The sequence below is a fragment of the Brevibacillus jepli genome, from assembly GCF_047229145.1.
Classification (GTDB): Bacteria; Bacillota; Bacilli; order Brevibacillales; family Brevibacillaceae; genus Brevibacillus.
Genome location: NZ_JBFEFW010000024.1, coordinates 1 through 92,014, shown reverse-complemented (window position 1 = coordinate 92,014; position 92,014 = coordinate 1). Strand labels below are relative to the sequence as shown.

Here is a 92,014-nt window from a genome sequence, read left to right as displayed (position 1 = left end):
AGTGGTTGTTCTTGCTTAAAAGATAATTTCATAAGTCGGGCTTTTGTGGGGAAGAGAAAAAAGAAGAAAACGCTCAAGTTCTTGGGCTACCTGCTAGGGGGTCATCCCTGCCCAGCTCCATGGAAAAAACGAAACCCGCGTCCAAAGTCGCGCATCTAAGGAGCATCTCAGAGGTGGACGCTAAAGGCAGGTTTCCTTTTTTCCATTACGCTTCGGTTGGTATCCCAAAGACTTTCGCTACTTTCTTCTTTTTTCTCTGACCAGCTTAAGTGGTTGTTCTTGCTTTAAAGATTACTGTTCAGGTTAAGCTTACGAAGATACTACGATGATTAACCTTAAGAAATCATTGCATTCCCTCGTGAATGGACTAATTAGGACTTTGACAAAAGCTGCGTAGAAGAATCGCATTTCCAGTCCAAGCGCCTCTGGAGCCCGCCCCAGCGTAGGAATAAATGGCGGGGAATTTCAGCTTCACTTATGGCCGACTCCCTCGAAACTTCTACGTTTGAAGCGCTCCCGCCATTTTGCACTGACCCCTGTCAAGTAGACAGCATGTAGAGAGCAACACTAAGCGACCTGAGTCCGATATTCATATGGACTTAGGTTATTTAATTTTTGTTGAAAGCGTTCATGATTATAAAAGTGGATGTATTCCTTTACAGCATGTCTTACTTCCTTAGCTGTTCGGAAAGAATAGCGTGAAAAACATTCCGATTTGAAGTGACTGAAGAAGTTCTCCATGCTAGCGTTGTCCCAACAGTTTCCTTTTCTAGACATGCTGGGTGTTATCTTGTTTTTCTTTAGAAGTTGATTATATTGACGGGATGTGTACTGAAATCCTTGGTCGCTATGCAGGAGGATTCCTTTCACATCTCGTTTCTTTTTCGCTTGGTTGAGCGTATCGAGTACTAATTTGATATCATTATTCCGGCTTATCTGGTACGCAATGATTTCATGGTTGTATAAGTCTTTTATCGCAGACAGGTATAGCCTTTGCCCGTTAAAAATGAGATAGGTAATGTCCGTTACCCATTTCTCATTTGGACGGGAAGCTTGAAATGCCCTGTTTAGCAGATTTCCTGAAACGACGTACGCTTCTTTTTTACCATAGTAAGGCCTCTTCTTACGAATAACGGCTTGCATTTGCATTTGGCTCATTAAACGTTGGATTCGTTTGTGATTGATCGGTAAAGGGGATTTTTTCTCCAGCCATATCTTCACCCGTCGATATCCGTAAATTCCCTTTACTTCTTTTTGGCATTCCGTAATACTTCTCTTGATTTGTTGGTCCTCTAGTTGATGGGGAGTAATCGTTTCCCTTCTCTTTATCCATTTGTAATAGCCACTTCTGGAGACTTGGGCTAGTTGACATAAAAGCAGAATGCTATATCCGTTCCTAGCCAGCTCTTCAATGAGAGTAAATCGCTTACTGTAAGGTACTGATTCCATCCCACCTTTTACATCTTTAAAAGCTTTTTTAGTAATGCATTTTCTGCTTCCAGCCTTTTGATTTTTGCCTCTGGATCCTCTGGTCTTACTTTGGGTCTTCCTACACCAATCCCTCTTACTTTTCCTCGTTTTTCTTCCAGTCCAGCTATCCCTTCTTTTTGGAAATGATTCACCCATCGACGTAACATCGTCGGATCAATTCCTAATTCATTTCCGCTCCTTCTATATCCCATACCTGTTTTCAGATAAAAATCCACTGCTTTTTTCTTAAACGCTACATCATACGTTTTTTGGATGTTCCCCATTGAAATCTCCCCCGTCAATGACAGAATACGTTGCGCTCTTTTTTCTGTCTACCTAAAGGGGATCATAACTTTTATTCCGGAGCGGACAGTCAATCCCTCAGCGGGGCGGAGGCCGAAGCGTAGACTGGAAATGCGATTCTTCCCCCACTACAGCTACTTAAACCAAAACCAAATCCCTTCGGTCTTTTGAACCTAGAGGATTTGGTTTTTACACGTTAATCCTTCACGATTAAAACGGAAACGGACGAGTTTCCTTCTGTACGGACACCCAACGTGGAGACGTAAACTCATGCAGGGACCAGTCGCTTCCATGGCGTCCCAAGCCGGATGATTTTTCTCCGCCAAACGGTACGTTCGGCTCGGTGTTGATGCTTTGATCGTTGATATGCATCATACCTGTTTCGATTTGCAGAGCGACTTCTACGCCATGCTCCAAATCGCGCGTAAACAAAGATCCGCTCAAGCCAAAATCGGTTTCGTTTGCGATGCGAATCGCTTCCTCTTCGCTATCCACCGGCAAAATATTGGCAACAGGACCGAATACTTCATTTTTAGCGGTCGCCATATCATTCGTGACATCTGCCAGAATAACTGGCTCCATCAAAGTACCTTTTACTTCACCGCGTTTGATGACACGCGCACCTTCCGCAATTGCTTGATCGACTAAGCCTTGAATCTTATCCACTTGTCTTTCGTTAATGAGCGGACCGACAAAGGTGTTCGGGTCTGCTGGGTTGCCCGCTTGGATGACGGAAGCTTTTTTCGCGAAAGCGTCAATAAATTGATCATAGATTTTGCGATGAACGATAATGCGGTTCAACGCCATGCAAACTTGTCCTTGGTGGAGGAACTTCCCGAAGACAGCCGCACTTGCTGCTTGCTCGACATCTGCATCTTCAAGGACGATCATCACGTTGTTTCCGCCTAGTTCCAAGGATGCCTTTTTCAAGTTTCTACCGCAGATTTCGCCGATTCGGCGACCAGCAGCGGAAGAGCCTGTGAAGGAAATGACTTTTGGAATCGGATTTTCGATCATCGCATCGCCGATTTCCGCAATATCTGCAACGACAACGTTAAACAAGCCTTTTGGCAATCCGACTTCTTCGAGCAGCTTCGCGATTACCAATCCACCGGAGATGTATGTTTGCAGATCAGGCTTAACCACAACGCCATTTCCTGTAGCCAGAGCAGGGATAATTGCACGAATGGACAGGTACAGCGGGAAGTTAAACGGGCTGATTACACCTACTACGCCAACTGGCAGGTGGTACACGCGATTTTCTTTGCCTGGAATGAAAGAAGGCAGGATTTCACCTTTCATCCGAAGTGGCAACGAAGCGTATTCTTTGATATCGCCGACCACAAAATCAACTTCTGCATTCGCTTTTGCGAACGTGCTGCCCGTCTCGGAAACTAAGATATTCACGAGCAATTCGCGGTTCTTTTCTACCACCTCTGCAATTTTGTGAATAATGCCGGAACGAACGTATGCATTCGTCTTTGCCCATTCTTTTTGTGCTGCTTTTGCTGATGCATAAGCTTGTTCCACATCTTCAACAGACGCCAGCTTCATACTCACCAGCTCGGATTGATCGTATGGATTGCGGTTTGTATAGCTGTTCTGGCTTTTGCCTTCGCGCCATTCGCCATTAATAAATTGTTTTGCATACTCGCTGAAAATGTTGCTCATGTTTATGGTCCTCCTAGCTTAGTCCATCTTGATGATTGCTTTGATTGTTTTACCGCTATGAGAATCGGCCACTGCTTGGTTGATTTCATCAAAACAATAGAATTTTACCAGCTTGTCCATCGGGAATTTCCCTTGCTTGTACAAATGGATCAACTGCGGAATGAAAATGCGCGGTACGCAAGCACCTTCTACTACGCCAGTAATGGTTTTGTTGAGCAAAAGCAAGTCGTTCGTATCGATTTTCTCATCGGTTCCGAGTGGTGGTGCCCCGATTTGTGCTACGACACCGCAGAATGTCAACGCGTCAACTGCCTGACGCAATACGCCTGGTCGTCCTGCTGTTTCCGCAGCATAGTTCACGCCTCCATTGGTAATCTTCTTGATCTCTTCCACCGGATCAACATTTCTCGCATTAATGACATGGGTGGCACCCAGTTCTTTCGCCAGTTCCAGACGGTTATCATGCACGTCTACCGCGATGATCGTACCGCAGCCAATTGCATTCGCCGCCATGATCGCACTGAGTCCAACCGCACCTGCGCCAAATACAGCGATGCTTGATCCTGCCTCTGGCTTCAGCTTGTTTATCACCGTGCCACTACCTGTTTGAATACCGCAGCCAAGGGGGCCCAAGAGAGCCAGATCTACATCTTTGTCTACTTTCACCAGATTGCGCTCGTTTACAATCGTGTACGTTCCGAAGGAGGACTGACCGAAAAAGTTGGACAACCCTTTCTCTTCGCAGTGGTGTCTTTTTGTCCCATCCTCCATATTTCCAAGGAAGTTCAGCTCAAAAAATCTTTCACATACATACGGACGTCCGCTCAAGCAATATTGGCATTTTCCGCAATGGGCAAAACCGAGCACGACATGATCGCCAGGCTGTACATAAGTCACACCCTCGCCTACCTTTTCAACGACACCCGCACCTTCGTGTCCCAGAACGGCTGGAAGCGGAACCGGATATTCCTGATCGCGTGCAATCATATCTGTGTGGCAAATTCCAGAAGCTACTACTCGAATCAGAACTTCTCCACTTTTTGGCTCATCGAGTTGAATCGTTTCAATGCGAAATTCTTCACCTTTTGAGTGAGTAACCGCAGCTTTCATTTGCATAGAAAATCCCTCCGGTAATTTCTTCGCACCACTCGATCATTTTTCGAGGTATAACCTACCAGATTCATTTATGATTCCTTAAAGACAGATGAATATGACACCATGCTGTAGGAAAGATGAAAAATCCAATCGAGTGTTGTGCGTCGAGAATAAAGTAATAGTTTCTCTTCTCCGGGGAATATTCCTCAGCAATTTTCATGCCAATCATATTTTTAAAATGAAAATGATCGAAATCCGTACTCCATCACTGCTTCTTCTACGCGTACATTTGTGGATTGTCTTTGAACGAATTGAACAAATCGTCTTGATCACCTTGAACAATTTGTTCAAAACAGGACGAAAAACAAAGGCATCGCCCTCTTGTTTGCAAGAACGGGCAATGCCTCTTGATTTTTTCATATTTTTTCTAGCGGAGAGAGACCATTACATTCATCCAGGGAACTTCGACAGGTAACACTTTCATTTGGCTCATCGATTTACCTCCACTTCAAAGAACACCATTTCATCAAATGTAATCCCAAGATAGCTGTACTTTATATGTACTCTGTTTATTGCTTCATGATGAATTACACTGACCCCATATATTTCATCGTTTTTCGTAGCAGTACCCTTTTTCCAGTAAGCAGAAGGAGATGTGCCTGCTTTCATCGTTATATCCTCTATATTCTGAAATCCATAGGGTATGGATTCCTTATTATCATAATTGTCAGTTACGATGAACCCTTGTAAAGCATTACTAACCTGTACTTTTGTTTTTGTTGGTTTTTCATTGTTATTAACTGAAACATCCAATATATTCACTTCTAGAAAGCCCTTGTTACCCATTCCCACAACAACAGATTTATTATCTTCGCTGGAAGCAAGTGTACCAATATCCAATGGTGGATTGCATTTGATAGGGAAATAAAAAACACTCGCAGTTATTGCGAAAAGTAGAACAAAAATCCACTGTTTCTTCTTCAAATTCCCCATCCTTTATCGTTGTTTTTCCATGTGCTTTTGAAAGCTATATTTTGGTAAATTCGAAAATAAAAAGCCGATATCCTGCACCCACGGCAGAAATAACGGCTTCCTATACCCTTGCACAATTATGAGTGAATAAACTCCACCAACTTCTTATTAAAATCATCCGCTTGCTCCTTCGGGGCGCCGTACGGAGAAACGGCATTCACTAGGGCTAATTTCGAAATATGGCGCCCCTCATAGCGGGTCATATATCGGATCGAAATCGCTCCGCCCACCGAATAGTCTAGCAAGACGGCATCCCGTATTTTTAGTACTTCCAAAACGACGTAGATGTCATCTGCCATGCGATCATACGTATAACCACCCCACGGTTTATCCGATTGTCCATTCCCACGGATATCCATCGCCACACAGCGGAAACCTTGTTGCGGGAGTACGTTGAATTGGTAGGAAAACATGTTATGGTTCATGTGCCTTATTACCCTCATGGTATGTCACCAGATGTAAGGTTATGTTGCTACTCTCCTATGCTATGAAACGGAAACGCATGAACGATGCGTCCTTTTCTGCCTGTTGTCGTGATCGCTTGCGAAAGAGAGTTGTAGATGGCTTCCTCTGTCGCTTCAGCTGCAGCGGCAAACAATTCGTTTGTAATCGGGTGATCCTCACGTACTTGCACACGCGTTTCCGTAATGGCTGTTGTCTGGTGCGGAATCGTTTGTGCTGTTGAAAAAGCGATGACAATATCCCCGCTCCCGTGCCCAAAATGGCTTCCCGTGCGTCCCAGACCGATTCCTGCGCGCTTCGCTACCCGAAGCAGCTGTCGATCACTCAGCGGCGCATCTGTCGCCAGCACGATGATGATCGAGCCATCCTCGGACTTTTCCACCGCGTTTTCATTGCTTTTGCAGACTGTAAACAGATTTGCTCCCAAGAAATCATTTTTATTGCCGAAGTTACTGAGTACCAAAGCTCCCAATGTGTACGACTGCTCCTCTGCCATTACGATGCGAGAAGACGAACCGATCCCACCCTTGTAGCCAAAAGCAATCATCCCTGTCCCTGCCCCGACCGCTCCTTCTTCTACTGCCTGGTCCGTTGCATTCTGAATCGCTTCTCTTGCATGTTCAGGGCGCACGATACAGCTGCGAATAGAATTGAGATGACCGTCATTGCATTCTCCCACGACAATGTTAATCGTCCCAGTCGTATCCCCGATCTCTTCGTTCGTGTCCAGCATGTATTGCAGTGTCCCTTGGGTTACCGCAGGAACGGAAAACGTATTGGTCAGCATGATCGGCGATTCCAATACACCCAGCTCATTTATTTGTACGAGTCCCGTCGTTTTGCCGAAGCCGTTTATCACATAGCTGGCTGCCGTCACCTTTTCACGAAACAAGCTGCCGCCATGTGGCAAAATGGCCGTTACACCCGTGCATGCATAGTCCTCTTTGTCCAGCTCATGCTGAATCGTTACATGTCCCACACGGACTCCCGCAACATCCGTAATGTCGTTTTTTTCACCAACTGGCAGCTTGCCGACTATTGCGCCGAGCTCCCGTATTTTTTTCGCCATGTGTTCCATTCCTTTCGCAAGGCTATGCCATTCGCTTATACGGGTCGGTTGCGCAGAAAGTTCTCATAGGCAAACCCGCGAACTTCCTCTTCTTTATAATGCTTGAGCAGCTCGTTGATCAGGTTTTGACTCTGACCCGCATGCTCCAAGCCCACGACCTTTGCCGTAATGCCGTCGAAGTCAGAGCCTAGTCCGATATGACGTACCCCACCGAGTGAACAAAAATGATCGATGTGCTTGATCAAATCATCTATCGTGGTCGGTGTCGTTTCATTGATAAACTGGGTACAGTAGACGACGTGTACATTCGCGCCTTTGGCAAATAACGCTTTTGCCTGTTCATCCGTCAGGTTGCGTGGATGGTCGCAGATCGCACGTGCATTGGAATGACTTGCGATCGGGTATGTGGCGAGCTCTATCGTATCCCAGAAGCTGCCCTCTCCTAGATGCGAGACATCCGTCAGCATTTTATGTTCATTGTGGAACTGGATGATTTCCTTGCCAAATGTCGTCAGTCCGGCATTCCTCGGTTCCAGCGCACCGTCTGCCGCGAGATTCGCGAAGTTCCAGGTGAGGCCCACAGAGCGAACGCCCAGCTGATACAAAATGTGCAGCTTCTTCAAATCGTTGCCGATTGGCTCTACACCCTCCAATGTCAAAAGCGCCCCGATTTCTCCCTCTTGCAAATGATCGAGATCGCTCCAATCACGGATTTGTTTCATTTCGGGATGTTTTCCGAGAACCTCAGTATAAAAGTAATGAATTTGATCCAAGGCTTTCTGAAAACGTTGCTCCGTGGACAATTCATTTGATGTCCAGATGGCATAGCACTGCAGCTTTACCCCGCCATCGTGTAGCCGTTTCCTGTTGACGTCCAGCTCGTCCGCATCTGCAAAGGACAAAGCCCCATTTTTCTCCCAAATTTTCAGCAGTGCATCACAATGCAAATCGATAATCGGCATCTTGGCCATCTGTATCCATCCCTTGTACGCTATTTTCCTTTGAGAACTCTACCTATTCTGTTAATTTTAAGGTAATGTATTTTGGAGAGCGAATCCAATAAATAATTGCAATACGCATATTTAAAAATTCACATAATGGAGCCACTACTCATGAATATGGAGCAAATTGAAGCATTCATCTTTGTCGCCCTGACCGGGAGCTTCAGCAAAACGGCTGATTTGCTCTATCTGTCGCAGCCCACGGTCAGCATGCGGATCAAGGCACTCGAGACTTCTATGGGCTGCAAATTGTTTCAGCGCACGGGTCATACGATCTCACTCACAAAGGAGGGCGATCTGTTCCTACCCTATGCGAAAAGCATCATGCACATGCTGCAAGAGGGACAGCAAGCGATTCAGCGTTCACAAGGCGATGTAGAGGGCGAATTGACCATCTCTACTGTATTCGTCTCCGCCTTTTACATTTTGCCCGACCTCGTTCAGCAATTTCAGGAGCTGTACCCAAAAATCAAGCTGACGATCCTCACCGGGCATTCCCATCAGGTGCTCGATATGGTTCTCAACCACGAGGTGTCCTTCGGAATTGCTCGGGCCGTTACCCATCCGCAGATTAACCGGATTCAACTGATGCCGGATGACATGGTATTAGCTATTTATCCCGACCATCCGTTTGCCTTCCGCCATCAGGTCACCATCGAGGAAGTCGCACGAGAACGACTGATCTTGTTCAATCGGGGCTCGCTCGACTGGAAGCTGATCAACAACGCATTCAGCCATTTTCAGCTACAAAACAATGTCGTCATGGAGGCTGACAACATCGAGGTCGTGAAGAGAATGGTCAAGCAAAAGCTTGGCATCGCGTTTTTGCCTCGTTTTGCGATCTCAAAAGACTTGAGTGAATGCGAGCTTCAGGAGGTAGACGTCCTGAATTTGCCGCAAATCAACCGAAACTTCGAGCTGATTTATCTCAAGGATACACCTGTTCACGGGATTATGCGTACGTTTATTGATTTTTTAATGCAGAGTAAGGCATTGCAGCAGTAGGAAAAAGGAAGTCATACGTGAGATTGTCAGGTTGATTTAGTCACTGCCTTTCTATCATAAAGAATAATACCTTTTAAAAAAGCTTTGCTGGCAGTGTTCTCATGCTGGCACGAAAGGACAATCATGGATCACGATTCGTTTCTTGCAAACGTCAAGCTTTTAGTAAAAATACATAAGGAAGGGCTCCTCGGAGGAGAGATCATGCCTGAAGATGCACTTCTTGGCATTGTCCCCGAAGAAGATCTGTTGGATACATTAACTTTAGGGATGTGCCTGAATTATCAACGAAATTCTTACACACTATGGCAGGCAGTAGCCAATGCCTATCAAGACGAACGCTCCCGTTGGGTGTTTTATCCACGAATCGTATCAAAGAGTAGTCTGGACGATCTACGCGAGGTGTTGCTACATTATCGCGTCGCCTTGCAACCCAATCGTCATCCGGAGATTTGGCAAAGGGTCGCCACAGGAATCGCGCGCTCGTCTGTAGCGGGAAATGTGCGTGGCTTGTTGGAGTCAGCCCACGATGACATTTCTCACCTCCAAAAGATCATGCAACAAACGCGCAAAGCCGATTTCCCATATTTATCCGGACCAAAAATCTTTCACTACTGGTTGTACGTCTTGGAGTCATATGCGGGAATCGTTTGGAAATCACGGGAGCTGATCACGATTGCTCCAGATACACACGTGATGAAAGCGACAGTACAATTAGGCTTATGTCCACCTGAAGTGTTGCAAGGCACCGCTAACGATCGCCAAACTGTAGCTGCGGCGTGGGAATCTGTTCTTGCTGGCAGTGACTTGGCACCGATTGATGTGCATACTCCTCTGTGGCTTTGGAGCCGAGCGGGTTTCCCGGCTTTGACCAGCTTATAAAAATGCTACGCATCAGGACAACTCGAACCGTTCTGATGCGTTTCATTACTAGGAAGCACTGATCCTCTCCCCTGCTTTTCTCGGCGCTCTCAATTTCGTACGAATAATAACCTCCGCCGTCACGACAAGTCCGATCATCGCTACATAGACGCCGATTGTGTAGCTGAGCTCATACGGCAGTCCTACCACCTTCTGCAAGATCAGCTTCACCAGATGAATCAGCATGTTGGTGAACAAGAAGACAAAACTCCTGACCATCCATTCCTTATGCTTGATCACTTGGCGCTTTTTAATTTTGACGAGCGCGGTAATGGTGATCACAGGCCAGATGATGTTCAATAGATGGAAGGGACAGCTCGCCACTTTCCCACCTGTTACATAAGGGGCCATATAACCGGATGTGACCACCACAACGAAAACACAAAAAAGATAAACATAGCCTGTTACTTTATGTAGCTTGCGGTTCTCTGCGAGCAGCTTGTCCGAAAAGTTAGCCACCCCACAGACCAGGGCAATTAGGGCAAAAAACAAATGGACATACATGACGTTTAGCCATATAGATGCGTTCATTCGTTCTTTGTTGTAATCAGATTTGTGACTGAGAAAACCTTTCGCCTCCGGGTCGATGATAAAGTTTTGCACGAGCGCATACGCAATGGCGATGCTGACAACGAAAATGACAATCGAATACGGTTTGATACGGTTCATCCTGTCACACAACCCTTTGTTCGATTTTAGAGACCGGACGGTTTGGTCTCTTTTGATTTTACATGAAAGCCTTCATCCGTATCCAAGAGAAATGTTACAATAACTTGGACGAATATAGACCGTGATGGCCTAACGAAAGGACTATTTCTATGCGTAAAGGCGAAAGAACAAAGCTGCATATTATCCAGAAGTCAGCTGAGCTGTTTAATCAAAACGGCTATACAGGAACCTCCATGCAAGACATCATGGACGCCACTGGGCTCACTAAAGGCGCACTCTACCGCGGCTTTACCAGCAAAGATGAAATTGCGATTGAAGCCTTCAAATATGCTTGTGAGGTATTGCATGAGCATTTTGTGGCCGCACTGAAAAATCAGGACACGGCAACTGCCAAAATTGTAGCCATGGTAAACGTCTATTCTGATGCCGTATACAATCCCCCGCTCCAAGGTGGATGCCCTCTCCTTAATACAGCCGTCGAAAGTGACCATTCCTTCCCGGTTCTTCGCGATTATGCTGTCGCCATTTATCTGGAAACGTTAACGTTTATGCAAAACGTCCTGAAAGAAGGAGTTGCCCAAGGGGAGTTTCGTGCCGATATGGATGCAGAAGCAGTTGCCTCGATTATCTTTTCTTCCATCGAAGGGGCCATTATGGCTAGCAGACTCACCCGCGATAACAAGCATGTTCATTTTGCGATTAACCATGTTGAACGGCTGTTACAGACATTTCAGTCATAGCAATTGGCAAGGGAACAGAAAAGAGCAGTCGCACAGGATGTAATCCCCTGTCTGGCTGCTCTTTTTTCCGTAAACTTCTCTATCAGATTTCATTTGATATAGTGTACTTTTTCATGTCCAAGCAACGCTTCCAGCACTTGCTGTACCTTCACGCCAGTCTCAAACGTAACCAGTCTGGCATCCCCACCGTTCAGCGCAATGGACAGCTCATCCAACAACAGCGAGAGACGGTCTTGCTGTGGAACTTCAGCAGGAACGAGTGCTTCCCCGTGACCACCGACAAACAGATTGCTCCAGTTCACGACACTCAATGTCCCTTTTGACCCGTATACGCGATAATCCAAATGCTCTTGATGTGCTATTCCTGCCAAACCATTGATCGTGACCGGAGTTCCATTTGTCAGACGCAGGAAGGCTGACACACCTGTCTCGCATAGGTCATGATCTGCTGGATACTCTACCTCTGAGCGAACCACGTGCAAGTCGCCGAAGAGCGCGTACGTCAGATGTGTGAAATGTGGCAATACCTCGCGAATGAAGCCGCCTTGCTCACGACCAGCCAGCCAAGGCGTTTGCTGCCACGGACGCGGCCACTGATGGAAATGCGTCACGATATCAATGCGGTGTACGTCCCCGATCTCTTCCAGTCTGCGGGAGACCTCAGGAAAAATGCCTTGATAGTAGAGCGGGAAGTTCATCGCATGGACAACCCCTGCGTCTTTTGCTGCTTCCAGCATTTCTTGTGCTTCTGTCAAGGAATTGGCCAACGGCTTTTCGCAGAGCAAGTGCTTTTTGTGCGCTAGTACATCCAGTGCGATCTTGTGATGGAATTTAGGCGGGACAGCCAAATAGATGACGTCCAGCTCAACTTTTGTCAATAATTCCTTATAGTCTGTGTACCACTGCACATCGCCGGACTTTTGCGCGGCTTCCTGTGCTCTTTCGGCAGATACATCACTCACTGCGGCTACTCGAAATTTTTCGTGGGTGCGGATGGCGTTCATCATGCGCTCGCCCATGACACCTGCGCCAATAACCCCAACGTTCCATTTCACTTGGTCCATCTGCATTTCCTCGCTTCCTGGTGAATGTTCGTCTTCGTGCCTCTACCCCTTTCTCCATTTATCTGAACATTCCTCCTGAGTAGGTCAGATTGACAGCTGATTCTGCGCTTGCTTTTTGTTCCGTTTCTTCTCCATGTGGCTTGCTACAACTGTATACTGTGTTGCTACGACATTAAAAAAATTAGCGAGGGAACCGGTGTACCAACCATGTTCCCTCGCTTTTTATTTTTCCAACTGCTTTGTTACCCGATGTACAAGCCAAACGTTTTATCTCCGAACGAAACCGTCTCCATATCCGGCACTTTCGCAAAAGACACATCCGACACTAGCACATTCTCACGTAAAACATGATCAAATCTCTCCAACGCTGCTCGCAGCTCATCGTCCACATCCAGTGTGAGCACGACACGTTTATCGATAGGCAAATCCAGCTTTTTGCGCGCATCCTGAATGACGCGGATGACTTCACGAACCAAGCCTTCTTGCTCAAGCTCTTCGGTGAGTGTCGTATTCAAGGCTACATGGAGCTGATAGCCAGAAGCAGAAACGAAGCCTTGCTTCCCTTGCTTTTCCACGAGTAGCTCATCTAGCGTAAGCCGCACGCTCTCTCCTGCAGCCTCCAGATCCAAGAAGCCCTTGTCTACTGCTTCCTGTGCATCTGCTGCGTTTAGCTCTTTCAAATAAGCTTGGATTGGTCCGACGAGCTTTCCGTATTTCTTCCCTGCTACTTTCAAATTAAGCTTGAAATGATACGTGACGAAGCTGCTGTCGCTTTGCTCCACGCGGATACTTTTGACATTGATCTCGTCCTGGATGATGCCTGCAAAACGCTGTAGATGAAAGGACCGCTCCATGGATACGATCAGCTCGGACAGAGGCTGTCTGGTCTTGATACCGGTTTCGTTGCGGACATTTCTCGCCAGCTCCACAATTTGACGAGCCGTTTCCATGTCCTGCTCAAGGGTTTCGTCGATTGCATCAGTGTTCACCTTCGGATAGTCTGTCAAATGAACGCTGCCCTCTCCTCCCAGATTGCCGTACATATCTTCTGCGATCAGCGGTGCGTATGGTGCGATCATTTTCGCCAGCGTCAGCAGCACTTCCCGTAGTGTCTGGTAAGCAGATACTTTATCAGGCGACATCCCGCTGCTCCAGAAACGGTCCCGCGAACGACGGATGTACCAGTTGCTCAGCTCATCGACGAAGGCTTCGATATGCCCCGCCGGATTCATGAAATCGTAGGCTTCCAGACCTTTTACCACGTGCTGCAAGGTGGTATTCAAGCGAGACAGTATCCAACGATCCAATTCATTTACAGGTGACTTCTGTAGATGTTCTTCTGGCTTGAATTGATCGATCAAGGCGTACAACGAATAAAAAGCATGGGTGTTATGGATCGTATCGATCACTTTGTATTTCGCATCAGCCACGATCCGTTTGGAGAAGCGCTTGCTGCTCCACTGCGCACTGTCTGACAAGAGCGCCCACCGGAATGCATCCGCCCCGAATTCCTCGATCACCTCCCACGGATCGATCCCGTTTCCTTTGCTCTTGGACATCTTCTGACCGTGTTCATCCAGTACGTGCCCGGTTGAGATGACTCCCAGCCTGCTTTGCGGACGACGCGGTAGCCGGACATGGTTTTATAACGCCCGATAAAATCCTTGATGACCCGTCCGAGCACGTGACCGATATGCGGCTGTCCGTTTGCCGTCGGAGGTCCTTCGTAAAAGACGAAGTTTCGCTTTCCTAGTCGATTGTCCATCGATTTACGGAATGTGCCCTCCTGTTTCCACTGATTCAAAATGCGCAGCTCGCGTGCTCGTGCCTTTTCTTTTACGTCTACTTTTCTCATCATGTACACTCCTTCTTCTTTCGTTTGCGTAGAAGTGTAGGTACATAGAACGCAAAAAAATCCCGCCCCCTAAGGGACGAGATTTGATCTCGCGATACCACCCTTGTTCCGGACAGCTCATGCAATCATGATCTTCCGGCACCTCTACTACGTACCATCATACGCGTCCCTTGTAACGGTGGGATTCCGGGTCGGCTTACTCCATAAAGCTTCAGCCTTCCTTCTCGGAGAGGATTTTCGGCTAAGTCTTGAACGTTGGCTTTCAGCACCAGGGCCAACTCTCTGGGGAACAAGGGGATTAGCTTACTCTTTCTCGTCAATGAATTTGTTGGTGTTGGTTTAATTACTTTACTTTTTACACTGGTTTCAAAAAAATGTCAAGGTTATGCCGCGACGCGTTTCATACTGCGACGGCTTTCCACGCGCGACAGGAACAAGCTGAGAATGAGGATGATGGCTCCGAACAAATAAGGCGCGTTCAAATGCACACCATACAACGTACCCGCTACTGCTGGACCAAAAATATTCCCCAAACTCATATAGGCATTGTTCATCCCTGCCACAAAGCCTTGTTCATCACCGGCTCTCTTGGAGATCAACGTGTTGATCGCCGGACGCATAATCGACGTCAGGGTAAAGAAGACGACGGTCATAAACAGCATATACCAGAAATTCCCGGAGATCAGCATCAGAACCATGGCTACCGCAGACATGAAGAATGTCCAGTTAATCAGCATCTTCTCGCCAAAACGAGTGATCAGCTTACCAATCAGCGCAGCCTGCACAATCGTTCCTGCGAGTGCTCCCACTGTAATGATGATGGAAATATCACGAGGGGTATACGCATACTTCGCGTCTACAAACAGCGGGAAGATTACTTCAAAGTTAGCCAAGCCAAATGTCATCGTAAAGATCAACACAAGCATGATGAAGTACGACGATTGAAACGACTTACCCAGCTGTACGAAGATGTTTTCCTGCTTCTCTCTTCCGTTTCGTGCTGCGAGTTGTTTTTCCTTAGGCAGAGACTCTTGCAAGAAGAGCAGGGAGCCAATCGTTGCGACACCACCAACTGCGGCGGAAATGTAAAATGGCATGCGCAAGCCTAGCTCCGCCAGGAATCCACCAATACCAGGCCCGATAACAAATCCGAGCGACATTGCGGCCCCAAGCATCCCGAGCCCTTTTCCTCGCTTATCCTCTGTGGTGATATCCGCTACATAAGCCAGCATCGACGGAATCATCGCTGCAGCCCCGATCCCGCCGATCAAACGGGAAAGATAGAGCACCCATGTCTGTTCAGCCAAAGCAAAGACCAGATTGGAGATCGTAAACAAGACGAGTCCAGATACGATCATGATTTTGCGACCGTATTTATCGGACCATTCTCCCGCGATAGGGGAAAAGAGAAATTGTGTGACACCAAACGCCGCCACCAGGTAACCAGCTGTCTCTCCACCCGCGCCGAACTCTTTGAGAAATTCAGGCAAAATCGGAATAATCAAGCCAATTCCCAGCATGGCAATAAACATGTTGATCATCAGAAAGAGAATCGGTCGCTGACTATTCTCTTGCGTATTCATATTCATTTATCCAGTCCTATCCATGTTAGATTTTTCTCTTTAGCCTTGCAGCTTCGCTTTCACACTCTCAATGACCGTGCGCCAAATGGCAGGGTCAGTTGAAATCTTTTGTTTGAAGTTGCGGTACAGCTCCTTTTGCTTCTCTTCAAAATCAGGAGCGTCTGCTGCCGGCAAGCCTGCACGCGCAGTCGTAACCATTTCCTGCACTTCTGGTGAACGCGGTCCCCATACTCGTACTTCATAGCCATCCTGGTCGAGGAAAATAAAGATCGGGATCGCACGTGCTGTACCATTGGTCAGGTATTGATCCATCAGCTCCAGATTTTCGTCACGGATGAGAAAGCGCAATTCGATGTTGCCCTCCTCGGCCATTCGCTGAATGACAGGAACGCACAAGGAAGCATCTCCACACCAGTCTGCGGTCAGCACGACCCCTTTCCAATTGCGCTGGGAGAGCTCACCAAAGAACGCCAGATCCTCGTCAGTAAATGTGAGCTGATCATATACGCGGGACAGCTCTTCTTTGTTTACGTTCATGCTTTCTTTGTAGGCGGCAAAGCTCATTCCTTTTTCAAACCACATGTTCTGATTCACGTTAGACATAATACGTACTCCTCCTGTATGTTGAAAAATTATTGCTCCCAAATAGCGGAAGTTCCCAATCGATTGCGAATAGAAGAGCTTCTTGTTTTGCGGGCTTCCTTCCCTGACGTCTGTCTCATGGTGCTTGCTTTGGCAGTCAGGTCCATAAACCACTCTCTATCTCTTGTTGCGAGGGCGAGATCGATCAGATCATGCACGTGCTCTTCATCATCAAAAGAACCTACCGGAAGGCGTTCCATCCACTGTCTCGGAATCACAACCAGCTTGCCGATCGTCTCTTCGTTGTCGCATTGAACGACATAAACCTTTGCGGTACCTCGCAATGAATCATCTGTTTCGACGAAGCCTTGAACTAACTCGCCGAATTTGGTTTTGCCCAATACCCATTCTCCGACTTCCAACAACTCATCTCGATTCATTCTCGAGCACCTCCTAATTGTAACGGAAATTATTACAGTTTCCATGTTAAAAATTTGTAAGGTTACTGTTGCGAACTCTCCTGACAGCCTTGACGGATTTTATCTAATACGGTCTGGATCGTGATTTGTTCCAAATACTTCGTGAAGTACATCTCTGCTTCGGAAAAAATCTGATCCATGACTCCGTGCATATTCGCAGAAACCTGACAAGCTTCTTGCGGATCACCCGAACACCAGTGCGGCTTCAGTGTACCATTCGAGATCGAACGATGAATCTCGGCCAACGTGACCTCATTCGGGTCGCACGCAAGTATATAGCCGCCGCCAATTCCCTCTTTGGTCTTCACAAATCCGTTCTTACGCAGAATGCTCATGATTTTGCGAATTCGGGCTGGATTCGTACATACACTTTTTGCTATGAGCTCACTGCTTGCCATATGCTCCGGGATATGAGCCAACAAAGCCAAGCTGTGAACAGCTATGGTAAATTCACTATTCACGTCACAGACGGCCTCCTTGCGATGAGTACTGTAATAATAATTCGTACAGTTAGGAATGTCAACAATAGTAGTGGAGGGAAACTTTTTTAAAAGCCGGAGGTTCATTTTGCTATGGTCAGGGGGAAGCACAGGCACATGTTTTCCAGTCGCCTTTTTCCTCACTGCGTTCGGGAGGTCTCCTTCCAAACATGTACCTGTGCTTTTCGGACTGCTGATGCTTCGAGCGGGGCTTTTTAAAAATGAATATAGGACGAACGGAAAATGCGTTTTAGTATTGACTTTTTGCAGGCGCCTTCAGGATGATGCGATCTTCTTCCAGCTCTATTCGCAGCTTGCCATCTGCCTGGATCGCCTGGAGGTACTCCATTGGGATCTGCAGCCTCCCTGCCTGATCGAGCACCGCCAATTCCTCATGCGTATCGGCACGAGCTTCCTCATCCCAAGCCTCGGAGGTGTCTTCCTCTGTCCCTTTTCGCCGCAACAGCTCGCTGGACGTTTTCCCGTCCCGAATCGCTACGACGCGATCCACTTTGCGCGCCAGCTCCAAATCGTGAGTGACGATGACGACCGTTAGCCCGAATGAACGATTCAGCTCTTGAAACAAATCAAGGATCATGGCTGCCGTTCGCGTGTCTACACTGCCAGTCGGTTCATCTGCCAAAAGCAGCTTGGGCTCGTTCGCCAAAGCGATGGCAATGGCTACCCGCTGCTGCTCCCCGCCGGACAGTTCGCTGAGCTTGTTCTTTTTTCGGTGGCCCAGCCCCACCAGCTCCAACAGCTCGTGTGCGCGCTCTCTTTTTCGTTTGCCCCGCAAAAGCATCGGCATCTCCACATTTTGCAGAGCGGACAAATAGGGGATCAGATTGCGGGCGTTGTTCTGCCAAACAAAGCCTACCGTCTGCAATCGATATTGAACCAGCTCGGAGGTCGTCAAACGAAACAAGTCAGCTCCTCCGACGGAAAGCTTTCCTGCCGAGGGACGGTCCAGTCCCCCCAGCATGTTCAGAAGCGTTGATTTGCCGCTCCCACTGTTCCCAATAATGCCCATCAGCTCTCCTGTCTCAACACGCAGATCCAGCCCTTGCAGCGCGACCACTTCCAGATCATTTGCCTTATAGATTTTGACCAAATTCTCGCATACGATCATCTGATTAGTCCTCCCCCAGCTTCACGGCTTGATGGATCTGCATCCGTGACAGCAGAATACCGACGATCCCGATTCCGATGACCAGTGTCGCAGCAATGAACGTATAAATGATTTGTTCATCCTGCGGCATGGAAATGACAGTAAAGGGAGGAACTTGCTTATCGGCGTGCAAATAGAGACTGAGCGCAGGTAAAAACAGACTGTTTGCCAGCTTGCCCGCAGCCATTCCAATCACAAAAGCAACGCCAAACGTCAAGAGCTGCTCCCAAGCGAGGATGGCAAGAAGTTGTCTTGATGGCATCCCCATCGCACGAAACACACCGTATTGCAATTTTCTTGCCCCAAGTGTAAGCACCCAGTACATCAGGTAGCCAATAAAGGTGACCAGCATGGACAACAGGAACCCTAGCGTCAGTGATCCGTTCAGCCCCAAGTAAAATGCGCTGTTTTTCACCTGAATGACTTGCTGTTTGGCATTTTCCAGCCAATAGAGCTCTACTCCCGATTGTTCCAGCCCCTTGTACAGCGATTCGGAAGATGATCCCTCTTTCATTTTGATCCAAACCTGATACGGCTCCATGTGAATCTTGTCTTGTATGAACGGTAGATTGGCGACTGCCAAATACTGTTCTTCCGTACTGCTTCCATATGTGCTTTTAACAGGCGTCGGATTCCATCCCGGCCAGTAGTCGACGATGGCATACACAATCATTTCAACCCTGCGCGTATCTCCCCAACCGACAACGATGGTTTGTCCCTCTATCACATTCAGCTTGTCAGCGAGGGTACGAGAAAGCAATAGGGCACGAGGTTCTTTTGCCAGCAAATTCAAATACTCATGAAAGTGATGCGACAGCAAGCCAGTCTTCATCCAAGCTGTCTGCGCGAACTCGTTAGGATCGATCCCCATCAAGGTGATGTCCTTCACAGGATCGCCTCGAAAAGAGGCCTCCGCTAGTCCGTTTACATACACTTTTGCTGCATGCTCTACCTCAGGCAGGCGACTGTACACACCAAAATCCGGCTCAATATACTGAATCGGAGGAGCTACAGGCTCTTTTTCCAATTCCATTATCTTTCCATCTTCTTCAATCACTGCTCGTCGATGAACGGTTACGATCGGCTTGTCGCTCTTCCACTCCGCCTGTAAACGAATATCCGCGCCGATTTGGTAACGGATTTTCTCCTCCGCATTTTGATTAATTGTCCGTGCCATACTTGCGCTGAACATCCCTACAGCAACCGTAATCGTCACAAACAGCATGAGAAAATGATATTGCCGTGGAGCCCTCCCTACCTGAACGAGCGTCGTATGCAGAGAAAGCGGGAAGAAGGAACGTCCTGCCCAAGACATCAGTCGTAGGAGCCACGGATACAATCGGAGAAGCAGAAGTCCAAAACCTAGAGAAAACAGAACCGGCACAAAAAAGAGAAGGAAATCGATCGACATGGCCGAAGCGCCTTCGGTCGTTTTTGCTGCGTTTTCAGCGGCATTTCGAAAGGAATACCAGCCATACCACGAGACCGCAAGCAACAGTACGTCGAGAAACAGCCGATGCCAAATGGCCTGCCCATTCATTCTCGCAATGCTTTGCTTGTGCGAAACGATATTTTGTCTGGTTGCCATAAAAACAGACAGCAAGAGGAGTGTGATGCAGGCGAGCACCGTCCACGCAGCATACACGAAAACTTCGCGGCTAATAGTGACATCCAAGCCTTTGCGATCGACGAATTCGAGAAAACCATTTGAGATGCCAAGTAACTTGCTGAGCTGTATCCCCACATATGGTCCGATCAGAAAAGCGCATAATCCCAGAATGGTAATCTCCATGAAATAAATGAAGAAAATCTGCATTCTGCTGGCTCCCCTGCTGCCCAACACTGCGATTTCCGTTCGCTGTCGTTCTACAATTAATCCCGATACCATGACGAGATAAAGACCCAGCATAATAAAGATGGGGATGTAGAGCGACCAGAGAATGGTTCTGAATTGCTTCTCTTGCTCACTGTACTTGCCCACGAGGCTAGCCGCGGGAAACTGAACGTTGATCTCCGCTTTTTTCAATCCGTGCTGCTGCAGCTTCCCTTCGATTCCGGATACGACTGATTTCAGCTTGTCTGTATCACTGATACGAAACGATTGGTAGTGAAGGGCCGTATACATCTGAGTTGCGATCACCAGATTTTTCTCTTCCAAAAACGATTTACGATAAATCCGTTCATCCAGTACGAAGCCATTGGAGTATTCACTGGCAGAAACAAACCAGTAAGGATCGTTACCCTCTTTTTCCTTGAACACGCCGACCGGCTTTACGAGCACCTTGAGTCCTTCTACTTCTTTCGTAGTCAGCTCATAGATATTGCCCAGCACCATTTTCCGATCCTTTAGCGCTTTTTCCGTTACCAGCGCTTCATATACGCCATCAACGGGGGTTGCTGCAGGTAGACGACCGTCGACAAGCGTCATGTGCTGCTCCAGAGCACTGAGAGAATAGAGTCGCGAACTCTCGATTGGACGTTTCGACTCCGTGTTTTGCTGGATGGTGCCCAATGGGATTGTCCGGAAAACGGTCACTTTTTCATAAACGGGTACATTTAGTGAATCAATTACTTCGTTTTGAAGGTGTGCTGCCATTTCATCAACGAGAGCCACACCATTTTTACCCAGCTTGTTTTGATTGACGGAGATTAGCAAACCACCGGGGAAACGCTTCACATTCTTTTGGTATTCCTCCATGTCCTTCGTCAGCATGCGCTGGAGTATGCCTGACGTGAATGCAGGAATACTGGATACCAATCCGACAGCGACGATCAGCCCGATCAGCAGGCTGCCGACCAGCCAGCGGTTATTCATCATTTTCCGCAAGATCATTTGCAGCATCGCCACGACACTGTCCCCCTATTCCAAAATAACCAGTTGGCCTGCCGAAAGACCTTTGCGAATCTCAACCTCCGTCTGGGTCATGATACCGGTCTCCACGTCGACTTCTTTTTTGCTAGTACCGTCCAGCACCCGAACGTACTTCCTGCCTGATATTTCATGGACGGCTTTTCTTGGTACAATCAGCGTCTGATCCTGCTTGTCCAAAATCACTTTAATGCTAACGCCTGTCCCAACTTCCAAGCCCTTCGGGGAAATTTTCGGTGCGATGAGCAAACTTCTCTGATACAGCCTTGTCATCTCCTCGGGTAAACCGGATGGGACATTCAAAGGTGTCTGGACCACTGTCCCCTCGCCATTTGCGTCATCCTTGCCCGTGAGAATGACGGACATCCCTTCTTTCACGTCTTTCAGAGCCTCACCATCGGGGGCGGTATACACGACGAACAGCTTGCTCGGATCGCCAAGTGTAACCAACTTTTGAAAAGCTTCTACCTCATCCCCCACCTGCTCGTTACTGACGAACAGCACGACTCCATCAAAAGGCGCGATCAGCTTGGTCTGTGCAAAGCGATTTTGCAAATTGGCCAGATCCATTTCTTTTTGTCTTACGTTCAGCCGGGCACGCTCCACCGCATACTCCCGCTGCTTGGGGTCCTGCAATTTCGCCAAGTCGAGCTTAGCCTTTTCCAATTCAATTTGGGAGAGCTTGGTCTCGTTTACCTTGGCGTGCATCTCCGCCTTCACAACATCCAGCTTGGCTGATTCGACTGCGTAGTGATTATCTTGCTCAGCCTCACGCAGCTCCAGCTTGGCCTTGTCCACTTCGTACTTGGCCGACTCAATTTGGCGCTCCAGGTCAGCGGCGTCCAATTCCGCGAGCACTTGTCCTTTTTTCACCTTATCGCCGCCCTGGACAGCAAAAGACTTCAGCCGAAGTCCTTTTGTCTCCGGGAATGAGAGCTCTGCCGTTTTCACGGTTGTGAAGGAAGCGTTTCCACTCACGCTTTTGACAATCGACCCTTGTACTACTTCCGCCACCTCGTATTTGATCGGGGACGGCTCTACCAACGGAGGTGCCAGGACCTCTTCTTCCTTGGGAAACAAGGAGCAACCCGTCAACATAAGGGATGCGGTCACGTACGCCAACATGATTTTTCTAGGCCTTGATACGGCCGTCCTCCAATTCATAAACATCGTCCGCCACCTCCATTACACCAGGATCATGCGTCGTCATGACTATGCTCATTTCACCATCATCCACCAGACGGCGAAACAAACGACTAATTTGCAGACCCGTTTTACTATCCAGCTCAGCTGTCGGCTCATCCGCCAACAGAAGGGTAGGTCTGCTCGCAATGGCTCTGGCAATCGCACAGCGCTGCTGTTCTCCTCCAGACATCTCAAATGGCCGATGATGTGACCTTTTAGACAGCCCTACGAAATCAAGCGATTCGTGAACACGCTTCTTCCATTCCGCAGCAGGGACCCCTGACAGCCGCAGTCCAAACTCAACATTTTCAGCAGCGGACATCAGCGGAAGCAAGCCAAACGACTGAAAGATAAATGCCATGTTCTTTTGCCTGATCATCGTTCGTTGATGATCCGATAGCTGACCGATTTCTCGTCCCTGAAAGTACACGCTTCCTGCTGTTGGACGATCGAGACCGCCCAGGAGGTTTAATAAGGTGGTTTTTCCTGAGCCGGATCTGCCTTTTAATACGAGCAGTTTCCCTGACTCTACGCGCATTTCTACGCCCGCAAGCGCTCTGACGGCAGTTGCCCCTCGGCCAAACGTGCGTTCTACGCTTTTTGTCTCTGCAATGAACGACAAAATGACACCCCCGAAATCTATCTGAAAAGTATGAGTTTTGTTAATAGTAACTGAAAAACAAGGCTATTTTTCATAAAGTTGAAATAAATTAATATAAACAGAAATAAATAACCTACACACAAAAGCGGCGTTCCCTCCTCTGTAGATTCTCGAGAAGTGATCGCCGCGTCGGTTCATCATATTCGGTGGTGTTTACAGTTCTTTTATAAAAAGAATTTCATCGCGGATCGGGATACCGTTGTCTGCGATGAGTGGGATTTCTGGTTTGATTTGGCGGGCCTTAGCCACAGCGTTTACATACAGCTCATGAAGCAGATAGCCTCTTTTTTGGTAAAAGCCCATGGCATGCAGGTTGTCATTGGTGGTGACGAGCTTCATGCGGTGGCAGCCTTTTTCTTTGGCGGTCTGCTCTACTTGATTGAGGAGGGCAGTCCCGATTCCTTTGTTTTCGATCACGCAGTCCAAGGAAATGATTTCACATTCGTTATTTTCGAGGACAAAAGTAATAAATCCGTTGATCCCACTGTCATCACCTTGCACAGCGTAACCATCCAGCGCATCGCATTGGAAAACACCACTGGAGATGACCATTTGCGGACTTCCCCAATGTTTAATAAAAAATTGTGTGACTACGTTTTTGTCCAGATCACTTGTTGAAATAATCTGCATGGCTTTCACCTCGATTACGAACGTACATCCAGCAGTACTTTTCCTGTACTCGCCCTGCTCTCCACCCACGCATGGGCGTCAGCTGCTTCTTCCAATGCAAAATGCTTGCCGATCTTGATGTCGAGCTGGCCATTCGCCAAATAATCCAAGACTTGCTTGGCTGTATCCTGCAAAAGATGTGGACGCAGCTTGCGTGTCGTCCCAAAGCTGAATCCCAATACAGAGCGGCAGCTGGCATGCAGGTCGATCGTCTTGATCTGACCGATTTCACCGCTGGCATTGCCGAAATGAACGAGACGACCGTACCACGCGAGACACTCGAGACTACGCTCGCTCACCGTTCCGGAAATGGAGTCCAAAATGACATCAGCTCCCGCCCCATCCGTCAGCTCACGTACCCTCTCCACAAAATCGTCGCGGTCATTGCAGATGACATGGTCCGCGCCGGCTGACAAGGCAATGCCTGCCTTCGCCTCACTTCCAACTGTACCAATGACACGTCCCGCTCCAAGCAGTTTGGCAACTTGGATCGCTGTCGTCCCGATTCCTCCCGCAGCTGCATGGATCAGTACCGTTTCCCCTTTGGCAATGCGAGCAACCTTCGCCAAGAGCTGATACGAAGTAAACGACACGACAGGGCAAGCCGCTGCTGTTTCCGTGCTGATTTGATCTGGCAGTGCAAAGGTCAGGCTCTCATCCGCTACGATATACTCTGCGTACGATCCGTTAGCCGGAAACGCGATGACACGTTGGCCCACCTTGAGATTCTGCACCTCCGAGCCCACTGCTTCAATGACTCCGGTCGCGTCGAGCCCCGGGATAAACGGCAGTTTAGCTGCTCCTTTTTTTCCGTACCTGGATTTGATATCGGCAAAATTGACGCTGGTCATCTCAACGCGGATCAGAACCTGCGCAGGTGACACAGATGGCATATCAACTTCCGTATATTTCATCGTTTCAGGACCGCCCAGCTCCGTTACCAAGATCGCTTTCATGAGAACCCTCCAGTTAAGATCGAAATGGAATGTCAGTTTTGCAGAATTGCCATGATCGCTGCTTTTTTCGCTTCGAACTCTTCGTCAGATAACGCAGGTGTAATCGCAGCCTGCGGAATGTCCACCAGCAGATCATGCCACGATTTGCAGCCTTGATAAGCCGCTTCAATCGGGATTTCTACCGGAACCTCCAATCGGTACGTCCGCACGAACAAAATGTGCAGCGGCTGTTTTTTCTTCCAATGCAGGCGTACATCTGCGAAATTGTCTGTCCAGATGTGGAAGGGAGAAAGCGCACGCAGCTTGGCGTCGTCCATCAGCTCGACATCGTCGGTTACTTCGGCAAAATACTCGATCGTCACCGTCTTCTTATCCATCGTCCAGCCTTCGAGGGTCGCGTCCAACAGGTGTTGGTAGTCTGGCTTTACCATGTCACGCTTCTGGTGCTCATAGGTCGGATACAAATAAAATTGATTGTTTTCCAAGCGGAATTCTCGTGTTTCTTCGTATAATCCACCCTTGCGGATCGTGATGATTTGCTCACCTTCTCCAAGTGCTTTGACGGCGACTGCCCATTCCTTCAAGCTAAGGGGGGATAGCGGCTGTACAATCGACTGCATGCAGCACGGCTCCCTTCTACTGTCAGAATCGTTTGATGACTTTAGTCTAGCTCAATTCCGTTTCGTTGAGAAGTCGTCTGCAACAGTTGGTCCACGTACTGCATAGCCCCTTGCAGTCGCTCGGCATAATTGCCCCGCAGAGTCACGTACGATATCCGACGCACATCCAGCATTTTGCGCAGCTTTTCATGATTGCGCAAGCGCACCTCTTCTTCTCCGTGCACGCGTAATCCATCATCTACCCACGCAACATCGGGCTCCAAGAACAGCCACAAATCATACTGCTGCTCCCCCGCAATCTGATCAAGAACAGGGAAGGTTTGCCCGGTGTACAGCTCTGAGTAAAACTGGGTGACAATCGCTTCGGTATCGATGAACAAGAGCTTGTTGGCTTTCCCCAGTGCTTCGTATTCTTTCATTTTGTGACCATACGCGATATGCGGAAAATACTCAGGTGTCAAAATCGTATCGCAGCCCCCGACCTCTTCGCAGATCGTTCGCCCGTACTCCTCGACAAACACCGTGTTGTATATTTTCGCGAGATAGCGTGTCATGGTAGATTTTCCGCAGCTCTCTGTTCCTACCACCACTACCTTTTTTACAAAATAGGGCTGAACCATGCTCGGGATGTGCTGCCAGTGAGCATAGACCCCTTCGTTTCGGATCTGGGTAGCGGAAATCGGCACTTGGCTGCGAGCTTCATCGAGAATGATGTGTTCTGCGTCCGGGTATAAGCGGCGAAAAATCGGATCGTAGGCGGACTCGGAGCTGAAGATCCGGTCTATTTTTTTGCCGATCTTGCGCTTGATGTCCGCAGCGCCCGCCTCCCAATCGTAGCTCTCGTCGCTGTCCGCCCAATCCTCTACCGCAAGCACCTGGACATTTTCCATATCCTTGACCAGCGTGGACAGCCATCTCAACCTCACTTCATAGGGGATCGGCTTGATTCCTGCCTCTTCACACAGCTTTCGGTCCCGAATTGGGCTGTGCGAAAGAACGACGTACAGCTCATCGCAGCGGCAGGCAGCCTGCGTAATCGCGTATACATGTCCCAGGTGTAGTGGCAAAAATTTGCCGCCAATGAAGCCTACGCTCCCCATGTCTGCTCCTCCTTTTGCTTGCGGTACTGCCGAATCCAGTTCATCAACCCGTAGATGGCATTCACCAAATAAGCGGACCACATGACCAGCATCGAGATATCGCTACCGTCTTTCAAAAACGCCACCAGCCACATGTAAATCGTGAACAAATCAATGATGATCCAGACAACCCATTGCTCGACCAAGCGCTTCACCATGAAAAGCATCGCGATGACCGAGAGAACTGCCGTCAAGGAATCGACAAAAGGCAAGGCTCCGCCCATTTGCTTCAGGACAAACCCATAGGCAATCGTTGCGATGATACAGAGAATGCTCCACACCATCCGCGCACGGTTGGACATAATGGTAATCTTGACGTCATTTTGTTTGACTTCCGACACGCGGTTTTTGCGCCACAGGTAGAGTCCAATAAATTGCATCGGCAAAAAATAGAGAAGATTCAGCATCACTTCGCCATAGTACTTTTGACCATATGCGACGAACGCATACAGGACAACATTGATGATACCAGGGTAGTAGCTCCACGTCTTTCCTTTGGCGACGAGCACGACACTCAGCATGCCTGTTAAGGACGCGATCAAGCCGATCAAGGTATCATCCAGTGCGAAATACAAATAGACGGTTACAAGCGTAAATGACACGAGCCATATTTTCTCAAACCAGTTCCAGTCTGCTAAAAAGCCGCTGCTTTTCGCATTCATGCGAATCTCTCCTTGAACGCCCGCAGGTTTTCCTGGCGCGCAGAATTGTCGTAGACAGCAAAAACGATGTGGTCAAAAAGCTGTGCATACTGTTCTTCGATCAAGACAGTCGCAAAGTAATCTGCTACGTCCTGTGTCCTGTTGCGGAAAACTCCACATCCGTACGCTCCGAGAATGATGGTCCGGTGGTTGTGAATGGCTGCTGTTCGCAATATTTTTCGAATGCGCTCCTTCATGACAGGGCCAATCTTTGCGATATTTTCAGGCTCTCGTTCGCGAACTACTCCAGCATTTACAGCAGGCGCCGTAATAAATGACAGGGGATATGGAGCGTCCAGAAGCTGATCGCTTTGATCGCGAATCACTGGCACCCGCGGTGAGTAAATCATGTAGTCGGAATAAAAGCATGTTTTCAGCTTACGATGGTAGGTGTACATTTCCTGCATTTGCACGATGCACGGATACAGCCCGGAGGAACGCGCCAAGCTCTCTTCCTGCGCCTGGCTTCCTCCGAGGAAGCCTCCGCCCGGATTTTTGGCTGAAGCAAAATTCAAGCATACGGCATCAGTTCGTTTCTCGTGTACGACGAGGCGCTTCGCTGCATCCAGACTGGATTCCGAGGTGACTTCGATCTTGGCACGCAGCTGTGCAGCAGTTGTTGGATGTGATGGCAGTTGCACAGTGTCTGCTGCCAAGTCATTTGGACGATACAGAACCGATTGGCTGATTGCAGCAGCTAGATCCTCCGTAATATTCTTCTGTTCCCCCGCTTTGTTTACATAGTAGCCTTGCTCTATGATTTGCAGCGTCTCTTGCGCGATTCGCACGCGTACGCTTCGATTGTGTCCTTGGTTCATTGTGATTTCCTCCCTTATAAAGGGCTATGTCTGATCCATCCATTCCGGGTTAAAACGGAAATACTTGGATGGTCGATGCCCTGCATGTTTTCGATATTGATTCGTTTCCAGAACTTTGTCCGCTACCTTCCTGCGAAAAGCGGCAGCCAACAGTTCACGTCCCAAAATCACTTCGTATACCTGCTGCAGATCGCTTAACGTGAACAGCTCTGGCATTAAGGCAAAGGCGATATCCGTGTATTCAATCTTGTTGCGCAATCGCTCCAGTGCGTATTGAATAATTTTGGCGTGATCAAATGCAATGTTGTTCGTCTCTACAATTTCGCGGGTCTCACGTACAGTACGGCCTGTTACTGTTTTCGTGATCTTAATGGTGGCAGACAGCTCTTCGCTTTCATGTACAAGGCGCAGCTCCAGCCATTTTTCGGTAATGGAACCCTCTTTTGTCGCCGTCTTCGTTTCTCTCAGCCACCTGTCCTCGATGCGGTACCACTCCGCTTCCTCTGCATCATCCCCAGCTTGCAGCTGTAAGGACGAGCTGTCTACCAAGGCCATGTACGACGTGCTGATGACCCATGTACGCGGGTCTCTGCCGGCATCTCCCCAGGTGTAGAGCTGTTCCAAATAAATGTCGTCGACGTTCGTTTCCGTCAGCAGCTCTCGCCTTGCAGCTTCCTCCAGGCTCTCCCCAAGTATGACAAAACCACCTGGCAAAGCCCATTGACCCATATACGGATGCTCACCGCGCTTCACGAGCAAGATTTTCAACGACTTGGGCGAAAGCTTGCGGTAGTTTTCCTCCAGCTCATCCATCACGGTGAATACCAGCATATCGACTGTCACAGACGGTCGCTCGAATTGGCTGACATCATAAGCCTCCAAGTACTCCTGTTCGGTTTGTCCCCGTTTATTTACATGTGATTTTTTGATCATCCAATCGCCTCTTTTAGCTGCCGATTTGTTGTTACTGTTTTGTTATTAACAAAATGTTATTATCAAGTTGTTGGTATCATATTACTCTTTCCTGTTTTTGGTGTCAACAAAGAATTAGAGTATGGTTTTTCTTAAAAAAGCTACGTAGAAGAAGCGCATTTCCAGTCCAAGCGCCTCTGGAGCCCACCCCAGCGTAGTAATAAATGGCGGGGAATTTCAGCTTCACCTATGGAATACCTCATCGAAACTTCTACGTTTGAAGCGCTCCCGCCATTTATTCCGAAGCGGACAGTCCCAACCCACAGCGGGGCGGAGGCCGAAGCGTAGACTGGAAATGCGCTTCTTCCCACCACCGAAGCCACTTGTTTAACCCAATGCAAAAAGCCCCCTGCCAGTTAATTAACTGACAAGAGGCTTCATACTATCTATTCGTTTTATTAAGCAGCACTTGGATCGGCTTTTACTGCGCGAACATAGTCGTCTGCTTTCTTTTTGTCAAACTGACCTTCCCAACGAGAGATCACGATTGCTGCAACCGCATTACCTACTACGTTTACAACGGTACGTGCCATATCCATCAGACGGTCTACACCAGCGATGAATGCCAGACCTTCGACCGGAAGTCCAACAGAGCCGAGCGTCGCCAACAATACCACGAACGATACGCCCGGTACACCAGCGATCCCTTTGGAAGTAACCATGAGCACGAGCATCAGGGTGATCTGCGTGCTGATTGGCATTTCAATTCCGTACATTTGTGCAATGAACAGAGCAGCCAGAGCTTGGTAAAGAGTGGAACCATCCAGGTTAAAGGAATAACCTGTCGGAATAACAAAGGACGTAATCGCCTTCGGACAGCCCATCTTCTCCATTTTAGTCATAATTCTAGGCAGTACCGTCTCAGAGCTGGATGTGGAATACGCCAAGAGCAGCTCGTCCTTCAATACGCGTAAAAGTGACGTGATTTTGACTCCGCCGATACGGGCACAAATTCCCAATACCACTAGGATGAAGAAAAGCATTGCAAAGTGAACCAAAATAACCAGTTTCCCTAATGGGATGAGCGATGACAGACCGAATTTGGAAACGGTAACACCAATCAACGCAAAAACACCAAATGGAGCGAAGCGCATGATGGTGTTTACGACCCAGAACATCGCATCCGCAACCCCATTGAAGAAGTTGAGAACGGGCCTTCCTTTTTCTCCGGCTGCTGCGACACCAAGTCCAAACAGAACGGAGAAGAAAATAATCGCTAACATGTCACCACGTGCGAGTGCATCAAACACATTCGTAGGAACAATATTGACGAATGTTTCTACCATTCCGTGTGCTTGTGTGGTTTCAGCCGTATCTACATACGAGTTGATATCGGTTTTGGTAAGAACCGTACGGTCCACACCGGCACCCGGTTGAAAAATATTGGCCGCTAACAGACCAACGATAATGGCGATCGTGGTAACGATTTCAAAATACAGAATCGTCTTACCACCGATCTTGCCCAGCTTCTTCATGTCCCCTACGCCTGCTACGCCCACAATAAGCGTGGCAACAACGATCGGAACGACAATCATTTTAATCAATCGGAGAAAAATATCACCGATAGGCTGTAAATAGGTCGCCACTGCTGGATTGCCATAAAAAATAGCACCCACCAGGATACCCAGAATGAGACCGATGACAATCTGCATCGCTAATCCAAACCGCTTCATTCTGACACCTCGCTATAAAAGATTAAGATGTGACTCTCAAGCGATATGCATATGAGCATCAAACTTGAGTGGTATATAGGTGAGCATCATATCATGACTTTTTGTGTTTTCCCCTTTTTTGTATTCTTTTCATTTCTTTATTTTTTCTGATAAACATTATCAAGTCGCGGTATGATGGGGCTCATTGTGTTCGCTTCTCTTAAAATGATAAAATAAGGTAAACCATTTTCAGCGATTTTTCATTCAGAATGGAGCGCAGACATGACGATTCGGAAAATGATCATCCTGCTACTCGTACTGGCAGTCGGGTTGTTTCTCTTGCCTTACTCCGTCCCCTTCCTGCTAGCACTGTTAACAGCAATTCTGGTAGAACCGCTCGTCTTGTTTCTCATCAAAAGGCTACGAATGAATCGGATGAGTGCGGTGATCGCATCCTTTTTCCTCTTTCTCATTACTTTTGGGATCGTACTGTACTGGATCGGTACGCAGATCGTGATTCAGGGCATCGATTTGGCCCAGCGATTACCAGCCTTTTCTCAGCATATTTTTGAGCTGGTCGAGTCTTATTTGATGAGCTGGGAAATTTACTATGCGTCTTTACCTGCCGAAGCCGTCTCGGAAATCCAAAGTGTCTTCGCCGGGCTTAAAAGCTGGGCTCTCAACTCAGCCTCGACGGTTGCCAAAGGCATTCTCGGTGTAGCAGCCATTGTTCCGGGCTTCTTGATCTCCACGATTATTTACTTGGTTGCCTTGTTTTTGATTAGTCTCGATTTGCCGAAATTACGTGCAGGGTTCATGAGAATGTTCACGGTGTCGGCTCGGGAAAAGGTCGAGGTGGTCATCTCTCAATTGAACCGCGCCACCGTTGGCTTTTTACGTGCCCAAATCATCCTGAGCCTGATGACGTTCACGCTGTCCTTTTTGGGATTGCTTATTTTACAGGTCAAGTATGCAGCCGTCATCTCGCTGTTGATTGTACTCGTCGATATTCTCCCGATATTGGGCGCAGGCTCGTTTCTCGTCCCTTGGGCCATCTACAACTTCTTGATGGGCAACTCTTATTTGGCAATCGGCCTGATCGTCATCTTCCTCGTGATAACGGTCGTACGCCGAATTATTGAGCCCAAAGTTCTCGCGTCCAATCTGGGAATTAGCGCATTAGCTGCTCTTGTCAGCTTGTTCCTCGGTTTTCAGGTAATGGGGTTTTTCGGGTTGATTCTTGGTCCAGCGCTCGTCATTATCTACGAAGCCTTGCGGAAAGCCGGATTTTTGAATTTCAAGATTGATTTTTGATCGAAAGAAGTGGCCATTGATATTGAACGGGGGGAGCGAGTAATGCGTACATACAAAGAGCTGAGCACTTCACAACGGACAATCATGACACCTGGACCTGTCGAGGCCGAGCCTAGCGTTCTTCGCGTAATGGGCTCGCCCATCTTGGGACAATTCGATCCACAATTCACAAGCATCATGAACGAAACGATGGAAATGCTCAGGCAATTGTTTCAGACATCCAATCATTGGGCATTTCCGATAGATGGAACTTCACGGGCTGGTATCGAGGCTGTTTTGTGCAGCATGATTGAGTCGGGGGATCGGGTGCTCGTACCCATTTATGGACGCTTCGGGCACTTGCTCACGGAGATTGCGGAAAGGTACGGCGCAGATGTCATTACGCTGGAAACGCACTGGGGTAGTGTGTTTGACCCGCAGGATGTTATTGCGCAAATCGAGCGAGTTCAGCCAAAAATCGTAGCGATGGTTCACGGCGAAACCTCCACCGGCTGTGTTCAGCCTCTGAAAGAAATCGGGGAAGCATGCCGACGCATGGATGTCCTGTTTGTCGTCGATGCTGTCGCTTCGATCGGCGGGACGGAAGTGAAGGTAGACGATTGGTACATCGACGCTTGTATTGGCGGCACGCAAAAATGCCTGTCAGTTCCGTCTGGGATGGCTCCCATTACTTTTAATTCTCGTGTAGAAGCTCTTTTGCTCCAACGGAAAAAAATCGAGCGTGGACTCGCTGATCCCTCTGCCCCGAAATCTGTACAAACCCGAACGATCCGCAGCAACTATTTTGACTTGAGCCAGCTCATGGATTACTGGGGACCCGCACGGTTGAACCACCATACGGAGGCGACGACGATGCTGTACGCCTTGTACGAAGGAGTGCGTATCGCCCTCACGGAAGGCCTGGAAGCGAGATTCGCCAGACATCGCCTCCATGAACAGGCATTGGTCGCAGGCGTTTTGGCAATGGGATTGCAGCTCTACGGCGATCCCGCTTGCAAGCTTCCTGTCGTCACCTGCATCAATATTCCCGATGGACTGGACGGAGAGTCGGTACGCGCCATGCTGCTCGAAGATTTTCACATAGAGATAGCCAGCTCCTTTGGTCCACTAAAAGGGAAAATCTGGCGCATTGGCACCATGGGCTACAGCTGCCGCAAGAAAAATATTTTGCATGTTCTTGGCGCACTGGAAGCGGTTCTCATCCGTCATGGAGCGCGTGTGCATGCAGGACGGGCCGTTCAAGCCGCTTTAGATATTTACCATGGCTAAAAACAAAGGCCGCCGGGGCAATACATGCCCGAGCGGCTTTTATGTTGTTCACAACTGATTGCGGATTACTGTTCCACTAGTCACATTGGTAAGACGCCCATCAGACACGGTGATATTCCCATTGACCAGCACATGACGAATACCCAGGGACTGCTGCATGGGTGCCTCATATGTTGCCCGATCCATGATCTTGTTCGGGTCAAATACGACGAGATCCGCCCAGTATCCTTCTCGTAAAAATCCTCGATCCCGCAGTCGCAGCAATTGAGCTGGTGCCCCTGTCATTTTTCGCACGGCTTCCCATAGCGGAAACGATTGTTTCTCTCTTGCGTAATGACCTAATACACGAGCAAATGACCCGTAGAGCCTTGGATGGGGCTTTCCTCCAAACACCCCATCTGAACCGACCATTTGCAACGAATGCTTCATTACCCGCTCGACATCCGCCTCGTTTCCCCAGTGGATAATGATAGTCACTTCACCTTCTTCTTCCATTAACAGTTCAAATGCGGCATCTGCCGGGGCGATCCCTTTTTGCTTGGCAATTTCCTGCAAACTCATGCCTTCCAGCTTCCGATTGTTCGCAGAAGCTACAGATGCGATGACAAGATTGTCCCAGCCGTTGTTTCTGACGGGATTGTCGTATTCCCCGTTGTGCTCCATTTCTTCTTTTACTCGCTCGCGAATTTGGGGGTCATGTAGTCGCTCCAGCATTGCGGTGATCCCACCATCATGCATCCATGGGGGTAGTATGGCATGGAGAAAAGTAGACGCTGCTGCATACGGATATTGATCAAACGTAATCTCGATACCGCGAGCGCGCCCCTGCTCCAGCTTCTCCAAGGCAATGTCCAGCTTATCCCGATTTCTGCCACCACAAATTTTAAAATGAGAGACGTGCAGACGAACTCCCGATCTGCGTGCTGCATCGATCACTTCGTCTAATGCCTCCAACGAGTAATTGCTTTCGTTGCGGATATGAACAACAAAGCAGCCATCGTATTTAGCGGCACCCTTGCAGATTCCAACCAATTCTTCTTTGTTCGCATAGACACAAGGCGGGTATTGGATACCGGACGACACACCAACTGCACCCTGCTGCATACCTAGTTCTACCAGCTCCTGCATCGCTGCGATTTCTTTTTGCGTAGCCTCTCTACCAGCGAATCCCATCACCATGGATCGGATATTTCCATGCGGTACCAAATAGGCGATATGGCCAGTCAGCTTCGCCTGTTCAAGGAATGCCAGGTATTCATCAATGCTTTCCCAGGGCCAATCTCCGATGTCACCATTGATTCTTTTCAATTGCTTCATCCAGAGTGGTTTCGTCTCACTCGTCACGGGCGCAACAGAAACCCCATCCTGACCGACAAGCTCTGTCGTAATTCCCTGCAACACCCGGATATGGTGAATATCAGGTCGCGCACACCACAAATCTGAATGAACATGTGCATCAATAAAACCAGGAGCGACCACCATTCCTGTTGCATCGATTTCCGTGGTTCCTCCCGAAGGAATACATCTCGCCATATGGGTGATTCGCCCGTTTTCGATCCCAATGTCTTGCCTCGTCCACGGATTTCCTGTACCATCACAAACCATCCCATTGCGTATGACGATATCAAACGTTTTCAGTACCATGTACACGTCTCCTCACTATTGGACAGAAACATTCCAGAATGGTGCATCCATGAAGTACTGATAGCCTTTCACGTAATTGCGATGTGCCGCCAATCCGTGCAAGTCCCCTATTTTGACAATCGGGAGATCCTCCCAGAACAAGGCTTGTATTTTCTCAAATACGGCCTTCTGCTCTTCAAAGGTAACTGTATGACGAAGCTCATCCAGCAATGCATCCATCTGCGGGTTGTTGTACCAGCCTGGCCACTTGTTTCGAGAGTCTAAATACAGGGTTTGAACCGGGTTTGTGTAGGTTGGAAAGCCAGTGAAAAAGATGTTCCACTTGGTTTCATCTGAACGTTTGCTGACCATCGTAGGCCAGTCGTAAATCTCGAAGTTTACTTTGACCCCGATTTTCTCCAGCTGGTCTTTGACCATGATGGAGCTTTTGTAGATGTATTCGTAATCCTTTGTGGTGATGATGGTCACGGGCTCGCCGTTGTAGCCAGCTTCAGCCAACAGCTTTTTCGCCAATTCAGGATTCTTCTGATTGTATTTTTCTTTACCTGCTTCTGAATGCCACGGCTGCTCGACGAACATCAGGCTGTGATCCAATCGGAAAAAATCCGGGTTCCCGCTGATCCCCATCATGATCATTTCATGGTCGAGTGCAGCATTCACTGCTTGGCGTGCCGTTACATTGGCAAACAAGCCTTTTTTCTTGTTAAAAATCATGCCGACGTATTTTTGTGGCTTCGACACGACCGTCACCAGATTAGGGTCACCTTTTAACTGCTCGTAGTTGTCAAAAGGGAGCTCATCAGCGAAATCGTACTCCCCCGATTGAAGACCTGCCACGCGTGTAGCTGCATCCGGAACGGTGTGGAAGTAAATGTGGTCTACCATGGCTTCCTTTTTCCCGCCCAATCCGCTTGCTGGCTCGGACAATGCTTGATAATCGGCATATTTTTCGAGATGAATGTATTGATCCTGCTTCCACTCTACAAATTTGAACGGTCCTGTCCCAATGTATTCTTTTACGCCTTCTTCCGTAGCTACTTCAATGACTTCCTTCGGCATGATCATTGCGCCCTGTTGAGGAAATGCGAGAGAGGTTAGCAAGGTGCCGGATGGCTTTTCCAATGTGATAATAATTTTGTCCTTGTCCTTGGATGAGATCGTAGCATTCGCAAGGGCTGTTTTTCCATTTGGTGACAGCTCCTTCCAGCGATTGAGCGAAGCAATCACATCCTCTACGCCCAGAGCTTTTCCATTATGAAAGGTGATTCCTTCCCTGAGCATGAAGGTGATCTCTTTCCCGTCTTTACTCACTTCAAAAGACTTCGCCAGCATCGGAATAGGCTTGTAGTCTTTATCCAGCGTGACGAGCGGCTCGAAAATATGCCAACCGACTTGGAGCGCCACTGTCGTGGATGTTTTCACCATATCGAGCGAAGGCGGTGAAACCGATAAAGCAACGCGCAGTTCGTTCTTCTCTTTTTTCTGTTCACTGCTAGACGCAGGAGCGCTTGAAGACGGAGCGGAAGTACACCCCAGTAATGAGAGTGTCACGATGAGAAGAAGTGTCAACATATAACCAATCGGCTTCTTGATCATGGAAAATCCCCCTTCGTTAATCGAATTTTCAGGTAATTTTCAAGCTGATCTCTTCATTTCGAATCACTGTCCCTGCGGTCAAGCCCGTGAAGGACGAGTGATCCACCGCCACCTTCCCATTCACGAGCACATATTTGATCCCGATCGGCTCTAGGAGCGGCTGCTCGTAGGTCGCTTGATCTGCAACCGTTATCGGGTCAAAAATAACAAGATCAGCCCAATACCCTTCGGAGATGAATCCTCGATCCTTGAGTCGAAGCAGCTGTGCAGGCGCTCCAGTCATATGACGAATGGCTTCAGACAACGTGAGTATTTCTTGTTCCCTGACAAACCGCCCCAATATTCGCGGGAAGGTTCCGTACAGCCTCGGATGCGGTTTTCCGCCGAAGATCCCGTCCGAACCGACGATTTGCAATGGATGCTTCAGCGCGTTCGTGATATCTTGCTCTTCCCCCCATGAAATGACCATCGTGACTCCAGCATTTTCTGCAAGCAACAGCTCAAAGACAGCATCCGCAGGTGTTGTCCCCAGCATCTGAGCAATTTCCAGTAGATTCTTCCCCTCCATGACGCGGTTCTTCTCAGTAGTGACAGACGCAATCACGATATTTCCCCAACCGCAGCTCTCTACCCAGTTTTCAAAATCATGGTTGTTCGTAAAGTCATCTTTAATCCGCCTGCGAATCTCTGGGTCTTGCAGCTTGGCGAGTAGCTCCTCTGTACCTCCATTGTGCATCCACGGGGGCAACAGGGCATGTAACACGGTTGATCCTGCTGTGTACGGATATTGGTCAAAGGTGATCTCGATCCCCTCAGCGCGGGCTTGATCCATTTTTTCTAGTGCCTGTTGGAAGTTGTCACGATTGTTTCGGCCAATCACCTTGAAATGAGAAATATGCAGACGTACACCTGAACGGCGTGCAACATCGATCATTTCATCAAGTGCTTCGAGAATGTGATTGCTTTCATTTCGCATATGGACGACGAAGCATCCATCGTATTTGGCTGCACCTTTGCATAACGCGATGAGCTCATCTTTGCATGAAAACAAATTAGGTGGATACACCAGCCCTGACGACAGGCCGACTGCTCCTTGTCGCATTCCTTCTTCTACGAGCTCACGCATTTTTCGCATCTCTTCTGTCGTAGCCCTTCGTCCCTCAAAGCCCATCACCAGCGTTCGCACAGCACCGTGGGGAACCAAATAAGCGACATTTCCGGCCAGCCCAGAGCGGCTTAAAAATTGGAGGTACTCGTCAATCGAATGCCAAGGCCAGTCTCCAATGTCACCATTCAACCCACGGAGTTGTTTTTGCCATAACGGTTTCGTCTGTTCATTGACAGGGGCAACAGAAATGCCGTCTTGCCCGAGCAGCTCTGTTGTTACTCCTTGCAGCACCTTGATTTTGTGAATGTCCGGCTTCGTGCACAACAAATCAGAATGCACGTGCGTGTCAATAAAACCGGGAGAAACAGCCAACCCTTTTGCCTCGATCTCTAGTACGGCTTCGGAGTCGTGAAGCTGTCCCATCTTCACAATCCTTCCGTCCTTAATGCCGATGTCCAACCGGGTCCACGGATTACCAGTTCCGTCGTACACCTCACCATTCCGAATAACGATATCCAGCATTCTTCTTGCTCCTCTCTATTCTTGTAACTATTAAGACACGAGATGACAAGCGACACGATGGCCCGTACCCATTTCCCGCAAAACCGGAACGACTTCCTTACAGGTAGCGATCGCTTGCGGACATCTCGGATGAAACACGCAGCCTGTTGGCAAATGGATAGGGGAGGGAACCTCGCTTGAGAGGACGATTCTCTCCTTCTTTTTCTTTGGATTAGGCTCTGGGACAGCCGACAATAGCGCTCGGGTATAAGGATGCAATGGCTCAGAGAACAAGGCTTCGGTAGGAGCTTCTTCTACTAAATGCCCCAGGTACATCACGCCGACTCGATCAGAAATATGCCGAACGACGCTGAGGTCATGAGCAATGAATAAATAGGTGAGTTGAAAATCTTCTTGCAGCTGTTGCAATAGATTGAGGATTTGCGACTGGATGGAGACATCGAGTGCGGAAACAGGTTCGTCACATACGATGAAGGCAGGTTTTACTGCTAATGCACGCGCAAGCACGATCCGCTGTCTTTGCCCACCTGAAAACTCATGCGGATATCGGTCGTAATGCTCTGGCTGTAGTCCCACTTTACGAAGAAGCTCTAGGACAAGCTGCTTATGCTGCCTTTTCTCTCCCAAATTGAAAATACTCATCGGTTCAGCGATCGCTTTGCCTATTTGCTTGCGGGGATTCAGCGCTGAATACGGGTCTTGAAAAATGATCTGCATTTCTTTTCTGGCGTTTCTGAGTTCTTCCTCCGAGAATTGAGTAATGTCCTGTCCATTGTATTGCACACTGCCTGACGTCGGTTCTAGCAAGCGAAGGATCATGCGGCCCGTTGTGCTTTTTCCGCATCCGGATTCTCCCACCAGCCCGTAGGTTTCCCCTTTGTATATGTTCAAGGAAAGATTGCTGACCGCTTTTACGTACGCTTTCTCTTGAAAGTAGCCTCGCTTGATCGGAAAATGCTTCACTAAGTTGGATACCTGTAAAAGTGGTACCGCTGATTTCTCCTTAGCTGCCAAATGCAACGCCTCCCAACCCGATTCTTTCGTGATGCCAGCATCGAACCTGATGCCCGTCCGCTATTTTAAACAAGTCTGGCGGATGCTGCCTGCACTTTTCATCTGCCAGCGGACATCTGGGTGCAAAACGACACCCTTTTGGAATTTGATGGAGCGACGGAACAATGCCTTCTATCACATGGAGCTTTTTTCCGCGTTTGCCATCAATGGTCGGGATCGATTTCATCAAACCAATCGTATAGGGATGCTTCGGATTCTCAAACAAGGTGTCCACAGACGCTTCTTCTACGATCTGTCCCAAATACATGACCAGGACGCGATCGCACACTTCCGCAACGACGCCAAGATCGTGAGTAATTAGCAGAATTCCCATCTGCAATTGCTTTTGCAGACCCAGCATCAAATCAAGAATTTGCGCTTGAATGGTAACGTCCAATGCGGTCGTCGGTTCATCGGCAATCAACAGCTTGGGCTGGCAGCACAAGCCCATGGCGATCATGACACGCTGCCTCATCCCGCCTGAGAGCTGATGAGGATAGTCGTTCACCCTCTTTTCCGGTGAAGGGATGCCGACTAAGGTAAGCATCTCAATCGTTTTTTCCTGCGCAGCTTTTTTGGACAATTTTTGATGCAGCATGAGCGATTCGGCAATTTGGTTTCCTACGGTATAAACAGGATTGAGCGAGCTCATCGGGTCTTGGAAGATCATCGATATCCGATTGCCGCGAATCTCTTGCAGCTCTTCCATGGATGATTGCAGCAGCTCTTTTTGCTCAAAAAAGATTTCACCTGTAAGCTTCGTTCCACTGTGTTTTCGGAACAGCCGTAGGATTGACAAGGAAGTCACGCTTTTTCCGCATCCCGATTCCCCAACCAGTCCGACCGTCTCACCGGAATCTACCTGAAAGGAAACCCCGTCTACAGCTGTCACCTGACCTAGCTCTGTGGAAAAGGTCGTTCTCAAGTTTTTCACTTCCAGCAATGGCACATGAATCATCCCCTTCCCGCCCTGCAGCGCTTATTTTTTTACTCGATTCGTATGCGGGTCCAATAAATCGCGGAGGCCATCTCCGAGCAGGTTCAGCCCCAGTACGGTTATCATGATAGACAGACCAGGAAAAACCGTCATCCACCATGCTTGCTTCATGATCGTTCTTCCGTCATTTAAAATGTTTCCCCAGCTAGGCTCAGGCGGTGGGGTTCCAGCTCCCAAGAAGCTCAAGGATGCTTCCGTAATAACGGCATACGCAAAAATGAACGTTGCCTGGACAATCAGAGGAGACAGGCAGTTCGGGGCGATATGCAGCCATATGACCCTCCATGACTTCCCCCCCAGTGCATGAATCGCTTCGATATACGTCTGCTCCCTCACTGTGATCGCTACCGATCTGATTGCTCGGGCTACCGTTGGAATATACACCACACTCAGAGCGATAATCACATTGCTCATTTTCGGACCGAGTGCAGCCAGTATGGCAATGGCCAGCAAAATAGCGGGAAATGCCATTAAGCCGTCATTGATCCGCATGAGGAAGTTGTCCAATCGTCGGTAGTACGCTGAATACAGCCCAAATAGTAACCCCACAACGGAAGTAATCACGACTACTGAGAAGCCCACTCCCATCGAAATTCGGCTTCCGTACACCACACGGGTAAAAACATCTCGGCCAAACTCGTCCGTACCGAACCAATGGCTGGTGCTTGGCGGTTTGAGTCGATCCTGCACTTTCATTTCGAGTGGATCATACGAGGTGAGCATAGGAGCAAGGACACAAATGAAGGTGATAAACAAGACGAGAATACTCCCGGAGACAGCCAATCGGTTTGCGAAAAACCGATGCATGGCTACTCTCACGTGATGCCTTGGCGGTGCAACAGGTTGGCTTGTGGCAATCGTTACCGAAGATGTTTCCATTCATCCATCCCCCTTAGCTCTTGTCGTATCGCACACGTGGATCGATATACGCGTAAAGCAAATCAACGATGAGATTGATGAGAACATACGCTGTTGCAATCATGAGCACGGTACCCTGGATGACCTCGTAATCCCGTCTTAAAACAGAATTGACAATGAGCTTGCCGATCCCAGGTATGTTAAAGACCGTTTCAGTCACGACTGCTCCCCCGATCAGCGTTGCAAACGACAGTCCGATTACCGTGAGGATGGGGATGAAGGCGTTGCGCAGCGCATGCTTATAGGTGACAAACCACATCTTCAAGCCTTTTGCTTCTGCCGTTCGAATGTAATTTTCGTTCAACACTTCCAGCATGGAAGATCGCGTCATTCGCGCAATTAAAGCCCCTTGCATAATGCCAAGTGATATCGCGGGCATGATCAAATATTTGAAATGATTCAGGAGTCCACCCGACATCGGCTGATAGCCTGCAGCAGGCAGCCAATTCAGTTGGACCGCGAAAAGCAAGATCAGATTCAATCCGATCCAGAAGCTAGGAAGCGAGATTCCCAGCAATGCTACTGTCATAAACGACTGATCCATCCAAGTGCCTCGACGATTGGCCGCCATGACACCCAAGGGGATCGCAAACAGAATCGCGATGATCTCAGCCATAATCGTTAAGGAAAGGGTTGGCCCTAAATGCTCCCATATCGCTTCTGTCACAGGCTTATCCATAAAGATCGACCAGCCTAGATCCCCTTGCAGCAAGCCCCCTATCCATTCGAAAAAGCGGATGTAGATGGGAAGATTTAAGCCTAGCTGCTCTCGTAATTTTGCTAATTCTTCTTCCGTAGCTTGTGCTCCCAGAATGACAGAAGCAGGGTCACCAGGGGTAAGATGAATGATGATAAAGTCAACAACCGCTACAACCAGAAGGACAGGTAATAATGACACGACACGCTTAAGCAAATAACCTCCCATTTTCATCTTGCCCCCTCACTTGTCATAGATTGAAAACCAATGAACGTGTAGAACGCAGGCATTCATATTTGCAGTTTCAGATCATAGACCTGACGGGGCCTTCCTTTACAGATCGGCTGCTCCTCACCGACGACCATTGCTAGCTGACTCTGCTCTAATTTGCTTAAAATCCGTCTGGCACTTCGCAATGAAACGCCAAATCGACTAGCGAGGTCAGCCGCGGTTATTTGTGAGCTGCCGTAGTTTTGGCAAAAAGAGATCAGCTTGTTGATCGTCCCGACGCTCAAGCCTGATTTTCTTGCGGCATCCAAACGCTCTGGATTGTTGCTCCGCAGGGAGTACGCTAACTGAAATTCTTCCCCTAGTGGTCCGACAACATTGCCGTCGTGCATGGCAATAAAGCAGCTTCCTCCTCCGCCCGATTTCGCTTTGGAGAGAGCTTCCCCGGCTTTGCTTTGTGCCTCGTTTGCCGTTCGGCCCAGCCCTATTCCGATACTGGCAGAAATGTTTAAACGGTTTACGATTCTCTCTAGGAGGGGGAAGCGGGTAAACATGCTTGTTGTCCGCTCGATAACACCCCGAGTCGTAACGAAAATGACTTCATTACGATCCGGCCAGTTCATCAAGGCTTGGATTTCTTCCCCATAATCAATCAAAATTTCCTGAATCGCGATTTTCTTGCGCTGGAGCTCATATTCCGATGAATGCCACTTTTTCACGATGTTCTCGATATTAATGATGCCGATTGCAATTTGCGTATCGTTTAGCTGAAGGTTTTTCCCTTCGATCTGCGCCCGATACAAGCCATCCTGGATCGTAGACTTCGTGGGTGTTACACGATAACAGGGGATTCCCATTCTTCGAAGCTCCCAATAAACGGATGCGACACACGTAAAAATCGCGTCTACCTTTTTCCTTGTCCATAAGTCGTAATGAAACTGAAGAATATCGTCTGCGCTCTGGTCTAGCCGATATTCCATCGTGTACATCCGATCTACTGGGATAGACAGCTCATCCAATCTTTGCTCAACCTCTTGTAAAGACAAAACATCGATACTAAAACGCAAGCGGCTCTCCGTCAATAAAGTCCTGCTCTCTCGCAAAAGCTGAAAGAATACCCGATAGAGACTCGTGCCATTGTAAGGCAGGTAAACCATCGGCTTGGGCCCATCCACATGTTCGCGGGCGATTTGGTATGGAATAGGACCGGCAAATAAAAAAACATCAACCTCTTCCTTACAGGAAAGCACGAGCTGTTTGACATCCTGCACATCTTTGTAGCCGAGGGGGCGCAACGTTAAGGCTGGAAATGTTGCAGCCATACACAAAACCTCATCAAGCAAATCGTAAGGACCTATAACTGCGACTTTTATTTCCATCGCTCCCTACCACTTCCTCTCCGATTTTTTACTGCCAACATAAAATTCATTAAATTTTTTAAAAATTCTTTCTATTATCATACATTCGGCCATTCTTACATGCAATTTCCGTTAATAGTCCTTTTATCCCCTTTTTCTATAAGAAAAAACATCAAGGTCCTTTTGGTTTGAGTCAACATAGTGGAGGAGAAGAAAAAGCACAGTTCTCTTCGACTCTGGCACGCCAGCAGGGGGGATTCACTGGACGTCTCCACTTCAAAAAGGGGACCGTCGAGCCAAAGCCACCCTACGGGCGGAAGTTTCTCGAGGAAGAAGTGTTCGACAAGCGTGGTCCCCTTTTTGAAGTTCCGACTGGGTAGGCCTGTCAAGGTCTACGAGCCCTGTGCTTTTTCTTCTCACCAGCTTTGTATAATAACTTATAAATTCCTACGTACTGAAAAAACGTGCAAAGAACCACTCCGTCTTCCGGAATAATTTTCTACACGTCTTCTCGGTTATGAGATTCTATTATTTCTGACTGACACGCGCCAGCAAATCAACGATATGAACGGCCTCCATCTTCCCTTCCAGTCCAGCCCGATGGATGCCTGCTTTCATTTGCAACAGACAGCCCGGATTCGAGGTCACGAGAATGTCTGCTTGGGTAGCCGCTACATGCCCCATTTTTTCATCCAAAAGGCTTCCGGACATCTCAGGCTGCACCAGGTTGTAAATGCCTGCTGAGCCGCAGCAGCGATCTCCCTCGCGAAGCTGTACGTATGTGGCTCCCGGAATGGCTTGCAGCAGGTTCACTGGCTCTTTGGTCACCTTCATCCCGTTGCGCAGATGACAGGAGGACTGGTAGGTGATCCGTTGCGGCAATGATTGCCATGCTTTCGGTTCGACGAGGAGTGCGAGCACCTCACTAATATCCTTCACCCGTGAAGCGAACCATTGTGCCTTCTCCTGCCATTCGGCATCTTCCGCCAGCAGATGGTCGTATTCCTGTAGCATCGCCCCGCAACCGCCTGCGTTGGATACGATGATATCCACGTCAGCCTTGTGAAACGCAGCTACATTTTTTCGCGCCAGATTGCGTGCCTGTTCACGCTCTCCGCTATGCGCATGAAGAGCACCACAGCATACTTGATCAGAAGCAATGATTACTTCGCAGCCAGCCTCACTCAAGAGCTGCACGGTGTTGCGATTCGTTTCATGGAATAAAACATCCATGATGCAGCCGTGAAACATACCGACGCGATATTTGCGCTCTCCGACTGCTGGAATGACCGTGCCGCCGAAAAAGTCCACGACTCCTTTTCCAGATGCTTCTGGCATGATCGCTTCCATTTCCCGCATTTGCTTTGGCAGGATGGATAGCACACCCAGCTTGCGAACCGCTTTTTGCACTCCTGAGCGTTGATAGAAACGCAAGAGGCCGCCGAGCTGATACATGCGCTTCTGATGAGGAAACAGGTGGAAAAAGGCGAGCTTGCGAACCGCTTTGACCCACCATGGATGCTCCTGCACCTCTTCGATCGCTTCTCTCGTCTGCTCAATCAACTGACCGTACGGCACACCTGCTGGGCATACCGGCTCACACGCCCGGCAGCCTAGACACAGATTCATTTGATCGACGAAGTCTTTGTCCGGCTCCATGACGCCATCTGCTACGGCTTTCATCAATGCGATGCGACCTCGTGGAGAGGCTGCCTCATAGCCTGTTTCCCGAAAGGTCGGACAGGCTGGCTGGCAGAAGCCGCAGCGCATGCAATTGGACAATTCATCATAGTCGAGTTTATTTACCAAGGCTTCTTTAAGCACGCTGGACCACCACTCTGTTCCGGGACTCTTTGGCAAACATCTTGTCAGGATTCAGGAGATTGTGAGGATCGAAGGCGTGCTTGATGCCTTTCATGATCTCCATACCCGCAGCTCCTACCTTCCATTCCAAATACGGTGCCTTGACGATCCCTACGCCATGCTCTCCCGTAATCGTTCCGCCCAAATCGATAGCCGCCGCGAAAATTTCCTCGAAGGCATGCTCGACACGCTCGATCTCTTCCGTGTTGCGAGCGTCTGTCATGCAGGTCGGATGCAAATTGCCGTCACCTGCATGGCCAAATGTGCAAATTTGCAGCCCGTAACGATCCGTAATCTCCTGGATCGCCGCCACCATGGGCGCAATCGCAGCGCGAGGGACTGTCGCATCCTCCAAGATGGTCGTCGGACGCATCCGTGACAGGGCGGCTAGCGCACTTCGTCTGGCGGTCATCACCTCATCGGCTTCCTCCGCTGTCGTCGCTACCTTGATTTGAACGGCATCATTCTTCTGGCAAATAGCAGCGATCTGCTCCATGTCCCGATCAACCGTCTGTGGTTCTCCGTCCTGTCCGATCAGGAGGATCGCAGCCACATCTGTCGGAAGTCCGATCTGTTTGAAATCCTCTACGACTCGGATCGTTCCCTGATCGAGAAATTCAAGCGTTCCAGGAATGATGCGATTGGCGATAATATCGGAGACAGACCTCGCCGCCTGTGCCATGTCCGCGAACATCGCCAGCATGACCCGCTGTGTCTGCGGCTTCGGAATCAGCTTCAGAATGGCCTCCGTGATGATCGCCAATGTGCCCTCGCTGCCGACCAGGAGCTTGGTCAGATCATAGCCCGCCACATCCTTCATCAGCTTGCCTCCGGTACGAATGACCTCCCCGTTCGGCAGTACCGCTTCCAGCCCCAGCACATAATCCTTGGTCGTTCCGTACTTCAACCCGCGCAGTCCGCCGGAGTTAAGTGCGATATTTCCGCCAATCGTGGAGATGACCATGCTGCCTGGATCCGGTGGGTAAAACAACCCGAGTGCCTCGACCGCCTGATGGATGTCAACCGTTCGAACTCCCGGCTGCACCGTAATCGTCAAATTTTGTTCGTCGATCTCCACGATCTGATTCATCCGGCTCAAAACCAAGACAATCCCGCCGCCTATTGGTATCGTCCCGCCACATAGATTGGAGCCCGCTCCACGTGTCACAATCGGAATGTGATGCCGCGCTGCAACTCGCATGACCTGCTGGACTTCGGCTGTGCTCTTCGGCATGACGACCACATCCGGCAATGCTTGCTGCATCGGCGTCGCGTCATACGAATAGGCGACTAATGCTTCCTGTTTGTCGAGACAGTTTTTCTCTCCGACGATGGCACGCAGCTCTTCACGAATGGATTCTGGCAACATGGGAATCTCTCCATCCTTTCCAAAAACTTCAAAATCTTAAAAACCTTAGTCCAATTGCTGAATCGCTTCCCTGATTCTTCCATTGGTAACATTCAACAGACGTGTAGCCTCTTCCCTGCTCGATCCGGTCAGCTTCATGATGATAGCTGTCTTCGCATCTCCATCTGCCTGTTCAGCCAGCTGCTCCGCCTCCTCGTAACCCGCTCCGGTCACTTCCATGATGATCCGCTTCACGCGTTCCTTCAGCTTGAGATTCGTCGCCTGCACGCTGACCATTAGGTTTCCGTACACTTTGCCCAAGCGAATCATCGTGGCTGTCGTCAGCATGTTCAACACCAGCTTTTGTGCTGTTCCTGCCTTGAGTCTCGTCGATCCTGTCAAAACTTCCGGTCCTACCACGACATTAATCGCCACATCTACACCCGCATTGATGTAAGAAGGCTTGTTGCAAGAGACAGCAATCGTCTTGGCTTCGATCTTCTGTGCCTCAGCCAGAACACCGAGGACGTACGGAGTCCGGCCGCTGGCAGCGATCCCTACGACCACATCTTTTTTGGTCACGCCGTATTTATGAATATCTTCCTGCCCCAGTTCAAAGGAATCCTCTGCTCCTTCTACCGCACGGATCATCGCGGATGGTCCACCAGCAATCACACCCTGGACGAGCTCAGGCTTGGTACCAAAGGTTGGCGGGCATTCGGACGCATCCAGAATCCCCAAGCGTCCACTCGTGCCAGCTCCAAAGTAAAACAGTCTTCCACCCTTTTCCAATGCGTGTGTGATCACCTCTACCGCATCGGACACTTGGTCGAGGACGCGCTCTACTGCATAAGGAACCTTCTTGTCCTCATCGTTCATCATTTGTACGATACCGCGGGCACTCAGTTGATCCAGCTCACTAGTGCTCTCGTTTTTTCCTTCGGTCGTCAATGCTTGCAAATTCTCCAGGTTCATGCTCTATCGAACCTCCTTTTCAATCTTACTGCCCATGCCCACCTCAAATGCGATCCAGATGGCAAGTGACAAAGTGCCCTGCTGATACCTCGCCAGCCACAGGAACAACCGTCTTGCAAACGTCCATACAGTGGCGGCAACGCGGATGGAATGTGCAGCCAGACGGCGGATTAGCCGGACTTGGCAGGTCTCCCTCCAAAATGATCCGTTGGGTAGTCAGGTGGGGATTCGGTACTGGCACCGCTGACAACAGTGCTTGTGTATACGGATGTGTTGGTCTCTCGTACAACGATTGTTTGTCTGCTACCTCCACCACTTTTCCGAGGTACATAACTGCTACCCGATCAGAAATATGACGGACGACACTCAAATCATGCGAGATAAACAAATAGGTCAGGTTGAATTCCTTTTGCAAATCCTGCATCAGATTCAAAATTTGTGCCTGAATCGACACGTCCAAGGCAGATACTGGCTCATCGGCCACAATCAGCTTCGGACGCAAAATCAGTGCCCGCGCGATGCCGATCCGCTGACGCTGACCACCGGAAAACTCATGCGGAAAACGATCCAGCTGCTGCTTGGAGAGACCGACGATCTGGATCATCTCCTCGACTTGCTTGCGGCGTTCTGCTGCATTACCGATGCCGTGGATGATGAGTGGGTCCTCCAACAGCTGTCCGATTGTTTTTCGCGGGTTCAGCGAGGCAAACGGGTCCTGAAAAACGAGCTGCATGTTGCGTCTTGCCCGGCGCAGCTCTGTTTCATTGAGCTTGCGGATATCCTGTCCTTCAAAAAATACTTCTCCGTCAGTTGGCTCAATCAGGCGCAGGATGCAGCGTCCTGTCGTGGACTTCCCGCAGCCCGATTCGCCAACGATGCTGACAGTCTCGCCCGGATAAACAGTCAGGTTGACCCCATCGACGGCACGGACGACTTTTTCCTTGCTGAAGAATCCTTGCTTGCTCGTGAAATGCTTGGTCAATGATTTGACTTCCAGCAGTGGTTGCCTCATTGCACGTCCTCCTCGCGATACAGCCAGCAGCGGCACTTTTGGTTGTCTGCGACAGGGAGCAGCTCTGGATTTTTCTCGCGGCAAATATCCATGACCTGTGAGCAGCGCGGTGCAAACCGACATCCCACAGGCATTTCGCTCAAAAGCGGCACGGAGCCCGGAATCGCATCCAATCGCTCCTGGTTGACACTGACTGAAGGCATCGATTTCAGAAGCCCTCTCGTATACGGATGCTTCGGCTCGTCAAACAGCTGCTTGACGTCGGCTTCCTCTACGATTTGACCTGCGTACATGACGATGACGCGGTGGCACATCTCCGCTACGACTCCCAGATCATGTGTGATAAGCAGGATGGAAGTGCCTTGCTCTTGACGGACTTTTTTCATGAGCTCCAATATTTGCGCCTGAATCGTCACGTCCAATGCCGTCGTCGGTTCGTCGGCAATCAAGAGCTTGGGCGCACAAGACATCGCCATCGCGATCATCACACGTTGACGCATCCCGCCTGACAATTGGTGCGGATAGTCGGAAATAATCTCATCTGCACGTGGAATCCCGACTTCTTTCAAGAGCTGAATCGTCCGTTGTTTGGCTTCTTGCTTGGACAGTCCGAGATGCCGACGCAAGGGCTCACTGATTTGTTTGCCGATCGAATGCAACGGGTTGAGTGAGGTCATCGGCTCCTGAAAAATCATTGCGATCTGGTTGCCGCGAATCGTCTGCATTTGTTTATCCGTGAGTGAGAGCAGCTCCTTGTCTTGAAAACGGATGCTCCCTGTCATCTCCACATTCCGTCCCAAGAGCTGCATGATGGACATGCTCGTCACGCTTTTTCCACATCCGGATTCACCGACCACACCGACGGTTTCACCAGGCTCTACAGAGAGACTGACACCCTCGATCACGGTCAGCTTTTTGCCTGCTTGGATAAAAGAAGTTCGCAAATCATCAATCGTAAGCATTGCTGCCATGAGTACTCCCCCTTTTCGTCAGGATGTGCGGTCAGGTTTGATTACAGATAATAATCGGTTATGGTGAGCGGTCCGCCACGACCCGATCAACGGGCTCGCGACTGGATGCACGCGGTTTGTCAATGTAATGAGTGTCACGTCTCTCGTCGGGTCCGACCAGATCGACGTTCCTGTAAAGCCGGTATGCCCAAAGGCGCGTTCCGACACAAGGTCTCCCCCGCTGCAGCCTGCAGCAAGCTGTTCTAAGGAGCCGCCTGTCGGGGAAATGATCCAGCCCAGTCCTCTTCGATGAACCGAGTGATCTGTGAGCGAGCGAGTCGCTAGCGAATACAACGTCGGATCTAGCTGGACGGGAGCCTTTCGACTGGTCCAAATGTGCATATACCGCTCTGTATCAGCTAATGTAGAAAAAAGTCCGGCATGTCCGCTGACGCCTCTGAGGCCATAGTGGGCGTTGCAATCGTGAACGGTGCCACAGATGACTCCTTCTCGCCAACCATAGCCGCTCAAAGCCTGCTGCCATTCCATCGCCAGGGGATGTCTCGCTTCTGCCTGCTCCGATAAGTAGGTCACCGCCATAGCTTGTTCAAAGGCATTGCCCTTCTCTGTCGCAGCCATGTCCAATCCTTGCAAACTCGCTTGTTCCAGCGGCAAATAACTCGTATGAATCATCCCGCTCGGTTGAAAAATCAGTCGCTTCGAAAGCGCGTCCAGCTCTTCGTCCCATATGCGCTCCAGTAAAAAGCCCAACAGCATGTAGCCTAAATCGCTGTAAACGATGTTACGTCCCGGGGCATCCAGCATCGGCTCGTTTGCGATTAGCTGCAAGTAATCCTCCCGATTTTTCCCCAGTAAAAAGTACGGGCGCCATGCAGGAAGTCCAGATGTATGTGTGAGCAAATGAATGATCTTGATCTGCCCTTTGCGCTCCTGATCGTGGGCGCTTGCCAATTCTGGCAGGTAGGTCGTCACCGAGTCCGACAACGATAGCTTGCCTTCCTGCACACTGATGAGGATGAGCGGCAATGTCACCATCACCTTGGTCAAGGAGGCCATATCGTATAGCGTCTGACTATGGACAGGCCTCGCATCCACTCCATAGCTTGTTTTTCCCATGCAGACTGTCAAAGCCGGCGCATCTTTTCGCAGCAAACTGACTGTGCCTCCCGGAAAAATGCCCTGACGAATCCCTTGCGTCAGACTGGACTCCATTCGTTCTCTGATCTGTTGCACGTTCATTCGTTCTCACCCCTGCCTATCGTTCCTATTTCCCACGATGACGCGGGTCGAGAATATCACGGACGGCATCCCCAAACATATTGCAAGCAAGAATCGTTACCGTCATGGCAATACATGGCCAGATGATCATGCCAGGAGCCAGCTCCATGTAGCGGCGTGCCTCAGAAATCATTCCACCCCATGACGGGTCTGGCGGCTGAATCCCCAAGCCCAAAAAGCTGAGCGCAGATTCGGTCAAAATCGCACCGGAAATTGCCAGTGAGGATTGAACGAGCAGCGGTGCTGTTACGTTCGGAAAAATTTCCTGAAACAAGATACGCGGCGTACTCGCACCGATGGCACGAGCGCTTTCTACGTACTCCAGGTTTTTGATAGAGAGAACTGCTCCCCTCACCGTCCGGGTGAAAATCGGAATGTTCACGATCCCGATAGCCATGATCGTGTTGAAGGTTCCCGGCCCTAATGCGGCGACAATCGCCAGCGCTAGCAAAATTTCCGGAAAAGCAAACAGGACGTCCATGCAGCGCATGATAAAACCGTCAATCCAGCGGCCGAAGTAGCCAGCGATCAAGCCGAACAACGTACCAAAAACGGCGCTGACGAGAACGGCAGACAGCCCTACCACCAGCGATACGCGCGCACCGTAGATGATGCGGCTCAAAATATCACGACCAAACTGGTCCGTACCTAGCAAAAACTCACCCGAGCTACCTTCCATCCGATGATCCTGAAACATTTGTGTCGGGTCATGCGGAGCCAACACCGGAGCCAGCACTGCCGTCAAACAGAGCAACGCCAGCAAAATGGAGCAGAAGACGGCTGTCTTATTCGCCAAAAAACGCTTTCGAAATGTGCTCATGTCGCATTCCCCTTGTCAATACTTGATACGCGGATCAATCCAGGTATAGATCAGGTCGATGAGCAGATTGACCAGGACAAACACCAGAGCGACGAACAAAACGCCTCCCTGTACGACCGGATAATCCCGCTGATAAATTCCCTCCAGAATGTACTGGCCCAAACCAGGAATCGAGAACAGCTGCTCGACGATCACAGACCCGCCCAGCAGATAACCGATCTGCATACCTGCGATCGTAACAATCGGAATCGAAGAGTTGCGGAACGCATGGCCCATGACGATTGTCCATTTACTGTTACCCTTGGCCCGCGCTGTCCGTATAAAATCTTTGTCCATGGTTTCCAAAAACGCAGAACGAGTCATCCGCATCACGCCCGCAGCCACCACAATCCCCATCGTTGTCGCAGGCAGAATGAATACCTTGAACGCCTCTATCGGATCTTCCCAGAAGTTCACCACATCAATGGGCGGGAACCAGTTGAAATAAAGCGAGAAGCCGAGCAAGAGCAATGTCCCGATGGCAAAGTTCGGTACAGAAATACCTAACAGCGTAAACACACGAACCACGATGTCTGTCTTGGAATGAGCGCGAATCGCCGAGAGAATCCCGAACGGAATCGCGAGCACCCACCCAATGAGAACACCAAATACAGTCAATTGCATGGTGATGGCAAATCGCTTGAGAATTTGGGGCAAAATCTCTTCTCCTGTGTGGACCGATACGCCAAAATTCCCTTGCAGTATCCCGGCTATCCAATGCAGGTACTGGTTAATCAACGGCTGATCCAGCCCCATGCTTTTATTCAGCGCCGCGATTGCTTCCGGTGTGGCATTCGTTCCTAGCATGATGGAAGCAGGATCGCCCGGCACCAGATGCAGGATCGTGAAGATCAATACGGATATGCCAAACAGGATGGGAATCAGGCTGGCGAGACGTTTGATTAGATAAGATCCCACGAGTTTCCCTCCATATTTAGAAACTTGGCTCCGCCTCATCTCTGGCGGAGCCTTCGTCACACAGTATGCTACCTTACTTGATTGAAGTTTTGATCAGCGAGTATACTTCACCCGCTGCGGTCGGTGTGAAATCGATGTTGTCACGAACCGCGTAGTAGTTTTTCGGAGATGCCAGGAACAGGTTCGGTGCATCTGCTACCAGCATGGTTTGTGCTTCGTCGTACAGTTTTTTGCGTTCTGCTTGATCGACTGTCGTCAGTGCTTTTTGCACCAGCTCATCGTAAGCAGGGTTGGAGTAGTTCCAAACGTTTGCAGAACCAGTCGTCGAGAAGAAGAAGCGCATGGAACGGTCAGCATCTACACCAGAAGTGTTGCGGCCTACCATCAAGTTCATATCCTTGGATTTCCAAGTATCGATGTAGTTACCCCACTCGAGCTGGTTGATTTTCGCGTTGATGCCGATTGCTTTGAGCTGTTGTTGAATTACTTGAGCGGTCTCTACCATGTCTGGATAAGTCGCCGCTGTTTCGATCTGTGTCTCGAATCCGTTCGGGTAGCCCGCTTCCGCCAGCAATTGCTTCGCTTTTTCTACATCGGTTTTGTAGGTCGGGTAAGTAGCAGGGTCCAGAGCCGAGTTGGTCAATGCAGGTGCGATTGGACCAGTCATCGTCGCTTCGCCTTTCCAAACTGTCTGAATGATTTGGTTGCGGTCAACGGCATAGCTGATCGCTTCACGAACCTTTGGATTGTCAAAAGGCTTCTTGTTTACGTTAATGCCCAGGTAGCTGTACTCCAGGGATTGGTAGTTCTTGATCTGTACACCTGGCTTGCCTTCCAACAGCTTCGCAGAATCAGCAGACACCATGCTGATGTCGACTTTACCGGAGCGAATCGCAGCCAGACGCTCGGCCTCGTCCTTCATGATTTGGAACTTGATGGACTCGACCTTTGGCAATTCTTTATTGAAATAGTCCGCATTTTTCTTCAGCAGGACATATTGTCCCGACTCGCTTTTTTCCATTTTGAATGGTCCAGTACCGATCGCTTCCTTGGTCAGGTCAGTGGAGCCTGCAGGCACAATGGAAGCATAAGCACTTGCCGTGTTGGCTACGAACGAAGCGTCTGCATTTTTCAGCTTGAAGACAACCGTCGTTGGATCTTTCACTTCAATCGCTTCAACGCTCGCAAAGTACGATTTCGCGATCGAACCCGTGTCTGGATTCATGATTCGCTCAAAGCTGAATTTTACGTCTTCTGCCGTCATGTCTTTGCCATTGTGGAATTTCACGCCTTTTTGCAGGAACATGGTGACCGTTTTTCCGTCTGGCGCAATCTCCCATTTCTCTGCCAGGTTCGGTACGATGTTCATGTTCTCGTCCAGCTTGGTCAAGCTATCGTAAATGAGCGCATAGACGCCCACACTGGATGCCGCTGGAACCTTGTGCGGGTCATAGCCCACTGGCTCTTGCTCGGCTGCCACGATCAGTTCTGTTTTTGCTTGCCCTTCCGCTGACTTGCCTTGCTCGGCCGGTGCAGTTCCTCCGCCTGAACAAGCGGAAAGCACGAGCGACAATGATAGAAAAACTCCTGCCAATACTCGTTTTTTCACGATGGTACCCCCTAGTTGGTCTCATGTTAGAAGCATATATTTCCTAACGGCACGGCCCTCTTGGCCCCTGTTACAGAAGGCACATTGGATGGACGTCCCATTAGTGTCTCATGGCCCAAAATGGCAAAAGCGACTGCTTCCTTCGCGTCGTCAGGCATCCCAAATTGCTGCGCCGTCGTAACGGTAATTCCCGTCGGCAATTGACGCTGCAGCATGGCGAGAAGCGTCTGGTTATGAGCGCCTCCACCTGAGACGATCACTTCGTCCACCTTGGTTGTGGGTAATACAAACTGTTTATAGGCATCCGAGATCGACGTCGCAGTTAATGCCGTCACGGTTGCTAATAGATCAGCGTGACTCATACCGAGCTTATCTGCCTCACGGAACAGCTCTTGGGCAAACGCTCTGCCGTATACTTCGCGGCCTGTGCTTTTTGGCGGCTTGATCTGGTAATACGGGTCCTGCAGCAATTTTTCCAATAGCGTCTGAGAGACTACTCCCTCTGCTGCCAGTTTGCCGCCTTCGTCAAACCTCATCTGTCCATTGCTCATAATCTGAACGATTTGGTCCATGATCATATTGCCTGGGCCTGTATCAAAAGCAACGACTTGCTCGATAGCTGCACCTGCTGGAAGTAATGTAACATTGGCGATTCCACCGATGTTTTGCAAGAGTCTGCCCTTTTGCGGATGGCGGAACAAAATATAATCGGCATACGGTACGAGCGGTGCCCCTTCTCCATCAGCAGCCAAGTCTCGAGCGCGGAAGTTTCCCACTACCGGAATACCGGTGCGTTCAGCCAATGTGGACAGCTCGCCGATTTGCAAGGACGCTCTGACCTCTGTCATTCCTTCAGGTCCTGGAAATGGCGTGCGCCCGGCGATATGCCAAATAGTTTGTCCGTGCGTACAGACTGCATCTACTTCAGCTGCTGTTACGTAAGCTTTCTGAATCAGTTGCTGTACCGCATAGGCATACCATTCAGATAAGCCGTAATGAACCGCCGTTAACTGATCCACTCTCGCCGTTTCGACACTGCACAGATTCATCACCCAATCACGCAAATCATCGGAATAGGGCATATAGAAAAAATCGCGGAGAGTCACCTTTTCGATCTCGCCTTGTTGATCTGTGCGGATCGCTACAAGTGCGGCATCAATGCCGTCCAGCGAAGTGCCCGACATGAGGCCAATGAGTAGATGCTCCTTTTTCGTGCGATAATCGAGCAATTTTGCAGGTTGATCCATGTCATGAGCCCCCCATTTGGGAATCGCGAATCGTTTAAAAATTCATTCCTGTTATCGCTTTCATTATATGTAGTAAAATTACATCAGTCAATCAATTGTTAGTAAATTTTATTTCTTGGAAATAAGAACCATACAAAGGTCTGTCCCCATACGCAAACAAGCCGAACCTTTTTCACATTGGCTCGGCTTGTCTTCCTATTCGATATAGCATTACGCAAACAGACTGATCAAATTCCCGTCCGGGTCTTTCACGATCGCATACCGCTGTCCCCAAAACGCATCCCACGGCTCACGGTGACTCTCGTAGCCATGCGAGACGATTTTCGCATACAACGCATCAAGTGCAGCAGCATCCTCACACAAGAAAGCGAGCTCGATCCGATGCCCGACAGGTGCTTCCCATCCTCCATATACACCCTTGGCAATCTCAACGGTATCAAAAGCCAAACGAACACCGTCTTGTGCTACTTCCACATGCGGCTCTTCATTAGCCCCCTCAGGGATATCAAAACCGAGTACACGATAGAAATCCAATGCTTTTTTCATGTCCTGCACGACTATTCCTATCATATCAAGCTTAATTCCCACATCACTCACTCCTGTTCGCTTTTGATTTCTTGCTGGACGCGCTTGGGCAGCTTTTGCAGTACCATTTCATACGCATGCTCGATCATCTTTTCCCATAAGCCTTCGGGGATGTCAGCGTCCAAGTAGACAGAATTCCAATGAGATTTATTCATGTGATAGCCGGGTATGATGCCCTCATAGCTCTCGCGCAATTCCTCCGCACGCATCGGATCGCATTTCAAGGTGAGGATACGAACCCCTTTGGAGTCGCCTCCGATCATGGCAAATATTTTGCCACCGACATGGTACCGGTCAGCCTCCCAATCCATCTGATAGTCATGTGTGGCACCGGGCTGCTTTCGACAGTACGTATCTAATGTTTGTTGATCCACCTGCATTCACCACCCTTTCTATAGAATAACAAGTCTCGCATCAGGAAGATTGTAAAAAACGGACAACCTCTCAAAGCTATCGATTCGCCGTATCTGGCAAGACGATTTTGCTTGGGGCTACGCCGTAAAAAGTGTGAAAGCTTTTAATCAGATGCGACTGATCGTAATAGCCGCATTGAAGCGCTGCATCCGTAAAAGAAGGTTGTGCTCCGGTAGTCAGCATTTGCAGCAGCCCTTGAAATTGAATGATTCGGCCCAGTTCCTTCGGGCTTATCCCCAATTGTTGTTGAAACGTCCTGCGCAAGGTTCTCTCGCTGTAATTCACTTTCTCGGCAAGTGCTGTTATGGAAAGATTGCCTCTGTATTCGTACAAGTATTGCATGCTAGTTAGAAGCAACCCGTCTGTTGGATCATCCATCCACAAGCGTTTGATAAGCTCCTGCTCCAACCAAGCGATCCGCCGAGCCGTATCTGATGCCTCCAGCAGGCCTTCTACTACCCGATCAGCCTCCTGGCCCCAGATGTCCTCCAGAGCAAGGTGATGTCCGTTTATCATGGCGACAGGGTAGCGTAAGAAGCGAGCTGCTCCCTCCACGTAAAACCGAATGCCGATCAAAGACTGTGGTTCGGTTACGAGCATGACTTCGTACGTCCGCATCAGTCCCGTTAGAAATGCCCCCTTCTTATAAGAAGAAGCACCGAGATTGAAAATGATATCGACGCACCCATCAGGAATGACTCGGCTCGCACGTGCGATCCCCTTACCGTCGTACTCTGAGACCCAGTAGCAAGCGACGTAGTTCGCCAGGCTTTTGCAGGGCAAGTATTCTCGGTAGCGATACGCATTTTCGACGCTCAATCGTTGTAGAGTCGGCGGTTGCACTGGACGGTATTGCCGCATGATTTTCGCCATCCTTGTTTTTTTATTAGAACATAGATTCCCCCACAATTTCTGAACTCGTTCTCTTTCCTTGGTATTTCTTGAAAAACGCCATTCTCATCAAGAGGCGAGTAAAAACGGTCGGGAGCGTTTTTGCATATGCTGGGACGAATGGATTATGCATAAAGCGAGGTGCATGGTGTGATCTCCTCTTCCAAGTGGAGCCTTCATCAGTTCTTTTCAAAAAGTCCGTACATTCGCCCTTACCTGCCGCCTACTTCTTTATATAAGCCCGCTCTGTTGGACTCGTATTTATCGAAGTATCCTACTGTCTATATCAAACCGACGCGAACCCATATGGGAAAAGGCATTATCCGTGTCTGGCAAACAGACGACGGAGGCTATCAATTCGTCAAAGAACGCGGAGAGCCGCTGCTAGCTGAATCTTTGGCTGAATTAAAACAACAGCTCGCGAGACAATGCACGGAAAAAAATTACGTCATCCAAAAAGGGCTCGATTTAGCAGAAATCAACGGTCGTCCCTTTGACATTCGCGTCATGATGATGCGCAATGGATTGGGCAAATGGCAGTATGCTGGGATGCTAGCCAAGGTAGCAGGCTCCGACAGTATTATTACCAATGTCGCTCGCGGTGGCGGATATGCTGTTACAGTCCCGCATGCCTTGAAAAAATCAGAGGCAGTTAAGCCTGACCAAATAAAAAGTGTCGTCTCGCAGCTGATTCAAATCAGTCATCGCGTATGTGCCCACTTTAATAAATATCGGCACAGTGCGCAAATCGGCGTTGATTTTGCAGTAGAGAAAGCAGGGAACCTCTCCATTATTGAGGTCAATTACGACTTTCCTTCCCACGGTCTGTTCGCCAAGCTCAAAGACAAGACCTATTATCATACGATTAAAAGACTACACTCTCAGTATAAAAACCGCGTGAAACGAAAACAGAGGAAGGCATAATCGCCCTCCTCTGTTCGTCTCTTATTCGTGTATTCGTCTTACTCGTGTGCCAATGCCGTTCCGTTTGTCTCCAGCATGGAGGTGCAGTTCGGGCAGCGTGTAGCCTTGATCGGAATAGCCGAGATGCAATGCGGGCACTCTTTGGTTGTTTCAGGCGCCTTCTCCACTTCTTGCTTGCGTTTGAAGCGGTTGAGCTGCTTGATGACGATGAAAATAGAAAAGGCGATAATGACAAAATCAAGCACGGAATTGATGAACAACCCGTAGTTTAGCGTCGCAGCTTTAGCTGCTTTTGCATCGGCAATCGTTTTGTAAGGAACTCCGCTCAAATTGATGAACAGACCGGAGAAATCCACCTTGCCCAGAAGCATCCCAATCAACGGGGTAATGATGTCATTAACAAGTGAGGTAACAATTTTACCGAACGCACCGCCGATGACCACACCGACAGCCAGATCCATTACATTTCCTTTTAACGCAAACTCTTTAAACTCTTTTAACACAATGCCTTCCTCCTAAATTCCTATTACGTGTTGTAAAAAATGACTGACAAAGCGCTCATGATCAACCTCCAGGCACACGTCCACATTCGGAGCTTGCGCTGGGTTGTCCCGTCTGTCGCCAATTGTACGAGCATCACTGGCTCCCCCCGACGTGTCTACCGCAACATGCATCGGGACTGACCTCACAAACGTAGGATCGATGACGACACCAACCGCTAACGGATCATGCAGACCGCAGCCACGTAAGTTGCCTACTGTCGCGTAGGCATCCATGTACACCTCGCACATATCCGCGAACGCATGACTCAAGCGTGTACCCTGTGCTCTCCATTCTCGCAAATGATCGCGGGTCAGCAATGTTTGCATCGTCACGTCCAGCCCTACCAGTGTCAACGGAATGCCAGACTGGAAGACAAACGCTGCCGCTTCCGGATCGGCGCAAATATTCGCTTCTGCTACTGGCGTGCGATTCCCCGGCACCGTTACTGCTCCCCCCATGACGACCACTCGCTTGACGAGGGACACGATTTCTGGAGCTGCCATAATAGCCAACGCCAGATTGGTCATGCTCCCTACAGTCACCAGTGTGATTTCGTGAGGATGTTCTTTTATCGCAGAGATGAGATAGTGTGTGGCACACTGCGGCTGTGCTGTCGTCGCTGCTTCCGGGAGGACGACATTTCCTAGCCCGTTTTCACCGTGAAACAACCGTGCTTTCCCAGTGAGATCGCGGACAATCGGTTTTCCTGCCCCCTGATAGACAGGAATTGCAGAAGCATTCAACAGTTCCAATACCTGCAATGTATTGCGTGTTGCTTCCTCAACCGTAATATTGCCAAAAGTCGTGGTTATCCCACACACTTCCAGTGCAGGAGAGTGAATCGCATATGCGATCGCCAGCGCATCATCAATCCCGGTATCTACGTCCAAAATGATTTTTTCCATGCGCTCATTGCCCTCCCTGATCCAAAACAGTTTGCAGCCATCTCTTTGCCTCTGCCATATCAACCTCAACACATACAGCCGTATCTGTTCCTACACTTGGTTTCGCCCGCAGGTCAGCTAAAATGGCACCGCGTGACAAGGAGCTTTTGCATTCGACGGAGAGCTTCATCTGCTCCGTCCGCATCTTTTCAGGCGACAGAGCTGCCTGCATCGCAACCCATGCATGAAGCTTACGTTCAGAAGGCGCAAGCTGCACGCCCGATTCCTCTGTTCGATCGATGAGGTCAGCTGAATGTGCTAGACTTCCCAGCTTATGTACCTGCTCTTCCGTCAACTGGAACGACTTGGTCGTATCGAATGGAACCAGTACAAACGGCAAACCGGCTGCCAAAACAAGTGCAGCTGCTTCTGGATCACCATGCATATTGGTTTCGGCAATTGCCGTTACATCTCCCGGTACACGAATGGCTCCACCCTGCACCACAATTCTCGTAAATTTACCCGCCAGCTGCGGATCACGCGCTACAGCCATTGCCAGCGTCGTCAAACGGTCAAACGTCACTAACGTCAGGTTACTGTCCTCATCCCGCGTTGCTTCTACGAGGAACCGTACACCATCCGGGGAGGCGCTATCAACAGATCCCGAGAAGAGCGGCCCTTTGGCACCTGGTACGATGGAAATATCATAGCCTGGCTGCGCATAATCTATCAGCTTGCGAGCCAATGTGCTGCATTGGTTTGACTGTGTTTCTCTACAAATGATTCCTGCCACTTGAACATCAGGCGACCGCAAAGCATACAGCAATGCCAGCCCTTGATCAAATCCACCGCAAAACTCGATGATCAACCGATGTTTTTTTGCCACAATCTCATCTCCCGCATCTCGCTTTTGCCTTTTGTCAAAACCGCTGTTCCTATGCTATCCAAATCAGCAGCAACCGTCAAATATCCAAATGCTCATTCTACCGTCTCTCCTATTGCATCGGGATGATAACTATTTTACACTTATTCATAACTTCGACAAAAATCGTCATCACGCAAGACTAATGCGCAAAGCCATGCAAAAGGAGTATAACGGTCATGCTTTCGTTGAACCACCCAACCATGGATGCTATTTCTCTCGCGAAAAACCAACTGATCCAAGCAATCGTACAGCATCAAAGGAAGCCATATCTGCCTGTCTGGGGTGAAATGTTCACAGCGTTGCGGGAAATCCAAAAGGCTGGCCAGCAGTCAAGAAAAAATATACACGTCTATACAATCGAGCCCGCCGGAGCACTATGGTATTTGTATCGGGAGAATGTTTTTTCTGTCGACCTGCCCGAGGTTGGCATCACCATTTCTCTTACACCGGAGCAGTTGATTGATGCATGGCTGAAGGGAAGCTTTCAACCCAAAATATCGACACCAGAGCCGTCATGAAAAACGGCTTTTTTTTATGTCGTTTTGCACAAAAAAAGTCCCAAGATCAAATCTTGGGAGAGAGTAGTACGTTATATTCACGTGAATACGTTTATTTTATATCCAACTACCAACACGATCTAGCTGTATATTCAGGCAATAATGCCTATTCTATCCTCTCTCTATAAACACTGTCGAAATCTATCATTCTTCCAACCTCGAAAAAAAAGAGGCGGCCCTTCTGCACAGATTGGGTGCCGCCATCCCGAACTTCCCCAAGTTCGTTCATACAGGAATTGTACTATGAAACTGTCCTATCGAAAAGTGTCAGGTTTTGTTTTCTGTGAATAATTATAAAATCCCTGATGCCTGCCCAGGCAATCAGGGACCCATCTATTTGCTATCATTATTGAGCACGTCAGCAGCTCTCGGCCCAAAAATGATATACAAATAAACATATTGGCTGACACTGACTCGGGGAAAGACGAACGCAACGCCGGTCTTTCCTTCCGGCTGCCTGACAAAATAACGCAATTTACTCGTTTTGATCCTTTTCATGATGCGTGTCGCTTCTCGCCATGGTACGGAAAATTGAACGTTTTTTTCCATCAGCACAAACACCTCTCACCGCTAGTATGCCCGGATTGGAAAAATTACACACTCACTCATACCGCAGCGCATCGATTGGTTTGAGCTGTGCTGCTTTTCTCGCTGGATACACACCAAAAATGACACCAACCAGTGTAGACGTCAAAAACGCATACATGATTGGAGACAGACTAATCGAGGTTGCCATCTGGCCGAGCTTGCTAATCAAAAGCGCAGCCCCTACCCCTAAAACGATACCAATAACCCCGCCAATCAGACTAAGCGTAACGGCTTCGATCAAATACTGACGGAGAATATCTCCCCGCTTGGCACCAATCGCCTTGCGAATCCCGATCTCCCGCGTCCGCTCCGTCACGGATACGAGCATGATGTTCATCACGCCAATCCCGCCAACGATCAGCGAGATGGCGGCAATCCCAGATAAGAGGGCGGTCATGGAGCTTGCAACCTCTTGTGCCGTGCTCAAAATATCAGATTGGGAAGTAATGCGAAAGTCGTTGGCTGCTTGTGGCCGTAGCTTGTGATTGGCACGAAGAGCTTGCTCAATATCTTGATAGGCACCCTCCATCAAATCAGGCGATGCTGCCGAGACGTAGATCGTGCCGACATTTTTGCCTCCGGTCAGTCGATTCATCGCAGTTGTAATCGGAATGATAATCCGGTCGTCGTTGTTCGTCATCCCGGAGCTTCCCTGGCTCTGCAATACACCGATGATCGTAAATGGAATCCGGTTGATCTGAACCGTTTGCCCCAATGGGCTCGTACCTTTGAACAGGTTGTTGACCACCTCCGTTCCAACTACAGCGACGTTGTATTGCATCTTCACTTCAAAATGACTAAAGAAACGGCCTTGTCCAACTTCTACATTTCTCACCTGTGGGAAATCGGCAGTCGTCCCCTCCAGCATACTGGAATAGTTTTGACTCCCCCATACAATTTGTCCTCGACTATTGACGCTGGGCGCCACACCCGAGATCGATTCTTTTTGCATCAGGGATTCTGCATCTGCCAGCGTCAACGTGTTCAGAGAGCCCGCTCCGAGGCTTACCCGACCTTGTGTCGCCTGACCGGGAGAGACAATCAGAAGATTACTCCCCAAACCATTGATCTGCGAGGCTACAGACGAAGAAGTGCCCTCTCCGATCGCCACCATCGCGATGACAGCAGCCACACCGATGATAATTCCCAGCATCGTGAGCACAGAGCGTAAACCGTTCGCTCTGATGCTGCGAAAAGAGATGCGTACACATTCAATAAAGCTCATTCGTTCACTTCCCCCATCGACACCCTCCTGCGCTCCTCCACTACTTCGTCCGCGATGATTTGCCCGTCACGAAAACGCACGATCCGCTTGGCATATTCCGCAATATCGGGTTCATGCGTCACCAAAATAACGGTTTTGCCCGCATCGTTGAGCTCTTGAAAGATACCCATGATCTCTTCGCTCGTCTTCGTATCCAGCGCTCCTGTTGGCTCATCCGCGAGCAGAATGACCGGATCATTGACGAGAGCTCGTGCGATCGACACGCGCTGCTGCTGCCCACCTGACAGCTCATTGGACTTGTTGTTCAGTCGCTCTGCCAGTCCGACACTCGATAAAGCCTTGATGGCTTTTTCTCTGCGTTCTCGGGCAGGTGTCCCGCCGTACAGAAGAGGCAGCTCTACATTTTCAACTGCCGTCGTTCGCGGAAGCAGATTGAAATTTTGAAAGACAAAACCGATTTTCTGATTGCGGATGACCGCCAATTCATCGTCATGTGCTTGCGATACGGGATAGCCATCTAAATAAAACTCTCCCGAGGTGGGCTTATCCAGACAGCCAATCACATTCATCATGGAAGACTTGCCTGAACCGGAAGGCCCCATGATTGCCACGAAATCCCCTTCTTCAATCGACAAGCTGACACCCCTGAGCGCATAAATTTCCTGATCTCCGATGACGTACTGTTTTCTCAGCTCTTCTATTTGAATGACTGGTTTCATACTGACTACCGTCCCCTTATTTGGACGCCACCCATTCCGCCGAAGCCGGGCATACTGCCGCCCATTCGATTTCCATTTTGATTGCTCGCAGATGAAGTCTGTGTATTCATGAGGATGACGACGCGGTCTCCTTCTGTAAGCCCCTCCGTCACCTCTACCTGATCGGCAGTGAAGTAACCCATTTGGATCGGAACAAATCGATACGGCATATTGGCTCTGCCTTCTCTATCTCCACTGCGATTACTCGCTTGCTTCGTCTCAGCCTGATTCGCTTCTGCTTGTTGGGATGCAGCATCCGTCAGCACGTACACTCCATCCTTGCCATTTTGCGTTTGCAGCGCTTGAGCTGGTACGACGAGCACATTTTTGTGTGTTCCTCGTTCGATCGCGACATTCATCGTCATCCCGATCTTCAATTTGTTATCTTGGTTTGCCACAGACAGGAGCACGTCGTATGTAGTGACTCCTGAATCTGTTTTTGCTTCTGGATAGATCAGCTTCACTTTCCCGCGAAACGTCTCGTCCGTATATGAATTCGTCGTAAACGTCACAGGCATGCCTTCCTGTACTTTTCCGATATCACTCTGGCTAATCTGGGCCAATACTTCCAAATTTCCGCTATTTGAATTATCCATGATGATGAAATTATTGCCGGGTATTTCGCCTACATTGCCATTTACCTGGACGATCACGCCGTCCATCGGTGCTTTCAAGGTGACAGCCCTCCATGCTTTTTGTGCCTGTTGCAGTCCCGCTTTTGCCTGTTCCACCGCTGCTTTGGCCGATAAAACGGTAGCGGCATCAGGGCCTTCATTCGCTTGCTGTAACGCTTCTTGCGCTGTTTGATACGCAGCCAGTGCCTGCTCTACCTTCACACCAGCCTGCCCCGTCGTCTGACCGGCTGTCAAAACGGCCGCATTGTAATCGCGCTGGGCCTGATCCAGCGAGGACTGCGCACTGTCGAATTCACTCTTCGCAATCGCACCAGCCGAAAACAGTGCCTGCTGAGACGTGTATGTCTTCTGAGCACTCTCCAGATTTGCTTTTGCATTTTCCACGTCATTCGTCGCTTTTTTTCCGTCAATGTTCTGCTTTGCCAGTTCCCACTCAGTCTTGGTCTGATTGACTTCGGCTTGCAAAGATGTGATCTCAGCGGGACTCTTCCGCTTTTGTGCCTCCTTTAGCTTGGCTTGCGCTGACAGGAGATTCGCTTCTGCGTTGGTCACCTGGATTCTCGCTACGGAATCATCCATCGTCGCCAGTACCTGCCCTGTCTTCACGACATCACCAACGCCGACCTGAATAGTAGAGATCGCATCCTTGGCTTCCTCTGCATCAGAAAACGAAAGAGACGAGCGCTTGGAAGCTTGGACAGTGCCAGACGCCTGAACTACCTCTGAGATGTCTCCTCTTTTTACTGTCTCGACTTGAAAAGCCGCCTTCGCCTGTTGTGGAGTAAAAAACGACTGATAGCCAAAGACCCCTCCCGAAACGACCACAGCTACGACAGCCAAAGCTCCAACCATCCACTTCTTGTTGCTTCGTACCCTCGAAAACAACTCTCGCTTTTTCTCCATTTGCGTCACTCGTAGTCCTCCCAGCGTTTGTCGAATGAAGACTTGTCTTTTTGGTTGCGACCAATATACGGAACGAATACGTCAGGGAAAAGTCAGATACTTCACAAAAAAACGACCTGAGCTAGTCAGGTCGCTTTTCGTGAAACCATCTGTTATTTACGCAAAATCAAGGTGAATGTGCTGCCCGACGAGGTGCTTTCTGTCAGAGTCAACATACCGCCTAACGCCTGGGCAATCATTCTGCTAAAAGACAAGCCTAGCCCAAGCCCGCGGACGATATGCTTCTTGTCCTCGCCTCGGTAGAATCGCTCGAAAATCAAAGACTGTTCTTCTAGCGGTATCCCACGCCCATTGTCCTTTACGTCAATACGAATCTTTTCTGCTGTCGCCGATAGCGACACGACAATCCGCCCTTCCGATCCCATCGCTTGTGCTGCATTGTTTAGGAGATTGTACATGATTTGCTGCACACGCAGAGGGTCGGTCTCTATCAAGATCGGCTCAGACGTTTTTTCGATGTCCAAGATGAGCTTTTCTTCTTCCTGCACAATTTTCCATTGGTGCGTAATTTCCCGGATCAGCTCCTGCATATTTTGAGGTTGCCGACGGATGCGAATGTCACCCACAGCAAAGGAGTTAAAATCGAGCAAATCCTCTACCATTTTTTGCAGACGCGCCGTTTCCTTCGTACATATATCCAAAAACTCTTTGGCTTCTGCTCCGCTAACAACCTCTTCCCTCACGGCTTGCACCAGCCCACTGATGGACGTAACAGGTGTTTTGAGTTCATGAGTCACGCCAGCCAGCAGCTCGGTACGCATCATTTCCAGCTGCTTCAACCGGTCTGCCATTTCTTCAAAAGAATGGATCAGCTCATACACCTCTTGTTCGCGCTTGTTTTTATCCAGCTGAATCTCGTAGTTCCCCATCACGATTTGCTTGGCAGCGTCCGCCACATCCTTAATGGGCTGAGATAGTTTTTTTGTCAGTAAATAAATGACGAGCCACCCAAGCAATCCGAGACTAACCAGCATGATCGTTAACAGCTGGAACTCAGTCGTGCTTCGCATCAGGTATTTTTGTGGGGTGAACAGCATGACCCAGCCCACGACCCGCTCATCAACCTCAATGCTTTTCTTTACGTAAAGCACCGTATCACCGCGCTCCAGCTGGAACTGTGACATACTGTCATCCGCTGCTACAAGATCAGGCGCGATGCGCTTCAGCTCCCCGGAATAAGGGCCCGGAACGCCAAACACAGGTCGGTTCTGTTCATCTAAAATGACCAAGATCGGTTTGTAATTGACTCCGAGTGATTGCTGACGACTGTCCACAATCCGAAACAGAAACGGAGCCATTTTCACATTGCCATCCGCATCAACGACCCGATCCGCTACTTCTGCTGCCATTAGTCTCATAAAATCAAGGCGCTTTTGAGTCTCGCTGTATGAAATCCAGCAGCTGGACGCAATCCCGATCACTAAAAGGCCGATACACAACGTGATCAGATAACGGTTCGTCCAATAACGAAACAGGGAGGTGCGCTTTTTCTCACTCATATACACACAGCTTGTAGCCCAAGCCACGATACGTTCTGATTTCCCCTTCGGATGTCGGCCAATTCTCCAAGGAACGCCGGATACGCTTGATCGCGAGGTCTACTGCGCGATCACTTCCCTCGTAATCCATCCCCCACACTTGCTCGATCAGCTGTTCTCTGGTGAACGTCTGGTTTTTGTACTGTGCCAAAAAGAGAAACAGACACAGGTCCTTTGGGGTGAAGGCCAGCTCAATGCCGTGCAGCATGACAGAATAGGCCTTAAAGTCGACTTTTAGACTTCCAAACTGTTTGACATGGCTGCCTTCTATCAATTGTTTCGAGCGACGTAATACCGCATGCACGCGAGCAACCACTTCATCTGCAATAAAGGGCTTGGTGATATAGTCATCTGCACCTCGGTTCAAGCCCGTCAGCTTGTTATCGATCTGTCCCAGCGCTGTCAGCATGATGACAGGACACGAGCTTCTCGCCCGTATATATTCGAGAATACTCCAACCGCTTCGCCCAGGCAGCATCACGTCCAGCAAGACGAGCGCAGGATTGAGTGCATCAAACTTCTGCTCTGCTTCCTCACCGTTAAATGCCTGTTCGACCCGAAAGTTGTTTTTTTCCAAGTACGCTTTCAATACCCGAGAGATGGGTAACTCGTCTTCCACGATTAAGATGTTTTGCATTCTCGTACTCTCTCCCCTCTGCTCGGACTAATCTCCTCTCTAGCGTAGGACATGAATATGTCAAGCAGATGTCTGGAAGGAAGCATACTTTATCAGTAAAATAAAGAGAGCTGAAAGCAGATAGGGAGGTTTTCTCATGAAACGCTTGACCGCGGAAGAAAAAAACGGTCTGTATAAGGCCATCAGCAATCGCCGCGATATTCGTTCCTTTCGCAAAGATCCTGTCGCGCCGGAGAAGCTGGCGATGATCTTGGCTGCTGCCCACCATGCTCCTTCTGTGGGGTTCATGCAGCCGTGGAATTTTGTCCTGGTGGAAGACGACGCAACAAAACAAGCACTCGCAGAATGTGCGGATAAAGAGCGCCGGGCGCTTGCTATTCACTACGAAGGAACGGGACGCGAGTCTTCCTTTTTAGAGTTGAAAATTCAAGGGATCAAGGAAGCGCCGATCACGATCTGTGTCACCTGTGATCCTACTCGTGGCGGCGACCATGTATTGGGACGCAATTCCATCCCGGAAACAGATATTATGTCTGTCAGCTGTGCGATTCAAAACATGTGGCTGGCTGCATACGCAGAAGATTTGGCGATGGGCTGGGTCAGCTTTTACAAGAAGGCCGACGTGCGTCGTATCTTGAACATACCGCCGCATATCGATCCGGTCGCATTGCTGTCGATCGGCTACACGGATCATTACCCGGAACGCCCACTCTTGGAGCTTCACCAATGGAGACAACGCGAAGACCTCCAGCAGCTGATTTATCGGGAGCAGTGGGGAAACAAGGCGTAAGCCTCGACGGATATCTTAAAGAAAGGGCGCTGCAGTTGCGGCACCTTTTTTTCTTGCAAAAAAAAACCGCCTGATCAACAGGCAGCACAAGGGTAGTAGAGGGGTAGTACGTGATTCACGGTATCTTCCTGACGTGCCCAAACACAAGGAAAGTTTCACAATTAACACGACTCACGAAGATGGAACTAGCAAAATGGGAAATTTCACCTGACGCCTATCCCTTCCTGTATGCCCGAATATACCTAGGTATCCGTATCGATTTATATGCGCGGACGCGTCCGATTCGTCGGGATGGCTGCTAGCGGATCATCCGGCCAATAGTGCTTCGGATAACGGCCCTTCAAATCTTTTTTTACCTCAAAATACGTTTGTGCCCAAAAACTCGCCAAGTCTCTTGTCACTTGCACCGGACGATGAGCTGGCGAAAGAAGATGTAAGGTCAGCGGCACTCTTCCCCTGCCTATTCGGGGAGCGTCCTGCCAACCAAACAGCTCCTGCAGCCGGACGGAAAGAATCGGTGCGGCAGGATCGCTGTAATCGACCGGAATTTTGGAACCACTCGGAACGATCACATGAGTCGGAGCGTATTCGTCCAGTTGTCTGCGCTGCTCCCATGACAGCATACCCTCCAGCATCGACTGTACAGACAGGGACTGCAAGTCTTCCTTTCTTTTGTATCCATACACATGGGGAGCGAGCCATTCCTCCAAGGAACCAAGCAGCGCCTCATCCTCCACATTCGGCCAGCCTTCCTCCAGTCGGTACATGAACATCAATCTCTCCCGATACTGGCTCGACTGTCGATTCCACGGCAAAATCGCCAAGCCTTCTTCTTTAATCCCATCAAGAAGCGCAGCTACCATCGCATCTGGCGAAGCCTCCGCTGGCGAATCTGACAAGAGGATCACCCCCAACCGCTTTTGCTTGCGGCTACGAACGGCCCCTGCTGAATGCTCCCACCATACGTTCATATGTTCAGTAATCTGCGTGGCACAGTCGCGCAACAGCTCGCTTTCCTCCACGCTAGCCGCCAATAGGATTCGACTGTCAGTCCCTTGGTCGTCGAGCTCTGCTGCCACAATATATGGCGAAGCTGCTAACGGTTGTTGTACGGAAAAGGCAGCACCACGCCCATTGCAGAGCAAGTAGCGTCCATCTCCCCTTCGCTGTGCAATCCGGTCCGGGTATGCAAACGCCAGCAGTCTACCAGTCGCTTCGGTATGGGCGGAAGTGTCTCGTGGATTGTTCTTTGCCCACGTCCGTTTGAAGTGCGACGCTTCTGACCAAAGACGTCTGCATGCCCCTGCATCAATTGGCAGCTCCGTCGCTCCACTCTGCTTGTTCGCAACTTGACGAAGCAGCGCAACACGCTTACACATATCTGCATCCGCTGACGCTTGACGCCCCCGCACAATATCTCGTTCTTCTAAAAGGACAGCCAGCTCGCAAGCCAGCTCTCCTTCCCCCAGCTCATTCGCCTTCTGAATCATGTGGCCTAATCTCGGATGTATCCCCATCACAGCGAGTACTCGTCCATGTGGTGTAATCTGCTTCCTTTCATCTAATGCACCCAGCTGAAGCAGCAGCTCTTGGGCCTGTGCCATCGCTGCCTTTGGAGGTGGATTAAGCCAATCCAGCTCTTCCGGCGACGCCACTCCCCACATAGCCAGCTCCAAAGCGAGCGCAGCCAAATCAGCTTCCATCATCTCTGGTGCCTGTTGTGGAATCAGCATGCGGTCCTCTTGCTCTGTCCACAGTCGATAGCAGACGCCTGGCGTGAGCCTGCCCGCTCTTCCTCGACGTTGTTCAGCAGATGCCTTCGATACTTTTGCTGTCGTCAATCTCGTCATCCCAGTACGCGGTGAAAAATGCGGGACTCGTTTTAACCCGCTATCGATCACGATTCGCACTCCCTCGACAGTCAAGCTCGTCTCTGCGATCGAGGTAGCCAGCACTATTTTTCGTTCTCCTGCTTCCGTAGGCTGGATCGCCCTATCCTGTTCGTCCTGCGGCAAATTTCCGTAGAGAGGCGCAATCCGTATATTCGTAACAGCACCGCTTTGTTCGAGCAAATCTTTTACACGGTGAATTTCTTTGGCTCCCGGTAAAAAGACGAGCATGTCACCGTCTTCCTGCCTCAACGCTCCCAGGATCACCTGGACTACCGCTTCCTCCAGACGTCCTGCCAGCGGAGTAGTCAAAAAGTGCGTCTCCACTGGGAACATCCTGCCCTCACTGATCACAACAGGGGCATTCCCGAGCAAAGCGGATACGGGCTCTGCTGCAAGCGTAGCGGACATGACGAGTATACACAGGTCTTCCCGAAACAAGCTCTGTGCCTGCAGGCTAAGCGCAAGCCCCAAATCTGCGTGTAAGCTCCGTTCGTGGAACTCGTCGAAAATAACGAGACCGACATCTGCAAGCTCCGGATCATCCTGTAGCATCCTCGTCAAAATTCCTTCCGTGATGACTTCAATCCGCGTGCTTGGTCCTACTCTCGAATCACGCTTGACTCGGTATCCGACCGTTTGTCCTACCTCTTCACCCAGCAACGCAGCCATGTAGGCAGCCGCTTGGCGCGCTGCCAGTCGACGCGGGACCAGCATCACAATTCGGCGATTGTCTAACCACGCTTCTTCGCGTAATGCCAGTGGTACCCGCGTCGTTTTTCCCGCACCCGGAGAGGCGACTAACACAGCGTTTGTATGTTCGCACAGCGTGTTTACCAATTCGGGCAATACTTCATCTATCGGCAATGCATTCATGTTTTCACCTCATACAAGCAATCATCCATACTCATCATACACGATACGGCGGTGCAGGTTGAATTATAAAAATGACTGAATACTCATTCAATAGTATAATGATTTTATCACTATGGGAGGTGGGCGGTATGATTCACATTCATCACCATGAAGATGTGGCGTGTCTGGAAGGGATTGTTCGCGTAGGGGATTGGGAATCGGCGATCTATGTGTATGTTGCGGATGGCATGCTGGTGGATACTGGCCCGAAAGTGCTCGAGCGTGCCCTCATTCCCAGGTTTCAGGAAGTATCGTTTGATTCCGTCGTACTGACGCACAGCCATGAAGACCATGTCGGTACCGCCTCGTGGCTTGCCCAGCACAAGCAGGTTCCTCTGTTCATCCACGAAAAAGGCGTGGAAATTTGCGCCCAAAAAGCACAGTACCCTTTCTACCGCAAGCTAACGTGGGGGATTCGCGATCCGTTTGTGGCCCAGCCTTTGGGTGACATCCATCCGTCTCGCTCGATTGAATGGAAGGTACTTTATACGCCCGGCCATGCGCATGACCATATCGCCTTGCTGGATGAAAGGACAGGTCGCTTGTTCTGCGGCGATCTTTTTATGGGCGTGAAAACGAAGGTCATTTTACGGGAAGAATCGATCCCCATCTTGATGAATTCCCTTCGTACGCTGCTTGCTTGTGATTTCCAGTCGATCTTTTGCGCCCATTCCGGATACCATCCAGACGGGAAAACACTCTTGCAACGAAAGCTCGCGCATTTGGAGAATTTGTCTGGTGAAATCCTGCATCTGCATAGCCAAGGGCTGTCCTCTCATGAAATAAACGTTCAACTGTTTACCTCCAGCCCGCCAATCATCGCGGCTTCCTCAGGGGAGTTTGACTCACTGCATATCGTCACATCTGTTCTTGCCGCACATCTTCCTTTTCAAGCATCGGATAGTATACTGGAAGGATAGCCTTACTGGGAAAGGGATTGAAGCGATATGGCGATCAAAAAGCTAGAGCATGTGGGCTTAATGGTAAAAGATTTGGAGGCCTCTATTGCCTTCTACACCGAAGTCATTGGGATGGAGCTAAAAGGAAAGCTCGCACATACCAACGGCGTCATTACACTGGCTTTTCTCGGATTTCTAGAAAGCACAGAGACAGAACTGGAGCTCATTTTCGGCTATAACGATTCGCTGCCAGTAGAGGGCAAGGTTCATCACCTGGCGTTTGCTGTGGACAACCTCGAAGCGGAGATCGACCGCTTGAAGCAACTGGATGTCACCTTTATTGATCAGGAAATCACCACATTGCCGAACGGCTCGCGTTACATGTTCTTCACAGGTCCAGATGGCGAGTGGCTGGAGCTGTTTGAAAGCACAAGAACGTAGAGGGAAAAGATTTTACCTTTTCCTTCTACGCCCCCTCTTCTTCTATTCTACCTTGATCTCTTTTCTACGTCCCATATACCACTGATAAAACCCTTCAGCCAGCTCAATCGGCACATCTGTTATTCCTTTATGATTCACTGGTTTGGCTCGATTGACCGTTTTGATAGAGGCTAGACCTAGCAGTTTTTGTAGGAAGCCTCTTTTTACGTTGACTTCAATAATTTTTTCTCGTTTCGAAATGAATAACGTGGTCGTAAGGTGCCCGGTTTGCATTTGGATAAAGTTATTCTTCAGTGTGTAGCTCGTATTGTAGAATTCAAGCACTTCTAGTGTAACTACGACTATGGTCAATGCAATCGAGATGATCCACCATGCTTGCTCCCATCCCCATATATTCGGCTTGAAATAATAGAGAGCACCTGTGGCAATGATCCATATCCAGCTCGATCTTACCAAGCGAATCCATAGTGACTTTTTTGGAAGGCTCGTCATTTCTGCCGTTACTTCATAAGCAGGCAAAATTTCAGAAACCATCTCATACGCACGTTTTACCGGTAAAAATGGATAGAGTGAGCTCACATCCTGCTTATCCGTATCAGTATCACTCTCGCCTCCAACGACCGTCAGCTTAACTTCTGCAAGACCTAACAGACGCTTTAACAAGGATTGCTTGATTTTTATCCCTTGGACTCGCTCTTTTGAGATCGAAAAGGTTGTCTCTTCAATGACTCCCTTGGCAATATAGATTCGCTCATGATCAGACGAAATCTCATATTTTCCGTAACGAATATAAGTCGTGACCATACCGAAAACGATTGATAGTGCGAGCAGTCCAATGGCTGTCAGCGTGATCAGTGTCCATGAGCTCCAAATGAGGGAGAAGATTCCTTCTACCTGCTCCTCCACGTCGATAAATTCGATGAGCTTGAAGTACGCCCATACGAGTAACGTAATGATCCCGAGGAAGCTGAGAGAAGTGAAGGACGCCTTCATAATCTCTTTTTTCGTTGGCGTAAAATGAATGATTCGCTCAGGAGTGGTTAACTGCGTCCTGATTTCCTCGTGAGAAAACGTCTCTCCTTCGCTCGCTTCATGTGCTGGCTGTTCAGGCACTCTCTCTGCCTGCACTGCGTGTTTCGTGTACTCCTCGATTCGATCCGCTTCTTGCGGGGTAATCACCGCGAATTCTACAGCAGAGTCGTCCCCAGTCATCCCTGTCTCAAACCGGATGGAGGTCACTTGAAACATCCGATGAAGCAGCGTCGTATGTCGATTGACGTTTTGAATTTTGGTAAAAGGAATCGTTTGCTTGGTCTTCGTAAAAATTCCTTCGTACAGATGGAAGGAAGTATCATCCAGCTTGAACTTATACGATAACCATCTCAAAACCAGGTAGACCAGCATCCCTCCTACATAGATGTAAAAAACCATTCTTCCGTACGTAACGAATGCAGTAGTCGAGTCATAGTTGAACACAAACAGAATCAGTGCAGGAAAAAACAAATTTTTCACTTGCTTGCTAAGATCAAAAAGGATATTTAGTGGATGGTACCGCTTCGCATCCATCACTACTCCACTTCCTTTAATTTTGCATATTGGGCAATTTGTTCTCGTAATTGAGAAGCGACATCCCCCGGGAGCCCTGGAATCTCATGTGAGGAGCCCATGGTTCTTATCGAAATCGTGTACAGTCCGTACTTTCGTAAAATCGGTCCTTGCTTGGTTGAGACTGCCTGGATTTTGGTCATGGGGACAAGGAAATGTCTCTCGGAGATCACCCCGAATTTCATTTGCAAGAAATCTTCATCGATATCATACCGCCAGCTTTTATATAAAAAGTACGGCTCGATGAATGACCAGATTGTCGCGATCACACCGATGACCAGTAGTCCATGCAGCACCCATCCAATCCATTCCTTCCAGGCAAAATAATGATCTAGATAATAGAGAACGGCCAAAATAACGAATCCGATCACAGCCGTAATCCCCTCTGTTATAAGCTGTACCTTGAACGCATCCTTGGACAAGCATTTTTGCGGTGCGCTGATTGACGATGGCATATCATCACTCCTGTATCGTTATTACACAATCCATTCACTATCTAGTTCATACGTAAAACAATCCACCCGGTTTCTGTGGACGAATCATCAATTTTTCATGCGGCAAGCGAATACTCTTATGCCGTTCGAATCATACTAAATAATGGAGAAAACGCCTTGTAAAAATTATCACATTATAATCATTATAAAAAACTTGACTTACTGAATCATTTATTAAATAATAATCATTGTAAATTATATTCAAGCATGGCTCGTTACGCATGCTCTGGATATGTACTATACAAATAACCAATAAAGGAGCTATCACTATGTCACTCATCGGAACTGAAGTACTCCCTTTTAAAGCGCAAGCATTCCAAAAAGGTAAATTCCTCGAGGTTACAGAAGCAAACTTCAAAGGCCAATGGAGCGTAGTTTGCTTCTACCCAGCAGACTTTACTTTCGTTTGCCCTACTGAGCTGGAAGACCTGCAAAACCAATATGCAACTTTGAAAGAACTCGGTGTTGAAGTGTACTCCGTTTCTACAGATACTCATTTCACTCACAAAGCTTGGCATGCAAGCTCTGAAGCAATCGGCAAAGTTGAGTACATCATGATCGGTGACCCTTCCCATGTGGTCTCCCGTAACTTCGATGTATTGATCGAAGCAGAAGGTCTTGCAGATCGCGGTACTTTCATCATTGACCCAGATGGTGTTATCCAAACAGTTGAGATTACTGCTGGCGGTATTGGCCGTGATGCAAGTGCTCTGATCAACAAAATCAAAGCTGCTCAATATGTTCGCAACAATCCAGGTGAAGTTTGCCCAGCAAAATGGCAAGAAGGTGGCAAAACACTGAAACCAAGCCTTGATCTCGTAGGCAAAATTTAAGGTGTGATATAAAATGGCCCTCGACCAAGAAATAAAAGCGCAACTAGAACAATATCTCGAGCTCTTGGAAGGCGATATTGTGCTCAAAGTCAGTGCAGGCTCCGATGAGGCATCTTCCGAGATGCTTGCACTGATTGATGAGCTTGCCAGCATGTCTCTGAAGATTAGTGTAGAGAAAGCACAATTATCTCGAACACCTAGTTTTAGCGTAAATCGTGTCGGTGAAGATACGGGTGTAGTCTTTGCCGGTACACCACTCGGTCACGAATTTACTTCATTGGTATTGGCTCTCTTGCAAGTTAGCGGAAGAGCTCCAAAGGTTGAGCAAAGTGTCATTGATCAAATCAAAGACATTCGCGGTGAATATAAGTTTGAATCTTATATCAGCCTGAGTTGCCATAATTGTCCAGATGTTGTCCAAGCTCTGAACTTGATGAGTATCTTCAATCCTGGTATTACTCATACGATGATTGATGGTGCGGTCTTCAAGGAAGAAGTAGAGAGCAAAAACGTAATGGCTGTGCCAAGCGTTTTCCTCAACGGCGAATTTTTCGAAAGCGGTCGTATGACCGTCGAAGAAATTCTTGCCAAGCTGGGCTCTGCTCCGGACGCTTCTGAATTTGACAATAAAGATCCTTATGATGTACTTGTTGTGGGCGGTGGCCCAGCAGGTGCAAGTGCGGCGATTTATGCAGCACGTAAAGGAATCCGGACAGGTCTCGTCGCTGAACGTCTTGGTGGTCAGGTCAATGACACGTTGGGTATTGAGAACTTTATCAGTGTGAAATACATTGAAGGTCCTCATCTCGCAGCTAACCTTGAGAAGCAAGTGAAAGAGTATGGCGTAGATGTCATGAAGCTGCAACGTGCCAAGCGTTTAGAGAAGAAGGATCTGATCGAAATTGAGCTCGAAAACGGTGCTGTCCTGAAGAGTAAGACAGTCATCTTGTCTACAGGTGCTCGTTGGCGGAATCTGGGTGTACCAGGTGAAGCAGAGTTCAAGAACAAGGGTGTAGCCTATTGCCCTCATTGTGATGGTCCTTTGTTCACAGGCAAGGATGTCGCCGTTGTCGGTGGCGGTAATTCAGGTGTGGAGGCAGCGATTGATCTCGCAGGTATCGTGAAGCATGTAACCGTTCTGGAATTCTCGCCAGAGCTCAAAGCTGACGCGGTATTGCAAGATCGTCTATACAGTCTGCCGAATGTGACTGTCCTGAAGAACGTTCAAACGAAAGAAATTACGGGAACTGACAAGGTGAACGGCATTTCTTATATCGATCGTGAAACAGGCGAAACCAAGCACGTTGAATTGCAAGGTGTGTTTGTACAAATCGGTCTTGTACCGAATACGGATTGGTTGGGCGACACGATTGAACGCACTCGCTTTGGTGAGATCGTGGTAGACAGCCATGGTTCTACAAACATCCCTGGTGTTTTCGCTGCTGGTGATTGCACGAATAGTGCTTATAAGCAGATCATCATTTCGATGGGATCTGGTGCTACTGCGGCACTAGGCGCTTTCGATTATCTCATCCGCAACTAAAAGCCAAAGCCACTCCTCATCATGGGAGTGGCTTCTTTCATTCTTCTTATTATTGGTTACCCACGTTGATAAACGGAGTAGCTCCCCCTGTTACACTCGGCAGCTTGCCATCCCATTTGCGGATCGCTTCGAGCTGCGCCTCAATTTGTCTGAGCTGAATCAGCTCGGGCGTAACCTCTTGCTTTTGCAGGCGCAACGCTTGTGCTTGTGCCTCCGCTCTCGTAATTTCCTGCTCTTTCTCAATCTTGATTCGCTCCAGGTCCAGCTTTGATTTGAGCGCTTGCTGCTCGGCCACCTGCTTGGATTCAATGGCGCGGTTGAATTCATCACTAAAGGTAAACTCGCGAATATTGATTTCGTCGAGGATGATGTTATAGGTCGACAGCTTTTTATGCAGAACTTCTTTTACCTTTTGGCTCACCTCAGAACGCTTGGAGACCAGTTCTTCTGCCGTGTATTGAGCCGTAACCGCCTTAAATGCTTCCGCGATGGCGGGATCGACAATTCGGCTATTGTACTCCAAGCCCACCTGCTGATACAGCTTGTTGACATTTTCAGCATCCAAATGATGGTTAACGGCAATCGTCGTGGATACGGTTTGCAGGTCACGCGAAGCGGAAGTCTGGCTCATTTCTGATTTTTGCACTCGCACTTCCATCGGCACTACAGTCTGGATGAACGGAATTTTAAAATGCATGCCCTCTTGCAGCACTTTTGGCTGTACCGCTCCCAGTTGCAGCACAACTCCGCTATGCCCTGCGGAAATAATCGTAAAAGATTGCGTGCCAAGCAAGACCAACACGACCAGTATCACAATCGTTGCGATCAGCTTTCCTCCGGCTTGAAAGGGACTCATTTTTACAACATTTTTGTCGCTCATACTCGTCCTCCCTCTATCTATATATGCTCATTCATTTATACGAGGGAATGGACTGTAAGTTTCTAGAAATTTACGAAAAATACAAAACATTAGCTATTTGCTTTTGAAGCTTCTAAAAGAACATGCGCCATGCGCTCTGCCTCAATTTTGCACAGCTCAAATTCGACTTCACCAGATACATGCGAAATCAACTGGATGACTTCCTCACAACCGTGATTGCATATTAAAAACTGTCCCCAGCGTACCTCGGAACGAGGAACTTTGCGGGCGGAAAAGCCGCTCTGAAAACCGCCAAGACTCATGTCATTGCATCTCCTATCCGAAAAACAAATCTACAATATTCATTGTTGACGAAGAATCTCGTTTATACATCTCACTGTAACCGCAATTCACACAACTGATCACATCATATACCTGGTACTGAACATTCAACATGCGTGATAAGCCACCGCCTGTAGCTGACATCTGTGTCACAGTTGTACGCGTGCCCCCGCATTTTATACATCCTCTTCGTCCACTGTTACGATCTGACGAAGCTCTCCCTTGCCTTGTACACCTGCACTGGTTGTTTTGATCCAGATTTTCGTTGCATATTCCGCATGCTCCCAACATCCTACCACCTCAACTCATTCGATTGCCATAGCCCCTTCATCATACCCTTTATTTGGAAAATAAGACAAAGAAGAATGTTGAAGGAACTCCGCTTTCTCACTACTATAGAGTCAAGAAGGAGATGATCATATGCTAGACCCTTATGTACGAAGAGCCGATTTCGGCTCTGAGCAAAGAGCTCCCCTTTCTCTTGGTTCAGAGCCTTCCCCATATTGAGTTGAGGATCTCTTTGCTCATCTATATACGCACATCACGCTATATAGACAGGAGCAAAGCATATGAAATACAAAAATGCACAAAACCTATTGCCAGGTGATCTGCTGCGGCAAATTCAGCATTATGTACAAGGATGCTATCTGTACATCCCGATCCACCACGAAAACAAAAGGCAATGGGGCGCATCCACAGGCACAAAGCAGTGGCTTACCGAACGGAATCAGGTTATTTGGCAGGCGTATCGCGAAGGGGCTTCTGTTAAAGCGCTGGCCCAGAAGCATTACTTGACCGAGCACAGTATTCGGCGAATCATTCGTGGACATAAATGAGACAGAGCAAACGTTGACCGTGTGTCTTCATCATTCTTGCGTTACACTCCTTTTTAAGTTCAGTCAGTCAATCAGGAGGAACAACGTATGAATCAGATTCATTTCCTCGATATCTCGTTTATGTACAACGGGATACAACAGGTCATTACCCCTGTGCTGCTGCAGGATGAGCATGAAATGATACTTGTGGACTGTGGTTATCCGGACTTTTTGCCACTGATTCAGGAGACAGCGCACAAGCAGCAGCTTACTCTCGGCGCTCTTACGAAGGTTATTGTGTCGCATCACGATATGGATCATATAGGTTCTTTGGCAGCGTTAAAACGTGCTTACCCGCACCTCGAAATTATCGCCTACGAATCCGAAGCACCGTACATTTCCGGGCAAAAAACATCTTTGCGATTGGAACAGGCGCAAGCAACACTGGACCTTCTGTCATCGGATGAAAAGCAACAAGCCGAACAATTTATTCGCTTTTTGCAGTCCATCGAGTCAGCCGAAGTTGATCGAACTGTAACGAATCATGAACACCTGCCTTGGTGCGGAGGCATCGAGATCATTCATACACCCGGACACATGCCTGGACATATTTCGTTGTATCTGATCGCAAACAAAACGCTGATCGCCGGAGATGCGGTTGTGATCGAAAACGGCAGACTCGAAATCGCCAATCCGTCCTATACAATAGACATGCAGGAAGCGATACGCTCCGTCCGCTACTTGCTCGATTACGACATCGAGCAGTTGATTTGCTATCACGGTGGGTTGTTTCAGGGAGATATCAAGCAAGCGCTCCGGGAACTGCTCCAAGCCTACACCCCGACCTGAGGAGGTTTTCGCGCGGATGAAACAGAACAAATACGATGAGCAAGGTTTTTTCTCCCAATACAGTCAGATGGCTCGTTCCATTGAGGGATTGAGCGCTGCCGGAGAATGGCACGTGTTTCGGGAGCTGCTGCCTCCCCTCCATGACAAAAAAGTACTCGATCTTGGTTGTGGCTTCGGCTGGCATTGCCGGTACGCGCGTGAGCAACAGGCCCGTTCCGTTGTCGGAGTAGACCTTTCCGAAAACATGCTGGCTCGTGCCAGAGAGGCTACTTCTGATCCCGCTATCGAGTATATCCGTTTTGCGATTGAAGATATTGATTTTGCCTCTGAGGAATTCGACGTTGTTATCAGCTCCCTGGCCATCCATTATGTGGAGCGCTTTGACTTGCTGTGCCAGCGTGTCCATCACTGTCTTGCTCCCGGAGGTTCCTTCGTTTTCTCCGTGGAGCATCCCGTATTCACCGCTCTGGCTGCACAGGACTGGCATTACGGACCACAAGGCGAACGATTGCACTGGCCGGTGGACAACTATCAGCAGGAAGGCATCCGGCATACCAACTTTCTAGAGAATGAAGTCGTAAAGTATCACCGAACGTTTTCGACCTATATGAACGATCTGATTGCCGCAGGATTTCAAATAGCAAAAGTCGCTGAACCCGGTCCTCCTGAAGAAATGCTGGATATACCCGGAATGCGTGACGAAGTCCGTCGGCCGATTTTCTTGTTGATCGCCGCCAGCAAACAAGCATGAAAACAGACAGAAAAGCACCCCGTCTCCCACGCCATCTCCGAGCGTGGACGGGGTGCTCTGTTATTCTCCAGCAGCCTCCAGATTTTTGAACTGGTTGTAAAACAACTGATAATAGGTGCCTTGCTGCTGGATGAGTTCATCGTGACTGCCTTTTTCCACGATCTCTCCCCGATCCACAACCATAATCGTATCTGCATCCCGAATCGTACCCAGCCTATGCGCAATTACAAAGCTCGTACGCCCCTCCATAATGGTAAGAAGCGCATCCTGGATATTCAGCTCTGTCCGTGTGTCGATACTGCTTGTCGCTTCGTCAAGAATGAGCAGCGACGGCTTCGCGAGGATGACACGGGCAATCGCCAAAAGCTGGCGCTGTCCCTGACTCAGATTGCCTCCATTTTCCGTCAACATCGTATCATAGCGCATCGGCAACCGATTGATGAACACGTCCGCATTCGCCATTTTCGCTGCGGCTACAACCTCTGTATCTGTCGCATCCGGCTTGCCGTACATAATATTTTCCTTGATCGTACCTGCGAACAAATACGTATCCTGCAGAACAAAGCCAAAGCTCCGCCGCAAGCTGTCCCGCGTATATTCTCGGATGTCTTTTCCGTCCAAATAAATCGTTCCTGAGGTCACATCGTAAAATCGCGTGAGCAAATTCACAATGGTCGTTTTACCTGCACCCGTCGGTCCGACTAACGCGATGGTACTCCCTGCCTGAGCCTCGAAGCTGATATTTTTCAAAATCAGTTGATCTGCTCGATAGCCGAAGCTGACCTGATCGAAAACGACTTGCCCCTTGGGCTGTGCAAGCACAGTCGCATTCGGGGAATCCAGCGGCTCCTCACGCTCATCCAACACCTCAAATACCCGCTCCGCTCCTGCAACACCGGATTGAAGCACGTTAAAAATGTTCGCGAGGTCATTCAGCGGACGGACAAACTGTCGGGAATAACTGAGGAAGCTCGCGATGACCCCGACTGTGATCAATCCTTTTACAGCAAGCACGCCTCCGACAATCGCCACCATGGCAAAGCCGAGGTTGTTGATCACGTTCATAATCGGCATGAGAAAGCCCGTCCAGACTTGTGCATTCATCCCTACCTTGCATAGCCTGTCATTGATCGTCGTGAAGTCTTCGATTGCTTTTTGCTCGTAGTTGAAAGCCTGCACGACCTGAATGCCAGAAATCGTCTCTTCAATGTGCCCGTTCAGCTTGCCCAGCTCCATCTGCTGATTTTTGAACAGCACGCTGGTTCTTTTGGCAATCGTGCGTGTGAGCAGGAACACGAGCGGCACGGTGATCAGGCAAGCGAGGGTCAAGATAGGAGACAAGATGAGCATCATGACCAGCGAACCGAGGAGTACGATCGCCCCTGACATTAACTGTGTCGTCGATTGAGAGATCGAGCTGCTGACATTGTCGATATCATTCGTAAGCCTGCTCATCAGCTCCCCGTGCGTACGCGAATCGAAATAAGCAATCGGCAGCTTCTGCAGCTTGTCAAAAAGCGCTTGCCTCAGATTCGTTACGATCCGCTGGGATATGCCAGCCATCAGCCAGCTCTGCAAAAACGTCAGTGCCCCATCCAGGATGTACGAGCTGAGTAAGGCAAGAATAATGATCGACAAAAAGCTGAAAGCCTCTTCGCCACCTGTCATCGCATCAATCGATTTTCCGATCAAATAAGGCGCAGACAGCATGAGCAGCGCATCGACAAATACGATGACAAATACAAGCGGCAGCAGCTTTTTTTCTTTGCCAAAAGCTTGCCAGAGCCTTTTTAGCGTACCTGAAAAATTTTTGGGCTTGCTCACTGGACCTCTGGCTGCCCCATGCCCGAAGCCCCGGCCAGGTCTTGGTGAAAAGACAGGTTGTTGCTTCTGTTGGCTCACCCTACTTCACCTCCCGACCGATTTGTGACTGATAGATTTCCTGGTATACCTGGCAGGAGGCAAGCAACGCGTCATGGGTACCCATGCCAGTAATTTCTCCGTTGTCGAGCACGATGATTTTATCAGCATCCATGACGGACGTAATCCGCTGTGCGATCAAGATGCAGGTGAGACCTGCCGCATAGGATCGAAGCGCATCCTTAATCCTCTCTTCTGTCGCCACATCAACTGCGCTGGTACTGTCGTCGAGAATGAGAATTTCCGGCTTTTTCACCAAGGCTCTCGCTATGGAAATGCGCTGCTTCTGTCCTCCAGAAAAGTTGACTCCTCCCTGCCCTACACGTGTCTCATAGCCTTCAGGAGTGGCGGAGATGAACTCGTGAGCCTGAGCCATGCTCGCCGCAAGCTCGACTTCCTCGTATGTCGCGTCTGCCTTGCCCCAGCGAATGTTTTCCTTCACCGTTCCTGTAAACAGCATGGTTTTTTGCGGGACGATCGCCATTTTTTCGCGTAATCGCTTAGGCTCCATGTCACGTACATCTACGCCATCTACCCGAATCGTCCCTTCCGTTACATCGTAAAACCGCGGGATCAAACCAACCAGACTGCTTTTCCCAGAGCCTGTCGAGCCAATTATCCCGACAGTTTCCCCCGGCAGACAAGTAAACGAAATCTGCTTCAGAACAGGCTGGCCGCCCCCTCCTTCATAGGAGAAACTGACCTGCTCGAAGTCGATACGTCCTTTTTTGCCCGGAAGCTCGTGAGGCGCATCCTCTTTCCAGCTCATTTTGTTTTCCTCGGCAAATACTTCCCCGATACGTCCCGCCGATGCTTTTGCGCGCACGAACATGTTGAATACCATAGAAATCATCATGAGTGAAAACAAGATTTGGGTCATGTAGTTCGTAAAGGCAATAATATGCCCTACCTCGATGCTTCCTTGCTCAACGCCTAGCCCACCCAGCCAGAGGACAGCGACAATTCCGAGATTCACCGTCAACATGATCGCTGGGCTAAAGATGGACATCACCCGTGTAGCCGATACCGATTTTGACTGCAGCTCTTCGTTCGCCTGTGTAAACTTGCCACGCTCAAAAGCAAAGCGATTGAATGCCTTGACGACACGGACGCCAGACAAATACTCGCGCATCGCACCGTTGACCCGGTCGAGTGCTTGCTGCACCTTGAAAAAAAACGGATAACCGATTTTCATATTCAAGAAAATAAATAGACCCACAACGGGAACAACGATTGCAAGAATCACTGCCAAATCCACATTCAATTGGGTCGCCATGAATAACCCACCGATACACATCAATGGTGCCTTGACGAATATTCGCATCATGCCGTTGACAAACATCTGCACTTGATTGACGTCATTGGTCAAGCGTGTCACGAGTGAGGCTCTGTCGAACTTGTTCAAGTTTTCAAAGGATAACGATTGCACCTTGGAAAACAAATCTGCGCGCAGCTGCGCACCGAAGTTTTGCGAGACGTATGTGGCCAGCACATTGCGAATGGAAGCCGCGACTGCCCCCAACGCTGTAACGAGCAGCATCAGCCCACCTGTCTTTAGCACGTAGTCCATATCCCGTTGTGCTACTCCAATGTCGATAATGCGTGACAAGATGGTCGGCTGCAAAAGATCACAGACGGCCTCCAACGCCAAAAAGAACATAGAGATACCGGCAATTACGCCGTATTTTTTTATGTATGTATGATAGAAGCGCATCCGTTCACCCCATCCGTGTTTCTACGTACACGATAACGCTTAGCTAGCGAAATGTCACGATGGTTTGTCTAAATAAAAGGCTGGAGGCTTACAGGTTTTTCCTATTATAGACGTCGAAATCATATGGAAATATTTTTACTTGAATGGAGGATGAAAAGATGTCTCAATCGTTGTTAAAAGGTATGGAAGGGGTTTTTATTCCGGTAACAGACCCGCGTGCATCTGCAAAATGGTATGAGGAAAAGCTTGGCTGCAAACCTTTGTATGTGGAAGAGGAAGCTGTCACGCTGCGAATATCGGAAGAATCCTCTACGGTCATCTGTCTAGTTCGTGTGACTAACCATCAGCCAATGAAGTTTCCCGAAAACAATTTTGGTGTCGGCAAGTACTACAATTTTTTCCCAGCGGATATTGAGGCGGCACATCAGCTATTAACAGAGCGTGGGGTGCAGGTAACGCCGATTGATGGCTTTGGATCGACGAAGGTGATGACGTTTTTTGACCCAGACGGGAATGCGCTTGGGATGTGCCAGTACTAATGTCTGTAACCATTCAAAAACAGCCAAAAGCATCTTATCAACGCTTTTGGCTGTCTATCTGTATGGCTATCCCCTAATCGCTTCGAACATAGACCGCGTGTACCCACCACGATTGGCTCAATTGATATATCTGTAAAAACCTTCGTCTGAATGCGCTCGTACTGGACAAACGTGTGCGTTGTTCGCAACACCATCTTCAGCAGCGGAATTCCAACAAAGATAACCATCAGCCCAAACGCTAATGTAATGCTAATTAAATAGAAGCATAAATAAAACAATCCAGATCCGAAGGTGAACAACAAAAAGAAAAAATCTTGAAAGCCTTTTTGAACCGCATCTTTCTTCATCAGAGCCTCTCCCCATCTTCCTTATCTTTGCTCAATCTCGCTGAGCTTCCTTGATTTTAATTTTCTGTCGGTCACATTCTGTAGTATCAAAATGTCACAACGCCAACGATGAGTGCGATTTCTTTGTCATAAAAGGTGCTGACGAACTGTCATTCGCGGCGATGACATCGCACACCAAAAAGGGCAAAAAGCAGGGATCGTCACTTTGACCCCATGCTTTTTGCCCTCATATCTTTTGCTCAAATGATTATTCCTGTGGAGCTTCCCCTTGTTCCATATACAAGAACTCCCACAGATGGCCATCTAAATCCTGGAAGCTCCAGCTATACATGAAGCCGTGGTCAACAGGATCTTTCGATGGAGTTGCGCCCGCGGCTAATGCTTTGTTTACGATCTCGTCGACTTGCTCTTTGCTGTCAGCGGACAAGGCGACAATCACCTCGGTGCTTCTAGTTGCATCCGTCAGCTCTTTTTTCGTAAACGTTTGGAAAAACTCTTCAACCAGCAGCATGGCAAAAATGTTCTCGCCGATCACCAGGCATGCTGCATTTTGATCCGTAAATTGCGGGTTAAATTCATAGCCGATTGCCGTAAAAAAGTCGATGGATTTGTTAAGGTCTTTCACCGGTAAATTGACGAAAATTTGTTTGGATTGCATTGCCATGTCTGATTCCCCCTCGGGTTTGTTTTTCCTTGATGTCTATATCCTATCATTCCCGATTACGCGAGGCTTCTTCTGGATTGCTATTTTGCCATAAAGGTGTGTGGCTTGCCAATCGAGTTTCTGTGCCGATGGACACTCAAAATGAGACCGAGGGCAGTAAAATGAGCCAGAGCCGTTCCGATATTGCTATAGCTGAGAAATGGAATCTCCAGTGACGTGATTGGCAGCATACCCACTGACATCAGCATGGGCCAGAAGAAGTACAGTGAGAATAAAGGAACGAAGCTCGCAATAAGATGCTTGCCATAAGGTTCGTCCACTTCCTTGACGACCCGAGTCAGCCTCATCATAAACAGGGTAACAGCTAGCAAAATCAACATACCGCCAAACCAGCCATACCTGTGAATGAAATACACGAACTTGAAATCAGAGTCCATAAATGGCAGCTGTGGTAAAGGAGAATGGAAGCCATTTCCCCAAAAGCCCGCCGAACGGATCACTTCCATTGTCTGTATGTAATAATACCCGTGCCCCTGCGGATCGTTGGCCGGTTGCAGCCAGCCAAGCATTTTCACGAAAGAGAAGCCATCCAACCAAAAAGGAACGACAAAAGCAACAGTAGCCGCAATCAGCAAGATGAGCTTTTCTTTCCTGGCGGATTTCGTGTAAGCAAGAAGTATCACGAAACCGCAAAGATACAGCATGAGGTACATAAGCCAGCCAGACATGAAAAAGAGAGTCGCGGGCAATAAAACATATACGACCAGCTTGGAAGCTGTACCCCGGAATCGCCACGTCCTGGTCAGCAGCATGCCTGCTACACTGATCAGAAGCGAATACATGGCAAACGCTGCAAAATCAATATTACGACCTATGTACATATAGTCTCTTCCATTTATTGTATTGCCGAACGCAATTCCAAGCAAAAACACGAATACTGTCAGCACGTACACATGCAATGAATACGGCAAAAGCTTGCGATAATCCGTGAAGGTAATCACGAGCATCAGCCCGATTCCCAATACGGCATAGAACCAGTAGCTATCTAGTTTAGACTCCAAATAACTGACCTGGATTCCATACATCGTAAACAGACCAACCGCCAGAAAAGCCATTACATATGTGAAGAGCCTCCACTCCACCTTAGGCTTATAAATCCGATGCAGTTGCTTCCCTACTGTAGCAGATTCGCCCATTTGCAAAATGGCTTGTCGCACCGCTTCCTCCTCTACCACGCCCTCGTTCAACTGCTCATCCACTATATCAAGCAGATGACTCTCCAGCTCATCCCGGATTCTACGATGCATTTCTGTAGCCCGAACATGTCGACACACCTGATCAAGGTAGTCTGCGATTAATGGATGTGTATTTGTCTGCTTCATGCTCTTCCCTCTCCTAGCACCCGATCAATCCCATCGCGGAACGTATGCCACTCGTGCATCTTCTCCTTCAATTGGCCGCGACCTTCTGCTGTAATCCGGTAATACTTGCGCTTCCTGCCATCCTTCTCGTCCCAGTACGCTTCCACATAACGCTCTGCTTCGAGCGCATGCAGGATCGGATACAGGGTCCCTTCTTTTAGCGTAAACAAACCATTTGACTCCTTCTCGATGGCTTTTGCAATCTCATACCCGTACATTTCCCTGCGATCCAGCATCGTCAAGATCAGGATCACGGTACTGCCCTTTAATAGCTCCTTATTGATTTTCATAGTGCCTCCCGATTTAATCGCAAATACCTAGATTAACAATACATCATAAATCTATGTATAAGATTCTATCATCCAAATCTTGTAAGATCAACACATATACGTGATAGTAAGCTTACGTGAAAGGACGTTTTGACATGGAGCCAACTATTCTCTCCCGCGAGGAAACACACGTGATTGGATTCACTTTTATAGCGAATGTGACAGAAGACTTGGGACAGAAGCTCTCCGCTACTACGACTGAAGCTTTGCGAGCCAGAAAAAGCGAGATTCAGAATCAGGCTGGTGAAGGTGAATATCTGATCCAACTCTATCCTGACAAAGCTGACTTCGATGCATCGGTAGATCCTTTTACCACCATTATTGGCGTCCAAGTTTCCAGCCTCGCCGATATTCCTGAAGGGATGGTCAGTCACACGATTCCGGCGGGGACATTTGCAAAAGTAACACACAAGGGACCTGAGATAAACTTGGGCGATACGTATGGTTTTCTTTACGGGTCTTGGCTCTGCGAATCGGGATATGATTATGCCGGATTTGACTTTGAGTATTGGGACGAGCGCTACAAGCCAGACCAGCAAGACAATGAGATTGATATTTACGTTCCGCTTTTCAAATAAGAGACATAGCGAAAACCAGGGAAGTAGTCCCTGGTTTTGCTGTTGTTACAATGTTATCTATCTAGCCACTCCCCTGTCAGCGCGTTTACCATATAAAGCGGGGTATCATGATAATAAATATGATAGACGAGACGCGGTTCTATTTTCCCTGTAGCTGGATTCTCCATCAGCTTGTAGACCAATCGAAGCGGACGATGGGCTACATACACGTCGGTCGCGGCTGCCCTTGACATTGCTTTGCTTTTATCCGGTAGCGGCTTAGCCTCCTCTGCATACGGAGGTATAATACCGATTACTTTTTTCCTAGCTACATCAAAATGAACAGTATATCCTCCCATAATTGGGACTCCCTGATGAGACTTGAAGAATTGGTACGTTTCGGTTTTTCCTTCTCTAGTAGCAGATCCGAGTAGCAGTTCTTTCGTATCTAAAGGAAGGTATTTCTGAAGCTGCTTTGCTGCTTCATGAACGTTTTCCAGCTTCGGATGAGGGAGCTTCTCCTTTTCCTCATGGACATTTCCATACCGATATTCGAGAATATCCCCTGTCTCTGTTTCCACGGTCAGTTCTATTTTCTGTTTGGTTCGCGTCTCTACTTTGTACGTATGTACGCCCGAGCCTTGATGAACCCCGAAGGAAAGCGGAGGCTCGAATCCCCACTCCCGAAAAAGTCTATCTGCTTCTTCGATGTCAGGAGCTACCAGCTTTATTCCTCCTGGTTTCACCGAAATTGGCGGCATATCTACGAGACTGTAATCGGGATGATAGCGTTCCGTGGGGTAAATTTCTCCTGTGATGGCATCGATGTCACCTGAAAAAGGAAACTCGTATTGCAACCGCCCTTCCCCCTCTGAATAGAGGAGCCGGGCACTTTGCCCAAATATTTGCTCAGCCTGCTTCACTGGCATTGCCTTTTTGGGATCAGGAAAGACCATGCCTGTCGTATCGTTTGTCTGTACCTCTTTTTTATGATGCCTGCCCGCCTTGTCTATCGTAAACGTGTATTGGTCTTCAAGAACCGGAATGTTGTTTATCGTCTTGTTCATCACGACAAGACCTGTATCTGTATTGGACAGCATGCCGTTTACCGCATATTGACTCGCATCACGTCCTGCCAATTCTTGCAGTAGCTTCTTCGCCTGCTCGTATACAGGATGGGCAGGAAGCTGCTGACCACTTGTCGCTGTCACCTGTGTGTCTACCCCTTCGTTTTGCTCCATCCCTGCCATGATGTACATACCAAAAACCGAAGCGATAGCTACCGCAGCCGCCGCTGCTTTCAACGGATTGGTTAGCAGCATTCTCTTCTTGCCACCCCTGCTCGTTTCTTGTTCAAGCACAGTGCGTAATCTCTCTATAAACTCCTTGCGCGGGGGTGTACTTTTTTGCAGAGTCGCTAACCGTTCCAGCATATCTCGTTCATTTTGCCAATCCACTGTACAACTCCCCCTTCTTCGCATGCGTCAGCTTGCCATGCAACTGTTTCAATGCCCGGTGCATCATCGTTTTCACGTTTGATTCTGAACAACCCAGTATGTCCGCTGTCTCTTTGACGCTGTATTCTTTAATGCCACGCAGAATGACAACCATTCGGTAATGCGGTGGCAGTCCCTTAATCGCAGCGATCAAATCCTGCTCGTCCTCTCGGCTTTCCGCTTCCTGAGCCGGATTCCCTTCCGAGGCTGGTATCAAGACATACAATCAGTTGCCTGACAACAGCTTTTGCCACTTGCGTTTTCGATAGTAATTCATCGCTGTATGCTTCGCGATCGCAAACAGCCATGTTTTCACATCAGATCGCTCTTCAAATCGTTCGAGTGAGCGAATCACTCGCAAAAAACCTCCTGCGTCAAATCCTCCGCATCATTTTCATTGCCCGTAAAGTACAGCAAAAATTGATACACATCATGATAATGCCGCTCATAGATGGCCATGACCTGATGTTTCATTTCCTCATACAAAGAAGCTCCTCCATTCTCTTGCTGTCGGCTGGTTGGCGACTTTACTTTTGCTAAAAATTTTCTATTGTACCTATTAGTGTCTTGAACAGGAAAAAGGTTACAGCAGAATGTTTGAAAATGTTCAGGAATGCAACAGCGATGAATAGATCGGGTAGCCTATAATTTACATGGATCCTACTATCTTTCCTGATCACATAAGAAGTAAGAACGGAGTGACGTGTATGTTTAAACGGCTATTAGCCATTCCGCTTGCCGCTATGCTCGTACTGACAGGCTGCGGCAATGGTGGACAATCGGGCCAACCATCGGGCGATTCAACGGCTACCAATCCGACTCGTTCGATCGAATACTTGGGCAATACTTATCAAATTCCGGCCAGAACAAAAGAAATCGTCTATGTCGGCTTTCCTAGCTCGTATGAAGATTCCTTCCTGCTAGGAGTGCCGCCGTATGCAGCTACTACAGATAAAAACGGCAAATTCCCGCCCGAATATCAAGCCATGATCAGAAATGCCAAGCATCTCCCTTATAATATTGCAGATAATCTAAATGAGCTGGTTGCCCTCGAACCTGACGTCATCATGACAACCGACAAGACCTCCAAGGAAGACGTGGCCAAATTGCAAACCGCTGCATCCGTCATTCCCGTCTCTACAAACGGAGCTCATTGGCAAGAAAACTTGCGTCTGCTCGCTGATGTTCGTGGGAAAGATGCCAATTTGGATACTTTCGTAGGAAAAGTGAAGCAAAACGCACAGGAACTCCGCGACAAGCTCGCCGCACTTCCAGAAAAGAAAGTGCTGACACTGTGGTTCCAAGAAGGCTCCTTCTACGTCTATCCAAAGGATGAACGGTACAATTACCTGTTATATACGGACTTGGCCCTGCCTGTCCCAAATGTCGTCGCAAATGTGCAGGAGCGTACCGCGCTCTCAATGGATGCTTTGGCAAAAGAAGATCCCAACTACTTGTTTGTGATGGTCAACAAAGAAGACCAACCCGCTTTCAAGCAGTTGCAAGAGCAACCTGCATGGAAAAATCTAAGCGCAGTCAAAGCAGGTCAAATGTACATGAATGCCGTTGAACCAGGATTGGCTGGTGGCACGGCCTATAGCAACCAATCGTTTTTAAATGCGATACGAAAACAAATGCTAAAGATGAGCGAATAAAAAGATGAGCTTTGCTCATACTATACTCATCGAGCTCGGTGGTGTGTTTTCAATCAGGCTGTAGTCCTTTACGGAGGCGATGTGCCATGGATGATTTACACGATCACCTAGTGAGTAAGGAAAACCGCATACTGCTTTAAGCTTCTAACTTCATACTGGAGGTAGATGCGTCGCACGTGATGATCGGTAACACCTCAAAACTAACGAGCTCGATATATGCCGTCTCCTTTATGGAGGCGGTTTTATTTTTTGGAAAACCGACGTTTGTCCAGCTGTAGTGGTGGGGAGGAAACAGGAGAAAACGCTCAGATTCTAGGGCCACCCGCAAGGGTGATTCACTGCCCGACTCCATGCAAAAAGCGAAACCGCGTCCAAAGTGGTCCTTTCAGGATGCTTCTCAGAGGTGGACGCTTAAGAACGTGTTTCGCTTTTTGCATTCCGTCTCGGTCGGTGTCCCTAAGATCTTCGCTTATTTCTCCTGTTTCCTCTACGAGCTTTTCGTTTTAGCCGATTCCTGAAAAGATTGAGGAATGTAATCAGTTACGACAGAGAAGAATATTTCCAGACGTAGCGACTTGTGGAGTCCTACCGAGCGGAGAAGGGATTAGC

Annotated in this window: 87 protein-coding genes, 4 pseudogenes and 1 other annotated feature; of the genes and pseudogenes, 18 read left to right on the top strand and 73 right to left on the bottom strand. The window is 48.9% G+C overall.

What is annotated here, in order from left to right; genetic code table 11:
• Window positions 1–567: 567 nt before the first annotated feature.
• The 8 genes and pseudogenes from AB1L17_RS23025 to AB1L17_RS22990 form a co-directional block, all read right to left on the bottom strand.
• Window positions 568–1,485 (bottom strand): IS3 family transposase, encoded by a 918-nt coding sequence (locus AB1L17_RS23025; RefSeq protein WP_412846176.1) that lies wholly within the window; start codon window positions 1,483–1,485, stop codon window positions 568–570.
• Window positions 1,458–1,754, bottom strand: a complete 297-nt coding sequence (locus tag AB1L17_RS23020; protein WP_106842155.1) for a transposase — start codon at window positions 1,752–1,754, stop codon at window positions 1,458–1,460. The genes AB1L17_RS23025 and AB1L17_RS23020 overlap by 28 nt, the downstream gene beginning before the upstream one ends.
• Before the next feature lie 229 nt (window positions 1,755–1,983).
• Complete coding sequence (locus AB1L17_RS23015) at window positions 1,984–3,444, bottom strand: aldehyde dehydrogenase family protein (protein WP_412846083.1); 1,461 nt, start codon at window positions 3,442–3,444, stop codon at window positions 1,984–1,986.
• Window positions 3,445–3,462: 18 nt separating this feature from the next.
• The gene (locus AB1L17_RS23010) at window positions 3,463–4,560 is read right to left on the bottom strand and encodes an NAD(P)-dependent alcohol dehydrogenase (RefSeq protein ID WP_412846084.1); all 1,098 of its coding nucleotides are present in this window, start codon (window positions 4,558–4,560) and stop codon (window positions 3,463–3,465) included.
• A gap of 468 nt (window positions 4,561–5,028) precedes the next feature.
• Window positions 5,029–5,532, bottom strand: a complete 504-nt coding sequence (locus AB1L17_RS23005) for a hypothetical protein (RefSeq protein ID WP_412846085.1) — start codon at window positions 5,530–5,532, stop codon at window positions 5,029–5,031.
• A gap of 155 nt (window positions 5,533–5,687) precedes the next feature.
• Window positions 5,688–5,996 (bottom strand): annotated as a pseudogene (locus AB1L17_RS23000) (alpha/beta fold hydrolase); the annotation flags it as partial.
• A 47-nt stretch (window positions 5,997–6,043) separates the two neighbouring features.
• Window positions 6,044–7,102: a DmpA family aminopeptidase gene (locus AB1L17_RS22995; RefSeq protein ID WP_412846086.1), complete on the bottom strand. Its 1,059-nt coding sequence runs from the start codon at window positions 7,100–7,102 to the stop codon at window positions 6,044–6,046.
• 35 nt (window positions 7,103–7,137) lie between these two features.
• A complete protein-coding gene (locus AB1L17_RS22990; RefSeq protein WP_412846087.1) occupies window positions 7,138–8,073 on the bottom strand; it encodes a dipeptidase in 936 nt (311 codons plus the stop codon).
• Between the two features lie 141 nt (window positions 8,074–8,214).
• Between AB1L17_RS22990 and AB1L17_RS22985 the strand changes: the two genes are divergently transcribed.
• Window positions 8,215–9,108: a LysR substrate-binding domain-containing protein gene (locus AB1L17_RS22985; protein ID WP_412846088.1), complete on the top strand. Its 894-nt coding sequence runs from the start codon at window positions 8,215–8,217 to the stop codon at window positions 9,106–9,108.
• Between the two features lie 201 nt (window positions 9,109–9,309).
• Window positions 9,310–9,987, top strand: a complete 678-nt coding sequence (locus tag AB1L17_RS22980; protein WP_412846090.1) for a hypothetical protein — start codon at window positions 9,310–9,312, stop codon at window positions 9,985–9,987.
• Window positions 9,988–10,035: 48 nt separating this feature from the next.
• Here the strand turns inward: AB1L17_RS22980 and AB1L17_RS22975 are convergent, their stop codons facing one another.
• A complete protein-coding gene (locus AB1L17_RS22975; protein ID WP_412846091.1) occupies window positions 10,036–10,695 on the bottom strand; it encodes a DUF2306 domain-containing protein in 660 nt (219 codons plus the stop codon).
• 149 nt (window positions 10,696–10,844) lie between these two features.
• Here AB1L17_RS22975 and AB1L17_RS22970 point away from each other — a divergent pair, with 149 nt between their 5' ends.
• Window positions 10,845–11,435 (top strand): TetR/AcrR family transcriptional regulator, encoded by a 591-nt coding sequence (locus AB1L17_RS22970; RefSeq protein ID WP_412846092.1) that lies wholly within the window; start codon window positions 10,845–10,847, stop codon window positions 11,433–11,435.
• Between the two features lie 89 nt (window positions 11,436–11,524).
• Here AB1L17_RS22970 and AB1L17_RS22965 read toward each other — a convergent pair whose 3' ends face one another.
• The 19 genes and pseudogenes from AB1L17_RS22965 to AB1L17_RS22875 all read right to left on the bottom strand — a co-directional run bounded on the left by AB1L17_RS22965 (window position 11,525) and on the right by AB1L17_RS22875 (window position 30,908).
• Window positions 11,525–12,499 carry a Gfo/Idh/MocA family protein gene (locus AB1L17_RS22965; protein ID WP_412846093.1) on the bottom strand — a complete coding sequence of 325 codons (975 nt, stop codon included), beginning with the start codon at window positions 12,497–12,499 and terminating at the stop codon, window positions 11,525–11,527.
• 242 nt (window positions 12,500–12,741) lie between these two features.
• Window positions 12,742–14,100 (bottom strand): annotated as a pseudogene (locus AB1L17_RS22960) (class I tRNA ligase family protein); the annotation flags it as partial.
• Window positions 14,016–14,264 carry a class I tRNA ligase family protein gene (locus AB1L17_RS22955; RefSeq protein ID WP_412848889.1) on the bottom strand — a complete coding sequence of 83 codons (249 nt, stop codon included), beginning with the start codon at window positions 14,262–14,264 and terminating at the stop codon, window positions 14,016–14,018. The gene AB1L17_RS22955 and the pseudogene AB1L17_RS22960, both read right to left, overlap by 85 nt.
• 159 nt (window positions 14,265–14,423) lie before the next feature.
• Window positions 14,424–14,683, bottom strand: a binding site (T-box leader).
• A gap of 54 nt (window positions 14,684–14,737) precedes the next feature.
• The gene (locus AB1L17_RS22950) at window positions 14,738–15,943 is read right to left on the bottom strand and encodes an MFS transporter (RefSeq protein ID WP_412846095.1); all 1,206 of its coding nucleotides are present in this window, start codon (window positions 15,941–15,943) and stop codon (window positions 14,738–14,740) included.
• Window positions 15,944–15,976: 33 nt separating this feature from the next.
• Window positions 15,977–16,540 (bottom strand): thioredoxin family protein, encoded by a 564-nt coding sequence (locus tag AB1L17_RS22945; protein WP_412846096.1) that lies wholly within the window; start codon window positions 16,538–16,540, stop codon window positions 15,977–15,979.
• A gap of 29 nt (window positions 16,541–16,569) precedes the next feature.
• A complete protein-coding gene (locus tag AB1L17_RS22940) occupies window positions 16,570–16,959 on the bottom strand; it encodes an IDEAL domain-containing protein (protein WP_412846097.1) in 390 nt (129 codons plus the stop codon).
• 62 nt (window positions 16,960–17,021) lie between these two features.
• Complete coding sequence (locus AB1L17_RS22935) at window positions 17,022–17,459, bottom strand: RrF2 family transcriptional regulator (RefSeq protein WP_412846098.1); 438 nt, start codon at window positions 17,457–17,459, stop codon at window positions 17,022–17,024.
• Window positions 17,460–17,727: 268 nt separating this feature from the next.
• Window positions 17,728–18,606 (bottom strand): ABC transporter ATP-binding protein, encoded by an 879-nt coding sequence (locus AB1L17_RS22930; RefSeq protein WP_412846099.1) that lies wholly within the window; start codon window positions 18,604–18,606, stop codon window positions 17,728–17,730.
• A 4-nt stretch (window positions 18,607–18,610) separates the two neighbouring features.
• Window positions 18,611–21,487, bottom strand: a complete 2,877-nt coding sequence (locus AB1L17_RS22925) for an ABC transporter permease (protein ID WP_412846178.1) — start codon at window positions 21,485–21,487, stop codon at window positions 18,611–18,613.
• Window positions 21,488–21,505: 18 nt separating this feature from the next.
• Window positions 21,506–22,684 (bottom strand): efflux RND transporter periplasmic adaptor subunit, encoded by a 1,179-nt coding sequence (locus AB1L17_RS22920; protein ID WP_412846100.1) that lies wholly within the window; start codon window positions 22,682–22,684, stop codon window positions 21,506–21,508.
• On the bottom strand, window positions 22,647–23,321 hold the full coding sequence (locus tag AB1L17_RS22915; RefSeq protein WP_412846101.1) for an ABC transporter ATP-binding protein: 675 nt from the start codon (window positions 23,319–23,321) through the stop codon (window positions 22,647–22,649). The genes AB1L17_RS22920 and AB1L17_RS22915 overlap by 38 nt, the downstream gene beginning before the upstream one ends.
• 192 nt (window positions 23,322–23,513) lie before the next feature.
• On the bottom strand, window positions 23,514–23,990 hold the full coding sequence (locus tag AB1L17_RS22910) for a GNAT family N-acetyltransferase (RefSeq protein ID WP_412846102.1): 477 nt from the start codon (window positions 23,988–23,990) through the stop codon (window positions 23,514–23,516).
• Window positions 23,991–24,004: 14 nt separating this feature from the next.
• Window positions 24,005–24,985: a quinone oxidoreductase family protein gene (locus AB1L17_RS22905; RefSeq protein ID WP_412846103.1), complete on the bottom strand. Its 981-nt coding sequence runs from the start codon at window positions 24,983–24,985 to the stop codon at window positions 24,005–24,007.
• Between the two features lie 32 nt (window positions 24,986–25,017).
• Complete coding sequence (locus AB1L17_RS22900) at window positions 25,018–25,605, bottom strand: DUF1802 family protein (RefSeq protein WP_412846104.1); 588 nt, start codon at window positions 25,603–25,605, stop codon at window positions 25,018–25,020.
• Between the two features lie 41 nt (window positions 25,606–25,646).
• Window positions 25,647–26,705, bottom strand: a complete 1,059-nt coding sequence (gene nadR, locus AB1L17_RS22895) for a multifunctional transcriptional regulator/nicotinamide-nucleotide adenylyltransferase/ribosylnicotinamide kinase NadR (RefSeq protein WP_412846105.1) — start codon at window positions 26,703–26,705, stop codon at window positions 25,647–25,649.
• Complete coding sequence (pnuC, locus tag AB1L17_RS22890) at window positions 26,693–27,406, bottom strand: nicotinamide riboside transporter PnuC (RefSeq protein WP_412846106.1); 714 nt, start codon at window positions 27,404–27,406, stop codon at window positions 26,693–26,695. The genes nadR and pnuC overlap by 13 nt, the downstream gene beginning before the upstream one ends.
• Window positions 27,403–28,263, bottom strand: a complete 861-nt coding sequence (locus AB1L17_RS22885; protein ID WP_412846108.1) for a TIGR02452 family protein — start codon at window positions 28,261–28,263, stop codon at window positions 27,403–27,405. Before AB1L17_RS22885 ends, pnuC begins: the two co-directional genes overlap by 4 nt.
• A 24-nt stretch (window positions 28,264–28,287) precedes the next feature.
• The gene (locus AB1L17_RS22880; protein WP_412846109.1) at window positions 28,288–29,196 is read right to left on the bottom strand and encodes an NUDIX hydrolase; all 909 of its coding nucleotides are present in this window, start codon (window positions 29,194–29,196) and stop codon (window positions 28,288–28,290) included.
• Between the two features lie 437 nt (window positions 29,197–29,633).
• Window positions 29,634–30,908 carry a cation:dicarboxylate symporter family transporter gene (locus AB1L17_RS22875; RefSeq protein WP_412846110.1) on the bottom strand — a complete coding sequence of 425 codons (1,275 nt, stop codon included), beginning with the start codon at window positions 30,906–30,908 and terminating at the stop codon, window positions 29,634–29,636.
• A 261-nt stretch (window positions 30,909–31,169) separates the two neighbouring features.
• Here AB1L17_RS22875 and ytvI point away from each other — a divergent pair, with 261 nt between their 5' ends.
• Together ytvI and AB1L17_RS22865 are read left to right on the top strand one after the other, a co-directional pair.
• Window positions 31,170–32,201: a sporulation integral membrane protein YtvI gene (gene ytvI / locus AB1L17_RS22870; RefSeq protein WP_412846111.1), complete on the top strand. Its 1,032-nt coding sequence runs from the start codon at window positions 31,170–31,172 to the stop codon at window positions 32,199–32,201.
• Between the two features lie 42 nt (window positions 32,202–32,243).
• A complete protein-coding gene (locus AB1L17_RS22865) occupies window positions 32,244–33,470 on the top strand; it encodes a (S)-ureidoglycine--glyoxylate transaminase (RefSeq protein ID WP_412846112.1) in 1,227 nt (408 codons plus the stop codon).
• Between the two features lie 48 nt (window positions 33,471–33,518).
• On the opposite strand, the gene AB1L17_RS22860 is transcribed toward AB1L17_RS22865, so the two are convergent.
• The 21 genes from AB1L17_RS22860 to AB1L17_RS22760 all read right to left on the bottom strand — a co-directional run bounded on the left by AB1L17_RS22860 (window position 33,519) and on the right by AB1L17_RS22760 (window position 57,531).
• The gene (locus tag AB1L17_RS22860; protein WP_412846113.1) at window positions 33,519–35,114 is read right to left on the bottom strand and encodes an N-acyl-D-amino-acid deacylase family protein; all 1,596 of its coding nucleotides are present in this window, start codon (window positions 35,112–35,114) and stop codon (window positions 33,519–33,521) included.
• 15 nt (window positions 35,115–35,129) lie between these two features.
• Window positions 35,130–36,710 (bottom strand): ABC transporter substrate-binding protein, encoded by a 1,581-nt coding sequence (locus AB1L17_RS22855; protein ID WP_412846114.1) that lies wholly within the window; start codon window positions 36,708–36,710, stop codon window positions 35,130–35,132.
• Between the two features lie 28 nt (window positions 36,711–36,738).
• Window positions 36,739–38,340, bottom strand: coding sequence for an N-acyl-D-amino-acid deacylase family protein (locus tag AB1L17_RS22850; protein WP_412846115.1), 1,602 nt, complete (start codon window positions 38,338–38,340; stop codon window positions 36,739–36,741).
• Between the two features lie 30 nt (window positions 38,341–38,370).
• Entirely contained in the window at window positions 38,371–39,354 is a 984-nt protein-coding gene (locus AB1L17_RS22845; RefSeq protein WP_412846116.1) for an ABC transporter ATP-binding protein, read from the bottom strand.
• Window positions 39,344–40,351, bottom strand: a complete 1,008-nt coding sequence (locus AB1L17_RS22840; protein WP_412846117.1) for an ABC transporter ATP-binding protein — start codon at window positions 40,349–40,351, stop codon at window positions 39,344–39,346. The genes AB1L17_RS22845 and AB1L17_RS22840 overlap by 11 nt, the downstream gene beginning before the upstream one ends.
• Window positions 40,352–40,372: 21 nt before the next feature.
• The gene (locus tag AB1L17_RS22835; protein ID WP_412846118.1) at window positions 40,373–41,269 is read right to left on the bottom strand and encodes an ABC transporter permease; all 897 of its coding nucleotides are present in this window, start codon (window positions 41,267–41,269) and stop codon (window positions 40,373–40,375) included.
• Between the two features lie 13 nt (window positions 41,270–41,282).
• Complete coding sequence (locus tag AB1L17_RS22830; RefSeq protein ID WP_412846119.1) at window positions 41,283–42,233, bottom strand: ABC transporter permease; 951 nt, start codon at window positions 42,231–42,233, stop codon at window positions 41,283–41,285.
• A gap of 62 nt (window positions 42,234–42,295) precedes the next feature.
• Entirely contained in the window at window positions 42,296–43,555 is a 1,260-nt protein-coding gene (locus AB1L17_RS22825; RefSeq protein WP_412846120.1) for a helix-turn-helix domain-containing protein, read from the bottom strand.
• Window positions 43,556–44,119: 564 nt separating this feature from the next.
• On the bottom strand, window positions 44,120–45,415 hold the full coding sequence (locus AB1L17_RS22820; protein WP_412846122.1) for a (Fe-S)-binding protein: 1,296 nt from the start codon (window positions 45,413–45,415) through the stop codon (window positions 44,120–44,122).
• Complete coding sequence (locus AB1L17_RS22815; RefSeq protein ID WP_412846123.1) at window positions 45,408–46,823, bottom strand: FAD-binding oxidoreductase; 1,416 nt, start codon at window positions 46,821–46,823, stop codon at window positions 45,408–45,410. Before AB1L17_RS22815 ends, AB1L17_RS22820 begins: the two co-directional genes overlap by 8 nt.
• Window positions 46,824–46,868: 45 nt before the next feature.
• Entirely contained in the window at window positions 46,869–47,777 is a 909-nt protein-coding gene (gene murQ / locus AB1L17_RS22810) for an N-acetylmuramic acid 6-phosphate etherase (protein ID WP_412846124.1), read from the bottom strand.
• Between the two features lie 43 nt (window positions 47,778–47,820).
• Window positions 47,821–48,789 (bottom strand): ABC transporter ATP-binding protein, encoded by a 969-nt coding sequence (locus AB1L17_RS22805; protein WP_412846125.1) that lies wholly within the window; start codon window positions 48,787–48,789, stop codon window positions 47,821–47,823.
• Window positions 48,786–49,760, bottom strand: coding sequence for an ABC transporter ATP-binding protein (locus tag AB1L17_RS22800; RefSeq protein ID WP_412846127.1), 975 nt, complete (start codon window positions 49,758–49,760; stop codon window positions 48,786–48,788). Before AB1L17_RS22800 ends, AB1L17_RS22805 begins: the two co-directional genes overlap by 4 nt.
• A gap of 18 nt (window positions 49,761–49,778) precedes the next feature.
• Window positions 49,779–50,999: a serine hydrolase domain-containing protein gene (locus tag AB1L17_RS22795; protein ID WP_412846128.1), complete on the bottom strand. Its 1,221-nt coding sequence runs from the start codon at window positions 50,997–50,999 to the stop codon at window positions 49,779–49,781.
• A 25-nt stretch (window positions 51,000–51,024) separates the two neighbouring features.
• On the bottom strand, window positions 51,025–51,858 hold the full coding sequence (locus AB1L17_RS22790; protein ID WP_412846130.1) for an ABC transporter permease: 834 nt from the start codon (window positions 51,856–51,858) through the stop codon (window positions 51,025–51,027).
• Window positions 51,859–51,873: 15 nt separating this feature from the next.
• Window positions 51,874–52,815, bottom strand: coding sequence for an ABC transporter permease (locus tag AB1L17_RS22785; RefSeq protein ID WP_412846131.1), 942 nt, complete (start codon window positions 52,813–52,815; stop codon window positions 51,874–51,876).
• Window positions 52,816–52,888: 73 nt separating this feature from the next.
• The gene (locus AB1L17_RS22780) at window positions 52,889–54,424 is read right to left on the bottom strand and encodes an ABC transporter substrate-binding protein (RefSeq protein ID WP_412846132.1); all 1,536 of its coding nucleotides are present in this window, start codon (window positions 54,422–54,424) and stop codon (window positions 52,889–52,891) included.
• Between the two features lie 26 nt (window positions 54,425–54,450).
• Window positions 54,451–55,671 (bottom strand): anhydro-N-acetylmuramic acid kinase, encoded by a 1,221-nt coding sequence (locus AB1L17_RS22775; RefSeq protein WP_412846133.1) that lies wholly within the window; start codon window positions 55,669–55,671, stop codon window positions 54,451–54,453.
• A 210-nt stretch (window positions 55,672–55,881) separates the two neighbouring features.
• Window positions 55,882–56,259: a VOC family protein gene (locus AB1L17_RS22770; RefSeq protein ID WP_412846134.1), complete on the bottom strand. Its 378-nt coding sequence runs from the start codon at window positions 56,257–56,259 to the stop codon at window positions 55,882–55,884.
• Between the two features lie 5 nt (window positions 56,260–56,264).
• Entirely contained in the window at window positions 56,265–56,630 is a 366-nt protein-coding gene (locus tag AB1L17_RS22765) for an MmcQ/YjbR family DNA-binding protein (RefSeq protein ID WP_412846135.1), read from the bottom strand.
• Between the two features lie 76 nt (window positions 56,631–56,706).
• Complete coding sequence (locus tag AB1L17_RS22760) at window positions 56,707–57,531, bottom strand: DUF6597 domain-containing transcriptional factor (protein ID WP_412846136.1); 825 nt, start codon at window positions 57,529–57,531, stop codon at window positions 56,707–56,709.
• A 180-nt stretch (window positions 57,532–57,711) separates the two neighbouring features.
• Here AB1L17_RS22760 and AB1L17_RS22755 point away from each other — a divergent pair, with 180 nt between their 5' ends.
• Window positions 57,712–58,485 carry a YheC/YheD family protein gene (locus tag AB1L17_RS22755; protein WP_412846138.1) on the top strand — a complete coding sequence of 258 codons (774 nt, stop codon included), beginning with the start codon at window positions 57,712–57,714 and terminating at the stop codon, window positions 58,483–58,485.
• Between the two features lie 38 nt (window positions 58,486–58,523).
• Here AB1L17_RS22755 and mscL read toward each other — a convergent pair whose 3' ends face one another.
• Genes mscL through AB1L17_RS22740 form a run of 3 tightly spaced genes read right to left on the bottom strand, consistent with a single transcriptional unit; the run spans window position 58,524 to window position 60,798 of the window.
• Window positions 58,524–58,988, bottom strand: a complete 465-nt coding sequence (gene mscL, locus AB1L17_RS22750; RefSeq protein WP_412846139.1) for a large conductance mechanosensitive channel protein MscL — start codon at window positions 58,986–58,988, stop codon at window positions 58,524–58,526.
• Window positions 58,989–59,000: 12 nt separating this feature from the next.
• On the bottom strand, window positions 59,001–59,933 hold the full coding sequence (locus AB1L17_RS22745) for a nucleoside hydrolase (RefSeq protein WP_412846140.1): 933 nt from the start codon (window positions 59,931–59,933) through the stop codon (window positions 59,001–59,003).
• Between the two features lie 4 nt (window positions 59,934–59,937).
• On the bottom strand, window positions 59,938–60,798 hold the full coding sequence (locus AB1L17_RS22740) for a nucleoside hydrolase (protein WP_412846141.1): 861 nt from the start codon (window positions 60,796–60,798) through the stop codon (window positions 59,938–59,940).
• Window positions 60,799–61,013: 215 nt separating this feature from the next.
• Between AB1L17_RS22740 and AB1L17_RS22735 the strand changes: the two genes are divergently transcribed.
• A complete protein-coding gene (locus AB1L17_RS22735) occupies window positions 61,014–61,355 on the top strand; it encodes a hypothetical protein (protein ID WP_412846142.1) in 342 nt (113 codons plus the stop codon).
• A 372-nt stretch (window positions 61,356–61,727) separates the two neighbouring features.
• Here AB1L17_RS22735 and AB1L17_RS22730 read toward each other — a convergent pair whose 3' ends face one another.
• From AB1L17_RS22730 to AB1L17_RS22705, 6 genes are all read right to left on the bottom strand, one after another.
• A complete protein-coding gene (locus AB1L17_RS22730) occupies window positions 61,728–61,943 on the bottom strand; it encodes a hypothetical protein (protein ID WP_412846143.1) in 216 nt (71 codons plus the stop codon).
• A gap of 52 nt (window positions 61,944–61,995) precedes the next feature.
• Complete coding sequence (locus tag AB1L17_RS22725) at window positions 61,996–63,207, bottom strand: ABC transporter permease (RefSeq protein ID WP_412846144.1); 1,212 nt, start codon at window positions 63,205–63,207, stop codon at window positions 61,996–61,998.
• Window positions 63,204–63,926: an ABC transporter ATP-binding protein gene (locus AB1L17_RS22720; RefSeq protein ID WP_412846145.1), complete on the bottom strand. Its 723-nt coding sequence runs from the start codon at window positions 63,924–63,926 to the stop codon at window positions 63,204–63,206. Before AB1L17_RS22720 ends, AB1L17_RS22725 begins: the two co-directional genes overlap by 4 nt.
• A 5-nt stretch (window positions 63,927–63,931) precedes the next feature.
• Window positions 63,932–65,512: an efflux RND transporter periplasmic adaptor subunit gene (locus tag AB1L17_RS22715; RefSeq protein WP_412846146.1), complete on the bottom strand. Its 1,581-nt coding sequence runs from the start codon at window positions 65,510–65,512 to the stop codon at window positions 63,932–63,934.
• 143 nt (window positions 65,513–65,655) lie between these two features.
• On the bottom strand, window positions 65,656–67,089 hold the full coding sequence (locus tag AB1L17_RS22710) for a sensor histidine kinase (RefSeq protein WP_412846147.1): 1,434 nt from the start codon (window positions 67,087–67,089) through the stop codon (window positions 65,656–65,658).
• Complete coding sequence (locus tag AB1L17_RS22705) at window positions 67,055–67,738, bottom strand: response regulator transcription factor (protein ID WP_412846148.1); 684 nt, start codon at window positions 67,736–67,738, stop codon at window positions 67,055–67,057. The genes AB1L17_RS22710 and AB1L17_RS22705 overlap by 35 nt, the downstream gene beginning before the upstream one ends.
• Before the next feature lie 136 nt (window positions 67,739–67,874).
• On the opposite strand from AB1L17_RS22705, the gene bluB reads away from it, so the two are divergent.
• Complete coding sequence (bluB, locus tag AB1L17_RS22700; RefSeq protein ID WP_412846149.1) at window positions 67,875–68,528, top strand: 5,6-dimethylbenzimidazole synthase; 654 nt, start codon at window positions 67,875–67,877, stop codon at window positions 68,526–68,528.
• A 260-nt stretch (window positions 68,529–68,788) separates the two neighbouring features.
• On the opposite strand, the gene hrpB is transcribed toward bluB, so the two are convergent.
• The gene (gene hrpB / locus AB1L17_RS22695; RefSeq protein ID WP_412846150.1) at window positions 68,789–71,293 is read right to left on the bottom strand and encodes an ATP-dependent helicase HrpB; all 2,505 of its coding nucleotides are present in this window, start codon (window positions 71,291–71,293) and stop codon (window positions 68,789–68,791) included.
• Between the two features lie 128 nt (window positions 71,294–71,421).
• On the opposite strand from hrpB, the gene AB1L17_RS22690 reads away from it, so the two are divergent.
• Together AB1L17_RS22690 and AB1L17_RS22685 are read left to right on the top strand one after the other, a co-directional pair.
• Window positions 71,422–72,252 carry an MBL fold metallo-hydrolase gene (locus AB1L17_RS22690; protein WP_412846151.1) on the top strand — a complete coding sequence of 277 codons (831 nt, stop codon included), beginning with the start codon at window positions 71,422–71,424 and terminating at the stop codon, window positions 72,250–72,252.
• Between the two features lie 27 nt (window positions 72,253–72,279).
• Window positions 72,280–72,672 (top strand): VOC family protein, encoded by a 393-nt coding sequence (locus tag AB1L17_RS22685; protein ID WP_412846152.1) that lies wholly within the window; start codon window positions 72,280–72,282, stop codon window positions 72,670–72,672.
• A gap of 42 nt (window positions 72,673–72,714) precedes the next feature.
• On the opposite strand, the gene AB1L17_RS22680 is transcribed toward AB1L17_RS22685, so the two are convergent.
• Both AB1L17_RS22680 and AB1L17_RS22675 read right to left on the bottom strand, forming a co-directional pair.
• Window positions 72,715–74,238: a PH domain-containing protein gene (locus AB1L17_RS22680; protein ID WP_412846179.1), complete on the bottom strand. Its 1,524-nt coding sequence runs from the start codon at window positions 74,236–74,238 to the stop codon at window positions 72,715–72,717.
• Between the two features lie 2 nt (window positions 74,239–74,240).
• The gene (locus tag AB1L17_RS22675; protein ID WP_412846153.1) at window positions 74,241–74,732 is read right to left on the bottom strand and encodes a PH domain-containing protein; all 492 of its coding nucleotides are present in this window, start codon (window positions 74,730–74,732) and stop codon (window positions 74,241–74,243) included.
• A gap of 308 nt (window positions 74,733–75,040) precedes the next feature.
• Here AB1L17_RS22675 and ahpC point away from each other — a divergent pair, with 308 nt between their 5' ends.
• On the top strand, window positions 75,041–75,604 hold the full coding sequence (gene ahpC, locus AB1L17_RS22670; protein WP_412846154.1) for an alkyl hydroperoxide reductase subunit C: 564 nt from the start codon (window positions 75,041–75,043) through the stop codon (window positions 75,602–75,604).
• A 13-nt stretch (window positions 75,605–75,617) separates the two neighbouring features.
• On the top strand, window positions 75,618–77,147 hold the full coding sequence (gene ahpF / locus AB1L17_RS22665) for an alkyl hydroperoxide reductase subunit F (protein ID WP_412846155.1): 1,530 nt from the start codon (window positions 75,618–75,620) through the stop codon (window positions 77,145–77,147).
• Window positions 77,148–77,196: 49 nt separating this feature from the next.
• Here the strand turns inward: ahpF and AB1L17_RS22660 are convergent, their stop codons facing one another.
• From AB1L17_RS22660 to AB1L17_RS22645, 4 genes are all read right to left on the bottom strand, one after another.
• Complete coding sequence (locus AB1L17_RS22660; protein WP_412846156.1) at window positions 77,197–78,027, bottom strand: prohibitin family protein; 831 nt, start codon at window positions 78,025–78,027, stop codon at window positions 77,197–77,199.
• Between the two features lie 89 nt (window positions 78,028–78,116).
• Window positions 78,117–78,329 carry a hypothetical protein gene (locus AB1L17_RS22655; RefSeq protein WP_412846157.1) on the bottom strand — a complete coding sequence of 71 codons (213 nt, stop codon included), beginning with the start codon at window positions 78,327–78,329 and terminating at the stop codon, window positions 78,117–78,119.
• A gap of 13 nt (window positions 78,330–78,342) precedes the next feature.
• Window positions 78,343–78,492, bottom strand: a complete 150-nt coding sequence (locus AB1L17_RS22650; protein ID WP_412846180.1) for a zinc ribbon domain-containing protein — start codon at window positions 78,490–78,492, stop codon at window positions 78,343–78,345.
• A 32-nt stretch (window positions 78,493–78,524) separates the two neighbouring features.
• On the bottom strand, window positions 78,525–78,647 hold the full coding sequence (locus tag AB1L17_RS22645) for a hypothetical protein (RefSeq protein ID WP_412846158.1): 123 nt from the start codon (window positions 78,645–78,647) through the stop codon (window positions 78,525–78,527).
• Window positions 78,648–78,917: 270 nt separating this feature from the next.
• Here AB1L17_RS22645 and AB1L17_RS22640 point away from each other — a divergent pair, with 270 nt between their 5' ends.
• The 3 genes from AB1L17_RS22640 to AB1L17_RS22630 all read left to right on the top strand — a co-directional run bounded on the left by AB1L17_RS22640 (window position 78,918) and on the right by AB1L17_RS22630 (window position 80,763).
• Window positions 78,918–79,184 (top strand): CD3324 family protein, encoded by a 267-nt coding sequence (locus AB1L17_RS22640; protein ID WP_412846159.1) that lies wholly within the window; start codon window positions 78,918–78,920, stop codon window positions 79,182–79,184.
• An 87-nt stretch (window positions 79,185–79,271) separates the two neighbouring features.
• Window positions 79,272–80,012 (top strand): MBL fold metallo-hydrolase, encoded by a 741-nt coding sequence (locus AB1L17_RS22635; RefSeq protein ID WP_412846160.1) that lies wholly within the window; start codon window positions 79,272–79,274, stop codon window positions 80,010–80,012.
• A 16-nt stretch (window positions 80,013–80,028) separates the two neighbouring features.
• On the top strand, window positions 80,029–80,763 hold the full coding sequence (locus tag AB1L17_RS22630; RefSeq protein ID WP_412846161.1) for a class I SAM-dependent methyltransferase: 735 nt from the start codon (window positions 80,029–80,031) through the stop codon (window positions 80,761–80,763).
• Window positions 80,764–80,823: 60 nt separating this feature from the next.
• Here AB1L17_RS22630 and AB1L17_RS22625 read toward each other — a convergent pair whose 3' ends face one another.
• Together AB1L17_RS22625 and AB1L17_RS22620 are read right to left on the bottom strand one after the other, a co-directional pair.
• Window positions 80,824–82,665 carry an ABC transporter ATP-binding protein gene (locus tag AB1L17_RS22625; protein ID WP_412846163.1) on the bottom strand — a complete coding sequence of 614 codons (1,842 nt, stop codon included), beginning with the start codon at window positions 82,663–82,665 and terminating at the stop codon, window positions 80,824–80,826.
• A 1-nt stretch (window position 82,666) separates the two neighbouring features.
• A complete protein-coding gene (locus AB1L17_RS22620; RefSeq protein WP_412846164.1) occupies window positions 82,667–84,397 on the bottom strand; it encodes an ABC transporter ATP-binding protein in 1,731 nt (576 codons plus the stop codon).
• A gap of 158 nt (window positions 84,398–84,555) precedes the next feature.
• Between AB1L17_RS22620 and AB1L17_RS22615 the strand changes: the two genes are divergently transcribed.
• Entirely contained in the window at window positions 84,556–84,936 is a 381-nt protein-coding gene (locus AB1L17_RS22615) for a VOC family protein (RefSeq protein ID WP_412846165.1), read from the top strand.
• 98 nt (window positions 84,937–85,034) lie between these two features.
• Here the strand turns inward: AB1L17_RS22615 and AB1L17_RS22610 are convergent.
• The 4 genes and pseudogenes from AB1L17_RS22610 to AB1L17_RS22595 form a co-directional block, all read right to left on the bottom strand.
• A pseudogene (locus AB1L17_RS22610) lies at window positions 85,035–85,283 on the bottom strand (sensor domain-containing protein); the annotation flags it as partial.
• Between the two features lie 247 nt (window positions 85,284–85,530).
• Window positions 85,531–85,947, bottom strand: coding sequence for a VOC family protein (locus AB1L17_RS22605; protein WP_412846166.1), 417 nt, complete (start codon window positions 85,945–85,947; stop codon window positions 85,531–85,533).
• Between the two features lie 80 nt (window positions 85,948–86,027).
• Window positions 86,028–87,329, bottom strand: a complete 1,302-nt coding sequence (locus tag AB1L17_RS22600; protein ID WP_412846167.1) for an FtsW/RodA/SpoVE family cell cycle protein — start codon at window positions 87,327–87,329, stop codon at window positions 86,028–86,030.
• Window positions 87,326–87,658 carry a PadR family transcriptional regulator gene (locus AB1L17_RS22595; protein ID WP_412846168.1) on the bottom strand — a complete coding sequence of 111 codons (333 nt, stop codon included), beginning with the start codon at window positions 87,656–87,658 and terminating at the stop codon, window positions 87,326–87,328. The genes AB1L17_RS22600 and AB1L17_RS22595 overlap by 4 nt, the downstream gene beginning before the upstream one ends.
• A gap of 134 nt (window positions 87,659–87,792) precedes the next feature.
• On the opposite strand from AB1L17_RS22595, the gene AB1L17_RS22590 reads away from it, so the two are divergent.
• The gene (locus tag AB1L17_RS22590) at window positions 87,793–88,275 is read left to right on the top strand and encodes a GyrI-like domain-containing protein (protein ID WP_412846169.1); all 483 of its coding nucleotides are present in this window, start codon (window positions 87,793–87,795) and stop codon (window positions 88,273–88,275) included.
• A 53-nt stretch (window positions 88,276–88,328) separates the two neighbouring features.
• Here the strand turns inward: AB1L17_RS22590 and AB1L17_RS22585 are convergent, their stop codons facing one another.
• Both AB1L17_RS22585 and AB1L17_RS22580 read right to left on the bottom strand, forming a co-directional pair.
• Window positions 88,329–89,711 (bottom strand): hypothetical protein, encoded by a 1,383-nt coding sequence (locus tag AB1L17_RS22585; RefSeq protein WP_412846170.1) that lies wholly within the window; start codon window positions 89,709–89,711, stop codon window positions 88,329–88,331.
• Window positions 89,695–90,236: pseudogene (locus tag AB1L17_RS22580) on the bottom strand (RNA polymerase sigma factor). The gene AB1L17_RS22585 and the pseudogene AB1L17_RS22580 overlap by 17 nt, the downstream one beginning before the upstream one ends.
• Window positions 90,237–90,457: 221 nt before the next feature.
• On the opposite strand from AB1L17_RS22580, the gene AB1L17_RS22575 reads away from it, so the two are divergent.
• Window positions 90,458–91,405, top strand: a complete 948-nt coding sequence (locus AB1L17_RS22575; RefSeq protein WP_412846171.1) for an ABC transporter substrate-binding protein — start codon at window positions 90,458–90,460, stop codon at window positions 91,403–91,405.
• Window positions 91,406–92,014: the final 609 nt, after the last annotated feature.

Excerpts from the sequence above, each read along its gene's own strand:
- AB1L17_RS22880 (WP_412846109.1), bottom strand. The coding sequence starts at position 29,196 with ATGATCAAAAAATCACATGTAAATAAACGGGGACAAACCGAACAGGAG.
- AB1L17_RS22905 (WP_412846103.1), bottom strand. The coding sequence starts at position 24,985 with ATGAAAGCGATCTTGGTAACGGAGCTGGGCGGTCCTGAAACGATGAAA.
- nadR (WP_412846105.1), bottom strand. The coding sequence starts at position 26,705 with ATGGGGAGCGTAGGCTTCATTGGCGGCAAATTTTTGCCACTACACCTG.
- AB1L17_RS22950 (WP_412846095.1), bottom strand. The coding sequence starts at position 15,943 with ATGAATATGAATACGCAAGAGAATAGTCAGCGACCGATTCTCTTTCTG.
- AB1L17_RS22805 (WP_412846125.1), bottom strand. The coding sequence starts at position 48,789 with ATGAGGCAACCACTGCTGGAAGTCAAATCATTGACCAAGCATTTCACG.
- AB1L17_RS22600 (WP_412846167.1), bottom strand. The coding sequence starts at position 87,329 with ATGAAGCAGACAAATACACATCCATTAATCGCAGACTACCTTGATCAG.
- AB1L17_RS22680 (WP_412846179.1), bottom strand. The coding sequence starts at position 74,238 with ATGGATGCGAAGCGGTACCATCCACTAAATATCCTTTTTGATCTTAGC.
- AB1L17_RS22975 (WP_412846091.1), bottom strand. The coding sequence starts at position 10,695 with ATGAACCGTATCAAACCGTATTCGATTGTCATTTTCGTTGTCAGCATC.
- AB1L17_RS22990 (WP_412846087.1), bottom strand. The coding sequence starts at position 8,073 with ATGGCCAAGATGCCGATTATCGATTTGCATTGTGATGCACTGCTGAAA.
- AB1L17_RS23010 (WP_412846084.1), bottom strand. The coding sequence starts at position 4,560 with ATGCAAATGAAAGCTGCGGTTACTCACTCAAAAGGTGAAGAATTTCGC.
- AB1L17_RS22855 (WP_412846114.1), bottom strand. The coding sequence starts at position 36,710 with ATGATCAAGAAGCCGATTGGTTATATGTTGACACTTCTTCTCATCGTG.
- AB1L17_RS22875 (WP_412846110.1), bottom strand. The coding sequence starts at position 30,908 with ATGAAGCGGTTTGGATTAGCGATGCAGATTGTCATCGGTCTCATTCTG.
- AB1L17_RS22615 (WP_412846165.1), top strand. The coding sequence starts at position 84,556 with ATGTCTCAATCGTTGTTAAAAGGTATGGAAGGGGTTTTTATTCCGGTA.
- hrpB (WP_412846150.1), bottom strand. The coding sequence starts at position 71,293 with ATGAATGCATTGCCGATAGATGAAGTATTGCCCGAATTGGTAAACACG.
- AB1L17_RS22605 (WP_412846166.1), bottom strand. The coding sequence starts at position 85,947 with ATGGCAATGCAATCCAAACAAATTTTCGTCAATTTACCGGTGAAAGAC.
- AB1L17_RS22635 (WP_412846160.1), top strand. The coding sequence starts at position 79,272 with ATGAATCAGATTCATTTCCTCGATATCTCGTTTATGTACAACGGGATA.
- AB1L17_RS22930 (WP_412846099.1), bottom strand. The coding sequence starts at position 18,606 with ATGATCGTATGCGAGAATTTGGTCAAAATCTATAAGGCAAATGATCTG.
- AB1L17_RS22685 (WP_412846152.1), top strand. The coding sequence starts at position 72,280 with ATGGCGATCAAAAAGCTAGAGCATGTGGGCTTAATGGTAAAAGATTTG.
- AB1L17_RS22730 (WP_412846143.1), bottom strand. The coding sequence starts at position 61,943 with ATGGAAAAAAACGTTCAATTTTCCGTACCATGGCGAGAAGCGACACGC.
- AB1L17_RS22965 (WP_412846093.1), bottom strand. The coding sequence starts at position 12,499 with ATGGACCAAGTGAAATGGAACGTTGGGGTTATTGGCGCAGGTGTCATG.
- AB1L17_RS22640 (WP_412846159.1), top strand. The coding sequence starts at position 78,918 with ATGAAATACAAAAATGCACAAAACCTATTGCCAGGTGATCTGCTGCGG.
- bluB (WP_412846149.1), top strand. The coding sequence starts at position 67,875 with ATGAAACGCTTGACCGCGGAAGAAAAAAACGGTCTGTATAAGGCCATC.
- AB1L17_RS22995 (WP_412846086.1), bottom strand. The coding sequence starts at position 7,102 with ATGGCGAAAAAAATACGGGAGCTCGGCGCAATAGTCGGCAAGCTGCCA.
- murQ (WP_412846124.1), bottom strand. The coding sequence starts at position 47,777 with ATGAACCTGGAGAATTTGCAAGCATTGACGACCGAAGGAAAAAACGAG.
- AB1L17_RS22830 (WP_412846119.1), bottom strand. The coding sequence starts at position 42,233 with ATGGGAGGTTATTTGCTTAAGCGTGTCGTGTCATTATTACCTGTCCTT.
- AB1L17_RS22900 (WP_412846104.1), bottom strand. The coding sequence starts at position 25,605 with ATGCAGTCGATTGTACAGCCGCTATCCCCCCTTAGCTTGAAGGAATGG.
- AB1L17_RS22850 (WP_412846115.1), bottom strand. The coding sequence starts at position 38,340 with ATGCTGGATATCGTTATTCGGAATGGTGAGGTGTACGACGGAACTGGT.
- AB1L17_RS22690 (WP_412846151.1), top strand. The coding sequence starts at position 71,422 with ATGATTCACATTCATCACCATGAAGATGTGGCGTGTCTGGAAGGGATT.
- AB1L17_RS22985 (WP_412846088.1), top strand. The coding sequence starts at position 8,215 with ATGAATATGGAGCAAATTGAAGCATTCATCTTTGTCGCCCTGACCGGG.
- AB1L17_RS22840 (WP_412846117.1), bottom strand. The coding sequence starts at position 40,351 with ATGATTCATGTGCCATTGCTGGAAGTGAAAAACTTGAGAACGACCTTT.
- AB1L17_RS22955 (WP_412848889.1), bottom strand. The coding sequence starts at position 14,264 with ATGGACAATCGACTAGGAAAGCGAAACTTCGTCTTTTACGAAGGACCT.
- AB1L17_RS23015 (WP_412846083.1), bottom strand. The coding sequence starts at position 3,444 with ATGAGCAACATTTTCAGCGAGTATGCAAAACAATTTATTAATGGCGAA.
- AB1L17_RS23020 (WP_106842155.1), bottom strand. The coding sequence starts at position 1,754 with ATGGGGAACATCCAAAAAACGTATGATGTAGCGTTTAAGAAAAAAGCA.
- AB1L17_RS22945 (WP_412846096.1), bottom strand. The coding sequence starts at position 16,540 with ATGTCTAACGTGAATCAGAACATGTGGTTTGAAAAAGGAATGAGCTTT.
- AB1L17_RS22720 (WP_412846145.1), bottom strand. The coding sequence starts at position 63,926 with ATGAAACCAGTCATTCAAATAGAAGAGCTGAGAAAACAGTACGTCATC.
- AB1L17_RS22825 (WP_412846120.1), bottom strand. The coding sequence starts at position 43,555 with ATGGCTGCAACATTTCCAGCCTTAACGTTGCGCCCCCTCGGCTACAAA.
- AB1L17_RS22595 (WP_412846168.1), bottom strand. The coding sequence starts at position 87,658 with ATGAAAATCAATAAGGAGCTATTAAAGGGCAGTACCGTGATCCTGATC.
- AB1L17_RS22725 (WP_412846144.1), bottom strand. The coding sequence starts at position 63,207 with ATGAGCTTTATTGAATGTGTACGCATCTCTTTTCGCAGCATCAGAGCG.
- AB1L17_RS22655 (WP_412846157.1), bottom strand. The coding sequence starts at position 78,329 with ATGAGTCTTGGCGGTTTTCAGAGCGGCTTTTCCGCCCGCAAAGTTCCT.
- AB1L17_RS22815 (WP_412846123.1), bottom strand. The coding sequence starts at position 46,823 with ATGTTGCCAGAATCCATTCGTGAAGAGCTGCGTGCCATCGTCGGAGAG.
- AB1L17_RS22835 (WP_412846118.1), bottom strand. The coding sequence starts at position 41,269 with ATGGAAACATCTTCGGTAACGATTGCCACAAGCCAACCTGTTGCACCG.
- AB1L17_RS22920 (WP_412846100.1), bottom strand. The coding sequence starts at position 22,684 with ATGTTTATGAATTGGAGGACGGCCGTATCAAGGCCTAGAAAAATCATG.
- AB1L17_RS22940 (WP_412846097.1), bottom strand. The coding sequence starts at position 16,959 with ATGAATCGAGATGAGTTGTTGGAAGTCGGAGAATGGGTATTGGGCAAA.
- AB1L17_RS22910 (WP_412846102.1), bottom strand. The coding sequence starts at position 23,990 with ATGCAGATTATTTCAACAAGTGATCTGGACAAAAACGTAGTCACACAA.
- ahpF (WP_412846155.1), top strand. The coding sequence starts at position 75,618 with ATGGCCCTCGACCAAGAAATAAAAGCGCAACTAGAACAATATCTCGAG.
- AB1L17_RS22620 (WP_412846164.1), bottom strand. The coding sequence starts at position 84,397 with ATGCGCTTCTATCATACATACATAAAAAAATACGGCGTAATTGCCGGT.
- AB1L17_RS22705 (WP_412846148.1), bottom strand. The coding sequence starts at position 67,738 with ATGCAAAACATCTTAATCGTGGAAGACGAGTTACCCATCTCTCGGGTA.
- AB1L17_RS22980 (WP_412846090.1), top strand. The coding sequence starts at position 9,310 with ATGCCTGAAGATGCACTTCTTGGCATTGTCCCCGAAGAAGATCTGTTG.
- ytvI (WP_412846111.1), top strand. The coding sequence starts at position 31,170 with ATGACGATTCGGAAAATGATCATCCTGCTACTCGTACTGGCAGTCGGG.
- AB1L17_RS22590 (WP_412846169.1), top strand. The coding sequence starts at position 87,793 with ATGGAGCCAACTATTCTCTCCCGCGAGGAAACACACGTGATTGGATTC.
- AB1L17_RS22575 (WP_412846171.1), top strand. The coding sequence starts at position 90,458 with ATGTTTAAACGGCTATTAGCCATTCCGCTTGCCGCTATGCTCGTACTG.
- AB1L17_RS23005 (WP_412846085.1), bottom strand. The coding sequence starts at position 5,532 with ATGGGGAATTTGAAGAAGAAACAGTGGATTTTTGTTCTACTTTTCGCA.
- AB1L17_RS22775 (WP_412846133.1), bottom strand. The coding sequence starts at position 55,671 with ATGGATCAACCTGCAAAATTGCTCGATTATCGCACGAAAAAGGAGCAT.
- ahpC (WP_412846154.1), top strand. The coding sequence starts at position 75,041 with ATGTCACTCATCGGAACTGAAGTACTCCCTTTTAAAGCGCAAGCATTC.
- AB1L17_RS22970 (WP_412846092.1), top strand. The coding sequence starts at position 10,845 with ATGCGTAAAGGCGAAAGAACAAAGCTGCATATTATCCAGAAGTCAGCT.
- pnuC (WP_412846106.1), bottom strand. The coding sequence starts at position 27,406 with ATGAATGCGAAAAGCAGCGGCTTTTTAGCAGACTGGAACTGGTTTGAG.
- AB1L17_RS22660 (WP_412846156.1), bottom strand. The coding sequence starts at position 78,027 with ATGAGCGACAAAAATGTTGTAAAAATGAGTCCCTTTCAAGCCGGAGGA.
- AB1L17_RS22925 (WP_412846178.1), bottom strand. The coding sequence starts at position 21,487 with ATGCTGCAAATGATCTTGCGGAAAATGATGAATAACCGCTGGCTGGTC.
- AB1L17_RS22650 (WP_412846180.1), bottom strand. The coding sequence starts at position 78,492 with ATGTCAGCTACAGGCGGTGGCTTATCACGCATGTTGAATGTTCAGTAC.
- AB1L17_RS22865 (WP_412846112.1), top strand. The coding sequence starts at position 32,244 with ATGCGTACATACAAAGAGCTGAGCACTTCACAACGGACAATCATGACA.
- AB1L17_RS22860 (WP_412846113.1), bottom strand. The coding sequence starts at position 35,114 with ATGGTACTGAAAACGTTTGATATCGTCATACGCAATGGGATGGTTTGT.
- AB1L17_RS22795 (WP_412846128.1), bottom strand. The coding sequence starts at position 50,999 with ATGAACGTGCAACAGATCAGAGAACGAATGGAGTCCAGTCTGACGCAA.
- AB1L17_RS22745 (WP_412846140.1), bottom strand. The coding sequence starts at position 59,933 with ATGGAAAAAATCATTTTGGACGTAGATACCGGGATTGATGATGCGCTG.
- AB1L17_RS22885 (WP_412846108.1), bottom strand. The coding sequence starts at position 28,263 with ATGAACCAAGGACACAATCGAAGCGTACGCGTGCGAATCGCGCAAGAG.
- AB1L17_RS22760 (WP_412846136.1), bottom strand. The coding sequence starts at position 57,531 with ATGCGGCAATACCGTCCAGTGCAACCGCCGACTCTACAACGATTGAGC.
- AB1L17_RS22630 (WP_412846161.1), top strand. The coding sequence starts at position 80,029 with ATGAAACAGAACAAATACGATGAGCAAGGTTTTTTCTCCCAATACAGT.
- AB1L17_RS22675 (WP_412846153.1), bottom strand. The coding sequence starts at position 74,732 with ATGCCATCGTCAATCAGCGCACCGCAAAAATGCTTGTCCAAGGATGCG.
- AB1L17_RS22735 (WP_412846142.1), top strand. The coding sequence starts at position 61,014 with ATGCTTTCGTTGAACCACCCAACCATGGATGCTATTTCTCTCGCGAAA.
- AB1L17_RS22800 (WP_412846127.1), bottom strand. The coding sequence starts at position 49,760 with ATGGCAGCAATGCTTACGATTGATGATTTGCGAACTTCTTTTATCCAA.
- AB1L17_RS22790 (WP_412846130.1), bottom strand. The coding sequence starts at position 51,858 with ATGAGCACATTTCGAAAGCGTTTTTTGGCGAATAAGACAGCCGTCTTC.